This window comes from Sinorhizobium sp. 22678 (assembly GCF_052044265.1).
GTDB classification, from domain to species: Bacteria; Pseudomonadota; Alphaproteobacteria; order Rhizobiales; family Rhizobiaceae; genus Sinorhizobium; species Sinorhizobium meliloti_A.
Genome location: NZ_JBQEMS010000004.1, coordinates 196,696 through 305,574 on the forward strand (window position 1 = coordinate 196,696; position 108,879 = coordinate 305,574).

The 108,879-nt window shown below is 63.6% G+C and carries 116 protein-coding genes (2 of these 116 cut by a window edge); 49 read left to right on the forward strand and 67 right to left on the reverse strand.

Annotation, left to right across the window (positions count from 1 at the left end; all coding sequences use genetic code 11):
• Positions 1-206: the end of a helix-turn-helix domain-containing protein gene (locus ACTJKL_RS08515; RefSeq protein WP_338279302.1), read on the forward strand. Its footprint begins 373 nt before the window's first position; 206 of the gene's 579 nt are visible here — the last part of the coding sequence; the start codon falls outside the window, past its left edge; its stop codon occupies positions 204-206.
• A gap of 1 nt (position 207) precedes the next feature.
• Entirely contained in the window at positions 208-735 is a 528-nt protein-coding gene (locus tag ACTJKL_RS08520; RefSeq protein WP_100669846.1) for a GNAT family N-acetyltransferase, read from the forward strand.
• Positions 736-771: 36 nt separating this feature from the next.
• On the opposite strand, the gene ACTJKL_RS08525 is transcribed toward ACTJKL_RS08520, so the two are convergent.
• A complete protein-coding gene (locus ACTJKL_RS08525) occupies positions 772-1,410 on the reverse strand; it encodes an exopolysaccharide biosynthesis protein (RefSeq protein WP_033047229.1) in 639 nt (212 codons plus the stop codon).
• Positions 1,411-1,671: 261 nt separating this feature from the next.
• On the opposite strand from ACTJKL_RS08525, the gene ACTJKL_RS08530 reads away from it, so the two are divergent.
• The gene (locus ACTJKL_RS08530) at positions 1,672-2,337 is read left to right on the forward strand and encodes a YiaD family glycine zipper/OmpA-like lipoprotein (protein WP_033047230.1); all 666 of its coding nucleotides are present in this window, start codon (positions 1,672-1,674) and stop codon (positions 2,335-2,337) included.
• A 69-nt stretch (positions 2,338-2,406) separates the two neighbouring features.
• Here the strand turns inward: ACTJKL_RS08530 and ACTJKL_RS08535 are convergent, their stop codons facing one another.
• Both ACTJKL_RS08535 and epmA read right to left on the reverse strand, forming a co-directional pair.
• Positions 2,407-3,459, reverse strand: a complete 1,053-nt coding sequence (locus tag ACTJKL_RS08535; protein ID WP_100669844.1) for a lysine-2,3-aminomutase-like protein — start codon at positions 3,457-3,459, stop codon at positions 2,407-2,409.
• Positions 3,456-4,508: an EF-P lysine aminoacylase EpmA gene (epmA, locus tag ACTJKL_RS08540; RefSeq protein WP_379937123.1), complete on the reverse strand. Its 1,053-nt coding sequence runs from the start codon at positions 4,506-4,508 to the stop codon at positions 3,456-3,458. The genes ACTJKL_RS08535 and epmA overlap by 4 nt, the downstream gene beginning before the upstream one ends.
• 161 nt (positions 4,509-4,669) lie before the next feature.
• On the opposite strand from epmA, the gene efp reads away from it, so the two are divergent.
• The 3 genes from efp (at position 4,670) to mbfA (ending at position 7,810) form a co-directional block, all read left to right on the forward strand.
• Positions 4,670-5,239 (forward strand): elongation factor P, encoded by a 570-nt coding sequence (gene efp / locus ACTJKL_RS08545; protein WP_004435501.1) that lies wholly within the window; start codon positions 4,670-4,672, stop codon positions 5,237-5,239.
• Positions 5,240-5,435: 196 nt separating this feature from the next.
• Entirely contained in the window at positions 5,436-6,677 is a 1,242-nt protein-coding gene (gene cfa1, locus ACTJKL_RS08550; RefSeq protein ID WP_018093891.1) for a cyclopropane-fatty-acyl-phospholipid synthase, read from the forward strand.
• A gap of 149 nt (positions 6,678-6,826) precedes the next feature.
• Complete coding sequence (gene mbfA, locus ACTJKL_RS08555; RefSeq protein ID WP_379937121.1) at positions 6,827-7,810, forward strand: iron exporter MbfA; 984 nt, start codon at positions 6,827-6,829, stop codon at positions 7,808-7,810.
• A 331-nt stretch (positions 7,811-8,141) separates the two neighbouring features.
• Here mbfA and ACTJKL_RS08560 read toward each other — a convergent pair whose 3' ends face one another.
• Both ACTJKL_RS08560 and ACTJKL_RS08565 read right to left on the reverse strand, forming a co-directional pair.
• On the reverse strand, positions 8,142-8,762 hold the full coding sequence (locus ACTJKL_RS08560) for a transglutaminase-like cysteine peptidase (protein ID WP_026168499.1): 621 nt from the start codon (positions 8,760-8,762) through the stop codon (positions 8,142-8,144).
• 283 nt (positions 8,763-9,045) lie between these two features.
• Entirely contained in the window at positions 9,046-9,897 is an 852-nt protein-coding gene (locus ACTJKL_RS08565; RefSeq protein WP_440852685.1) for an alpha/beta hydrolase, read from the reverse strand.
• A gap of 217 nt (positions 9,898-10,114) precedes the next feature.
• Between ACTJKL_RS08565 and infC the strand changes: the two genes are divergently transcribed.
• The 5 genes from infC to pheT all read left to right on the forward strand — a co-directional run bounded on the left by infC (position 10,115) and on the right by pheT (position 15,223).
• Positions 10,115-10,651, forward strand: coding sequence for a translation initiation factor IF-3 (gene infC, locus ACTJKL_RS08570; RefSeq protein ID WP_014527030.1), 537 nt, complete (start codon positions 10,115-10,117; stop codon positions 10,649-10,651).
• A 240-nt stretch (positions 10,652-10,891) separates the two neighbouring features.
• Entirely contained in the window at positions 10,892-11,095 is a 204-nt protein-coding gene (rpmI, locus tag ACTJKL_RS08575; protein WP_004435490.1) for a 50S ribosomal protein L35, read from the forward strand.
• Between the two features lie 36 nt (positions 11,096-11,131).
• Positions 11,132-11,536 (forward strand): 50S ribosomal protein L20, encoded by a 405-nt coding sequence (gene rplT, locus ACTJKL_RS08580; RefSeq protein WP_004435481.1) that lies wholly within the window; start codon positions 11,132-11,134, stop codon positions 11,534-11,536.
• A 143-nt stretch (positions 11,537-11,679) separates the two neighbouring features.
• Positions 11,680-12,762, forward strand: coding sequence for a phenylalanine--tRNA ligase subunit alpha (pheS, locus tag ACTJKL_RS08585; RefSeq protein ID WP_004435478.1), 1,083 nt, complete (start codon positions 11,680-11,682; stop codon positions 12,760-12,762).
• 34 nt (positions 12,763-12,796) lie between these two features.
• Positions 12,797-15,223 carry a phenylalanine--tRNA ligase subunit beta gene (gene pheT, locus ACTJKL_RS08590; protein WP_440852686.1) on the forward strand — a complete coding sequence of 809 codons (2,427 nt, stop codon included), beginning with the start codon at positions 12,797-12,799 and terminating at the stop codon, positions 15,221-15,223.
• 212 nt (positions 15,224-15,435) lie between these two features.
• Here pheT and ACTJKL_RS08595 read toward each other — a convergent pair whose 3' ends face one another.
• Together ACTJKL_RS08595 and ACTJKL_RS08600 are read right to left on the reverse strand one after the other, a co-directional pair.
• Positions 15,436-15,795: a nuclear transport factor 2 family protein gene (locus ACTJKL_RS08595; protein ID WP_100669838.1), complete on the reverse strand. Its 360-nt coding sequence runs from the start codon at positions 15,793-15,795 to the stop codon at positions 15,436-15,438.
• 151 nt (positions 15,796-15,946) lie between these two features.
• Positions 15,947-16,942: an aldo/keto reductase gene (locus ACTJKL_RS08600; protein WP_275596955.1), complete on the reverse strand. Its 996-nt coding sequence runs from the start codon at positions 16,940-16,942 to the stop codon at positions 15,947-15,949.
• Positions 16,943-17,127: 185 nt separating this feature from the next.
• On the opposite strand from ACTJKL_RS08600, the gene ACTJKL_RS08605 reads away from it, so the two are divergent.
• Positions 17,128-18,018 (forward strand): LysR family transcriptional regulator, encoded by an 891-nt coding sequence (locus ACTJKL_RS08605; protein ID WP_018093899.1) that lies wholly within the window; start codon positions 17,128-17,130, stop codon positions 18,016-18,018.
• A 33-nt stretch (positions 18,019-18,051) separates the two neighbouring features.
• Here ACTJKL_RS08605 and ACTJKL_RS08610 read toward each other — a convergent pair whose 3' ends face one another.
• Complete coding sequence (locus tag ACTJKL_RS08610) at positions 18,052-18,543, reverse strand: YciE/YciF ferroxidase family protein (protein ID WP_018093900.1); 492 nt, start codon at positions 18,541-18,543, stop codon at positions 18,052-18,054.
• Between the two features lie 221 nt (positions 18,544-18,764).
• Here ACTJKL_RS08610 and ACTJKL_RS08615 point away from each other — a divergent pair, with 221 nt between their 5' ends.
• Positions 18,765-19,535 (forward strand): SDR family oxidoreductase, encoded by a 771-nt coding sequence (locus ACTJKL_RS08615; protein ID WP_440852687.1) that lies wholly within the window; start codon positions 18,765-18,767, stop codon positions 19,533-19,535.
• 38 nt (positions 19,536-19,573) lie between these two features.
• Positions 19,574-20,206, forward strand: a complete 633-nt coding sequence (locus ACTJKL_RS08620; RefSeq protein WP_275599951.1) for a hypothetical protein — start codon at positions 19,574-19,576, stop codon at positions 20,204-20,206.
• Between the two features lie 16 nt (positions 20,207-20,222).
• Here the strand turns inward: ACTJKL_RS08620 and ACTJKL_RS08625 are convergent, their stop codons facing one another.
• Positions 20,223-21,173, reverse strand: coding sequence for an aldo/keto reductase (locus tag ACTJKL_RS08625; RefSeq protein WP_440852688.1), 951 nt, complete (start codon positions 21,171-21,173; stop codon positions 20,223-20,225).
• 217 nt (positions 21,174-21,390) lie between these two features.
• Between ACTJKL_RS08625 and ACTJKL_RS08630 the strand changes: the two genes are divergently transcribed.
• Positions 21,391-22,377, forward strand: coding sequence for a Gfo/Idh/MocA family protein (locus ACTJKL_RS08630; RefSeq protein WP_275599952.1), 987 nt, complete (start codon positions 21,391-21,393; stop codon positions 22,375-22,377).
• A gap of 45 nt (positions 22,378-22,422) precedes the next feature.
• Here the strand turns inward: ACTJKL_RS08630 and ACTJKL_RS08635 are convergent, their stop codons facing one another.
• Positions 22,423-22,833 carry a hypothetical protein gene (locus ACTJKL_RS08635; RefSeq protein WP_440852689.1) on the reverse strand — a complete coding sequence of 137 codons (411 nt, stop codon included), beginning with the start codon at positions 22,831-22,833 and terminating at the stop codon, positions 22,423-22,425.
• 126 nt (positions 22,834-22,959) lie between these two features.
• On the opposite strand from ACTJKL_RS08635, the gene ACTJKL_RS08640 reads away from it, so the two are divergent.
• The 3 genes from ACTJKL_RS08640 to ACTJKL_RS08650 all read left to right on the forward strand — a co-directional run bounded on the left by ACTJKL_RS08640 (position 22,960) and on the right by ACTJKL_RS08650 (position 26,056).
• Positions 22,960-23,751 carry a helix-turn-helix domain-containing protein gene (locus tag ACTJKL_RS08640; RefSeq protein WP_440852690.1) on the forward strand — a complete coding sequence of 264 codons (792 nt, stop codon included), beginning with the start codon at positions 22,960-22,962 and terminating at the stop codon, positions 23,749-23,751.
• Positions 23,752-23,885: 134 nt separating this feature from the next.
• Positions 23,886-25,466, forward strand: a complete 1,581-nt coding sequence (gene xseA / locus ACTJKL_RS08645; RefSeq protein ID WP_440852691.1) for an exodeoxyribonuclease VII large subunit — start codon at positions 23,886-23,888, stop codon at positions 25,464-25,466.
• On the forward strand, positions 25,466-26,056 hold the full coding sequence (locus ACTJKL_RS08650; protein WP_411932544.1) for an NAD(P)H-dependent oxidoreductase: 591 nt from the start codon (positions 25,466-25,468) through the stop codon (positions 26,054-26,056). The genes xseA and ACTJKL_RS08650 overlap by 1 nt, the downstream gene beginning before the upstream one ends.
• Positions 26,057-26,064: 8 nt before the next feature.
• On the opposite strand, the gene ACTJKL_RS08655 is transcribed toward ACTJKL_RS08650, so the two are convergent.
• Positions 26,065-26,559: a MarR family winged helix-turn-helix transcriptional regulator gene (locus ACTJKL_RS08655; protein WP_100669828.1), complete on the reverse strand. Its 495-nt coding sequence runs from the start codon at positions 26,557-26,559 to the stop codon at positions 26,065-26,067.
• Positions 26,560-26,774: 215 nt separating this feature from the next.
• On the opposite strand from ACTJKL_RS08655, the gene ACTJKL_RS08660 reads away from it, so the two are divergent.
• Positions 26,775-27,659: an EamA family transporter gene (locus tag ACTJKL_RS08660; RefSeq protein WP_100669827.1), complete on the forward strand. Its 885-nt coding sequence runs from the start codon at positions 26,775-26,777 to the stop codon at positions 27,657-27,659.
• Between the two features lie 142 nt (positions 27,660-27,801).
• Here the strand turns inward: ACTJKL_RS08660 and ACTJKL_RS08665 are convergent, their stop codons facing one another.
• Positions 27,802-29,058: an aminopeptidase gene (locus ACTJKL_RS08665; RefSeq protein WP_100669826.1), complete on the reverse strand. Its 1,257-nt coding sequence runs from the start codon at positions 29,056-29,058 to the stop codon at positions 27,802-27,804.
• Between the two features lie 71 nt (positions 29,059-29,129).
• Positions 29,130-29,816 carry a glutathione S-transferase family protein gene (locus ACTJKL_RS08670; RefSeq protein ID WP_440852692.1) on the reverse strand — a complete coding sequence of 229 codons (687 nt, stop codon included), beginning with the start codon at positions 29,814-29,816 and terminating at the stop codon, positions 29,130-29,132.
• An 80-nt stretch (positions 29,817-29,896) separates the two neighbouring features.
• Here ACTJKL_RS08670 and ACTJKL_RS08675 point away from each other — a divergent pair, with 80 nt between their 5' ends.
• Positions 29,897-30,349, forward strand: coding sequence for a MarR family winged helix-turn-helix transcriptional regulator (locus ACTJKL_RS08675; RefSeq protein WP_440852693.1), 453 nt, complete (start codon positions 29,897-29,899; stop codon positions 30,347-30,349).
• A gap of 25 nt (positions 30,350-30,374) precedes the next feature.
• On the opposite strand, the gene ybaK is transcribed toward ACTJKL_RS08675, so the two are convergent.
• The 5 genes from ybaK to ACTJKL_RS08700 all read right to left on the reverse strand — a co-directional run bounded on the left by ybaK (position 30,375) and on the right by ACTJKL_RS08700 (position 34,296).
• Positions 30,375-30,848: a Cys-tRNA(Pro) deacylase gene (ybaK, locus tag ACTJKL_RS08680; RefSeq protein ID WP_440852694.1), complete on the reverse strand. Its 474-nt coding sequence runs from the start codon at positions 30,846-30,848 to the stop codon at positions 30,375-30,377.
• A gap of 3 nt (positions 30,849-30,851) precedes the next feature.
• On the reverse strand, positions 30,852-31,202 hold the full coding sequence (locus ACTJKL_RS08685; protein WP_100669823.1) for an ArsC family reductase: 351 nt from the start codon (positions 31,200-31,202) through the stop codon (positions 30,852-30,854).
• 84 nt (positions 31,203-31,286) lie between these two features.
• Positions 31,287-32,456, reverse strand: coding sequence for a tyrosine aminotransferase (tatA, locus tag ACTJKL_RS08690; RefSeq protein ID WP_440852695.1), 1,170 nt, complete (start codon positions 32,454-32,456; stop codon positions 31,287-31,289).
• A 96-nt stretch (positions 32,457-32,552) separates the two neighbouring features.
• A complete protein-coding gene (locus ACTJKL_RS08695; protein WP_440852696.1) occupies positions 32,553-33,614 on the reverse strand; it encodes a peptidase M14 in 1,062 nt (353 codons plus the stop codon).
• A gap of 94 nt (positions 33,615-33,708) precedes the next feature.
• A complete protein-coding gene (locus tag ACTJKL_RS08700; RefSeq protein WP_440852697.1) occupies positions 33,709-34,296 on the reverse strand; it encodes a hypothetical protein in 588 nt (195 codons plus the stop codon).
• A 381-nt stretch (positions 34,297-34,677) separates the two neighbouring features.
• Between ACTJKL_RS08700 and ACTJKL_RS08705 the strand changes: the two genes are divergently transcribed.
• Positions 34,678-34,977 (forward strand): hypothetical protein, encoded by a 300-nt coding sequence (locus tag ACTJKL_RS08705; RefSeq protein ID WP_275596940.1) that lies wholly within the window; start codon positions 34,678-34,680, stop codon positions 34,975-34,977.
• Entirely contained in the window at positions 34,974-35,405 is a 432-nt protein-coding gene (locus tag ACTJKL_RS08710; RefSeq protein WP_275596939.1) for a type II toxin-antitoxin system VapC family toxin, read from the forward strand. The genes ACTJKL_RS08705 and ACTJKL_RS08710 overlap by 4 nt, the downstream gene beginning before the upstream one ends.
• Before the next feature lie 229 nt (positions 35,406-35,634).
• Here ACTJKL_RS08710 and guaA read toward each other — a convergent pair whose 3' ends face one another.
• The 4 genes from guaA to ACTJKL_RS08730 form a co-directional block, all read right to left on the reverse strand.
• Positions 35,635-37,197, reverse strand: coding sequence for a glutamine-hydrolyzing GMP synthase (gene guaA, locus ACTJKL_RS08715; RefSeq protein WP_324762739.1), 1,563 nt, complete (start codon positions 37,195-37,197; stop codon positions 35,635-35,637).
• Positions 37,198-37,302: 105 nt separating this feature from the next.
• On the reverse strand, positions 37,303-37,941 hold the full coding sequence (locus ACTJKL_RS08720; protein WP_411922698.1) for a 5'-methylthioadenosine/S-adenosylhomocysteine nucleosidase: 639 nt from the start codon (positions 37,939-37,941) through the stop codon (positions 37,303-37,305).
• Positions 37,938-38,390, reverse strand: a complete 453-nt coding sequence (locus ACTJKL_RS08725; RefSeq protein ID WP_018093923.1) for a PaaI family thioesterase — start codon at positions 38,388-38,390, stop codon at positions 37,938-37,940. Before ACTJKL_RS08725 ends, ACTJKL_RS08720 begins: the two co-directional genes overlap by 4 nt.
• Positions 38,391-38,471: 81 nt before the next feature.
• Complete coding sequence (locus ACTJKL_RS08730) at positions 38,472-38,927, reverse strand: TspO/MBR family protein (RefSeq protein WP_440852698.1); 456 nt, start codon at positions 38,925-38,927, stop codon at positions 38,472-38,474.
• A gap of 81 nt (positions 38,928-39,008) precedes the next feature.
• Here ACTJKL_RS08730 and ACTJKL_RS08735 point away from each other — a divergent pair, with 81 nt between their 5' ends.
• Positions 39,009-39,563: a GNAT family N-acetyltransferase gene (locus tag ACTJKL_RS08735; RefSeq protein WP_411932671.1), complete on the forward strand. Its 555-nt coding sequence runs from the start codon at positions 39,009-39,011 to the stop codon at positions 39,561-39,563.
• On the opposite strand, the gene ACTJKL_RS08740 is transcribed toward ACTJKL_RS08735, so the two are convergent.
• From ACTJKL_RS08740 to ACTJKL_RS08785, 10 genes are all read right to left on the reverse strand, one after another.
• Positions 39,509-40,648, reverse strand: a complete 1,140-nt coding sequence (locus tag ACTJKL_RS08740) for a DUF1513 domain-containing protein (RefSeq protein ID WP_440852699.1) — start codon at positions 40,646-40,648, stop codon at positions 39,509-39,511. The genes ACTJKL_RS08735 and ACTJKL_RS08740 overlap by 55 nt on opposite strands.
• Positions 40,649-40,699: 51 nt before the next feature.
• The gene (gene corA / locus ACTJKL_RS08745; protein WP_275596936.1) at positions 40,700-41,689 is read right to left on the reverse strand and encodes a magnesium/cobalt transporter CorA; all 990 of its coding nucleotides are present in this window, start codon (positions 41,687-41,689) and stop codon (positions 40,700-40,702) included.
• A 218-nt stretch (positions 41,690-41,907) separates the two neighbouring features.
• Positions 41,908-43,035: an imelysin family protein gene (locus tag ACTJKL_RS08750; RefSeq protein ID WP_440852700.1), complete on the reverse strand. Its 1,128-nt coding sequence runs from the start codon at positions 43,033-43,035 to the stop codon at positions 41,908-41,910.
• Positions 43,035-44,585, reverse strand: a complete 1,551-nt coding sequence (locus tag ACTJKL_RS08755; protein WP_440852701.1) for a di-heme oxidoreductase family protein — start codon at positions 44,583-44,585, stop codon at positions 43,035-43,037. The genes ACTJKL_RS08750 and ACTJKL_RS08755 overlap by 1 nt, the downstream gene beginning before the upstream one ends.
• 48 nt (positions 44,586-44,633) lie before the next feature.
• Complete coding sequence (locus tag ACTJKL_RS08760) at positions 44,634-45,914, reverse strand: imelysin family protein (protein ID WP_440852702.1); 1,281 nt, start codon at positions 45,912-45,914, stop codon at positions 44,634-44,636.
• 153 nt (positions 45,915-46,067) lie between these two features.
• On the reverse strand, positions 46,068-47,357 hold the full coding sequence (locus ACTJKL_RS08765) for an RsmB/NOP family class I SAM-dependent RNA methyltransferase (RefSeq protein ID WP_440852703.1): 1,290 nt from the start codon (positions 47,355-47,357) through the stop codon (positions 46,068-46,070).
• A gap of 136 nt (positions 47,358-47,493) precedes the next feature.
• A complete protein-coding gene (locus ACTJKL_RS08770; RefSeq protein ID WP_003529787.1) occupies positions 47,494-47,868 on the reverse strand; it encodes a septal ring lytic transglycosylase RlpA family protein in 375 nt (124 codons plus the stop codon).
• A gap of 460 nt (positions 47,869-48,328) precedes the next feature.
• Positions 48,329-49,204 carry an SDR family oxidoreductase gene (locus ACTJKL_RS08775; protein WP_018093932.1) on the reverse strand — a complete coding sequence of 292 codons (876 nt, stop codon included), beginning with the start codon at positions 49,202-49,204 and terminating at the stop codon, positions 48,329-48,331.
• Positions 49,201-50,364, reverse strand: a complete 1,164-nt coding sequence (gene queG, locus ACTJKL_RS08780) for a tRNA epoxyqueuosine(34) reductase QueG (protein WP_275596930.1) — start codon at positions 50,362-50,364, stop codon at positions 49,201-49,203. The genes ACTJKL_RS08775 and queG overlap by 4 nt, the downstream gene beginning before the upstream one ends.
• Positions 50,365-50,374: 10 nt before the next feature.
• The gene (locus ACTJKL_RS08785; RefSeq protein WP_018093934.1) at positions 50,375-51,067 is read right to left on the reverse strand and encodes a glutathione S-transferase family protein; all 693 of its coding nucleotides are present in this window, start codon (positions 51,065-51,067) and stop codon (positions 50,375-50,377) included.
• A 156-nt stretch (positions 51,068-51,223) separates the two neighbouring features.
• Between ACTJKL_RS08785 and ACTJKL_RS08790 the strand changes: the two genes are divergently transcribed.
• A complete protein-coding gene (locus ACTJKL_RS08790) occupies positions 51,224-52,030 on the forward strand; it encodes an undecaprenyl-diphosphate phosphatase (RefSeq protein ID WP_100669809.1) in 807 nt (268 codons plus the stop codon).
• Between the two features lie 110 nt (positions 52,031-52,140).
• Here the strand turns inward: ACTJKL_RS08790 and ACTJKL_RS08795 are convergent, their stop codons facing one another.
• From ACTJKL_RS08795 to pmtA, 6 genes are all read right to left on the reverse strand, one after another.
• Positions 52,141-52,302 (reverse strand): hypothetical protein, encoded by a 162-nt coding sequence (locus ACTJKL_RS08795; RefSeq protein WP_100669808.1) that lies wholly within the window; start codon positions 52,300-52,302, stop codon positions 52,141-52,143.
• A 247-nt stretch (positions 52,303-52,549) separates the two neighbouring features.
• Entirely contained in the window at positions 52,550-53,530 is a 981-nt protein-coding gene (locus ACTJKL_RS08800; RefSeq protein ID WP_440852704.1) for a complex I NDUFA9 subunit family protein, read from the reverse strand.
• Positions 53,531-53,650: 120 nt separating this feature from the next.
• A complete protein-coding gene (locus ACTJKL_RS08805) occupies positions 53,651-53,938 on the reverse strand; it encodes a DUF1330 domain-containing protein (RefSeq protein WP_100670036.1) in 288 nt (95 codons plus the stop codon).
• A 93-nt stretch (positions 53,939-54,031) separates the two neighbouring features.
• Positions 54,032-54,748, reverse strand: coding sequence for an orotidine-5'-phosphate decarboxylase (gene pyrF / locus ACTJKL_RS08810; protein ID WP_440852705.1), 717 nt, complete (start codon positions 54,746-54,748; stop codon positions 54,032-54,034).
• Between the two features lie 7 nt (positions 54,749-54,755).
• On the reverse strand, positions 54,756-55,337 hold the full coding sequence (locus ACTJKL_RS08815; protein WP_440852744.1) for a histidine phosphatase family protein: 582 nt from the start codon (positions 55,335-55,337) through the stop codon (positions 54,756-54,758).
• 14 nt (positions 55,338-55,351) lie between these two features.
• Positions 55,352-55,954, reverse strand: a complete 603-nt coding sequence (gene pmtA, locus ACTJKL_RS08820) for a phospholipid N-methyltransferase PmtA (protein WP_100669804.1) — start codon at positions 55,952-55,954, stop codon at positions 55,352-55,354.
• A 266-nt stretch (positions 55,955-56,220) separates the two neighbouring features.
• Here pmtA and ACTJKL_RS08825 point away from each other — a divergent pair, with 266 nt between their 5' ends.
• Both ACTJKL_RS08825 and ACTJKL_RS08830 read left to right on the forward strand, forming a co-directional pair.
• Positions 56,221-56,493, forward strand: a complete 273-nt coding sequence (locus tag ACTJKL_RS08825) for a BrnT family toxin (RefSeq protein ID WP_440852706.1) — start codon at positions 56,221-56,223, stop codon at positions 56,491-56,493.
• Positions 56,462-56,758, forward strand: a complete 297-nt coding sequence (locus ACTJKL_RS08830) for a helix-turn-helix domain-containing protein (RefSeq protein ID WP_440852707.1) — start codon at positions 56,462-56,464, stop codon at positions 56,756-56,758. Before ACTJKL_RS08825 ends, ACTJKL_RS08830 begins: the two co-directional genes overlap by 32 nt.
• A 390-nt stretch (positions 56,759-57,148) precedes the next feature.
• On the opposite strand, the gene dnaN is transcribed toward ACTJKL_RS08830, so the two are convergent.
• The gene (gene dnaN / locus ACTJKL_RS08835; protein WP_100669803.1) at positions 57,149-58,267 is read right to left on the reverse strand and encodes a DNA polymerase III subunit beta; all 1,119 of its coding nucleotides are present in this window, start codon (positions 58,265-58,267) and stop codon (positions 57,149-57,151) included.
• A 243-nt stretch (positions 58,268-58,510) separates the two neighbouring features.
• On the opposite strand from dnaN, the gene rsmI reads away from it, so the two are divergent.
• From rsmI to ACTJKL_RS08855, 4 genes are all read left to right on the forward strand, one after another.
• Positions 58,511-59,473: a 16S rRNA (cytidine(1402)-2'-O)-methyltransferase gene (rsmI, locus tag ACTJKL_RS08840; RefSeq protein WP_440852708.1), complete on the forward strand. Its 963-nt coding sequence runs from the start codon at positions 58,511-58,513 to the stop codon at positions 59,471-59,473.
• Complete coding sequence (locus ACTJKL_RS08845; protein WP_100669801.1) at positions 59,463-59,831, forward strand: YraN family protein; 369 nt, start codon at positions 59,463-59,465, stop codon at positions 59,829-59,831. The genes rsmI and ACTJKL_RS08845 overlap by 11 nt, the downstream gene beginning before the upstream one ends.
• Before the next feature lie 191 nt (positions 59,832-60,022).
• On the forward strand, positions 60,023-60,970 hold the full coding sequence (gshB, locus tag ACTJKL_RS08850; protein ID WP_440852709.1) for a glutathione synthase: 948 nt from the start codon (positions 60,023-60,025) through the stop codon (positions 60,968-60,970).
• A gap of 180 nt (positions 60,971-61,150) precedes the next feature.
• Positions 61,151-62,683 (forward strand): YifB family Mg chelatase-like AAA ATPase, encoded by a 1,533-nt coding sequence (locus ACTJKL_RS08855; protein ID WP_440852710.1) that lies wholly within the window; start codon positions 61,151-61,153, stop codon positions 62,681-62,683.
• 190 nt (positions 62,684-62,873) lie between these two features.
• Here ACTJKL_RS08855 and cysK read toward each other — a convergent pair whose 3' ends face one another.
• Both cysK and ACTJKL_RS08865 read right to left on the reverse strand, forming a co-directional pair.
• Positions 62,874-63,842, reverse strand: a complete 969-nt coding sequence (gene cysK / locus ACTJKL_RS08860; protein WP_100669799.1) for a cysteine synthase A — start codon at positions 63,840-63,842, stop codon at positions 62,874-62,876.
• Positions 63,843-63,978: 136 nt separating this feature from the next.
• A complete protein-coding gene (locus tag ACTJKL_RS08865) occupies positions 63,979-64,596 on the reverse strand; it encodes a LysE family translocator (protein WP_100669798.1) in 618 nt (205 codons plus the stop codon).
• 163 nt (positions 64,597-64,759) lie between these two features.
• On the opposite strand from ACTJKL_RS08865, the gene ACTJKL_RS08870 reads away from it, so the two are divergent.
• Positions 64,760-65,392 (forward strand): LysE family translocator, encoded by a 633-nt coding sequence (locus tag ACTJKL_RS08870; protein WP_100670034.1) that lies wholly within the window; start codon positions 64,760-64,762, stop codon positions 65,390-65,392.
• On the opposite strand, the gene ACTJKL_RS08875 is transcribed toward ACTJKL_RS08870, so the two are convergent.
• The gene (locus ACTJKL_RS08875) at positions 65,389-66,303 is read right to left on the reverse strand and encodes a DMT family transporter (protein ID WP_440852711.1); all 915 of its coding nucleotides are present in this window, start codon (positions 66,301-66,303) and stop codon (positions 65,389-65,391) included. The two genes, ACTJKL_RS08870 and ACTJKL_RS08875, sit on opposite strands and share 4 nt — an antisense overlap.
• Before the next feature lie 135 nt (positions 66,304-66,438).
• Between ACTJKL_RS08875 and ACTJKL_RS08880 the strand changes: the two genes are divergently transcribed.
• Positions 66,439-66,876, forward strand: a complete 438-nt coding sequence (locus ACTJKL_RS08880) for an Lrp/AsnC family transcriptional regulator (RefSeq protein WP_003527801.1) — start codon at positions 66,439-66,441, stop codon at positions 66,874-66,876.
• Here the strand turns inward: ACTJKL_RS08880 and dut are convergent.
• Positions 66,869-67,351, reverse strand: coding sequence for a dUTP diphosphatase (gene dut, locus ACTJKL_RS08885; protein ID WP_100670033.1), 483 nt, complete (start codon positions 67,349-67,351; stop codon positions 66,869-66,871). The genes ACTJKL_RS08880 and dut overlap by 8 nt on opposite strands.
• 98 nt (positions 67,352-67,449) lie before the next feature.
• On the opposite strand from dut, the gene ACTJKL_RS08890 reads away from it, so the two are divergent.
• Positions 67,450-69,033 carry a peptide chain release factor 3 gene (locus tag ACTJKL_RS08890; RefSeq protein WP_440852712.1) on the forward strand — a complete coding sequence of 528 codons (1,584 nt, stop codon included), beginning with the start codon at positions 67,450-67,452 and terminating at the stop codon, positions 69,031-69,033.
• Positions 69,034-69,054: 21 nt separating this feature from the next.
• Here the strand turns inward: ACTJKL_RS08890 and ACTJKL_RS08895 are convergent, their stop codons facing one another.
• Together ACTJKL_RS08895 and ACTJKL_RS08900 are read right to left on the reverse strand one after the other, a co-directional pair.
• Positions 69,055-69,945: a DMT family transporter gene (locus tag ACTJKL_RS08895; protein ID WP_440852713.1), complete on the reverse strand. Its 891-nt coding sequence runs from the start codon at positions 69,943-69,945 to the stop codon at positions 69,055-69,057.
• An 84-nt stretch (positions 69,946-70,029) separates the two neighbouring features.
• Complete coding sequence (locus ACTJKL_RS08900; RefSeq protein ID WP_440852714.1) at positions 70,030-70,839, reverse strand: AraC family transcriptional regulator; 810 nt, start codon at positions 70,837-70,839, stop codon at positions 70,030-70,032.
• 112 nt (positions 70,840-70,951) lie between these two features.
• Between ACTJKL_RS08900 and ACTJKL_RS08905 the strand changes: the two genes are divergently transcribed.
• Both ACTJKL_RS08905 and ACTJKL_RS08910 read left to right on the forward strand, forming a co-directional pair.
• Positions 70,952-71,476, forward strand: coding sequence for a helix-turn-helix transcriptional regulator (locus tag ACTJKL_RS08905; RefSeq protein ID WP_440852715.1), 525 nt, complete (start codon positions 70,952-70,954; stop codon positions 71,474-71,476).
• A gap of 71 nt (positions 71,477-71,547) precedes the next feature.
• Positions 71,548-72,531, forward strand: coding sequence for an NAD-dependent epimerase/dehydratase family protein (locus tag ACTJKL_RS08910; RefSeq protein WP_440852716.1), 984 nt, complete (start codon positions 71,548-71,550; stop codon positions 72,529-72,531).
• Positions 72,532-72,535: 4 nt separating this feature from the next.
• Here the strand turns inward: ACTJKL_RS08910 and ACTJKL_RS08915 are convergent, their stop codons facing one another.
• The 7 genes from ACTJKL_RS08915 to ACTJKL_RS08945 all read right to left on the reverse strand — a co-directional run bounded on the left by ACTJKL_RS08915 (position 72,536) and on the right by ACTJKL_RS08945 (position 81,281).
• Complete coding sequence (locus ACTJKL_RS08915) at positions 72,536-72,940, reverse strand: GFA family protein (RefSeq protein ID WP_018093958.1); 405 nt, start codon at positions 72,938-72,940, stop codon at positions 72,536-72,538.
• Positions 72,941-73,016: 76 nt separating this feature from the next.
• Positions 73,017-73,817, reverse strand: a complete 801-nt coding sequence (gene iolB / locus ACTJKL_RS08920; RefSeq protein ID WP_100669792.1) for a 5-deoxy-glucuronate isomerase — start codon at positions 73,815-73,817, stop codon at positions 73,017-73,019.
• A gap of 84 nt (positions 73,818-73,901) precedes the next feature.
• A complete protein-coding gene (iolE, locus tag ACTJKL_RS08925; protein ID WP_440852717.1) occupies positions 73,902-74,801 on the reverse strand; it encodes a myo-inosose-2 dehydratase in 900 nt (299 codons plus the stop codon).
• Positions 74,802-75,044: 243 nt separating this feature from the next.
• Positions 75,045-76,898 (reverse strand): 3D-(3,5/4)-trihydroxycyclohexane-1,2-dione acylhydrolase (decyclizing), encoded by a 1,854-nt coding sequence (gene iolD / locus ACTJKL_RS08930; protein ID WP_411922675.1) that lies wholly within the window; start codon positions 76,896-76,898, stop codon positions 75,045-75,047.
• A 49-nt stretch (positions 76,899-76,947) separates the two neighbouring features.
• Complete coding sequence (locus tag ACTJKL_RS08935; RefSeq protein WP_275596915.1) at positions 76,948-78,900, reverse strand: bifunctional 5-dehydro-2-deoxygluconokinase/5-dehydro-2-deoxyphosphogluconate aldolase; 1,953 nt, start codon at positions 78,898-78,900, stop codon at positions 76,948-76,950.
• A 119-nt stretch (positions 78,901-79,019) separates the two neighbouring features.
• Entirely contained in the window at positions 79,020-79,874 is an 855-nt protein-coding gene (locus tag ACTJKL_RS08940; RefSeq protein ID WP_411922674.1) for a MurR/RpiR family transcriptional regulator, read from the reverse strand.
• Positions 79,875-80,150: 276 nt separating this feature from the next.
• Positions 80,151-81,281 carry a Gfo/Idh/MocA family protein gene (locus ACTJKL_RS08945; RefSeq protein ID WP_275596914.1) on the reverse strand — a complete coding sequence of 377 codons (1,131 nt, stop codon included), beginning with the start codon at positions 81,279-81,281 and terminating at the stop codon, positions 80,151-80,153.
• A 250-nt stretch (positions 81,282-81,531) separates the two neighbouring features.
• Between ACTJKL_RS08945 and ACTJKL_RS08950 the strand changes: the two genes are divergently transcribed.
• Positions 81,532-82,347 carry a class II glutamine amidotransferase gene (locus tag ACTJKL_RS08950; protein ID WP_100669787.1) on the forward strand — a complete coding sequence of 272 codons (816 nt, stop codon included), beginning with the start codon at positions 81,532-81,534 and terminating at the stop codon, positions 82,345-82,347.
• Here the strand turns inward: ACTJKL_RS08950 and coaBC are convergent.
• Positions 82,339-83,544 carry a bifunctional phosphopantothenoylcysteine decarboxylase/phosphopantothenate--cysteine ligase CoaBC gene (coaBC, locus tag ACTJKL_RS08955; protein ID WP_440852718.1) on the reverse strand — a complete coding sequence of 402 codons (1,206 nt, stop codon included), beginning with the start codon at positions 83,542-83,544 and terminating at the stop codon, positions 82,339-82,341. The genes ACTJKL_RS08950 and coaBC overlap by 9 nt on opposite strands.
• A gap of 141 nt (positions 83,545-83,685) precedes the next feature.
• Here coaBC and ACTJKL_RS08960 point away from each other — a divergent pair, with 141 nt between their 5' ends.
• Both ACTJKL_RS08960 and ACTJKL_RS08965 read left to right on the forward strand, forming a co-directional pair.
• On the forward strand, positions 83,686-84,144 hold the full coding sequence (locus tag ACTJKL_RS08960; RefSeq protein WP_100669785.1) for an Rrf2 family transcriptional regulator: 459 nt from the start codon (positions 83,686-83,688) through the stop codon (positions 84,142-84,144).
• A complete protein-coding gene (locus tag ACTJKL_RS08965) occupies positions 84,134-85,039 on the forward strand; it encodes an NAD(P)/FAD-dependent oxidoreductase (protein WP_100669784.1) in 906 nt (301 codons plus the stop codon). The genes ACTJKL_RS08960 and ACTJKL_RS08965 overlap by 11 nt, the downstream gene beginning before the upstream one ends.
• A gap of 4 nt (positions 85,040-85,043) precedes the next feature.
• On the opposite strand, the gene ACTJKL_RS08970 is transcribed toward ACTJKL_RS08965, so the two are convergent.
• The 4 genes from ACTJKL_RS08970 to ubiE all read right to left on the reverse strand — a co-directional run bounded on the left by ACTJKL_RS08970 (position 85,044) and on the right by ubiE (position 88,976).
• Positions 85,044-85,649 carry an ankyrin repeat domain-containing protein gene (locus ACTJKL_RS08970; protein ID WP_100670032.1) on the reverse strand — a complete coding sequence of 202 codons (606 nt, stop codon included), beginning with the start codon at positions 85,647-85,649 and terminating at the stop codon, positions 85,044-85,046.
• A 104-nt stretch (positions 85,650-85,753) separates the two neighbouring features.
• A complete protein-coding gene (locus ACTJKL_RS08975) occupies positions 85,754-86,533 on the reverse strand; it encodes an SDR family oxidoreductase (RefSeq protein ID WP_440852719.1) in 780 nt (259 codons plus the stop codon).
• Positions 86,534-86,620: 87 nt separating this feature from the next.
• Complete coding sequence (ubiB, locus tag ACTJKL_RS08980; RefSeq protein ID WP_379937076.1) at positions 86,621-88,195, reverse strand: 2-polyprenylphenol 6-hydroxylase; 1,575 nt, start codon at positions 88,193-88,195, stop codon at positions 86,621-86,623.
• 4 nt (positions 88,196-88,199) lie between these two features.
• Positions 88,200-88,976 (reverse strand): bifunctional demethylmenaquinone methyltransferase/2-methoxy-6-polyprenyl-1,4-benzoquinol methylase UbiE, encoded by a 777-nt coding sequence (ubiE, locus tag ACTJKL_RS08985; protein WP_100670031.1) that lies wholly within the window; start codon positions 88,974-88,976, stop codon positions 88,200-88,202.
• A gap of 181 nt (positions 88,977-89,157) precedes the next feature.
• Here ubiE and mutM point away from each other — a divergent pair, with 181 nt between their 5' ends.
• The 8 genes from mutM to ACTJKL_RS09025 all read left to right on the forward strand — a co-directional run bounded on the left by mutM (position 89,158) and on the right by ACTJKL_RS09025 (position 96,999).
• Positions 89,158-90,063, forward strand: coding sequence for a bifunctional DNA-formamidopyrimidine glycosylase/DNA-(apurinic or apyrimidinic site) lyase (gene mutM / locus ACTJKL_RS08990; protein ID WP_379937074.1), 906 nt, complete (start codon positions 89,158-89,160; stop codon positions 90,061-90,063).
• A gap of 56 nt (positions 90,064-90,119) precedes the next feature.
• The gene (locus tag ACTJKL_RS08995; protein ID WP_275596906.1) at positions 90,120-90,893 is read left to right on the forward strand and encodes an enoyl-CoA hydratase; all 774 of its coding nucleotides are present in this window, start codon (positions 90,120-90,122) and stop codon (positions 90,891-90,893) included.
• Between the two features lie 191 nt (positions 90,894-91,084).
• On the forward strand, positions 91,085-91,351 hold the full coding sequence (gene rpsT, locus ACTJKL_RS09000; protein WP_440852720.1) for a 30S ribosomal protein S20: 267 nt from the start codon (positions 91,085-91,087) through the stop codon (positions 91,349-91,351).
• A 1,003-nt stretch (positions 91,352-92,354) separates the two neighbouring features.
• Positions 92,355-93,797: a chromosomal replication initiator protein DnaA gene (dnaA, locus tag ACTJKL_RS09005; protein ID WP_033047210.1), complete on the forward strand. Its 1,443-nt coding sequence runs from the start codon at positions 92,355-92,357 to the stop codon at positions 93,795-93,797.
• Between the two features lie 124 nt (positions 93,798-93,921).
• Positions 93,922-94,296: a YciI family protein gene (locus ACTJKL_RS09010; RefSeq protein WP_018093976.1), complete on the forward strand. Its 375-nt coding sequence runs from the start codon at positions 93,922-93,924 to the stop codon at positions 94,294-94,296.
• Positions 94,293-95,561, forward strand: coding sequence for an RNA polymerase sigma factor (locus ACTJKL_RS09015; protein WP_018093977.1), 1,269 nt, complete (start codon positions 94,293-94,295; stop codon positions 95,559-95,561). Before ACTJKL_RS09010 ends, ACTJKL_RS09015 begins: the two co-directional genes overlap by 4 nt.
• A 73-nt stretch (positions 95,562-95,634) precedes the next feature.
• Positions 95,635-96,117: an SRPBCC family protein gene (locus ACTJKL_RS09020; protein WP_018093978.1), complete on the forward strand. Its 483-nt coding sequence runs from the start codon at positions 95,635-95,637 to the stop codon at positions 96,115-96,117.
• A 15-nt stretch (positions 96,118-96,132) separates the two neighbouring features.
• Positions 96,133-96,999, forward strand: a complete 867-nt coding sequence (locus tag ACTJKL_RS09025; RefSeq protein ID WP_440852721.1) for a nuclear transport factor 2 family protein — start codon at positions 96,133-96,135, stop codon at positions 96,997-96,999.
• Positions 97,000-97,015: 16 nt separating this feature from the next.
• On the opposite strand, the gene hemW is transcribed toward ACTJKL_RS09025, so the two are convergent.
• The 4 genes from hemW to rph form a co-directional block, all read right to left on the reverse strand.
• Positions 97,016-98,197: a radical SAM family heme chaperone HemW gene (gene hemW, locus ACTJKL_RS09030; RefSeq protein WP_324762777.1), complete on the reverse strand. Its 1,182-nt coding sequence runs from the start codon at positions 98,195-98,197 to the stop codon at positions 97,016-97,018.
• Positions 98,198-98,208: 11 nt separating this feature from the next.
• Entirely contained in the window at positions 98,209-98,853 is a 645-nt protein-coding gene (rdgB, locus tag ACTJKL_RS09035; protein WP_018093981.1) for an RdgB/HAM1 family non-canonical purine NTP pyrophosphatase, read from the reverse strand.
• 30 nt (positions 98,854-98,883) lie between these two features.
• On the reverse strand, positions 98,884-99,297 hold the full coding sequence (locus ACTJKL_RS09040; RefSeq protein ID WP_018093982.1) for a VOC family protein: 414 nt from the start codon (positions 99,295-99,297) through the stop codon (positions 98,884-98,886).
• Between the two features lie 121 nt (positions 99,298-99,418).
• Positions 99,419-100,138, reverse strand: coding sequence for a ribonuclease PH (gene rph / locus ACTJKL_RS09045; RefSeq protein ID WP_018093983.1), 720 nt, complete (start codon positions 100,136-100,138; stop codon positions 99,419-99,421).
• A gap of 257 nt (positions 100,139-100,395) precedes the next feature.
• Between rph and hrcA the strand changes: the two genes are divergently transcribed.
• Both hrcA and grpE read left to right on the forward strand, forming a co-directional pair.
• Positions 100,396-101,475 carry a heat-inducible transcriptional repressor HrcA gene (gene hrcA, locus ACTJKL_RS09050; protein ID WP_440852722.1) on the forward strand — a complete coding sequence of 360 codons (1,080 nt, stop codon included), beginning with the start codon at positions 100,396-100,398 and terminating at the stop codon, positions 101,473-101,475.
• Positions 101,476-101,633: 158 nt separating this feature from the next.
• A complete protein-coding gene (gene grpE, locus ACTJKL_RS09055; protein WP_026168514.1) occupies positions 101,634-102,260 on the forward strand; it encodes a nucleotide exchange factor GrpE in 627 nt (208 codons plus the stop codon).
• A gap of 121 nt (positions 102,261-102,381) precedes the next feature.
• Here the strand turns inward: grpE and ptsN are convergent, their stop codons facing one another.
• From ptsN to lptC, 6 genes are all read right to left on the reverse strand, one after another.
• Positions 102,382-102,846 (reverse strand): PTS IIA-like nitrogen regulatory protein PtsN, encoded by a 465-nt coding sequence (gene ptsN / locus ACTJKL_RS09060; RefSeq protein ID WP_100669776.1) that lies wholly within the window; start codon positions 102,844-102,846, stop codon positions 102,382-102,384.
• Between the two features lie 174 nt (positions 102,847-103,020).
• The gene (hpf, locus tag ACTJKL_RS09065; RefSeq protein WP_100669775.1) at positions 103,021-103,593 is read right to left on the reverse strand and encodes a ribosome hibernation-promoting factor, HPF/YfiA family; all 573 of its coding nucleotides are present in this window, start codon (positions 103,591-103,593) and stop codon (positions 103,021-103,023) included.
• A gap of 264 nt (positions 103,594-103,857) precedes the next feature.
• Positions 103,858-105,402, reverse strand: coding sequence for an RNA polymerase factor sigma-54 (gene rpoN, locus ACTJKL_RS09070; RefSeq protein WP_440852723.1), 1,545 nt, complete (start codon positions 105,400-105,402; stop codon positions 103,858-103,860).
• Between the two features lie 174 nt (positions 105,403-105,576).
• Complete coding sequence (lptB, locus tag ACTJKL_RS09075) at positions 105,577-106,383, reverse strand: LPS export ABC transporter ATP-binding protein (RefSeq protein WP_375341883.1); 807 nt, start codon at positions 106,381-106,383, stop codon at positions 105,577-105,579.
• Positions 106,384-106,402: 19 nt separating this feature from the next.
• The gene (locus ACTJKL_RS09080) at positions 106,403-106,963 is read right to left on the reverse strand and encodes an LptA/OstA family protein (RefSeq protein ID WP_018093989.1); all 561 of its coding nucleotides are present in this window, start codon (positions 106,961-106,963) and stop codon (positions 106,403-106,405) included.
• Between the two features lie 31 nt (positions 106,964-106,994).
• Positions 106,995-107,663, reverse strand: coding sequence for an LPS export ABC transporter periplasmic protein LptC (gene lptC, locus ACTJKL_RS09085; RefSeq protein WP_324762782.1), 669 nt, complete (start codon positions 107,661-107,663; stop codon positions 106,995-106,997).
• A gap of 339 nt (positions 107,664-108,002) precedes the next feature.
• On the opposite strand from lptC, the gene sppA reads away from it, so the two are divergent.
• On the forward strand, positions 108,003-108,879 hold the 5' portion of the coding sequence (sppA, locus tag ACTJKL_RS09090; RefSeq protein ID WP_275596899.1) for a signal peptide peptidase SppA. Its footprint extends 83 nt past the window's final position; the window shows 877 of its 960 coding nt (coding positions 1-877); it begins with the start codon at positions 108,003-108,005; its stop codon lies beyond the right edge, outside the window.

A 108,879-nucleotide genomic window follows, 5' to 3' on the forward strand; every position in this document is an offset into this window, starting at 1 on the left:
TCTTCGAGCGACAGCCGATGGACCGCGGCATCACCCAGCACCTCTGGCTTTTTTCCGGTCGCCTCGAACTGACGATGGAAGGCGGACGGCAGCTCTTGGAGCCGGGCGACTGCCTCTTCATGGGGCTTGAAGAGGCCCACATTTTTTACAATCCCCATGAGGAACCGGCGCATTACGCCGTCATCCTCTGCCGCAACAAGGTCTGACATGCCCGACGCCGATATACGCGTGCTCACCGCAGAAGAAACCCTGGCCGCCCTGCCGGCTCTGGCCGAAATCCTCTCCGATTGCGTCGAAGGCGGCGCTTCGGTCGGCTTCATGCATCCCTTTTCGCCGCACGCCGCCGTTCAATTCTGGGAGGGCGTCGCCGCCGCCGTCGGGCGCGGCGAAACGGTTCTCCTCGCGGCCGAAGTCGATGGCCGGATGGCGGGCACCGTGCAGCTCGGCGTCGGCACCATGCCGAACCAGCCGCATCGCGCCGATGTCAGGAAACTGCTCGTGCACCGCGACGCCCGCGGTCTCGGCCTGTCGCGTCGCCTGATGGACGCAGCCGAGGCGGAAGCCCTCAGGCGCGGCAGAAGAGTCCTGGTCCTCGACACGGCGACCGGAGAGCCGGCCGAAGCGATCTACGAGCGCTTCGGCTGGACGCGCGCCGGTGTCGTTCCCGACTACGCGCTGATGCCGGACGGCCGCTATTGCGCGACGACGTTCTTCTACAAGCACCTTGCCACATAGGGCGGCTCGGATGGACCCGTCCGGCTGCCGTCGCAATCACGAAACGAAGAAGTGCGAGAGCCCCTGGCCGGCGGCGAAAGCGGCATAGCCGAGGACTGCGAAATAGACGGTGGTCGCGAAGAGGAAGAAATAGCCGCCGGCCACCATCAGCCCGTCGCGCTGGATGATGCCGAGCGACAGGAGCAGGATGGCGATGCCGGGCAGCGTGTTCGACAGCGGAATCAGCCCGAGCGGAAACATGAGAAGCACGCCGCCGGCCATGATCATCAGGCCGTTGAAACGGTTCATCAGGGCGCCTTCGGTCAAAAAATTGACCCGCGGGCGCACATAGCGGTCGAGCTTCGAGACCAGTGCCGCACCTTTGCGGAGCGTCGGCACGAGCTTTTCCGTGTCGATCTCCCGATCGAGGATGCGCTTCGGCAGCCAGGGTACGCGGTTGAGGGTGATCGCGAGCGAAATGAGAATGATGGCCGCCCCGAAGACGGTGCTGACGCCCGGAATGGAAACCGGGATCAGGAACGGCAGGGTCAGCAGCGCGCAAAGAAGGAGGAAGCCCTGCTCGCCGATCTCGATCATCAGCTCGCGCAGCGTGATCGTATTGCCTCTGATCGAAGCGATCATGCCGGTGAGCGTGTCGCTGAGGCTGCGTTGCGAATCGCCGAACTCGACCGCCATGATTTTTTCCCTTCACGATTTGCGGGCGCTCCATGCGGCGCCCGCGGTTCGCATTCTTTACGCCGAACCGGGCCCGGCAGACCATAGCGCCAAGCGCGTGAACCTTCGGTTAGCGGGCCCTCTGGTCAGCAATATGGCGAGGTCCGGCAGAAATGGTGCACCGCAATACTCCCGATCGGGGAAAGTAGAAGGCCCCTTCATCTTCCTGCCGCAATCGATAGTATGAACCGATCCTGAGCACCAATGGGGACAATTGATTCGATGATCAAGAAATGCGCCATCCTGGCTGTCGTGGCCGTCTATCTTTCCGGATGCACCACCACCGATCCCTATACGGGAGAACAGAAGATGTCGAACACGGCCGGAGGCGCTTTGATCGGCGCGGGTCTCGGCGCTGCGACCGGTCTTCTGGTGGGCGGCAGTGCAGCGGGCCGGCGTGATGCCGCTCTTGTCGGCGCAGGCATCGGCGCTCTCGGCGGCGGCCTGGTCGGAAACTACATGGATCAGCAGGAATCGGAACTGCGGGCGCAGCTGCAGGGCACCGGCGTTTCGGTCACCCGCGCCGGCGATCGCATCATCCTGAACATGCCGTCGAACATCACCTTCGCGACCGACCGCGACCAGGTGATTCCGGCCTTCTACCCGACCCTCGACTCGGTTGCGATCGTGCTGCGCAAGTTCAACAAGACGCTGATCGACGTCGACGGTCACACCGACTCCACCGGCAGCGCCTCCTACAACCAGGGACTTTCGGAGCGGCGCGCGGCCTCGGTCGCCAACTATCTCGCCAGCCGCGGCGTCGACCAGCGGCGCATGTCGGCAGTGGGCTACGGCCTAGAGCGGCCGATTGCGTCGAACGCCACCGAGGTCGGCCGCGCCCAGAACCGCCGCGTCGAAATCTCGATCGCGCCGATCAAACAGGGCTGAACGGCTTCAACGTTATGGCGAAGGGCCGCGCGGATCGTCCGGGCGGCCCTTTCACGTTCCGATACGGCCTCACCCCTTCGGCGGATAGTCGTGCCTGTTCCCGCGGAAGTCGGTGACCGTGTAGCAGCCGCCGCCTTCCGCCTCGATCGCGCTCGCGCTGACGATGGCCTTGCCGTGGCCGCCGGGAATGTCGAGGATGTAGGCGGGTTGGCAAAGGCCCGAGACGCGTCCACGCAGCGAGGCGACGAGCGCCTGGCCCTCCTCGATGGACAGCCGGAAATGGCTGGTGCCGGGCGCAAGATCCGGATGGTGCAGGTAATAGGGCTTGATCCGCGTCTCGACAAAGGCGCGCATCAGCGCGGCGAGCACGTCCGGGTCGTCGTTGACGCCCTTCAGCAGCACCGACTGGCTCACCATGACGATGCCCGCATCGATCAGCCGCGCGGCGGCGGCGCGCGCCTCGGCGGTGAGTTCCCGCGGATGGTTGGCATGAAGCGCCACATAGGTCGCCTTGCCGCTGCTCCTCAAAGCGGCGATCAGCCCCGCATCCACCCGTTCGGGCTCGACCACCGGCACGCGCGTGTGGAAGCGCACGACCTTGACGTGCTCGATTTCTGCGAGCCGCACCATGATTTCGCCAAGCCGCCGGGGCGAGAGCACCAGCGGATCGCCGCCGGTCAGGATCACCTCCCAGATTTCCGGGCGCCCGGCGATATAGGCGAGCGCCGCATCGAGTTCCGCGGGCGTGAGCGTGCCGAGACCCTCGGGGCCGACCATCTCGCGGCGGAAGCAGAAGCGGCAGTAGACCGGGCAGACATGAACCGCCTTCAGGAGCACCCGGTCCGGATAACGGTGGACGATGCCGGCAACCGGGCTGTGCGTGCCGTCGCCGATCGGATCGGCACGCTCTTCCGGCATGAGCGTGAGTTCGGCCATGTCGGGCACGAACTGCCGCGCAATCGGGTCGTTCGGATCGTCCCGGTTCACAAGGCGCGCGATTGCCGGGCTTATGGCTACGGCGTAGCGGGACGCGACACGGGAAATCGCCTCTTCCTGCTCTGGCCCGACGAGACCGGCGTCGGCGAGCTCACGCGCTGTTCTGATGGCGCGTTCCGCGGTCATGGCCTGGCCTCCGCGACGGGGGCCCAAAGAACCTGGTCGATGCGGGATGCGCCCGTTGCCAGCATGACCAGACGGTCGAAGCCGAGCGCGATGCCGCTCGCCTCGGGCATGCCGGCGAGCGCCGCGAGGAAATCCTCGTCGATCGGGTAGGTCTCGCCGTAGACCCGCGCCTTTTCAGCCATTTCCAGCTCGAACCGGCGGCGCTGCTCGGCGGCATCGGTCAATTCGCCGAAGGCATTTGCGAGTTCGACGCCGCAGGCATAGAGCTCGAAACGCTCTGCCACGCGAGGGTCGCCGGCTGCAGGCCGGGCAAGTGCGGCCTCGGCGACCGGATATTCGTCGAGGATCGTGGCGCGCCCGAAGCCGAGATTGGGCTCGACCCTTTCGACGAGCACGCGGCTGAAGAGATCGGCCCAGCTATCGTCTCCGGCGACACGCAGGCCCACCTCCCGCATGGCCGCCGCGAGGCTGTCGCGGTCGGTGGAGCCGTCTTCCCGGATCGAGGCGAGAAGGTCGATCCCCGCGAAGCGCGCGAAGGCCTCGGCGACCGAGAGCCGCTCCGGCTCGGCGAAAGGATCGCACGCTCTTCCCTGATAGACGAGGGACCGCGCGGCGACTGTCTCGGCGGCGAGCGCGAGAATTCCGGCGCAGTCATTCATCAGCGTCTCGTAGCTCTCCTCGGCGCGGTACCATTCGAGCATGGTGAATTCCGGATGATGCAGCGGGCCGCGCTCGCGGTTGCGGTAGACATGGGCGAAACAGGCGATGCGCCGTTCGCCGGCGGCAATGAGCTTCTTGCAGGCGAATTCGGGAGAGGTGTGGAGATAGAGCGGCTGGACGGAGCCGTCGAGCCCAAGCGCCTCGGTCGCAAAGGCATGCAGATGCGCCTCGTTGCCCGGCGACACCTGCAGCGCTGCCGTGTCGACCTCGACGAAGCTGCGTTCGTCGAAGAACCGGCGGAGCGCCGACTGGATACGATTGCGCCCGATCAGGAAGGGGCGCCGGTCGGCATGGACATCGGGTGTCCACCAGGGAGAAGCATGCGGCATGGTCGGTTCGGTCCAGGCTTTCTTCCGCGCGAATGCCCGCTCAGGCTGGCTATTTGCGCGAAATTAGGATAGTGGCGGCGCGAAAACTGAATTTTCGCGTCCCTTCCGGGCCGATCTCCGGCCCGCTCGTGTCGCTGATACCTCTGTTACAAGGAAGACTAATGGTCAAGGTCATCGCTTCTTCGGTCCGCAAGGGCAACGTTCTCGACGTCGACGGCAAGCTTTATGTCGTGCTCACCGCGCAGAACTTCCATCCGGGCAAGGGCACGCCGGTCACGCAGGTCGACATGCGCCGCATCTCCGACGGCGTGAAGGTCTCCGAGCGCTACCGCACGACCGAGCAGGTCGAGCGCGCCTTCGTCGAAGACCGCGAGCACACCTTCCTTTATGAAGATGGCGAAGGCTTCCACTTCATGAACCCGGAAAGCTACGACCAGCTCGTCATGAGCTCCGAAGACATCGGCGATTTGAAGGCCTATCTTCAGGAAGGCATGGCCGTGATGCTGTCGATCCACGAAGGCATTGCCATCGCCATCGACCTGCCGCGCCACGTCACTCTCGAAATCACCGAGACGGAGCCGGTCGTCAAGGGTCAGACGGCCTCCTCCTCCTACAAGCCGGCCGTGCTTTCGAACGGGGTTCGTACCCTGGTGCCGCCGCACATCCAGGCCGGCACCCGCGTCGTCATTGCGACGGAAGACGGGTCCTATGTCGAGCGCGCCAAGGACTGATCTGTCCTGACGGAGATCGAAACGGGGACGGTAGTCGATGACCGCCGTCCCCGTTCTCGTTTCACCGTTCAATTGAAGCGGCGAAACGCTCGAAGCCTGTGAAACCGAGCGCTTCCGCACGGAAAACCGTTACACATTTTTTCTGGAAGTGCTTAGGATGCCGCCCTCCGGATCGGGATGAGAGGCGCGGCACTGCATGTTTCCATTATCGCATATGATGAAGTCGTTCATTCGCAAGGGGACGCTCACTGTAATCGATGCCGACGGCAAGCGGCACGTCTTTGCCGGCGAGCCGGGGCCGAGCGTGACGATGCGACTCACCGACAAGCGGCTCTATCGCAGCCTCGTCTTCAATGCCGAGCTCGCCGCCGGTGAAGCCTATATGGACGGGACCATGCGTTTCGAGGAAGGCTCGACGCTGCGGGACTTCCTGACGCTCTTTTCGATCAACCGCCTGTCGCTCGGCTCCTATCCGATCCAGAAGCTGCTACGGGCGGTGAAGATGCGCTTTCGCAAGCGCCAGCAGGCCAACCCCAAGGGCAAGGCGCAGCAGAACGTCGCGCATCATTACGATCTCGGCAATGATTTCTACAAGCTGTTTCTCGACGAGAACATGCTCTATTCCTGCGCCTATTTCCGCGAGCCGCACGAGACTTTGGAGGCTGCGCAGCGAAACAAGCTCAGACTGCTTGCTGCAAAGCTCTGTCTGAAGCCGGGCATGAGGGTACTCGACATCGGCTGCGGCTGGGGCGATCTCGCCCTCTATCTCGCCTCGCTCGAAGACGTCGAGGTGCTGGGTGTGACCCTTTCCAAGGAACAGCAGGCGCTCGCCTCCGAGCGGGCACGTGCGGCCGGAATGGCGGACCGCGTGCGCTTCGAACTCAAGGACTACCGCGACGTCGAGGGGCCGTTCGACCGGATCGTTTCGGTCGGCATGTTCGAGCATGTCGGCGTCCATCACTATGACGAGTTCTTCAAGAAACTGAATGCGTTGATGCCGGATGACGGGCTGGCCGTGCTCCATTCGATCGGCCATATGAGCCCGCCCGGCATGGCGAGCGCCTGGCTCCGCAAGTACATCTTCCCCGGCGCCTATTCCCCGGCACTGTCGGAGGTCTTCGAGGTGGTCGAACGCAACAGTCTGTGGGTGACCGATCTCGAATTCCTGCGCGTGCACTATGCTACGACGCTCGCCCATTGGGGCGCGCGCTTCGACGAGAATCGCGACAAGGTGGTGGCGATGTACGACGAGCGCTTCGCCCGCATGTGGGAGTTCTACCTGATCAGCGCGGAAATGATGTTCCGCACCGGCAGCCAGCTCGTCTTTCATATGCAGCTGTCGCGATCACGCGACGCGGCGCCGATCGTTCGTGATTACATCACCGATCTGCAGCGCACCTATATCGAGAAGGAAAAGGCGCTCGATCTGGCGGTTTGACTCAACCTCAGGGTTGCCCCTTCCAATCCCTCCCCACAAGGGGAGGGGGCGAGTGCGCGCCGCGAAGATGGACGCGTTGCCGCCGATCCACCGCCTTGACGCCTCACGCATCGGCGCTTATTTAGAATTATTCTAAAGAAGGTCTTGCGATGCTCTCCCGGCTTTTCTCCCGTTACAAACGTCCGTTCCTGTCCTTGAGCGAACAGGAAATCCTTGCCCTCGCCATATCCTCGGAAGAGGATGACGGACGCATCTATCTCGCCTATGCCGACGCTCTGCGCCAAAAATATCCCCATTCCGCAAGGGTCTTCGAGGAAATGGCGGAGGAGGAGAGCCACCACCGCCAGGCCTTGATCGACCTGCACGTCGCCCGTTTCGGCAACCGCATCCCGCTCGTTCGGCGCGAACACGTGCGCGATTTTCCGGAGCGCAAGCCCGATTGGCTGATCGCCGAGATGCCTATCGAAAAGGCGCGCGCCGAAGCCGAGGCGATGGAGGAGGCGGCGCACCGGTTTTACGTCGAGGCTGCGGCGCGCACGCAGGACGCGGCGACGCGCAAGCTCTTGGGCGATCTGGCGATTGCCGAGAAGTCGCATGAATCGCTCGCCCGCCGGCTCGGTGAGGAGCATACGCCCGTGGACGTGCGCGACGAGGAAGATGAGACCTCACGCCGCCAGTTCATACTCACCTATGTGCAGCCGGGCCTCGCGGGACTGATGGATGGCTCCGTTTCGACGCTCGCGCCGATCTTCGCCGCAGCCTTCGCCACGCAGGATACATGGCAGACCTTTCTCGTCGGTCTGTCGGCCTCCGTCGGCGCAGGCATATCGATGGGTTTCACCGAGGCGGCGCATGATGACGGCAAGCTTTCCGGCCGCGGCTCGCCGGTCAAGCGCGGGCTCGCCTCGGGCATCATGACGGCACTCGGCGGTCTCGGCCACGCTCTGCCCTATCTCATTCCGCATTTCTGGACCGCGACAATGACGGCAGCGGCAATCGTCTTCTTCGAACTATGGGCAATCGCCTTCATCCAGAATCGCTATATGGAAACGCCCTTTCTGAGGGCCGCCTTTCAGGTGGTGCTCGGTGGCGGCCTGGTTCTTGCCGCCGGCATCGTCATCGGGAATGCTTAGAGCATTTCAATGTTCCGTAGAGACACTGAAGCGCTCTACCCATTTGAATCAACGGACTTCCGGACGAAAACCGTTAGACACTTTTCCTGGAAGTGCTCTGGAGTCGTGCTCGTTTACAGCGAGCAACAGCACCGCGTCTGCGGCGCGGTGCTGAGCTCTTTCAGCCCAAGGACCTGGTCTGGCTGGATTCCTGTGACGAGCACAGGAAGGAGGAGTTTCGGGGACGGCACGCGTTACCACGAAGCCCGCTTTGGGTATCCGAGCGATTTCACCGACACGCGTAAAAAAGGCCGCAGGATGCGGCCTTTTTGAGAGGAACCGTTCGACGGGATCAGTTTCCGACGGAACCGACGAGCACTTCCCCGCCATTGTCGATGGTGACCCAACGGCCGCTGTGAGTCGTCGCCTGCCGCTTGAGGAAGCGGTAGGGCGTGTGCGTCCACAGCTTCACCCCATCGTCGAGATTGTCGAGAACGAAGTCGCCCTGCGCTGTGCGTACCGTCAGCACCGCATGGCCCTCGCCATCCGGCTTGCGCACCACCGTCATCAGCAGGTTGCCGGCGGAGAAGCCCTTCTGCATGAGGCGTCTGCGCTTTTCGAGCGCGAAGTCCTCGCAATCGCCCTGTCTCCCCGGATAGGACCACACCTCGTCCCGACCGGTAAGCTCGATGTCTGTTACCGGCGCGATCTGCCGGTTGACGGAAGCGTTGACCTGGCGAATGGCAGCCCAGCCGCCGGCGGTGACACGCGGCGGCACCGTCGCCTTCGAACGGACGCTGCACTCGCCCCTGTGCTTCTGACAGAACTCGTAATGCCCGATCGGCTGCGAGGTCACCGCGCCGGTCTGCATCCAGGGAGTAGCTCCCGCCTGTGCGGGAATTGCCGTGTTCGTGGAAATGAAAAGCGCACACAGCGCCGCGAAACTTGCCTTAACCCCGGTCCAAGACTGCATACAGATCCCCTGCAACGCGCCCGCATCCGTACCTTCCGGATCGATCCGCGCAATCAAAAGTTGTCGACAGCTTTATTAGGAATTTCCCCTGCGCTGCTCTAATCGTTAATAAAGAGTTAATATACTCCGCTTGTCGGAGTCAATCGCCTGATTCGGACTAGTCCGTTTTATGGTTAAGGCTCGCGGCAGACGGACGCAGAAGCCCGCCAGCGCAGGGGTTTGGCCATACCTTGCGAAGCAATATCAGGGAATTTTGATTAGGCCGGATGGACTAGTCGTGCGCTCAGGCCTTGGTCAGCATGGCGTCGATCGCCTGTTTCAATTTGGCAATGTCCTCCTCGCGGGACAACCGGTGGTCGCCATCGCGGATCAGGGTCATGACGACGTCGTCAGCCGGCATGTGCTCCATCAGTTTGAGGGCATGCGTGTAGGGGACGTCCGGATCGCGCATGCCTTGGAGAATGTGCACCGGGCAGCCGGTTTCGATCGGCCCTTTCATGACGAGGTTGTTGCGGCCATCCTCGATCAGCGCGCGGGTGAAAACATTGGGTTCGGGGCTGTATTCCGATGGCTCTTCGAAATAACCCCGTTCGGCGAGCGCGGTCCTTTCGGCATCGGTAAGATTGGGCTCGATGAGCTCGGCGGTGAAGTCGGGGGCCGGGGCGATCAGCACGAGGCCGCAGAGGCGGGCGACCCCACCCTCCCCAAGGTGGGCGCGGCTTTTGAGCTTCTCGGCAAGGCGCAGCGCGACCCAGGCACCCATGGAGGAACCGATCAGGATCATGCGCGCCGTCGCGGCGTGATCGATCACGGCGAGACTCTCCTCGACCCAGCGCGAGATCGTACCATCCCTGTAGTCGCCGTCCGACGCGCCGTGGCCCGAATAGTCGAAGCGAATGCAGTCGGTGCCGGCCTCGCGCGCGTGCCGCTCGACCTCCACCGCCTTCGTTCCGGTCATATCGGATCGGTAGCCGCCGAGCCAGACGAGCGCCGGATGGCCTGGATGCTGCCGGTCTTTCAATTGGACATCCGACGGATTTCCGGCGCGGAAGATACGCATGGCGATGCTTCTGGCCGCATCTCCCGTTCCCACTTCGATCCGTGTGATCTCGGTTTCAGCCGGCGTGGTCGACATCGAGTAACTCCCTGAAGGCCTGATAATGACGGATTTCCTTCTAAAACAGATTCTTTCGGGCATCGACAGAGGATGATTTTCATTGCGGGCCATGCTATTGACTCTGGAGCCGCAATTCACACATTGCCGTCAGTGACTGTTTCAAGCGCTTCTGTTTGAGATCGCGCTGACCGTTTGACCGAATATCTACTATCAATAGCTCGAGGAGAGTACGACCATTCGCAGACCCTTCAAAGCGGACGCTCCAGTCAAGGAAGGACCGCGCGCAAACAAGGAAATCCGGGTCCCCCGGGTTCAGCTTATCGATGCCGAAGGCCAGAACTTGGGCAGCATTCCGATCGACCAGGCGCTCCGCATGGCGGACGAGGCCGGTCTCGACCTCGTAGAGATCGCACCGAACTCCGATCCGCCGGTGTGCAAGATCCTCGACCTCGGCAAGCTGAAATACGCGAACCAGAAGAAAGCCGCCGAGGCGCGCAAGAAGCAGAAGATCGTCGAGATCAAGGAAATCAAGATGCGCCCCAACATCGACACCCATGATTATGAGGTGAAGATGAAGGCCATGAACCGCTTCTTCGAGGAAGGCGACAAGGTCAAGGTGACGCTGAAGTTCCGCGGCCGCGAAATGGCCCACCAGGAACTCGGCATGAAACTTCTGATGCAGGTCAAGGACGACACCCAGGAAATCGCCAAGGTGGAAGCCGAACCCAAGCTCGAAGGCCGCCAGATGATGATGGTTCTTGCGCCGAAGTGATCGGCGGAGCCTGACAGACCAGACACGCTTGGTGAAGCCGCCCCGGGAGGAGTTCGTGGGGCGGCTTTCCTTTTTGGGAAGGCTTACGTGCGAGCGACCTCCGGACCGCTTGCCTTTTCCGGGATGTGCGGTTATAAGCCCCCGTCCGAACGGTCCGGCAGGGCATGCCGTGGCCGTTCTTAACGCTGGAAATGGGCCTCGTCTGCCTGTTTCGCATATCAAGAACAATGGAGTAGCAAAATGCCCAAGATGAAGACGAAATCGTCTGCCAAAAAGCGGTTCAAAATCACCGCAACCGGCAAAGTTCGAGCTGCTGCTGCTGGCAAGCGCCACGGCATGATCAAGCGGTCCAACAAGTTCATTCGCGACGCGCGCGGAACCATGGTTCTCGCTGAGCCCGATGGCAAGAAGGTCGTCAAGAACTACCTGCCTAACGGTCTTTAAGACGTCTGGCGATTTGGATTTTAAGGAGATCATGACATGGCACGTGTAAAACGCGGCGTAACCTCCCACGCCAAGCACAAGAAGACGCTCAAGGCAGCCAAGGGCTTCTACGGCCGCCGCAAGAACACCATCCGCGCCGCCAAGGCAGCGGTGGATCGTTCCAAGCAGTTTGCTTACCGCGACCGCAAGGTCAACAAGCGCAATTTCCGCGCGCTCTGGATCCAGCGCATCAACGCTGCCGTCCGCGAATTCGGCCTTACCTACGGCCGCTTCATCGACGGTCTGAACAAGGCCGGTATCGAAGTCGATCGCAAGGTCCTGTCCGACATGGCAATCCATGAGCCGGCAGCATTCGGCGCCCTGGTCGAAGCTTCCAAGAAGGCGCTCGCCTATCTCAAGGAAGCCGGCACGGCAAACGAGTTTGAAAGCGCTGTCCGTTAAGCCAGCGTTTTCCCAAGACCGTTTCTGAAATTGTTGGGAAACCCGCGCTGGCAGGGCTGGCGCGGGTTTTTCTTGTTCGGCTCGCGGCGATCCTACCGCCGAAGTGTCGAACCGATACACGAACCGCATCGAGGCAGGACAGAATGAGCGAACTGGAAACATTGGAACGGACCTTGCTGGCGGAAATCGACGCCGCCGCCGACGAGGGGGCGATCGAGGCGGTGCGCGTCGGCGCGCTCGGCAAGAAGGGATCGATTTCGGAACTGCTGAAGACGCTCGGTTCGATGAGCCCGGAGGAGCGCCAGACCCGCGGCGCGCGCATCAATGCGCTGAAGAACACGGTGACGGAGGCGATCTCCGCCCGCAAGACGGCGCTCAAGGACGCGGCGATCGCCGAACGGCTGGCGCGCGAGACGGTGGACATCAGCCTGCCCGTCCGCTCCTCGCCGGCCGAGCGCGGCCGCATCCATCCGATCAGCCAGATCGTGGACGAGATCACCGCGATCTTCGGCGACATGGGTTTCTCGATTGCCGAGGGGCCGGATATCGAGACGGACTACTACAACTTCACGGCTCTGAACTTCCCCGAAGGTCATCCGGCCCGCGAGATGCACGACACCTTCTTCTTCGCGCCCGACGAGAAGGGTGAGCGCAAGGTGCTGCGCACGCACACCTCGCCGGTGCAGATACGCACGATGGAGGCCGGGCAGCCGCCAATTCGCATCATCATTCCGGGCAAGACCTATCGCCAGGATTCCGACGCGACCCACTCGCCGATGTTTCATCAGGTGGAAGGTCTCGTCATCGACAGGACGGCGAATGTCGCCAATATGCGTTGGGTGCTCGAGGAATTCTGCAAGGCCTTCTTCGAGGTCGATCAGGTGACGATGCGCTTCCGCCCGTCCTTCTTCCCGTTCACGGAACCCTCCTTCGAGGTCGACATCCAGTGCGACCGCTCCGGCCCGATCGTCAAGTTCGGCGAGGGCAAGGACTGGATGGAGATTCTCGGCTGCGGCATGGTGCATCCGAACGTGCTCAGGGCCGGCGGCCTCGATCCGGACGAATATCAAGGCTTCGCCTGGGGCATGGGCCTCGATCGCATCGCCATGCTGAAATACGGCATGCCCGACCTGCGCGACTTCTTCAATGCCGATGTCCGCTGGATGACCCATTACGGCTTCCGCCCGCTCGACATGCCGACGCTCTTCGGCGGCCTCTCGGCGTGACCCGCGCAGAAAATCAAAGGACACAGGTGACATCATGAAGTTCACGCTTTCCTGGCTGAAGGACCATCTGGAAACCGACGCCTCGCTCGAGGAAATCTGCGCCCGCCTGACGATGATCGGGCTGGAAGTCGAGGATGTCGACGACAAGGCGGCGTTCAAGCCCTTCGTCATCGCCAGGGTGATCTCCGCCGAGCAGCACCCGAATGCCGACAAGCTCAGAGTGCTGATGGTCGACACCGGCTCCGGCGAGCCGGTGCAGGTCGTCTGCGGCGCGCCGAACGCGCGCAAGGGCCTCGTCGGTGCCTTTGCCGCGCCCGGCACCCATGTGCCCGGCATCGGCGTGACGCTCTCCGTCGGCAACATCCGTGGCGTCGAAAGCCGCGGCATGATGTGCTCGGAAAAGGAGCTGGAGATCTCCGACGACCACACCGGCATCATCGATCTGCCCGAGAACGCGCCGGTCGGCACCAGCTATGCGACCTATGCCGGCCTCGACGACCCGGTCATCGAAATCAACCTGACGCCGAACCGGCCGGATTGCACCAGCGTCCACGGCATCGCCCGCGATCTCGCGGCATCCGGTCTCGGCACCTTGAAGACGCGGCCGGCGCCGTCCTTCGCCGTGGAAGGCGAGACGCCCGTCAAGGTCCGCCTCGATCTCGGCGAGGACAGGCATCTCTGCCCCGGCTTCGCGCTTCGCCTCGTGCGCGGCGTGAAGAACGGCCCGAGCCCCGCCTGGATGCGCCAGCGGCTGACTGCCATCGGCCTCCGCCCGATCAACGCGCTGGTCGATATCACCAATTACCTGACCTTCGACCAGGGCCGGCCGCTGCATGTCTTCGACGCGGCGAAGGTCGAGGGCAACCTGACGGTCCGCCGTGCCAGGGAAGGCGAAAAGGTGCTGGCGCTCGATACGCGCGAATACACGCTGTCGCCCGCCAATGTGGTGATCGCCGACGAAGAAGGCGTCGAGTCGATCGGCGGCATCATGGGCGGCGAGCATTCCGGCTGTGACGAGGCGACGACCGACGTGCTGATCGAATCGGCGCTCTGGGATCCGATGAACATCGCCAAGACCGGCCGCACGCTCGGCATCATCACCGATGCGCGCTACCGCTTCGAGCGCGGCGTCGATCCGGAATACATGGCGCCTGGCCTCGAACGGGCGACCGAACTGGTGCTGGAGCTCTGCGGTGGTACCGCGGCCAAGATGGACGTCGTCGGTTATGAGGGCCACGAGCCAAAGTCCCTCGATTTCCCGGTCTCGGAGGTCAAGCGCCTGACCGGCCTCGAGGTCTCCTCCGAGGAGAGCGTTTCCATCCTCAGGAAGCTCGGCTTCGGCGTCGAGGGCTCCGGCGAACGCCTGACGGTAACCGTCCCTTCCTGGCGGCCGGACATCGACGGCAAGGCGGACCTCGTAGAGGAGGTCATGCGCATCCATGGCGTCGACAACATCGTCGCCGCGCCGCTCGCAAGCCACAATGCCGTCAACGGCAAGATCCTGACGGTGCTGCAGATCCGCACGCGCCAGGCGCGGCGTGCGCTCGCAAGCCGCGGCATGCTCGAAGCCGTCACCTGGTCCTTCATCCCGGAAGAGCATGCAAAACTCTTCGGCGGCGGCCGGCCGGAACTGAAGCTCGCCAATCCGATCGCCGCCGACATGTCGGACATGCGGCCGTCGCTCCTGCCGGGCCTCCTGGCCGGGGCGCAGCGCAATGCCGACAAGGGCTACGGCGATGTCGCGATCTTCGAGGTTTCCGGCATCTATGAGGGCGACACGCCCGAGGCGCAGCGCCGCGTCGCCGGCGGCATCCGCCGCGGCACCGCATCGCTCAACGGCACCGGCCGGTCGTGGTCGAACGCCGTAAAGGGCGGCGGCAAGCCGGTCGATGTCTTCGACGCGAAGGCCGATGCCATCGCCGTGCTCGAGGCCTGCGGCGTGCCGATGGCCAATGTCCAGTTCGAAGCCGGCGGTCCCGCCTGGTATCACCCCGGCCGCTCGGCAACGATCAAGCTGGGCCCGAAGACCGTGCTCGGCGCTTTTGGGGAGTTCCACCCGAAGACCTTGGACGCCCTCGACGTCTCCGGGCCGCTTTCAGGCTTCGAGATCTATATCGATGCCATGCCGGAGCCGAAGAAGAAGACGACCCGCACCAAGCCGGCACTGGAGCTTTCGCCCTTCCAGGCAGTCAAACGCGACTTCGCCTTCGTCGTAGACAAGGCGGTCGAGGCCGCTGCGATCGTCAGGGCCGCGTCCGGCGCCGACCGCAAACTGGTTACGGCCGTCAACGTCTTCGACGTCTTCGAAGGCGCATCTCTCGGCGAGGGCAGGAAGTCGGTAGCGATCGAGGTAACGATCCAGCCGGTAGAGCGCACCCTGACCGACGAGGATTTCGAGGCGCTGACCTCGCGCATCGTCGCCAACGTGGCAAAGAGCACCGGGGGCGTGCTGCGCGCTTGATGAATAGGTGAGGGGGAGCCGGTTTGGTTTCCTCATTCCTGTGCTTGTCACAGGAATCCAGCCAGCCCAACTCCTTGGGCTGAACGAACGCTTCCCGCGCCGCAGACGCGGCGCTGCTCTCATCCTGTGACGAGCATAGGGATGAGGAAAAAGGAGAGATTGCAGTCCTCCGAAAAGTCCTACAGCGCCGCCGCGTCTTATGAGACGCGCAACTAGCCATGCCGGTGCCAGACCTTGTTGACGATCAGCCATCGCCCGTCGACCTTCAGCAAGGACAGGTAATCGGAATAGCGCGCGCCGGCGAATTCATCGATCACCTTCACGCTGGCGACGTCGCCGGTGATGTGGACCATCTCCACTTCCATGAGCGGCTGCGTATCCGGGGACGCCGCGCCTTCCCTCACGATGGAGGCGATGAAGGCGTCGCGTGTCTGCCACTCGACGGCTCCTCCTGCGTTGCCGACGATCGATGCGCTCGGATGGAAGGCCTTGCGCAAAGCCCCCTCGTTGGCGAAGGCCATGCCGTCGACATAAAGATGGACGACCGCGCTGATGGCCTGCTCTTCGGACATGGTTTTTTCCTCCTTTCCGGAGCGGTGACAGACGCGGCTATCCGCCCCGCAGGCCGCTCCTGTTCCCACGAAGGCGGACATCTTCTCATAGGTAGGACATCGCAATGGAATTGCGATGCCCTCCAGGACTTCGACGCTGCCGGTCGGGTCTTCACCTGTTCGTCAGTGCCAGCGACGCATCGGAATAGCGTTTTCCAGCGACCAGCGTTGGAGAGAGCGCTTCGCCGAGTTCGGCGCGTTCCCTGTCGGTGAGGACGATTCCGGCGGCAGCCACGTTCTGCTCCAGATGCTCGATCCTGCGCGCGCCCGGGATCGGAACGATGTCATCTCCCTGGTTGACCACCCAGGCGAGTGCGAGTTGGGCGGCCGTCACGCCTCTTTCCGCGGCCAGCCTTTCGAGGGTTGCGACCAGCGCGGCGTTGGCCTCGAAGTTCTCCTGTTGGAAGCGCGGCAGCGACCGGCGGAAATCGTCGGCAGCGAGATCTTCGACCTTGCGGATGGTGCCTGTCAGCATGCCGCGCCCGAGCGGACTATAGGGCACGAAGCCGATCCCCAGTTCGCGGCAGGTGTCGAGCACCTCCTGTTCCGGGTCGCGCGACCAGAGCGAATACTCGCTTTGTATCGCTGCGATCGGATGCACGGCATGGGCACGGCGTATGGTGGCAGCGCTTGCCTCGGAAAGCCCGAGTGCGCGCACCTTGCCCTCCTTCACCAGTTCCGCCATCGCGCCGACGGTTTCCTCGATCGGCACGGCGGGATCGACGCGGTGCTGGTAATAGAGGTCGATGACGTCCGTCCCGAGTCGCTTGAGGGAGGCCTCGGCGACGGCTTTCGCATTTTCCGGCCGGCCATCGACGCCTTTGATCGCTTCGGCGGCGGGTTTGCCCGGGTCGATGCGGAAACCGAACTTGGTGGCGATCACCACCTGGTCTCGCCGGCTCTTCAGCGCCTTGCCCAGTAGCTTCTCGTTCTCATAAGGCCCATAAACTTCCGCCGTATCGAAGAAGTCGACGCCGAGTTCGATGGCGCGGTGTAGCGTGCGGATCGATTGGCTCTCGTCGGCTTCGCCATAGGCGAAGCTCATGCCCATGCAGCCGAGGCCGACGGCCGAAACGGTGAGTTCATTGCCGAGCTTGCGGGTCTTCATTGGATTTCCTTTCGGGCTGAACGCGCGGCCTGCGGGGTGGCATACGGCGTTCGCGAAGAAGATGGAGAAGCATATCGCTGGACTGAGCCTTTCGGCACGGGCCCGACGACAAGGCGAAGATAGGTGCCGCGCGGCCGGTTGAAAATCTCTGTCAATTCTCACGGGCTGTTCTATTATTTCGATCAATGAACCGCACACAGCTCTCCCAACTGGCCGTCCTTTCCGCCGTCGCCGCCCATGGCAGCTTTCGCGGGGCGGCGAAGGAACTCGGCATCGCGCCATCTGCCGTCAGCCACGCCGTGGGCAGTCTGGAAGCGAGCCTCGGCGTTCGTCTCCTCGCGCGCACGACGCGCAGCGTCGCGGCCACGGAGGAGGGAAAGCGCCTGCTGGAGCGGCTGCGGCCGGCGCTCGACGACATTGCCGAGGCGCTGCAGCGGGCGGCGGAGGCGCGCGATCGTCCGGCCGGAAAACTGCGCGTCACCGCCCCTCGTTTTGCAGCCGACCTCATTCTGGCGCCGCGCCTTGGCGACTTCCTCGGGCGCTATCCGGACATCGTCCTCGAAATCGCCAATGAGGACGGCTTCACCGATATTGTCGAGGAGGGGTATGACGCCGGCATCAGGCTCGGCGAGAGCCTGGAGGCCGACATGGTCGCGGTGAAGGTCGGGCCGGAGCTGAAAAGCGCGGTCGTCGCCGCACCGACCTATTTCGAGCGCTTCCAGCGGCCGCGGCACCCGCGCGATCTGGCGGGCCATCGCTGCATCCGCCGCCGCTTCTCCAACGGCACCCTCTATCGCTGGGAGTTCGAGAAAGAGGGGGAGGAACTGACCGTTTCGGTGAACGGCCCGCTCATTCTGGGCGAGGACCGGCCGATCATCGAGGCCGCGATCGGCGGTGCGGGGCTCGCCTATCTCTTCGAGCCGCGCGTCAGCGGATATGTAGGTGAGGGCAAACTGGTCCGGGTGCTCGAGGACTGGTGCGCGCCCTATGCGGGCCCCTTCCTCTATTATCCGACCCGCCGGCTGATGCGTCCGGCGCTCCGGGCCTTCATCGATTTCTTCCGCCACAGCGGGTGACGGCCGGCGGGGAGCGCCGGCCGTCGTGACGGCTTACGCGGCCTTCTTGTTCACTTGGGCCATCGCGAGTTTCGTCAGGTCCTCGTCGGTGACGACTTCTTCCTTCAAAGTCGCGTCGAGCAGCGATACCGCATCCTTGAGACCGATGGTCTTTGCCCAGGTCTTCAGGGTGCCGTAGCGGGAGATTTCATAATGCTCGACCGCTTGCGCGGCGGAGATGAGGCCCGCATCGAGCGCGGCCGTGCCCTTGAATTCGTCCATGATCTCTTCGCCCTCGGCGACGATGCCCTCGATCGCCTCGCAGGTCTTGCCCTGCGGGCGCTTGCCGATCATTTCGAATACCTGCTGCAGCCGCTCCACATGGGTCTCGGTCTGCTCCTTGTGCTTCTCGAACGCGGCCTTCAGCTCAGGGGCCTGGGCAGCGCGTGCCATCTTCGGCAAAGCCTTCAGGATTTTCCGCTCGGCATAATAGATGTCCTTGAGCGTATCGTGGAACAGGTCGTCCAGCGTTTTTTCTTTGGCCATTTCGGGTTTCCTTCCTCGTCTGCTTCGTGTTGCCTTCGACCCGCAATCAACAGCAAAGGGCGAAGATTTGTTCCTCGCGACTGCAAAAAGCGCATGAGACGCGGGTCAAATTCGTCGCTTTCGCGAAGGGTGTCCGTTTCACTTCAGGCGGAAATCGGGTGGTTGCAGCGTGGCGCATCGGCAATGGTCCCGCCGTCAACGCAATCGGATGGAGAAGAATCATGTCGAGACTGGAAGGTAAGATCGCGATCGTCACCGGCGCAAGCTCGGGTATCGGCCGCGCCGCCGCGCTGCTCTTTGCGCGCGAGGCGGCAAAGGTCGTGGTCACCGCCCGCAACGAGAATGCGCTTGCGGAGCTTACCGACGAGATTGCCCGAGAGGGCGGCGAGGCGGCAGCGCTTGCCGGCGACGTGCGCGACGAAGCCCTGCATGAGGCGCTGGTCGAACTGGCGGTGCGCCGCTTCGGCGGGCTCGATACCGCCTTCAACAATGCCGGGGCGCTCGGTGCGATGGGAGAGATTTCGTCGCTCAGCGTCGAAGGCTGGCGCGAGACGCTCGATACCAATTTGACGAGCGCCTTCCTGGCGGTGAAGTATCAGGTTCCGGCAATCGTGGCGCGGGGCAGTGGTTCGCTCACCTTCACTTCGAGCTTCGTCGGCCACACGGCCGGTTTTGCCGGGGTCGCCCCCTATGCGGCGAGCAAGGCGGGACTGATCGGGCTGGTGCAGGCGCTGGCCGTCGAGCTTGGCGCGCGCGGCATCCGCGTGAACGCGCTGCTGCCCGGCGGCACCGACACGCCCGCCAATTTCGCGAACCTCCCGGGAGCGGCGCCCGAGACGCGCGGTTTCGTGGAAGGGCTGCACGCATTGAAGCGCATTGCGCGACCCGAGGAAATCGCCGAAGCGGCGCTTTATCTCGCCTCGGACGGTGCCAGCTTCGTGACCGGCGCGGCGCTGCTGGCCGACGGCGGCGCTTCGGTGGCGAAGGCGTGAGCGCAGAGCGTGAGCACAGCAACTGAAAGCAGGGAAGCATGAAGAAACCTGGGTCGATGAAATCGCTTGAAGACCTCGGGCGCGTACGCCTCTCGAAGAACTTTTTCCTGCGCGATTTCCTTCACTCCGAGATCGCGGAGTTCTACGGGATTCCGAATATCCCCGACGATCCGGAACTGGCGATCGAGGCCGGACGGAAACTGTGCGGCGAACTTCTGGAACCGCTCGAGGCGACCTTCGGTCGGCTGCACATCCGCTCGGGCTACCGAAACCGTGCCGTGAACGCCTTCGGCAACGCCAACAGGCTCAACTGCTCGACGAATGCGGCAACGGCCGCCGACCATATCTGGGACATGCGCGATGCGGAGGGCTGCATGGGGGCCACCGCCTGCATCGCCATTCCCTGGGTCTGGGACCGGGAACGTCACGAAGGCGGCTGGCAGAGCCTGGCCTGGTGGATTCACGACCACCTTCCCTACGCCTCGCTCTGCTTTTTTCCCAAGCTTTGGGCCTTCAACATCCAGTGGCACGAGAGGCCGCGCCGCAGGATCAGCAGCTACGCCGAGCCGCGCGGGCTGCTGACCAGGCCCGGCATGGCCAACCACGAGGGCAGTCATGCGCAACTTTACCCAGGGTTTCCGAAGCTTGCGGCCGGGGGCGGGTCTTCCTGACGAGGGCAAATCCCCTCTATTCGCTCACTTCGTTCAGCCGTCTTATCGCCTCTTCCGGCAACGTCAATTCCGCCGATCTCACCAGACTTGCCAGCTGGTCGGCATTGGTGGCGCTGGCGATCGGTGCGGTGACGCCGTCGCGGGCGATGATCCAGGCCAGCGCGATCTCCGCCTGTTTCGCGCCGGTCTCCTCGGCGATTTCATCCAAGACGCCGAGAATCCGCATGCCGCGTCCGTCGAGATATTTTTCGACGCCGCCGCCGCGAGCGGAGCCTTCCAGATCCTTGTGTGAGCGGTACTTGCCGGAAAGAAAGCCTCTCGCAAGGCTGAAATAGGTGATGACGCCGATCTCCTCGGCGATGCAGAGATTGCGTAGCGGACCGTCATAGGAAGCGCGGTCGTAGAGATTGTATTCGGGCTGCAGCACGTCGTAGCGGGGCAGGCCGTTCGCCGCCGCGACGTCGAGAGCGTCGCGCATCTGCTGCGCATCGAGATTCGATGCGCCGATCGCCCGCAGCTTGCCCTGGGAGAGAAGCGCATCGTAGGCGGCAAGCGTCTCTTCATAGGGTGTGTCGGGGTCCGGCCAGTGGGAGAGATAGAGGTCGATATAATCGGTCTGCAGGCGTTTCAGCGATTCCTCGACTGCCTGCATGATCCAGTGCCGCGAGAGGCCCTTGCGGTCGGGTCCGAGGTCCGAACCGACCTTGGTGACGATGACGGCGCTGTCGCGCGAGCGTCCGGATTGCTTCAGCCATTTGCCGATGATCGTTTCCGACTCGCCGCCTCTGTTGCCCGGCGCCCAGGAGGAATAGACGTCGGCGGTGTCGACGGCGTTAAAACCTGCATCGAAAAAGGCATCGAGAAGCGAGAACGACGTTTTCTCATCCGCGGTCCAGCCGAAGACGTTGCCGCCGAAGACGAGCGGGGCAATCGAGAGGCCGGTACGGCCAAGTCTGCGCATTTTCATGGTTTCGCTCCATGTGGTTGGATGAAAACAAGCTGCGATGGGGAGGATTGCGGCAAAAACATAGGCCAGCTCGCCATCGAATGACACCGGCATTCGTGGTTTTTCTGACCTCGCCACGGCTTGCTAGGTACGTACCTCGGGGATAGTCTCGGCGCAGCTAGTGACCCAGGGGAATGTCGCGCGTCCTTCGCGCCGCGCACGAAAAGGAGTCTGCCTCATGCTGCGTTTCGGAATTTTGTCGACGGCCAAGATTGGCCGCGAGCTCGTCGTACCCGCCATCCAGGACGCCGAGAACTGCGTCGTCACGGCGATCGCAAGCCGCGATCTCGCCAAGGCGAGGACCATGGCCGACCGTTTTTCCGTGCCGCATGCCTTCGGCTCCTATGAGGAGATGCTCGCCTCCGACACGATCGACGCCGTCTATATCCCGCTGCCGACGTCGCAACATGTCGAATGGGCGATCAAGGCGGCGGATGCCGGCAAGCATGTGCTCTGCGAGAAGCCGCTGGCGCTCAAGGCCGCAGAGATCGACGCCGTGATCGCGGCGCGCGAGCGCAACAAGGTACTGATCTCGGAAGCCTATATGGTGACCTACAGCCCCGTCTGGCGAAAGGTGCGCTCGCTCATAGCGGAAGGTGCCATCGGGCGCCTCAGGCATGTCCAGGGCGCCTTCACCTATTACAACCGCGATCCCGGCAACATGCGCAACGTCCCCTCGCTCGGCGGCGGCGGTCTGCCGGATATCGGCGTCTATCCGGCAATCACGACCCGGTTTTCGACCGGCAGGGAGCCGCTGCGCGTCCAGGCCAGTACCGAGCGCGATCCGGAATTCGGCACCGACATCTATTCGAGCGTTCGTGCCGACTTCGGCGATTTCGAGCTGAGCTTCTATATCTCGACACAGCTCGCCGCCCGCCAGGTCATGGTTTTCCACGGCGACAAGGGCTACATCGAGGTGAAATCGCCCTTCAATGCCGATCGCTACGGCCGGGAAGAGGTGGAATTGACCAACCAGAACCACGGCCAGTCGCAGCTCTTCCGCTTCCAGGATGCGCGTCAGTACAAGCTCGAGGCCGAGGCCTTCGCACGTGCTGCGAAAGGTGAAGCGGAGGACGTGGTGACGCTGGAAAACTCGCGCCTGAACCAGATGTTCATCGACGCGATCTACCGCGCCAGCGAAAAAGACGGCTGGGAGCCCGTCTGAAGCTAAAGGATAGGCCCGGCACCCATTGCGCCGGGCCGACCCCATTCATGCTGCCTGGAGCAGCCGTGCCTGAGAGGCGCCCCGCATCTTGAAGAAGAGAAAGTCGGCGACGCCCACCATGGCCACGACGATCAGCGCCAGTCCTGCGATCGTCAAGGCCGAATAGGCAGACGCAAGAATGGCCAGGCTTCCGACCTGCCAGAGTATGTCGCCGGCGATGCTGATCCGCGTTGCGAGGGCGCTCGGCCCTTCTTTTCTGGCGGCGGCAAGGTGAAAGGCGCCCCAGACGAGGAGCCCAGCGCCAACCGCCATGATCACCGCAGGCGACAGGGCGGGACTGACGACCGCCGCAAGCGGTGGCGCTGCCGCGAGGAGAGCCGAGCCGGCGATCAGCGAAAAGATGCCGTCGGCGAGAAATGTCTTGTTGAGAAGAGAGCGGGTGGAAAGGTCGAACATATCTGTCTCCATCGGTTGTCGATGGGCAGATGCTGGACCAGAGCGGTCATTAAACCAATTACCTCCGAGGTAATGGATTTTGTGCCGCGTTCGGGCGACGCTGCCCCCGCAACAGGGAAGATAAAGATGGAATTCGGCAGCCGCCTGAAGGAATGGCGAGGACATCGCCGCATGAGCCAACTCGACCTCGCCATGGCGGCGGGCATTTCCGCGCGCCATCTCTCGTTTCTGGAGACGGGCCGCTCCAAGCCGTCCGAGGGAATGATCCTGCGGCTCGCCTCGGTTCTCGACGTCCCCGCGCGTGAACAGGGCACGCTCTTCACCGCGGCGGGCTACCGGCCGCGCGTTGCGGCGCGGCCCGCGACGGGTCTCGATGCAATGCCTCCGGCTGTCGCGCATGCCATCCGGCTGATGCTCGACCGGCACGATCCCTATCCGGGCCTCGTTTTCGACCATCAGTATACGGTGCTGCTGACCAACCCGGCTTTCGACGCGCTTGTCGGTGCCACGGGCGTTCCGTTCAAGCCGGGGGAGAACTTCCTCGACGGCTTTCTCGGTGCGGAGAAGGTCCGCGGTCTCGTGGTCAATTGGGAAGCCGCCGCAGCCGATCTCGTTCAGCGGGTTCGCATGGAGGCGTGGCTGCAGGGGCCGCGCAGCCCATTGCAGCGAAGCCTGGACAGGCTGGTTGCCGACCCGGCGGTGGCAATGGCGATCGAGAACTTCCCGGCGACGGACCGCTTGCCGGTGCTGCCCATCGAACTGCGCGTCGGCGAAGCGTCGCTTAGCTTCATCACGACGCTTTCGACCTTCGGCTCGACTCAGGACGCGCTCGTCGAGGGCGTTCTGATCGAATCCTTCTTTCCGGCCGACGACGCGACCCGGCGCTTCTTCGGGCAGGGCGGGCGCGACGTCCAATAGAGCAATATCGGGAGAGGCGCACACTCTTCCAGAATTGCTCCAGATCGTTTTCACCATTCCACACGGACGGGAAACGATGTAGAAAAACGCGCCTTGCTGCTGATCTTCGCCGCGCTGTCGGCTACAAGTGACGTATGACTTCGTTCTTTGATTCCGAATCTCCCTCCAACGTCGCCGAATATTCGGTGTCGGAACTGTCCGGCTCGATCAAGCGCACGATCGAGCAGACCTTCGAGCATGTCCGGGTGCGGGGCGAGATTTCCGGCTATCGCGGTCCGCATTCGTCGGGCCACGCGTATTTTGCCTTGAAGGACGACCGCGCCCGCATCGACGCGGTCGTCTGGAAGGGCACCTTCGCGCGGCTGAAGTTCCGGCCGGAGGAGGGGATGGAGGTCATCGCGACCGGCCGGGTCACGACTTTCCCCGGCTCGTCCAAGTACCAGATCGTCATCGACTCGCTGGAGCCCGCGGGTGCAGGTGCGCTGATGGCGCTGATCGAGGAACGCAAGCGTAAGCTTGCCGCGGAAGGGCTTTTCGATGCGGGCCGCAAGCGGCCGCTGCCTTTCATGCCGAGGGTCATCGGCGTCGTGACCTCGCCGACCGGGGCTGTGATCCGCGACATCCTGCACCGCATTGCCGACCGTTTCCCAGTCCATGTCATCGTCTGGCCGGTGCGCGTGCAGGGCGACGGCGCCTGCGAGGAGATCGTGGCCGCGATCGAGGGTTTCAACGCGCTGCAGCCGGGCGGCGCCATTCCTCGGCCCGACGTGCTGATCGTCGCGCGCGGCGGCGGCAGCCTCGAGGATCTCTGGTGCTTCAACGACGAGGCCATGGTGCGGGCCGCGGCGGCTTCCGCCATCCCTCTGATCTCGGCCGTCGGTCACGAGACGGACTGGACCCTGATCGACCATGCGGCCGACCAGCGGGCGCCGACGCCGACCGGTGCGGCCGAGATCGCGGTACCGGTGAAGGCCGATCTCGAGGCCCAGCTCGCCGGTCTCGCAGCCCGGCTCAAGGGCGCCGCGGCGCGGCAGATGGACAATCGCCGCCAGACGCTGCGTTCGCTTGCACGGGCGCTGCCCTCGCTCGACCAATTGCTTGCCCTGCCGCGGCGTCGCTTCGACGAGGCGGCCGCCGGACTCGGCCGTGGCCTGCAGATGAACACGGCCAACAAGCGGCGAAGCTTCGAGCGCAATGCGGCCCATCTCCGGCCGGAGCTCCTGACCGCTAGGATCGTCGATCGGCGCCAGCGCGTCTTAGATGCCGTAAACCGGGCCGAGCGCATCGTCGAGCGCAAGCTTCAACGTGGCGCTCAGCGCATTTCGTCCGCCGATGCCTCGCTCCGCGTTCTGCCGTCACGGCTGATCGGCCAGGTTCATCGCGCATCGGATCGCGTCTCCAGCCTGAGCAGGCGTGGGGATGCGGCGATCGCCGCCGATCTGCGCAGGATGAAAAGCGCGCTTTCGGCGCAGGACCGCGTGCTGCAGTCGCTCTCCTATCACAGCGTTCTGCAGCGGGGCTTCGCGCTGGTGCGCGATGCCGCGGGCGAGCCGGTGAAACAGGCAGCTGCCGTGCATCCCGGGATGGCGCTTTCGCTGGAATTCGCCGATGGCCGCGTGGCGGCGGTCGCCGGCGAGGACGGCACTCCGCCGCAGTCACCGAAGAAGCGGCTTGCGCGCTCCGGCGAGCCGACGAATCAGGGCAGCCTCTTCTGATGCATATCCTGATGGTGCTCGCCCATCCGCTAGAAGAGAGCTTCGCTGCGAGTGTCGCGCGCGTGGCCAGGGAGACGCTCGAGGCCAAAGGCCATACGGTCGATCTGCTCGACCTCTATCGCGAAGGCTTCGATCCGCGGCTGACCGTGGCCGAGCGGGGCAGCTATTTCGATGAAGGTTACGACGCCTCCGGGGTATCGCGCTGGATCGATCGGCTGCGGGCTGCGGACGGACTCGTGCTCGTCTTTCCGCAATGGTGGTTCAATTTTCCGGCGATCCTCAAAGGTTTCTTCGATCGCGTCTTTGCGCCCGGGGTCGCTTTCGACCATGATGCGGCGGGCGGCCGTATCATTCCTCGCCTCGGCAACATCAAGCTGTTCTGGGCGCTGACCAGTACCGGATCCCCCTGGTGGGTCGTGCATCTCTACATGGGAAATCCGGTGCGGCGGCTGCTGAAGCGCGGCATCGCCGCCTTCTGCGGCAAGGGGCTGGACTTCCGCATGCTCACTCTGCACGACATGGATCGGGTGACGGAGGCGAAGCGGAAGCGCCATCTCCAGCGTGTGAGGGCTCTGGTGAGCCGGATCTGACCGGCGACCTATTCGAAGACCGCGAGGAATTTCCTGAGCAGCGCGTCCAGAGCCTCCCGTTCGTCGGGTTCTATGCCTGCAACGAGGCGCTGCTGATTGGCGACATGATCAGTGACCGCCGTGTCCACGCGCTTGAGACCCTGCGGTGTCAGGGCGATGAGGACGCCGCGCCGGTCTTCCGGATTGTCCAGGCGTTCGACAAGCCCGGCTTTCTCGAGCTGGTCGATGCGGTTGGTCATCGTGCCGGAGGTGACCATCGTCGTTCCCAACAGATCGCCCGGCGAGAGCCGGAAGGGCGGGCCGGAGCGCCGCAGCGTTGCGAGCACGTCGAAACTCGCCGAGTTCAGGCCGTGTTCGGCAAGGGTGCTTTCCACCTCACGAGCGAGATGGGCCCGGAGCCGCGATAGTCGGCCGAGCAGGCCCATGGCCGTCACATCCAGCTCCGGCCGCTCTCTGCGCCACTGCGCCAGGATTTTGTCTACGTGATCCATATCCGTCTGCATTAGAGTACTTCCAGGAAAAGTGTGTAACGGTTTTCCGTCCGGAAGTGCGTTGGATCAAATCGTTAGAGCATTTCAGTGTTTCTATGAAACGTTGAAATGCTCTAGCGATCGGAGTGAACGCTTCATCCTTTCTGAAGTCGTAGCCACCATGTATCTTGACGTCAAGATAAATTGGATTAGAGTTATCTTGACGTGGAGATTCTTGAGGTGAAGATATGGGCATCCGCAGCTCCGATATTCTGCTTACGGCCATAGCGCCGGCCATATGGGGCAGTACCTATCTGGTCACAACGGAATTTCTGCCGGCGGGTTACCCGGTCACGGTCGCAATGCTCAGGGCGCTTCCGGCAGGGCTGCTGCTGCTGCTTGTCGTCCGGCAAATGCCGACGGGTGTATGGCTGGCGCGTAGTTTCGTGCTCGGCGCGCTCAACTTCTCGTTCTTCCAGACGATGCTTTTCGTTTCCGCCTACCGGCTGCCCGGCGGTGTCGCCGCAACCGTCGGAGCCATTCAGCCGTTGATCGTGATCGTCCTGTCGCGCATCGTTCTCGGCTCGCCCGCCCGTGCCTTGAGCGTCGTTGCCGGCGTTGCCGGCATGGCGGGGGTCGCGCTCCTGGTGCTGACGCCGAAAGCGGCGCTGGATCCGGTGGGCGTCGCGGCTGGCTTGGCAGGCGCCGTCTCCATGGCATTCGGCACGGTGCTGAGCCGATACTGGACGCCGCCGGTCTCGCCGCTCACCTTTACCGCCTGGCAATTGGCGGCTGGCGGACTGCTTCTGGTGCCGGTCGCCTTCCTGCTGGAACCCTCTTTGCCATCGCTCACTGCAGCCAATATTCTGGGCTTTACCTATCTCGGGCTGATCGGCACGGCCTTCACCTACCTGCTCTGGTTCCGCGGGTTATCGCGGCTCGAACCCTCCCAGGTTTCGCCGCTCGGCTTCTTGAGCCCGGTCGTCGCGATCCTCATCGGCTGGATCGTACTCGATGAGCAGCTGACGGCGGTGCAGGTGCTCGGGATCGCAACCGTCTTCGCAAGCGTGTGGATGAGCCAGTATGCACAGGCGACGCGCCGCGCGGCATCCGCCCCCTCTCTTCGGGTTTAACCAGAGGACCGACCTTCTCCCCGCAAGCGGAGAGAGCGGATGTCCGCAATGATACGCCGGGTTTGCCGCGCGTCTGCTTCGCGCCGTCCGCAGGAAGAAGGTGCGGCAGGCGGATGAGGGGCACCGCCATGCCGCAAAACGATCAGGCCCACTCGCCCTTGCGCATCACGGGCACACGGGCGCCGTCCGCGCGAACCCCATCGATGTCCACCTCGCCGGAACCGATCATCCAGTCGATATGGATGAGGCTCGAATTGCCGCCCTGGGCGCGGATCTGCTCCTGGCTGAGGCTTGCGCCGTCGAGGAAGCACTTCGAATAGCACTGGCCGAGCGCGATGTGGCAGGAGGCATTCTCGTCGAAGAGGGTGTTGTAGAAGAGGATGCCGCTGGCCGAAATCGGCGAGGAATGGGGCACCAGCGCCACTTCGCCGAGCCGCCGGGCGCCCTCGTCGGTATCGAGCACCTTGTTCAGCACCTCTTCGCCCCGCGAAGCCTTGGCCTCGACGATCCGGCCGGCTTCGAAACGCACCTGAATATTGTCGATCAGCGTGCCCTGGTGGGAGAGCGGTTTGGTGCTCGAAACATGGCCTTCGACGCGCAGCGCGTGCGGCGTCGTAAACACCTCCTCGGTCGGGATGTTCGGATTGCAGGTGATGCCGTTCTTGGCGACCGAGGCGCCGCCGTGCCACTCATGCCCATCGGCGAGTCCGACGGTGAGGTCGGTGCCGGGCCCGGTGAAATGCAGGGCGGCGAAGCGCTCTCCGTTCAGCCAGGCCGAGCGCCGGTGCAGCTCGGCATTATGGTCCTTCCATGCGGCGATCGGATCGTCGACGTCGACCCGCGACGCTGCGAAGATGGCGTTTGCGAGTTTTTCGACGGCGACCGCTTCCGGATCGTCCGGGAACATCTGCTTCGCCCAGGAGGGGTTCGGATAGGAGACGATGTTCCAGTTGATGTCGAAATTGGAGATCTTTTCGAGCGCCGGCTTGTAGGCGATCGAGTTCGCCTTGTTGGCGCGGGCGACCTTCGCCGGGTCCTGAGCCGAAAGCAGCATCGGGTTGTCGCCGGCGATGGCCAGGCGCGCTGCTCCTCCCGCATAGGCTTTGGCCATGCCTTCATAGAGCCAGTCGCTGGCGCGGTCGAAGCTCTCGTCGGGCGCATGGGCGTAGCGGGCGAGCGTCGCTTCCTCGTCGGCGTAGAAGGTCGTCACCAGTCCGGCGCCTGCCATATAGGCGTGCTTGGTGATGAGGCGCACGAGCGGCAGCGCCGCGATCGGCGCGGTCATCACCAGGTCCTGACCCTTCTGCAATTGCAGACCGATTTTGATGGCGACCTCGGCGAGCTTTTCGAGCTTGACGGGATCGATTGGATTCCTCGTGGATTGGAGGGGGGCGTTCATGGCGGCTCCTGCTCGTCTTCTTGCGGATGTCAGCGGTTTTAGACCGGTTCCGCGGAAAACAGAAGGGTTCTTCAGGCCGCCACTCTTCCGGTGTCGAGCAACGCCGCTTGGTGCTGCTCGAGGAACGCCATCAGCCGTTGCGGATAGTCCTCGCCGACTGCGGTTTTCACGCTCGGCCTCCCGGCCAGCGCCTCGCGCCAGGCGGTGACGCGCGGCAGGCCCTTAAAGATGCCGCGGTCGGAGATCTGATCGAACACGTCGAAATAGCGGAAGATCGGCGCGAAAACCGCATCTACGAGGCTGAAGCGGCTGCCTGCAAAATACGGACCCTCGGCGAGCTCCGCCTCCACGGTCGCGAATTTCGCCTGGAGCACCTTGCGCTTGGCCTCCAGTGCCGCGGTGTCCTGCGTTGTTTCGTAGACCCAGAGATCGGCAATGATGGAAGAGCCGAACTCCATCCAGCCGCGATGGCGGGCGCGCAGCAGCGGATCGGCGGGATGAAGCTTCGGTCCGGTCTGCGTCTCCTCCAGATACTCGCAGATGACGCTGCTCTCGAAGAGGATCGCTTCGCTCCCGCTTTGCGGAATGCGCAGCAGCGGCACCTTGCCGAGCGGTGAAATCCTCAGGAACCAGTCCGGCTTGTCGGCGAGATCGATATTGACGCGTTGGAAGGGCACGCCCTTTTCCGCAAGCGCGATCGCGGCGCGTTGCACATAGGGGCAGAGATGGTGGCTGATTAGGGTGAGTTGCGCGGTCATCGGTCGCTCCCGGTTCGATTTAGATGCATCTGCATATAACTTGTCTTGCCAGATGGGTCAAGATAGATGTAACTGCATCTATGAGCATGAAGAAGACGGAACGCAGCGAGCCGACCGAGGCCGCTACCCTTGCATGGATCGGTCTGATGCGGGCACAGCAGCGCCTGCTATCCGCCATCGAAAAGGATTTCAAGGAGGCGGCCCTGCCGCCGCTGGCCTGGTACGACGTGCTGTGGGAACTGGTGAAGGCGGATGGCGGGAGGCTGCGCCCCTTCGAGATCGAGGCGCGCACGCTGCTTGCCCAGTACAACCTTTCGCGCCTGATAGACCGGCTGGAGAGGGAAGGCCTCGTGCAGCGGGAGGCTTTCGACGAGGACGCGCGCGGCTGCTGGGTCGTGGTGACCGAGAAGGGGCGGGACACCCGGAAGCGCATGTGGCGGACTTATGCGCCTTCGATCGCGCGCCATGTCGGCGCGAGACTGAGCGAAGGAGAGGCACGCGAGCTCGCGACGCTGCTTTCGAGACTCGGCTGACGCGCGCCCTTCTTCTGCGCAGAGATCAGGCGATCAAAGGCGCGGCGACTGCCCGCAACACGGCCTGCGCGTCCTTCGGTGCAAGCCGTACCTGCAGACCTCTTTGCCCGCCATTGATGAACACCAGTTCTTCGGCAAGCGCCGCTTCCTCGATTGCGGCCGGAACCGTCTTTCTTTGCCCGAAGGGGCTGATGCCGCCGACGTGATAGCCGGTGAGCCGCTCGGCGTCCGCCGACTTCATCATGCTTGCCGACTTGCCGCCGAAGGCTGCGGCGAGCTTCTTCATGCTCACCTCCCGGTCCGAGGGCACGATGCAGCAGACCGGCTTGCCGTCCACCTCGGCCATCAGCGTCTTCAGCACGCGGGAAGGGTCTTCGCCGAGCGCCTCCGCCGCCTGCAGTCCGACGCGTTCGGCACCGGGATCGTAGTCATAGCTGTGAACGGTGAAGATCACGCCGGCCTTTGCGAGAGCCTGCGTCGCCCGGGTCGTCTTCGACATGGTCTAAGCCCCGAACGCGGCTTCGTAGAGTTCCGGCTTGAAGCCGACCAGCAGCCTGCCCTGGGCCTCGAGCACCGGGCGCTTGATCATCGACGGCTGCTCGAGCATCAGCGCGATCGCCTTGTCGGCCGTCAGGTCCCGCTTGTCGGCCTCATCCAGCTTGCGGAAAGTGGTGCCCGAGCGATTGAGCAGCGTCTCCCAACCGAGTTCGGCGCACCAGCGCTCGAGTCGCGCACGATCGATGCCTTCCGCCTTGTAGTCGTGGAAATCGTAGGAAGTGCCGCGGCTGTCGAGCCAATTCCGCGCCTTCTTCATCGTGTCGCAGTTCTTGATGCCGTAGATCGTAACCGTCATGCCTAATCGTTCCGTTCTTCAAGATGCGGGAGGACATAGCCGGGCGCCGCGCGTCGGAAAAGGCCCGGAGCATAAGACAAGAGATCAGAGACTGGTGAACTTGCCGGCAACCTCGGCGGCTTCCGCCGTCTTGAGCCCGGCGATGTTGATGCGGCCGGATGCCGGCATATAGATGCCGTGCTCGGTCCTCAGCCGCATCACTTCCGCTTCGGAAAGCGGCAGCATGGAAAACATGCCCTCCTGATCGGCGACCGCGCCGAGGCTCTGCCAGCGGGTGCGGAGTCCCTCGGCAAGCGACCGCCGCAGGCCGGTCATCCTGAGCCGCATCGTCTCGAGTTCCTCCGCCCAGCCGCGCCTGAGGTCCGGGTCGTCAAGGATCGTCCGCACCACCGCTGCGCCGTGATCCGGCGGCATGGAATAGCTGGTGCGGGCGAGGCCCGCGAGGTTTGAGCGCACCCTGTCCGCCGACGCAGAAGAGCTGGTCCGCGCGAAGATCGCGCCAGTGCGCTCGCGATAAAGCCCGAAGGACTTCGAGCAGGAAACCGCGACGAGCGCTTCCGCGACGACGCCGAGAAGATGCCTGAGGCCCGCGACATCCTGGTCGAGCCCGCGGCCGAAGCCCTGATAGGCGAGGTCGACGAGCGGCAGCAGGCCGCGCTCGGCGACCAGGGCGGCGATTTCCATCCATTGCGCTTCGCTCAGGACGCCACCGGTCGGGTTGTGGCAGCTTGCATGCAGCAGCACGGCGTCGCCGGGTGCGGCACCTTCCAGCGCGCTCACGAGGTTATCGAAGATTACCGACTGCGACGGAATGTCGAAGAAGTCGTAGGTGGCGATATCGAGCCCGGCCGCCTTGAAGATCGGCGCGTGGTTCGGCCAGCTCGGCAGCCCGAGCCAGATGCCTCGGCCGCCCATGCGCGCAATGAGGTCAGCCGCCAGGCGGAGTGCGCCGGAGCCGCCGGGCGTCTGGACGCCCGCAACGTGGCTCCGCTCGACCGTGTCGCCGCCGACGAGTTCCCATAGCCGATCGAGGAAGACGAGGTCGCCTTCGGGGCCGATATAGGCCTTGCTGTCCTGTGTTTCGAGCAGCCGCCTTTCCGCCGCCTTGACGGCCCGGAAGATCGGCGTGCGTCCGGTCTCGTCGCGATAGACACCAACGCCGAGATCGACCTTTCCGGGGCGCTCATCCTTCCTGAACAGGCCGATCAGGGCCAGCAAGGGATCGTCGGCTTGGCGGGCGAGGGCGTCGAACATCCGGTATTCCTTGTGGAGCAGTGGATCGGATCATAGTCGTTTCCCACAGGCGGAAAGGCAAGCGGTTCCGCACCGCGACTGGTCGAAACGGCGGGTTCAGGCCTCCAGCGTCCCCGGCTTGCGCGCCGCACGCGAAGGCCCGGCGCAGGCGATCTTCATCAGGTCGGACCGGCGGCGGGCGAGACGGGTGGAGACGCGCGTGACGATGAGCCCATCCTGCGGCGCCCGAACCTCGACGGTGCCGCCCGGCACGCCGGGGCGGACCAGGATGGTCGCCAGCAGTTCTCCGGCCTCGACGCTGTCGCCGATATCGCGGTGGAAGAGGACCGCACCGGCCTCCGGTGCGCGGATCATCTCGATATTGTCGAGCGGCACGGCTTTGCCGGCAAAAGCCGGAAGGCCGACGCCGGTGCTCGCAACGACTCCGCGGCCGGCAAGAAAGCGAAACATGCTTTCGGCGTCCTTGCGCGCAATTTCCGGATAGACGTCGCGCGTGCCGCGCAATTCCACGGTCACCGACAGGCGGCCGGGCAGGGCGGTCCTGCGCTCGCCTTCGCTCTCGTGCTTCCATGCATGGGCGACCGCCTCCTCGAAGGCCGAGCTTTGCCCGTCGGAAAGGAACACCGCCTCCATGTCGAGGGCCGCTGCAAGGTCGGCGGCCTCCGGCCAGAATGCCTCGTCGATATAGGCATATTGCAGCCCCTCGTCGTCGCAATGGAGGTCGAGCACCAGATCCGCGCCGAGCGCCATATGAAGAAGGTGCCGCTTCAGCCGATCGACGGCCGAGTAACGGTCCGGCCCTTCAAGCAGACCGTCACGCTCGCCAAGGGAGATCAACGGGAAATCCCGGTTGAAATTGGTGCGGGAGCCCAGATCGAAGCGGCCCTGCAGTTCGCCGAAATGCGACTGCGCCGCGCCGATCGGATTTGCCTGAGGAACGATGGTGATATCCCCGAGAACGGCGCCGTCATTCTCCGCCTGGCGGAGCCGTTCGAGCAGGAAATGAAGAAGTGCCGTTCCCGGCAGCTCGTTGGCATGGAGCGCCGCCTGGATATAGGTCCGCGGCGCTGCGCCGTTTGCCCCCTTGAACCGGAACACCGGCAGCCGCCACTCGATGCCCGGCGTATCGCCGGCGAAGATGATTTCGGAAATGTCCACTCGTTTCGTCCTCAAACTCGAAAACCGGTTATGAGACTTGGCATTGCCGTATTGCAAGCCCGACGACGGCTGTAGACCCTGGCTGCCGCCGATCTCAATCCTCATCGACCGTCGGAAGGTCAAGAGCCGAGCGCAGCACGCCGACGCCGCGCTTGTAGAGCATCGCATATCGCGCCGGCGCCAGCAGATCGGCCCCGGGCGTGAACCCGGGAATGGTCTTGTTGAATGGAATCGCACCGCAACCGGGCGTAAGGCAATCGAGTTTGCCCTTGGGACACTCGTTGAAGCGGCAGAGGCGACCGAGATAGCGATCACTTCCCGGCTCGAACAGGAAGGTATCGACCTTGTTGCCCGGAACACTCATGCCGGCTCCGGATTCGAATGCCTTTCGCAAGGAGCGGGCGCATGCCTTGCTCAGTTCGGTGAGGCGCTCTTGCGTGTCGAGCCAGAGCGCCATGTCGAGATCACTGCATTCGTGCCAGACCTCGATGCCGCTGCTGCGGAAACCCCTGAAGCGAGGGACCTCCTTCCAGAGCGGCTTTGCAACCGAGCCGATGACGGCGATCGCCTGAACTTCAGAGAACCCGGCCCAGGAGCGGGCGACGATGTCCGCCGCCAGGCGGTAATCATGCTGCAGTTTGAGCAGATAGCGGTTTTGACTGTCGATCTCCGAGCGGCGCATGACATCCAGATTAAATTAAAGCCTCACGTGAACAAGGTGGAGGACGGTTTTGATTATTTTTCGCATCGCCGGATGGGCAAAATGACTCCCACTCGATTGTTGATCTCTGACTTAAGTCATTGTTTTTTCCTTGAAAAATTATTTTTTCGCTCTCCGAAATACCGTCATGTGGACCGTCAAAAAACGGCGCTTTTGAAATCATTGGATTTTGGGGTCATTTGCGAAAATCGTGCCTTCGCTTTCGCATAAAGTACCGTCAAGCAAGGCGTATCACACGATTAGCGACGATACCACTGTGCCGCGACCAGACCGTCCACCGACCGCGCGACCTTGCTATACGCCCGAATTCTGGCTATATTACTGGAAATATTGGAGCCAGTCATGGGAAGTTCACAGAAGCGCGCCATCCAGAATTATCGCTCTCGCCTTGGCAAGCGCGGCCTTGCTCGCTTCGAAGTGCTTGGCCGGGACGCTGATCGCGACCTTATCCGATCGCTAGCCAGGCGCCTGTCCGAAGACACGCCCGAGGCCTCAGAGCTTCGCGCCACCGTCAGCAAGTCGATCGCTGGCGATCCGCCAAAACCTGGCGGCATCCTCGCGGCGCTGCGGCGTTCGCCGCTGGTGAACGCGGAACTCGATCTTTCCCGCCCCCGTGAAAATGCGCGCAAGGTCGACCTGTGACGCGCTATCTGCTGGACACCAATATCATCAGCAATGTTGTTAAACCGCAGCCATCGGAGTCGCTTCTGGCGTGGATGTCGAGGCAGCGTGATGAGGACCTGTTCATCGCGTCGCTGACCGTTGCGGAAATTCGACGGAGGATTCTGGAGAAGCCACGAGGCAAGAAGCGCGACGCTCTCGACAGGTGGTTTTCTGGGCCTGAAGGGCCTCAGGCTCTGTTTGCTGGCCGCATCCTGTCGTTCGACGACAAAGCGGGCCTGATCTGGGCGCAGCTAATGGCGGCGGGCAAAGCGGCCGGTAAGCCGCGCGGCGGGCTCGACATGATTATCGCTGCTGTCGCCGGCGCAAACGACTGCGTGGTAGTAACAGATAATGAAAGGGATTTTGCCGGAGTTGAGATCCTCAATCCTATGCGCGGAGCGATCTAATGCAGCGCCGGTCGGACGAATGCGTGGGGGATCTGATGGCTGAAACTCAAATAGAGTGGACGGATTCCACTTGGAACCCTGGCAGGAAGTTCGATCGTCACTGCCGGCTGCACGCACTGCTATGCAATCGAAATGGCCAAACGACCGAACTCCATGATCAGCCGAACCTCTGATTTTCCCGCCTTTTCTACGATATTCTACGCTGTAGCCGCCGATCGCCGCCGTTTCCTCACTCCCACTCGATCGTGCCCGGCGGCTTGGAGGTGACGTCGTAGACGACGCGGTTGATGCCGCGGACCTCGTTGATGATGCGGGTGGCGGCGCGGCCGAGAAATTCCATGTCGTAGTGGTAGAAGTCGGCGGTCATGCCGTCGACGGAGGTGACCGCACGCAGCGCGCAGACGAATTCGTAGGTGCGACCGTCGCCCATGACGCCGACCGTCTGCACGGGAAGCAGCACGGCGAAGGCCTGCCAGATGGCGTCATAGAGGCCCGCCTTGCGGATCTCGTCGAGATAGATCGCGTCCGCTTCGCGCAGGATTTCCAGCTTCTCGCGCGTGATGCCGCCGGGGCAGCGGATCGCGAGGCCGGGGCCGGGGAAGGGATGGCGGCCGATGAAGCTTTCGGGCAGGCCGAGTTCGCGGCCGAGCACGCGGACTTCGTCCTTGAAGAGCTCGCGCAGCGGCTCGACGAGCTGCATGTTCATGCGCTCCGGCAGGCCGCCGACATTGTGATGCGACTTGATCGTCACCGAGGGGCCGCCGGTGAAGGAGACGCTTTCGATGACGTCAGGGTAGAGCGTGCCCTGGGCGAGGAAGTCGGCGCCGCCGAGCTTCTTGGCCTCTTCCTCGAAAACCTCGATGAAGAGACGTCCGATGATCTTGCGCTTCGTTTCCGGGTCGCTGACGCCTTCGAGTTCGCCGATGAAGCGATCGGAGGCGTCGATGTGGAGCAGATGAAGGTTGTAATGCTCCTGGAACATGGCGACGACGTTCGCCGCCTCGTCCTTTCGCATCAGACCATGATCGACGAGGATGCAGGTGAGCTGGTCGCCGACCGCTTCGTGGATAAGGAGGGCCGCAACCGAGGAGTCGACGCCGCCGGAAAGCGCGCAAATAACCTTCTTGTCGCCGACCTGCTTGCGGATAGCCTCGACCGCCTTGGCGCGGTAGGCCGACATGGTCCAGTCCCCCGTAATGCCGGCGACCTTGTGGACGAAGTTGGCGATGAGCTTTGCGCCGTCGGGCGTATGCACGACTTCCGGATGGAACTGGACGGCATAGTATTTGCGCTTTTCGTCGGCGATGAAGGCAAAGGGTGCGTTGGAAGAGGTAGCGACGACTTCGAAGCCGTCGGGCAATGCGGTTACCCGGTCGCCATGCGACATCCACACCTGGTGGCGCGAGCCGAGCGACCAGAGCCCGTCGAAAAGTGCGCAGTCCTTCTCGACTTCCAGGAACGCCCTTCCGAATTCACGGTGATGGCCGCTCTCGACCTTCCCCCCGAGCTGGGCGCACATGGTCTGCTGGCCGTAGCAGATGCCGAAGACCGGCAGGCCGCTGTCGAAAATGACGGAAGGCGCGCGGGGCGAGCCGATGTCGAGGGTCGAAGCCGGGCTGCCGGACAGGATCACCGCCTTCGGCTTCAGCCGGTTGAAGCCTTCCTCGGCCGACTGGAACGGCACGATCTCGCAATAGACGCCGGATTCGCGTACGCGCCGGGCGATGAGCTGCGTCACCTGGCTACCGAAGTCGACGATCAGGACGGTATCGGGATGGGCTGTCTGGGTCATAGCGGGCCTTCAAGCAAGCTTGATCATGGCGAGCCTTTAATGAAAGCCCGCCTTTGGCGCAACGATAACATTGCACCCGGACAATCAGGCGCCCGGGCGGAAGGCTCAGAGCCGGATTTCGCCCGCCTCCAGCGCCGCCTCGAGCCGGTCGATGGTGGCTGCGAGCTTCTCGTCTATCACGTTCAGGTATTCGGTCCAGTCGCCGACATGCTTCAGCTCCGCCTTCCCGTCCGAAATGCCGCGCAGGCCGATGAGCGGCACGCCATACGACTGGCAGGCGCGCAGGATCGCAAAGGTCTCCATCTCGACCATGTCGGCGTCGATCTCGTCATAGGTCCTGCCGGAGACGATGTCGGCGCCGGTCGAGAGCCGTGCCTTCTTCACGCCGGGAATGCTGAGCGGCAGTTTAACGACGGCAGGCAGATCCAGGAAGGGCGTCGCGCCCTTCTCGAAGCCGAGGGGCGAGGCGTCCATGTCGCGGTAGGCGACCGAGACCGCCTGGTAGATTTCGGTCTGTTCGAGCGTCGCGGACCCGGCCGAGCCGAGCGAGACGACGAGGTCCGGCAGGCTGCCTCCGGCGTGGAGCTCCGCAAGCGCCCTGGTCAGGCTGACGGCCGCCTCGACCGGACCGACGCCCGTCATCAGCGGTGCGATCCTGGCACGGAGGGAGGGACCGTACTCGGCGTCCACAGCCATGACATAGAGAATAGTGCGCCCCGCTACCGGCTTGAGTTCGAAGCTCATCCTTCGATCCCCTCGCGTCCGCGCACCACCATCATCGTGCCTGTCATCGAGGCGATGAGCTTGGCCGGTCCGTCGGACCTGACCGCATAGGCCCGCCCGTCCGAGACGATGATCGTCGTGCCGGGCTTTGTCACCTCGCCGCGAAAGAGGAAGCGCTCGCCCCGTCCGGGCGAAAGCAGATTGACCTTGAACTCGATCGTCAGCAGCGATGCGTCGGGGTCGATCACCGAATAGCCGGCATAGGTACCCGCCGCATCGAGCGCGGCGGAAATTACGCCGGCATGCAGAAGGCCGTGCTGCTGCGTCAGCTTGGGATCAAAGGAAAGCTCGATCTCGACGGTCCCCGGTTCGACGCGCGTGAGTTCGGCTCCGATCGTGCGCATCGCGGCCTGCCGTCTGAAGCTTTCCCGGATGCGCTTCCTGAAGTCGTGAGGATCGCTTTCGTCCATGTGTCGGTTTTGCCTTGATTCCCCGGACAACGCCGCCCGGATTTTCCCGGAGACTGGCACGCCGGCTGCGGCCCGGCAAGCTCAATTCATGAGGAAAATCGAACCGTTGAGCAGGGTCGCGAAGGCCACCCATGCAAGGTAGGGCACAAACAGCAGAGCCGAAATCCGGTCCTTGCGCAGGCTTGCGAGGATGAATGCCACGATGGACGCGAACAGGGCGAAGATGACGACCAGCGCGGCAGCGATCTGGTGCAGCCCGAAAAACAGCGGCGACCAGAGAAAGTTCAGGATCATCTGGGTGAGCCACAGCGGCCACAGGACGGAGTGGCCGCGATGATCGAGAAAGCTGCGGGCGCCGGCAATTCCGATCATCACGTAAAGGATCGACCAGGCCGGAGCGAAGACCCAGTCCGGCGGCGTGAAGCTCGGCTTTGCCAGCGACCGATACCATGCGTCGGGGATGTTGATGTAGCCGATGGCGAGGCCGAGGCCGAGAACGGCAATGACGAAGAGGACATGCACCACGGTTCTGTTCATGCGTGCTAAATGGAGCCGGGGGCGGCGATTTCCAGTCGCTGTACCGTTTGGCGGCGAAGCGGCGCCACCTATATGTGGTCTATGAAAAGCTTCCGGCGCATCGAAATCCGCCCGGCCGTGCCCGACGACCTCATGACGATCGCGTCGGTCCTGGTCAGGACCTGGCGCGCGACGTTTCGCGGCATCATATCCGACGCCTATCTCGATGCCATGACCGTCGAGGACCAGGCGATACGGCATGCGCGGCGCATGCGTCTTCCGGGCAGCTTCATCATGGTCGCGGCCGACATGACCGACGACCGGGTGATCGGCTTTGCAAATTGCGGCAAGGCAAGGGGAATGCCGCCAGCATTCGACCGGGAGCTCTACGAACTCTATCTTCTGCCGGAGTTCCATGGCGCAGGCCTCGGCTCCGCGCTGGTGCGCAGCGTCGCCGGCCATTGCCGCGACACAGGAGGATCGTCGCTTTTTGCCTGGGTGCTGAAGGGTAACCCCAACCGGGTATTCTATGAGCGGCTCGGTGCCCGCGCCGTCGGCGAGGGCCGGGTCAGCGTCGGCAGAGAAAGCCTGGATCAGGTGGCCTATCGCTGGGACGATCTCGCGGCGCTCTCCGACTTCGGAGACGCGTCCATCTGATCCGTCGCCAGCCGGATTATGTGCTGATCCCAGGCAACGGGGCTCCTTCGCTCCTTGAATAGGCCGCGGTAGGAGGAGACGGCGAAACCGTGCTTCGCGGCGGCAATGCCCGCTGCGTCCGCAACCGGTTCCTCCTTGAGGACGGCACCGGTTTTGGCGTTGAGGGTCACCGCGACGTTGCCCTTGGGAGAGGTGAGGCCGACGAGCCCTTCCTGGCGGCTGACCGCGATAGCGCCGACATAGTTTGCGAGCGCCGCGGTGGTTCGTTCCGGCAGGTCTACGAAGGTCAGGTCCTCGCCCTTGGCGAAGTGCCCGACCAGCGGCGGAAGGTCGTTGCGCGCACCTTCGTACTGGCAGGCGAACCAGACACGTCCGTCGGCGCCGATGTCGACATGTCGGGTCGAAAGGCGATTGAGATGAGGCGGCAGCGCATGCTTCTCGATGAGCGCCCCCGTCGCGGCGTCCACGAGTGCCAGGCTCGGCTCCATGCGGTCGAGATTGAGCTTGGTGCGGCCGAAATCGGGGTGGGTCTCGATGCCGCCATTGGCTATTGCGAGCGTGCGTCCGTCGGCGGCAAGCGTCATGTCGTGCGGGCCGATGCCGTAAGTCGGGAACTCGCCGATACGGGAAAAATCCCGGCGGCCATCATAGATGCCGACCATGCCGCGATTGGCGGAGAAGTCGTTTTCGGTCGCATAGAGCAGCCGGCCGTCGGCCGAGAAGCAGCCATGGCCGAAGAAGTGCCGGCCCTCGGCGGAGGTGATGACGACCGGCTCGGCGGTGCCGTCCGGCGCAAAGATCATGGCATAGGTGCCCGGCCGCCGGGCAAAGGCGACCGCGCGCCGGCTTACCGGGGAGAAGGTCATGCCGTGCGCGCGCGCCGGCAGCAGCCTGCGCTCCACGATCTCGCCCGTTTCCGTGAGCGTCGCGACACCGTAGCTGCCGTCCTGCGCCATGAAGGCCGAGGCGAAGACGGCATCGGCCCTTTCGAGGGCGAAGGCGCCCCGGGGGGCAAGGGCGGCCACCCACGCGGCACCCGCCATTTTGACGAAGCTGCGGCGGTCGATGAGGGTATTGGTCTTCATGCGATTTCCTGCAACGGTCGAATTCCTGCAACGAGCGAGGTCACTCCGCTATCACAGCCAACCTCGCCGTTTGAAATAGACATACGGCAACAGGGCCGAGGCGACCATCAGCATCAGCGCATAGGGATAGCCGAAACGCCAGGTGAGTTCCGGCATCACCTCGAAGTTCATCCCGTAAATCGAGGCGACCAGGGTCGGCGGCAGAAACACGACGGCGGCGACCGAGAAGATCTTGATGATCTGGTTCTGTTCGAGGTTGATGAGCCCCAGCGTCGCGTCGAGCAGGAAATTGATCTTGTTCGACAGGAACAGCGCGTGGTCTCCGAGGGATGCCGCGTCGCGCTGAACGAGCTTTATCCGCTGCCGGCTCTCCTTGGCCGCCTTGCGGTGCGTGGTCCCCTCAATGGCGACGTGATAGGCGACGAGCCTGCCAATGCTGACGAGGCTTTCGCGGATGACGGTCAGCAGGTCGCCCTTCTGGCCGATCTGCTCGATCAGCGACTGCAGGTCGCGCGTCTTCTTGGTGGCGCTGGCGTTCGACTTGCGGAAGACCTCCCGTGAGATCTGATCGACGTCGTTGCCTGCGCGCTCCAGAGCATCCGCCGTACGGTCGATCATCGCCTCGAGCAGGCCGAGCATCACGAGCTCTCCCGTCTCGCACGCCGCGCCGTTCGGCTTCATGATGCGGTTGGCATAGACCTGGAACGGCTTCGGCTCCGCATGGCGGACCGTCACGAGGGTCGCGCCTTTGAGGATGAAGGTGACGGGCACCTTGGCCGGGTAATCGCTGTCGAGTTTGGCGGTCGCCGTCATCGTCATGAACTCGGCGCCGTCCTCCTGGTAAAGCCGGTCGGAAAGCTCGATTTCCTGCATCTCGTCACGGGTCGGAATGGCAATGCCGAGGCGCTCCTCGACAAGGCGCGTTTCTTCGCTCGACGGATTGAAGAGATCGAACCAGATCACCGGTTCCTGGCATGCCAGGCCGTCGAGGAGATCGACGTGCACAAGTCGGCTGTTCTGGCTTTTGTAGATGCGCAGCATTTCAGGCTCCATGGGGCCGAGTCATCCGACCGGCGGAGCCCTGATCAAATCAGGTCCGGACGGCCGTGAGCATGAAGGCTCGACTTCGACTGTCGGGGTTCATCTTGAGTTGATCCTTGTTGGTGAGACATGTCCGCGTAGGCGGCCATGGATGCGCTTTGCTCCGAAATGCCCTGCTTGTCAACCATCGGGTTCCGCAGCGTTTTCACGTTCCCGTGTCAGTCGCCGTCGGCGAAGGAGAATCCGGCGCCGAGGCCGATCGAACCGCCGAATTCGCGATTGAGCCGGTCGAGCAGATCGGCCGTGTTCAGTGCGATGAAATCCAGCTTGGCGCGCTGCCTCTCGTCGGCAAGCGCGTCCTCGATCGGCCCGTCGAGACCGTCCGTAGCGGCGATCAGAGCCTTGAAGAGGAAGTCGATGGAACCGGCGATCGAGCGGCTGTCGGCTGGCAGAAGGCTTTCCATCCCGGCCGTATCGAAGAGTCTCTGGAGACCACCGAGATTCGCGGAGATCGCCGGCATCGTGTTGGCCGAGCGCCAGTAGATGGCAAGTTTCGGACGGCCCCTGTCGGGCGTCCCGTCGACCGTTCCGGCGTAGAAGGTCCGCAGCCGCTGGTCCTTGATCATCTCGACGCTGTGGACGAGCACGCCGAGAAGCTCGGTCGCGGCTTCCCTGTTGTCCCGGAAGAGCGGATTGCCCGGGCCTGGCTTCTTCCAGGCCGCCTGGATCCCGTCCGGCTTTTCCCATGCGGCAAGGAGCTCGCCCGCGATGCTCCTCAAATTCTGCGAGACCGCAAGCCCATATCGGCAGCGAAAATCCCCTTCCTTGCCGGAGAGAACCTCCGCGCCGGTACCGTAGAGCACGAATTCGAGTGCCCCGAGGCCCTGGACGGCGACGCTCTTCCCCTTGAGGGTCTCCGGGCTTGTGGCGCTCTCGTCTTTCTTGGCGAGAATTGCCTGGACCTGCTTCAAGCCCGTGCTTTTCCGGTCGGGATAGAAGAGGAAGCGTTCGAAACGGTTCTGTTCGAGGGCCGGACCGAGGCGGATGATCTCGATCGCGGACCATCTCTCGACGACGCTCGAAAAGGCCGACCGAGCCGCTTCGAGGGGCGTCGCGGAAGGTGACTTGCAGAGCGCGGCGCTCGCTTCGGAGAGGGCGTTCGTCGCCTCTGCGAGGTCTCGATAGCCGGGTATGATGAAGCCGTCCACGGCCTGCGCCATCACGCTCGGCACGGCCGCCTCTTCGACGACACGCGGGGAAAGCGCACCGCCTTCCTGCGCCGCCGCGGGGGCAGCGAGGAATATCAGGCTAAGGGCGAGAGGAAGGCTCGCGAACGGAAGGCGCATCAGAGGGACTCCAGGAATGTGATCATGGCTTTGCGGTCGTCCTTCGGCATGGCGGCGAAGGCATTGCGTGCCTTCGCCGCTTCGCCGCCGTGCCAGAGAATGGCTTCGGCCAGATTTCGGGCGCGTCCGTCATGGAGAAGGAAGCTGTGCCCACTCACGGTCTTGGTCAAGCCTATGCCCCAAAGCGGGGGCGTGCGCCATTCGCGGCCACTGGCCGCGCCGACCTGCTGGCCGTCGGCGAGGCCTTCGCCCATGTCGTGCAGGAGGAAGTCGGAATAGGGCCAGATGAGTTGAAACGCCTGCGCCTTGTGGGTGGCGTCCCGGCGGGTCACGAATTTCGGTGCATGGCAGGCGGCGCAGCCGGCTTCATGGAAGAGCCGTTTGCCCCTCAAGGTTTCCGGAAAGCTCGCCTTGCGGCGAGCAGGCACGGCAAGATTGGAGGAATAGAACGTCACGAGGTCGAGCACCGGGTCGGGGGCCTCGACCGCTCCGAGCCACGGCTGCACGCCGTCCGGCAGATCGAGGCAGCCCGTCTGGGCAGCCGTGCAATCGCCATGACTGCGGTCGAAATCGGAGGTGGAGATGCCGATATCGACGGCAAAGGCATCGGCGACCTGCTGGCGCACGGAAGGGTTCTGCGCTTTCCAGCCGAAGCGGCCGAGAGTGACGCGGCCGGTCCGGCGCTCGCGCACGAGGGCCGGCCGTCCGCTGATGCCGTCGCCGTCGCGATCCTCCGGATCGGCACGCGCCAGAATGTCGGCCTCGTGGATGGCCTCGATGAGACCGATGCCGATCATCGGCGAGGCGACGCGCGGCGACAGCGTCGTCGCCGCATCGAGCGGTCCGTAACCGGGATCGGCGATCGCATAATGCGGCTTGCGGAGCGGGACCGTATCGCCGCCGGCAAGCGCCACCAGTTCTTCCGTATAGGTGATGTCGAGGCGGCCCTCGGCAGCAAGCCCCGGCACGGCGCTGTCCTGAAGCTGAGCACCATAGACCGGGTCGGGAAAGTTGAGCCGTGCATGGGAGGCGATCTCCGCGCGCTCGGCATCGTCGCGCGGGGCACGGGCGAGCCGAAGGAGCATCGACGTCGCGTCGGCGGCCCCCTCGGGCGGACGGCCGCGTCCGTCGCGGACATGACAGCTCTCGCAGGCCCTCGCATTGTAGAGCGGCCCCAGCCCGTCCGAGGCCTGCGTGGAAGAGGGTGAGGAGACCCAGAGCTTTTCGAAGAGCGCCTTGCCGAGGTGAAAATCCTGTTCGTCCTCGAAGGGGAGGTTGTCCGATGCCTGGGAGAAAATCATCCGATCCGCCCGTGCAATTGTCGTCGCAGCACCGGCCGGCATTGCTTCGAAGGGCTCAGGCCTGGAAAAATCGGTGGTCGGGCGCGTGACCGACAGAACGCGCTCGAGGTCATCGGCGGAAAGGTCGTCGCGAACAGGTGCGCACCCGACATCCGCCTTTTCCGCGATGCCGCCATCACGCGACGCCGCGGGGGCGACGCAAATGAGAGCGGCAACGGTCAGTGCGAAAAAGCGGGCGAAGACATTCATCAAGGGAGGCCGGGCCGCCACCTGTCCGTCGCGACCCGCCTTTTCAGCTTATTGGAAGACGGCGCCAGGATTATCCAGGCTGTCGGAACCTTCAAGTTCCACCGTGCCGAGATCGAGTGCGGCGATGACGCGCTCGACGGTCTTCGCCTGGGCGATCAGCCCGTCGATCGCCGCCTGAACCGTCGCATTGCCCTCCGCATTGCTCTCGCCGATCATCTGGTCATAGGCCTCGCCCGCTTCTGCGCGCCTGGCCATCGCCTGCATCTTCTCGACCGTGGTGGCGAGACCATCCTTCATTTCCTTGTCGAGGGCCGCATCCTTGGCAGCGACGAGCTCGGAAAGCGAAGGGCCGGTGAGCTTGCTGCCGTCGACGCGGGTATACTCGCCGCTATAGGCGGACTGGATGCCGATCGCGTCGTGCAGGTGCGAGTTGTGGGTGTTGTCGGAGAAGCAGTCGTGCTCCTCTTCCGGGTCGTGGAGGAGCAGGCCGAGCTTCATGCGCTCGCCCGCAAGTTCGCCGTAGGAGAGCGATCCCATGCCGGTAAGGATCGCCACGAGGCCGGCTTTCGGGTCCGCCTCGACCGCCTTGGTCGCAGCGCCGTCCGGCGTCCAGTTTGCGACCATCTCCTTGAGGTCGGAGACGAGCAGGCTCGTCGCTGCCTTCAGATAGGCGGCGCGGCGATCGCAATTGCCGTTGGTGCAGGCCTTGGTGTCGAAATCCGTGTAGGGCCGGTTGCCGGCACCCGGGCCCGTTCCGTTCAGATCCTGCCCCCACAACAGGAATTCGATCGCGTGATAGCCGGTCGCGACATTTGCCTCGATGCCGCCTGCCTCCTGCAGCGTGCCGGAAAGGAGCTCCGGCGTGATATCCGTGGCATCGACGTCCTGCCCGTCGATCTTGATCGCCTTGTTGGCGATGACATTGGCGGTGAAAAGGGCGTTCTCGTCGCTCTCGCTGCCGTAGCTTGCGTCGACATAGTCGATCAGGCCCTCGTCCAGCGGCCAGGCGTTCACCTTGCCTTCCCATTCGTCGACGATCGTGTTGCCGAAGCGATAGACTTCCGTTTCCTGATAGGGGTTGCGCGCCTTCAGCCAGGCCTCCCGCGCGGCCTTCAAGGTCTCCTCGCTCGGGCTTGCAATCAGCGCATCCACGGCCTTTTCCAGCGCTTCTGCCGTGGCCAGGGCATCTTCGTATTTGGCGTGCGCAACGGCCGCGTAATGCTTGACGACCGCGGCTGCGTCCGTCGCCGCATTCGCCGGCTGCAACGCCAGCGCAGATGTCGCCGTCATGAGCGCCAGCGCCGCGGCGCGGATGAAATTCTTGGTCATGACCCTCTCCTTGTTGCTCGTCGATAGAGCGTACAGCTCCAACCCCGTGAAAAGCGCAAGAGTCATGGACCAAAAGCAAACTGGTGTCAAAGTGTATAGTTTAGAACGGCTTGAAGGTGCAGCCCTGCCTGGATGGCGGGAATCCGCGCCGGCCTAACTCTTCCTGCCCATGAGACAGAAGAAGAATCCGTCGGTTCCGGTCGATGCCGGCGTCAGCGTCACGGTCTTCATATCGGCGGACCAGGGCTGCGCCTTGTCGGTGCCGAAGAGCGCCGCCCAGTTGTCGGCGGCCGAGAGGACCTCGAATTCCGGATTGTCCTCGCAGAAGCCGTAGACCTGCGCCTCGTTCTCCTCCGGAAGGACGGAACAGGTGACGTATATCAGATGTCCGCCGGGGCGCACGAACTGGGCGGCACCGGCAAGCGCCTCCTCCTGCTGGGCCAATCGCTCCTCGAGGTTCTTCTGCGTCAGGCGCCATTTCGTGTCGGGGCGCCGCCGCCAGGTTCCGGTCCCGGTGCATGGCGCATCGACAAGCACGCGATCGACCCGCCCTATGAGCGATGCGAGCGACTCGGTCGACTCGTGCACCTGCACGTTGCGGGTGCCGGCACGCTTCAGCCGCTCGATAATGGGCGCCAGCCGTTTGCGGTCGGCGTCGTAAGCGTGGACCTGGCCCTTATTGTTCATCGCCGCCGACATGGCCAGCGTCTTGCCGCCGCCGCCGGCGCAATAATCGAGCACCTGCTCGCCCTCGCCGGGCAAGGCGAGGTCTGCGACAATCTGCGACCCCTCGTCCTGCACCTCGAACCAACCCTTCTGGAACGAGATTTCCGCCGTTACGTTCGGCAGGCGCGAAGCGCCCTCGCCGGCGGGAATGCGCACGCCATGCCGGGCAATCGCCGCGGGCTCGGCGCCGCTGCGCTCCAGCGCCTTGAGCACCTTTTCGCGCGTCGCCTTCAGCGTGTTGACGCGCAGATCGAGAGTCGGCCGGCCGGCAAGAGCCTTCGCCTCGGCGAGCCAGTCGTCGGAGAAATTCTCTTCGAACGAGGCCTGCGTCCATTCCGGAATATCGCCCTGCACATGCAGGGGAGCATCTTCGAGCCGTCGCTGAGCGAAGGCCTTCATCATCGCTTCCGAAGGCGCCTCGGGCGCGAACCGGTCGTCGGCAAGTTCCGCTGCAAGCGTGTCGGCGCGATAGCCCCATTGCCGGTACATGACCGCATGGCCGAGGGCTACCGGGGTGTCGCTATCCATGAGAAAGGCGTGGGAGAGTTTCATCCGCAGGGCATCATAGACGATGTTGCCGATGGCGGCGCGGTCGCCGGAGCCGGCGAAGCGGTGGGACAGGCCCCAATCCTTGAGGGCATCGGCGACGGGTCGCCTGCGCTTTTCGATATCGCCAAGAACCTCGATGGCTCCGGAGAGCCTTCCGCCCAATCGCATCTTCGATGAACTCCTTTTTCGCCGTGGTAGCGGCGATGACATCGAAGAGCAAGACGGCGGCCGCATTATGTAAGGGGCGCGACCGGCCCTTGCAGTCTGGCTCGCCCGAGATGAATCGAGCGAAACCTGCGCATCGTCAGGAGTTGACGACGGTGTAACAGATGCTGGCGGTACCGGAGCGGATCATGCCGATCTTGGAGGCAGCCGCCTTGGAAAGATCGATCACCCGGCCGCGAATGAACGGACCGCGATCATTGATCCGGACGACGACGGACTTGCCGTTGCGCTTGTTGGTCACCTGGACCTTCGTGCCGAATTTCAGTTTGCGATGCGCGGCGGTCAGGTGCGCGGCATTCATTCTTTCGCCGGAGGCCGTTTTGGACGAAAGCGCGTACCAGGATGCTCCCCCGCAGCCAGCGCCTGCTGCCTGACTTTCCGATGCCGAGACCAAGCCCATCCCGACGGTGAATAGTGCTGCCGCGGCAGCAGTCTTGATTTTCGCTGGCGTCAAGCGATGCCCCCTTCGGTTTGAAAAATTCGTCAGTTCCCTTTGTTGATCGAGCTAATTGAGGTGAAACATGGCAAAAACGTGCTTCAACCGTTAAGTTTTCATTAGGAATGTCTGAAGTCTGATCGATTTTAAAAATAACCAACAGATTGAATTAGTTTAGAATGGCGAGGGAAGTTCTTTGGAATCAGCCACTAAGCGCTGCTGGCGGCGCTCCGGGCCGCGCAGCGACGCCTCTCGGAAATAAAATCATTAAAAATTTCGCTTTGCATGAAAAGTCGGGAATCGCGACCGTTGAATTCATGCTACTAGCGCCAGGGTTGTGGAAAATGGCGAAGTATAGACCGAATAATGACAGCATAATCGTGTCAAGGCGATTCGCGTGAAATCAATACTTCAAAACTGCATCCGACTTGCTTGTGTTCGCGCGCGATATTCTGATCGGCCTTGACGAAATAGGTGCTTAATTCCGGTTCCAGGTTCCTGATGTCCACAGCTGTGCAAGCGAAACGCGATAGTTGGGGAACTCCGGATCGAAGCCCGCCTGGCGCAGTCGCGCATTGGAGACGCGCTTGTTCTCGCCGTAGAAAGAACGGGCCATGGGGGACATATCTGCGGTTTCGAACGGGATCTCGGGCGGCGGTTCGACGCCCATCAGCCGGGCGGCTTCCTGGACCACGTCCTGTGGCGGCGCCGGCTCGTCGTCGGTCACGTTGAAGATGCCGCTCACGCCGCGCTTTGCGAGAAAGGCGCTCGCCGCGCCGATATCTTCGACGCGGATACGGTTGAAGACCTGGTTCGGCTTGATGACGCGGCGCGCCGTCCCCTCAGCGAGGTTGCGGAAGGCATTGCGGCCCGGGCCGTAGATGCCGGCGAGCCGCAGCACTGCCACCGGAATGTCGTGCTGTGCACCGTGCTCGAGCCAGGCGTTTTCGGCTTCCACGCGCTCGAGCGAGCGCTGCGAGACCGGGTTGAGCGGCGTATCCTCGGTGACCCAGGCGCCGCCGTGATCGCCATAGACGCCGACCGTGGAGAGATAGCCCACCCACTCCAGCCGCGGCAGAAGGTCGGAAAGCGGCGGCGTTCCGGCGCGAAACATGGGGTCGCCATCGCGGCCCGGCGCAATCGACTGAACGAGGTGGGTGGTCTCCCTCATCGCATCCTCGAGCTCGTCCGATATTTCCGTGCCGTCGAAGAGGATCGGGCGGATACCGGCAGCCTGCAGACGGGCGAGCTTTTCTGCGGACCGGGTGGTGCCGGTCACGGACGTCGCCAGGGGAGAGAGCGCGCTCGCGATCGCCGTGCCGGAATAGCCGGCACCAAGGATCAGGACATTCATCGGTTCACTCCCGCCATTTGCCATTCCGCAAGAACCTCGTCATCGGTTTCAGGCCCGCATTGCCGGGCGAAGACCGCCAGATCGGCGGATGAAATCAGTCGCGAAAGCGCCCAGACCGCCATCCCCCTGACCGTGGGCGACGCATCGGCGGCCAGCGCCTTGCAGACCTCTGTCAGGCTCTTCTCACCGGAATTTCCGGCGGCGATCAAGGCATTTCGGACGAAACGATCACGCCCGATGCGCTTTACCGGCGATCCGGAAAAGAAGGCCCGGAAACCTGTGTCGTCGAGCGTCAGCAGGAAGGAGAGCTCCGGTTTCTTGAGATCATCTCGCGCCTGGAGCTTCATTTCCGATGCCGAGCGCGCGAACTTGTTCCAGGGACAGGCGGCGAGACAGTCGTCGCAGCCATAGATGCGGTTACCGATCAGCGGCCGTAACTCAGGCGCAATCGATCCCTTGTGCTCGATCGTGAGATAGGAGATGCAGCGTCGCGCGTCGATGCGATAGGGCGCCGGAAAGGCATCGGTCGGACAGGCGTCGAGGCAGGCCCGGCAAGAGCCGCAATGGTCGCGCTCCGGCTCGTCCAGTTCCAGTTCGGCTGTCGTGAAGAGGCTGCCGAGAAAGAGCCAGGAGCCGAATTCGCGGCTGACCAGATTGGTGTGTTTGCCCTGCCAGCCGATGCCGGCCTTTTCCGCAAGCGGCTTCTCCATGACGGGGGCGGTGTCGACGAAGACCTTCACGTCCTCGCCCGCCCGCGCGGCAAAGCGCGTGGCGATCTCTTTCAGCCGGCCCTTGACCACGTCGTGATAGTCTCGATTGCGGGCATAGACGGAGATCGCGCCGCGATCGCGTCTGGCGAGGACGTCGCGCGGGTCGTCCTCGGGAGCGTAATTCATGCCGAAGAGGACGATCGAGCGCACTTCGCTCCAGAGGACGCGCGGATCGGATCGGCGCTCGGCTGTCTCGGCGAGCCAGTTCATCGTACCATGAGCGCCGGCAGCCAGGAACTGCCTCAGCCGCTCGGGCGCGTGGGGTATGGCGTCCGGATGGGTGATGCGACAGATGTCGAATCCCTTGGCCGCGGCTTCCTCTTTCAGGAAGGCGGTGAGGGTCCGTCGTTTCCTGCCCTGGTTCTCCGCTTTTGCAGCGTCGCCGGGCATGATCTGGTCCTTAAAAGTCGAGATCCGCATAATGTGAGACCGGGGTCACGCCGCGCACCCGCTCGGCGAGCAGAGGCCGGAAGGACGGGCGCGACTTTAGCCGCTGGTACCATTCCTTGGCGCTCGGCGCATCGGACCAGTCGATCTCTCCGAGATAGTCGAGCACGGAAATCGCCGCGGCCGCGGCGAGATCCCCATAGGAGATGCGATCGCCGGCAAGCCAGGGGCGCGATCCGGCGAGCCACGAGAGATACTTCATATGCTGGCGGATATTGCTGCGCGAGGTGCGGAGAATTTTCGAATCCGGCGCACCGCCGCCCTGGTCCGGGGTCATCTGCAGCTTGAAGATGCGCTCGCGCACGAGCGGGCGCGTCACGTCGGCTTCCATCTTCTGCAGGAACCATTCGGTGAGGCGGCGGATTTCGGCGCGCTGAAACGGGTCCTCGGCAAGAAGGCGGCGGTCGCGCTTCATGATGCCGCTGGTCTCGTCGAGATATTCGGAGATGATCGTGGCGCCGCAGAGCGCGCGCATGCTGTCATCGACATAGACCGGCAGAGTGCCGGCAGGATTCAGCGTCAGGAAGTCGCGCCGGTTCTCCCATGGCTGCTCTTCGCTCAGTTCCGTCTGATAGCCATATTCTGAGAGAATAAGGCGTACGAACCGCGAAGCTGGGGACATGGGGTGATGATACAGTGTCGGCATCGATGATCAGATTGCAGCTGTTTTCGGGGATATCGGCGTCGCGGCATATGCAACTGGCCACGGCTCGTTACAACGAGCTATAGGTAGTTGCGGTGGCAAACACAAGAGAATCGACTTTCTCCTCCCACATCCAATTATATCAGGAATAGCTTTTACATGGCGGATCAATCGATCATAAGCGCGCTCGTCCTCGGCCTCATCGAAGGGCTGACGGAGTTCATCCCGGTCTCGTCGACGGCGCATGTGCTGCTTGCCGGACACTTCCTCGGGTTCAAATCGCCGGGAAACACCTTTGCCGTTCTGATCCAGCTCGGCGCCATATTGGCGATCCTGCTCGTCTATTTCCAGAAGCTGCTGGCGATCGCGCTCGCCCTTCCGACGAGCGTCAAGGCCCGCCGTTTCGTCTTCTCGGTTCTCCTCGCCTTCCTGCCGGCGGCGCTTATCGGTGCTGCCGCGCATGGATTCATCAAGTCGGTGCTTTTCGAGACGCCGATGCTCATCTGCGTCGTGCTGATCGTCGGCGGCGTCATTCTTTATGCGATCGACCGGCTCCCTTTGACGCCTCGCTACACCGACGTGTTCGACTATCCGCCTTCGCTCGCGCTGAAGATCGGCCTCTTCCAGTGTCTCGCCATGATCCCGGGGACGTCGCGTTCCGGCGCGACCATTGCCGGGGCCCTGCTGATGGGGACCGACAAGCGCTCCGCGGCTGAATTTTCCTTTTTCCTCGCCATGCCCACCATGGTCGGAGCTTTTGCGCTCGATCTCTACAAGAACCGCGATGCGCTCTCCTTCGACGATGTCGGCCTGATCGCGGCCGGTTTCATCGCTGCATTCATCGCCGGAATTTTCGTGGTGCGTTCGCTGCTCGACTTCGTCTCGCATCGCGGCTTTACGCCCTTTGCGATCTGGCGCATCCTCGTCGGGACCGCCGGGCTGGTCGGCCTGTGGCTGCTCGGATAACACAGTCCGGAAACATAAAGCCGGATGCGTCTCTTTCGAAACGCACCCGGCTCCTGGCCCCCGCCAAAACTCAACATGCCCGGCTCGAAGCCGAGGCGAAAATGTCCGGCTTACTCGCCGGCAAACCCGATCGACGCCGTCGTGCACGGGTTGACACCGTAGGCCGGCGTGCAGCCCTTGTCGCTGCTAGCCCCGGTGCCGGGTGCCATGAACGAGCCAGCCAGAATGATCAGTGCCGCAGACGCAAAAAAGATTGCGATCGACTTGCCCATGGGACGTTATGCCTTTCGAGTGAGATGTCTGCACCGGCGTCGCTCGCCGAGCAGTCAGTGCGAGCGGTGTTTATTCTGCGACCATGTCATGATCAATATCAGTGCGAGCTGAATCTGCGGTAAACGAGATTCGGATTTTCGACTGCGGCAGAACTGCAACGCTGTTGCCGGATGGGCACAGCGGGGGCGGCAAAAAAGCCGCCGGCAGAGCCGGCGGCTTGAATGTGTCCGATAGTGATGGGACCGCTCAGGCGGCGCGGCCGCTGCGCGTGTATTGCCCATGCGGGCGATAGCGTACGAGATAAGTCGGCAGGATCGACTCGAGCATTGTCGGCTCGATGCCGATACCGGCAAACGTGCGGCCTTCCGCTTCGGCCTTTGCCGAGACGACATTGTCCGATTTCAGCAACACCACCTGGTCGGCGGTGAGCGGCGGCGTGATGAACGGCACGAGCGAGGCGACGCTGCCCATCAGCGAGGCGATGCCGAAGGGCAGCGACACGAAGGAGCGTTTGCGGTCGATCGTCTTCAGCATGATATCGAGACATTCGCGGAAGGAGAGCACCTGCGGCCCGCCGAGCTCGTAGATCGTCCCACCGGTCAGCTTGCCGTCGACGGAGCGGGCCACGGCCTCGGCAACGTCGGTGACGTAAACCGGCTGAAACCTGGTTTTGCCGCCGCCGATGAGCGGCAGGACCGGCGAGAATCGGGCCATTTCGGCGAACTTGTTGAAAAATCCGTCTTCAGGCCCGAAGATGATCGACGGGCGGAGGATCACCGCGGCCGGAAGCGTTTCGAGGATCGCAGCCTCGGCGCGCCCCTTTGTCCGGGCATAGCTCGCTTGGGAGCTCGCGTCGGCGCCGATCGCCGAGATATGGGTGAGCGTGGCGCCCGTCGCCCGAGCCGCCTCGGCGACCGCCCGCGCGCCGAAATCCTGGACCGCCTCGAAGGTGTTGCGGCCACTTTCGAAGAGCACACCGACGCAGTTGATCACATGGTCGGCGCCGTCGACAGCGCGATCGACCGACTTGCGGTAGCGCAGATTGGCCTGAACGAAGGAGATTTGCCCGACATTGCCGAGCGGTTGCAGGTGGCCGGCGAGATCCGGACGGCGAACAGCGACGCGAATGCGGTAGCCGCGTTTGGCGAGCGCGCGCACCACATGACGGCCTACAAATCCGGATCCGCCGAAAATCGTCACCAGCGGCGGAAGGTTGGACAAGGTCATGAGAAACGCACTCCTGATGTCAATGGTAGAATTGCTTGCTACATAGCCCAAGCGTCGAGCGAGGTGAAGGCCAATCCGCGCGCTTCGGAGGCGTGCCCCGATGCGCCGCGGGACTTCGCCTCAAACGCCTTCGACGACCACCATTTCGGCATCGGCGACTTCCTGGCGGATGGCCGCGGCAATCTGGTATTCGGGCGAATTGTAACAGTCGACGGCCGCCTGCAGCGAGGGGAATTCGATGACGACGTTGCGGGTGCGAGCGGCACCTTCGAGCCGATGGAACTCGCCGCCGCGCGCAAGGAAGGTCGCGCCGTATTTTTCGAAGGCGGGCTTCGCCGCTGCCACGTAATCCTTATAGCGTTCGGGGTCCCTTATATCGACCCGAGCGATCCAGTATCCTTTGGCCATGATGAACTCCTCGTCTTCCACGACATGCAGACGGGATGGTTACTTCCGGCAAAATGAGCCTCAGGTCAAGCAGGCCCGAACCGCGCCGGAGCGCTATACGGCGGATTGACGGGAGAGGGCGCTCTCCATTTCGGCCAGGATCGCGCGGCCTGCTGCGAGAGGGTCGGGCGCGGCAACGATCGGCCGCCCGACGACGAGGTGGCTCGAGCCGGCGCGAAGCGCATCGGCCGGCGTCATCACCCGCTTCTGGTCGCCTTTTTCCGCGCCGGCCGGGCGGATGCCCGGCGTCACCAGCGCCATGTCGCCGCCGATGATCTTGCGCACGGCGGCGGCCTCCTCCGCCGAGCAGACGATGCCCCCCATGCCGGCGGCGCGGGCCTGTTCCGCGCGGCGCAAGACCAGGCTGTGCGGATCATATTCATAACCGGCATCGATGACGTCCTGTTCGTCCATCGAGGTGAGCACCGTCACGCCAAGCAGGCAGAGGTTCGAGCCTCGTGCCGCTTCGACGGCCGATTTCATCGCCTTCGGATAGGCGTGCAGCGTCAGCATCGACACGCCCATCTTGACGATGTTCTCCACGCCCTTGGCCACCGTGTTGTCGATGTCGAGCAGCTTCATGTCGAGGAAGACCTGCTTGCCGCCTGCAGCGAGGTCGCGCGCGAAGTCGAGGCCGCCGGCGAAGGCCAGTTGATAGCCGATCTTATAGAAGAGGACTTCCTCGCCGAGCGTCGAGACGATTTTCTCGGCCTCGGTCACCGTTGGAAGATCAAGGCCGACGATCAGCCGGTCGCGCGCGCTTGTGCTCATATCGAGATCACCCCTGCCAGAACTCCATCGGCGTCCAGTCGCATGTGACGGCGCGATCCGCAAGACGGAAGGCGAAGAGATTGCCGCCGCCCGGCGGTTGATCGGCGCTACGGGCGATCGCCGTGCCCGTCATCCGGCATTTGAGCAGCGTACCGACACCGCCATGGCCGATGAAGGCGATGGGTACCGCCGGATCGTGCCGGTCGAGGACCTGGAAGACGGCCCTTGAGATTCGCGCCTGGGCGTCGACGGCACGCTCCCAGCCCTTGAAGCTCTCTTCGGGTCGGGCAAAGAACCGATCGGCCGCCTTCTCGAACTCCTCCGGCGGCAGAAAGCCGGTCGCGGAACGATCGTTCTCGCCCATCTCCTCGTCAGTTTCGACCGGGATGCCGGCAGCGTCGGCCAGGAACCGCGCCGTTTCGATCGCCTTCTTCTCGCCACTGGCGGCGATGCGTCCGAGCGAACGGACCCATGGCCGTTTCGCCGTGGCACGCATGCGTTCTTCGCCGAGTTCGGACAGGCCCCATTGTGGCACGGAGACGGCGGGATCGATTCTGACCTGCGGATGGGTGAGATAGATGCCGAACACCGGAGGTGACGCCGTCAGTGCGTCTTGCGGTAGATCCACAGCTGCGCCGGCGGAATGTTGCGCACGACGAAGTCGAAATGCTGGATTCGGTAGCGGTCCGGCATGGCGACGACCGGCGACATCGGACCGTAGGAGATCTGAACGACCGGGCGGCCGAAGGGAATGCGCGAGAGCAGGTCCTCGATGAGTTCGACGCGGCGATGCATCGGGAAATTCAACAGCGGCACGGCGGAAATGACGCTGTCGAACTGCTGATCCTTGAAGGCCCCAAGCGTGCGGGAAAGATCGAAGGCGTCGCCATTGATGAAATGCACGCCGTCGAAATGCGCCTTGAGCTGATTGTAGAACTCGGTGGAGTATTCGATGGAAACCAGCTTTTCAGGCTCTATGCCGCGCTCGAGGATCGCCTTGGTGATCACGCCGGTGCCGGGGCCAAGCTCGAGGACCGGCAGACCGGATTCCGGATCGACTATGCTGGCCATGCGGCGTGCGGTGATGGCGGATGTCGGGAGGATCGCGCCGACCGCGCGAGTATTGCTCATCCAGCCCTTGAAGAAGCGGATCTCTTCGTCGAATTTCCGACCGAATTTTTCCTTCACCCTCAAGCGCAAGCTCATCGAATCCCCTCACAGTATGATTTGCAGTTGCGCTCTTATCGTGATTCGTGCGGCTGCGTGAGCGCTTATTCATAATGTGCTTCCATCTGCGGCAAAAACAAGTCCGACTGCGTCTAGAAACGGCAGATCATGAACGATGCGCGACGGTTGAACTCGAAATCCGGTACGGTCTGAAAGCTTGAATCAGTTGAACTAGAAGTTAGCGTCCATTTTTTCAGCAAAACGACCCATTTGCTTCTTATACGGGATTCCCGTATAGTGCCAACATGGAAGACCGGTTCGATCCTGCGAAAGACGCCGTCAATCGCGAGAAACATAAACTATCGTTGGCCTTTGGCCTGCGTATTTTCGACGACGGGGATCACTTGATCATCCCCTCCATTCGCGAGATCGACGGCGAGGAACGGTTCAAGGTGGTCGGGGTCGTCGGCGAGAGGCTGTTCACCGGCGTGTTCGTTTGGCGGGATAATTTACCCCGGTTCATATCTGTGAGAAGGAGCAACAAGGGTGAAGAACGAGCATATTACGTCCCCTGCTGATCCGGCCGATGCGGAAGATTTCGACGTGACGGCCGAAGCAATGAATCGCGGCCAGCGGGCTCGCCTGATTCGCAAGACAAGGACCGCGCTTGGTTTGTCGCAATCAGAGTTCGCAAATCGCTTTCGCGTTCCCGTTGGTACGCTGCGGGACTGGGAGCAAGCACGCGCCACTGCTCCGGATTTTGCCGTTGCTTATGTGCGCGTGATCGCGCAGCACCCCGATTTGGTTGCGCAGGCCGTGAGCGCGCCTCTGGACTTCGATTAAGCGCGGTGCTGCGGCCTGTTTGATTTCCTCATCCCTGTGCGCGTCATAGGGATCCAGCCAGACCAAGTCCTTGGGCTGAAAGAACATTTCCCCGCGCCGCCGACCCGGCGCTGCTCTCATCTGTGTGACAAGCACAGAGGAGAGAGTGCAGTCCTCCGATACGTTTCCTACAGCGCCGCGCGTCTTATCAGACGCGCAACGGTCGTTGTAGCACTTCGATCTGCTGCATGTTTTTGTCCTTGATCGGCAACGATCAAAGGAACCATGGAGTACGCCGCGCAGTCGGTACTCAAGGAATTCAAGCCCATCGAGCCATGCGTGCCGACAAAACCGACCAGAGCTTCAACGCCATTATCCATCTCGTAGCGGCAGGATGAATCTCAACACGCCTTAGACTCGCATCGGCATCAGCACGTAGAGCGCATCCTCCGCGGCAAGATCGCGCACGAGCGTCGGCGAACCGGGATCGGCCAGCAGGAAGACCGCCTCGCTGCCGGTCAGTTGCCCGGTGATGTCGAGCAGATATTTGGCGTTGAACCCGATCTCCAGCGGATCGCTTTCGTAGCCGACCGGCAGTTCTTCGGTGGCGCTGCCGGAATCCGGATTGTTCACGGTCAGCGTCATCTGGCCGTCGGCGAGCGCAAGCTTCACGGCGCGGCCGCGTTCGGAAGAGATCGTGGAGACACGGTCGACGGCCTGCGAGAAGGACTGGCAATCGACGCGCAGTTCCTTGTCGTTGCTGGCGGGGATCACGCGCTGATAGTCGGGGAAGGTTCCGTCGATCAGCTTCGACGTCATGACGATGGAGCCGATCGTGAGGCGGATCTTCGCGTCCGAGACTTCGACCGTCACCACCACGTCCGGATTGTCGAGCAGCTTCTGCAGCTCGCTCACGGTCTTGCGCGGAATGATGATGCCGGGCATGCCCTCGGAGCCCGAGGGCGCTTCGACATCCGCACGGGCGAGCCGGTGGCCGTCGGTCGCGACGGCGCGCAGCTTCAGGTCGCCGTTGCTCTCGACCGTGTGCACGAAGATGCCGTTCAAATAGTAGCGTGTCTCTTCCGTCGAGATGGCGAACTGGGTGCGGTCGATCAGCATCTTCAGATCGGGCGCTTTCAGGCGGAAGGAGTGCGAGAACGTGCCGGCGGTCAGATCGGGAAAATCCGACTGCGGCAGGCACTGCAGCGAAAACTTGGAGCGGCCGGAGGCGACCGTCATCGCCGTGCCTTCCGCATTGGTGACCAGCAGCACCTCCGAGCCGTCCGGCAGCTTGCGGACGATGTCGTAGAGCAGATGCGCCGGAACGGTGGTGGCGCCGGCCTGTTCCACCTGCGCCGGCGTCGCCTCGGTGATCTCCAGGTCGAGGTCGGTCGCCTTCATTTCGAGGCTGGCGCCGTCGGAGCGCAGGAGCACGTTCGAAAGGATCGGGATGGTGTTTCGCCGTTCGACCACGCGGTGGACATGGTTCAGCGATTTCAAAAGGTTGGACCGCTCGAGAGTAATACGCATGGATGCTACCGCTTTCAACCATTGCCGCGCGGGCGAGGGGACCGCCGCGGCGTCAACTGCGTGCCCGGCCGCTCGGCCGGAAGGATGTGGACCGGCAAAATGGCAGAAAGAGAGCCGCAAAAGCAAGGGGTTTTGAGGCCTCTTCCCCAAATGCGAGACTGCATGCGCGGCCCGCCCTTGCCCCGGGCTCCCCGCTCACTCATAAAGGGCGCGAACCCGGCTTGGCCGGAATGGTCGATCGGAATGATCGGGCCGGGAGTGATTGGGAAGGCGGCGTTGCAAAAGCAGCAATCCACGGATGCATCCGAAAAGGAACGGCGGCGCGGTTTTCGCCTGCACGATATCACCATTCCTGCGCGCCCGCTGGAGCCGTGCCTTTATCTCGTGGCAACGCCGATCGGCAATCTCGGCGACATCACGCTGAGAGCCCTAGAGACGCTTGCGGGGGCCGATGTGCTCGCCTGCGAGGACACGCGGGTGACGCGGGTGCTGCTGGACCGCTACGGTATCGTCAATCGGCCCACCGCCTATCACGAGCACAATGCCGCCGAGGCGGGGCCGCGACTGCTTGCAGCACTCGGCGATGGGAAATCGGTGGCGCTCGTCTCCGATGCCGGTACGCCGCTCGTCTCCGATCCGGGCTACCGCCTGGCGCAGCAGGCGGTCGAGGCGGGATACCGGGTCGTTCCCATACCTGGCCCCTCGGCGCCGCTTGCCGCCCTCGTCGGCTCCGGCCTGCCGAGCGATGCCTTCCTCTTCGCAGGTTTTCTGCCGGTGAAGGACAAGGCGAAGCGCGACCGGCTCGCCGAACTCGCGTCCGTTCCCGCCACTCTCATCTTCTTCGAGTCCCCGCACCGCATTGCCGCGACCGTCACTGCTGCCGCGCAGGTCCTCGGCACAGACAGGAGGGCGGCCGTCTGCCGCGAACTGACCAAGACCTTCGAGGAGTTCCGCCGCGGAACGCTCGGCGAACTCGCGGCGAGTTACGACGAAAGCGCCAATGTGAAAGGCGAGATCGTTCTCGTGATCGGTCCGCCGGAGGCAAAGCCCCAGCCGGAGGCGGCCGACGTCGACGCATTGCTCAAGGAACTCGCCCGCGACCTGCCGATGGGCAAGGCCGCGACCGAGGCGGCGCGCCGCACGGGGCTGGCGCGCAAGGAGCTTTACGACCGGCTCCTTCATCTCAAGGATAGCGATGAAGGCTGAGCGACCGGACACCCGCAAGCTGAAGGCGCTGAAGCGGGGCCACATCGCCGAATACCGCGCCGCGCTCTGCCTGATGCTCAAGGGCTATCGCATCGTTGCCATGCGCTATCGCACCAGGCTCGGCGAGATCGACATCATCGCCCGGCGCGGCGACCTGGTCGCCTGCGTCGAAGTAAAGGCCCGGATGAGCCCGGACGATGCGGTCTTCGCCGTGACCGACACGGCGCAGCGGCGCATCCGGGCGGCAAGCGATCTCTGGCTGTCGCGTCAGGGCGACTTCCACCGCCTGTCGGTGCGATACGACATTGTCGCCGTAGCGCCGTGGCGCTGGCCGCGACACCTGCCGGACGCCTTTTGATAGGCGGGAGCGGCAGGAGCCTTCTTGCCTAACCACGGTACGCATTCTACATCTTGCGGGCTTTTCGGCGGTGCCGCCTCGTCGCGAAGACGAGGGGCGGAGCATCGCGTCGAATTGCCGTATAATTCGATTTCTGACCGGCGCCGGTCGAAGGAACTATGCGCATCGTGGATCCAATCGGGAACGGGAAAATGGCAGGAATCGTCAATGTCGGGGTCCAGATGGACCATGTTTCGGGCATCACCATTGCGGGCGATTCGACCTTCGCGATGAGCCTGGAGGCGCAGGCCCGAGGCTACCGCCTGTTCCACTACACGCCCGAAAAGCTGTCGCTCCGGGACGGTAGGGTCTATGCGACCGCGCAGCAGATGCAGTTGCGCGACGTCAAGGGCGACCACTTCACCCTCGGCGAAGAGGAGCGGATCGATCTTTCGACCATGGACGTCATCCTGCTTCGCCAGGATCCGCCATTCGACATGGCCTATATCACTTCGACGCATCTGCTCGAACGGCTGCACCCGAAGACGCTGGTCGTCAACGATCCGGCCTGGGTCAGGAACTCGCCCGAGAAGATCTTCGTGACCGAGTTTCCGGATCTGATGCCCAAGACCCTGATCACTCGCGACCCGGACGAGATCGCCCGCTTCCGCCAGGAGATGGGCGACATCATCCTGAAACCGCTCTACGGCAATGGCGGCGCCGGCGTGTTCCACTCCGCCCGTGACGACCGCAATTTCTCGTCGCTCCTCGAAATGTTCGCGCAGATGTTCCGCGAGCCCTATATCGCCCAGGAATATCTGCCGGCGGTGCGCAAGGGCGACAAGCGCATCCTGCTCGTCGACGGCGAGCCGGTCGGAGCGATCAATCGCGTTCCGGCCGAGCACGATTCGCGCTCCAACATGCATGCGGGTGGGCGCGCGGAGGCAACCGACCTGACGGCGCGCGAGCGGGAGATCTGCAACCGCATCGGCCCGGCGCTGAAGGAACGCGGCTTCCTCTTCGTGGGCATCGACGTGATCGGCGACTACCTGACCGAGATCAACGTCACTTCGCCGACCGGCATCCGCGAAGTGAAGAAGTTCGGCGGTGCCGATGTCGCAAGCCTGCTCTGGGACGCGATCGAGAAGAAGCGCGCCTGATCTACGGGCCGCCACTTTCGCCCTTGTGTTCTGTCATTGTTCTTGTTTTCGAGCGTATTCCGTGCAAGATTTGCGGTTGCAACCGGTTTTGGTTGTGACGGCGTGTGTGGGCCGCCGTGCTTGAGCGGGATTGCGGAGGGACGATGATCCTCCGCGCTCCGCTCGAAATCAGGGGGCAGTATGGTCGCGCGCGTCAGCACGGTTGCGTTTCAGGGTATCGAGGGCGTTCCGGTCGACGTCCAGGTGATGGTTGCACCCGGCAAGGTCGGCATGCAGATCGTCGGACTGCCGGACAAGGCGGTGGCCGAAAGCCGCGAGCGCGTCCAGGCGGCGCTTCATGCATCGGGACTGGCGCTTCCCGCCAAGCGGGTGACCGTCAACCTGGCGCCGGCGGACCTACCGAAAGAAGGAAGTCATTTCGATCTCGCCATCGCGCTCGGCCTGATGGCGGCGCTCGGCGCTGTGCCTGCGGACGCGCTGGCCGGTTATGTCGTCATCGGCGAACTCAATCTCGACGGCACCATCGCAGCCGTCGCCGGCGCGCTGCCGGCGGCGATCGGCGCGAATGCGCTCGGCAAGGGACTGATCTGCCCGGCGGAAAGCGGGCCCGAGGCGGCATGGGCCGGATCGGAAATCGATATTCTCGCCCCGCGCAGCCTGATCGCCATCGCCAATCATTTCCGCGGCACGCAGGTGCTCTCCCGCCCCGAGCCGGCGGTCCGGGCGGCCGCCGAGGGCCTTCCCGATCTTGCCGACATCAAGGGCCAGGAAAGCGCCAAGCGGGCGCTGGAGGTCGCGGCGGCGGGCAATCACAATCTGCTGATGGTCGGCCCGCCCGGGTCGGGCAAGTCGATGCTTGCGGCGCGGCTCCCCTCCATCCTGCCGCCGCTTTCGCCCGCCGAACTGCTCGAAGTCTCGATGATCCATTCGATCGCCGGGCAATTGCCGGGCGGCAAGCTCTCGGACCGCCGGCCCTTCCGCGCGCCGCACCATTCCGCCACCATGGCGGCGCTGATCGGCGGCGGCTTCCGCGCGAAGCCGGGAGAGGCGTCGCTCGCCCATAACGGCGTGCTCTTTCTCGACGAGCTTCCGGAATTTGCACCACAGACGCTCGACGCTCTGCGCCAGCCGCTCGAAACCGCCACCTGCATCATCGCGCGGGCCAATCATCGCGTCACCTATCCGGCGGCGATCCAGCTCATTGCCGCCATGAACCCCTGCCGCTGCGGCATGGCCGGCGAGCCGGGCCGGAGCTGCGCCCGCGGGCCGCGCTGCATGGCCGATTATCAGGCGCGGATCTCCGGGCCGCTGTTGGATCGCATCGATATCCGCGTCGACGTCCCGGCCGTCAGCGCCGCCGACTTGATCCGCCCCGGCACATCCGAGCCGAGCGCCGCCGTCGCCCGCCGCGTCGCCCGCGCCCGCGAGTTGCAGAGAGACCGCTTCGCCGGCCTCGGTCATCCCGAGCTGACGAGCAACGCCCGCTCATCGACGACGATGATCGAAAAGATCGCCGAACCCGACGCCGCCGGCCTGCAGCTTCTGCGCGACGCGGCGGAGAAGATGAAATTCTCGGCGCGCGGCTATCACCGGGTGCTGAAGGTCGCCCGCACCCTCGCCGACCTCGACGAGGCGCCGGCGGTCGGCCGCATCCATCTCGCCGAAGCGATCTCCTACAGGGTGGCGGGAGAGAGACTGCCCGTCGCCGCGTAGGGGGCCGGCGTCGATGGAAAAAGCGGTCACCCTGCAGACGGGAGAGGCCGGGCAAAGGGCCGAAAGTTCGATTTGATTTCATTTCGACGGAGAAGAAGGGAGCTGCGGGTTTGCCGCGATTCCCTTCGCCGGTCTGCGGGGAGAAGGTGGCCGGCAGGCCGATCAGGGGCGCTCGCCGGCGCCTCCGGCGCTACGCTCCCAATCCCTCGAACAGCACCGTCGAAAGATACCGTTCGGCAAAGGACGGTATGATCACGACGATATTCTTGCCGGCATTTTCCCCGCGCTGTCCCACCTCTATCGCCGCCTGGAGCGCGGCACCGGCGGAGATGCCGACCGGCACGCCTTCGAGTCTTGCGACGAGCCGCGCCGCCTCTATGGCCTCGCCGGCATTTACCGTGACGACTTCGTCATAGACGCTCGTGTCGAGGATCGCCGGCGCGAAACCCGCGCCGATACCCTGGATCTTGTGCGGACCCGGGGCGCCGCCGGAAAGGATAGGGGATTCTTCGGGCTCGACGGCGATCACCTTGACCGACGGCTTTCGGGCTTTAAGCACCTGGCCGGCACCGGTGATGGTGCCGCCGGTGCCAATGCCGGACACGAGGATGTCGACTGCGCCTTCCGTGTCGTTCCAGATCTCCTCGGCGGTCGTCGTGCGGTGGATTTCCGGATTGGCCGGGTTTTCGAACTGCTGCGGAATGATCGCGTCGGGCAGCGTCTCGGTGAGTTCCTGGGCCTTGGCGATTGCGCCCTTCATGCCCTTGGCGCCTTCCGTCAGCACCAGTTCGGCGCCGAGAAGCGTCAGCATCTTGCGGCGCTCGACCGACATCGTCTCGGGCATGGTGAGGATCAGCCTGTAGCCCTTGGCGGCCGCGACGAAGGCGAGTGCTATGCCCGTATTGCCCGAAGTCGGCTCTACCAGCGTCGTGCGGCCGGGCGTGATCTTCCCTTGCGCCTCGAGCGATTCGATCATCGCGACGCCGATGCGGTCCTTGACGGAGCCGATCGGGTTGAAGAATTCGAGCTTGGCGAGCAGGTTCGCCTTCACGCCCTTTTCCTTGGCGAGCTTGTCCAGCCGCACGATGGGAGTGTCGCCGATCGTCTCGGTTATCGAGGAAAAGACGCGGCCGCGGCCGGGCTTGCGCGCTTCAGGCATAGGTTTCTCCCTTCGTTTTTAAATCGTCGCTGCGACAATAGGAGCTATGCGCGCTTGCTTCCAGAGCGGGAAAGCCTCGGATCGATGAGCCTGAAGGAAAAAACCGTTGAGAAGCGGCCGGCAGGGAAATCTTTTTTCAGGTCGCGCGGGTCGCAATGTAGGCGGCCGTTCCGGCGAGAATGCCCGCCGCGGCCCGGTTTAGGACCTTCAGCGCCTGCGGCTCTTTCAGGAGCGAGCGGGCGCGGGCCGCCAGCAGCATATAGGGCAGCAGCACGGCAAGAAGCACGAGGAAAGTCGCGACGAGCAGCAGGCCGTAGTCGCGGATCCCTATCGAGGCGAGGTCGATCAGCGTCGGAACGAGCGCCACGTAGAAAAGCATCGTCTTCGGATTGCCGAGCGTGACCGTCAGGCCCGAGAGGAAGGAGAGCGCCGCACTCGTCGACTTCCGCGCCTCGATGTTCTGCGACAGGAGCCCGGCCGTCCAGAGCTTCCAGGCGATATAGCCGAGATAGAGCGCTCCGGCGATCTTCACGACCAGAAACGCGGTCGTGAATGTCTGGGCGATGAAGGCGAGCCCGAGAACCACCGCCGTCAGATAGACCATGTCGCCGACGATGAGGCCGAGGCCCATGAAGAAGGTTTCCCGAAACCCCGATCCCAGGGCTCGGGCAACGAGCGCCGTCACGCCCGGGCCGGGAATGATGCCGGCGATGAAGAGAGCGCCGCTATAGGCGAGAAGAGCCGCAAGTGTCACGATCGTTCCTCCTGATAGGGCAGGTGTACCGCAGTCTGCCGCAAAGGAAAATCCGGGTATCACCCCGCATCTACGCGCGAAAATTGATCGGGTGACAAGAACGGCGTTGCCCTTGGCGGTAGAGCCGTACACTTTCCGGAAAAACTTGGGAGACCGGCGCACCATGCCCGAAATTCAGAACCTCCTGGGCTTCGCCCTGATCGCATTCGGCATGGTGCTGACGCCGGGGCCGAACATGATCTATCTGATCTCCCGCTCGATCTGCCAGGGACCGGGGGCGGGACTGATCTCGCTAGGGGGCATAGCGCTCGGCTTCGTCTGTTACATGGTGTCTGCCGCGCTCGGCATTACCGCCCTGCTTCTGGCGGTTCCCTTTGCCTATGACGCCCTTCGTTTCGCAGGCGCGCTTTACCTGCTTTACCTTGCCTGGCAGGCCGTTCGTCCCGGCGGCCGCTCGATTTTTCAAGTGCGGGACCTCCCGAAGGATCGCCCGCGCAAGCTCTTCGCAATGGGCCTCTTCACCAGCCTGCTCAATCCGAAGGTGGCCATCCTTTACGTGTCGCTGCTGCCGCAATTCATCCGCCCCGAGGCCGGCAACGTGCTCGCGCAGTCGCTCGTCTTCGGCAGCGTGCAGATCGCGATCAGCGTCAGCGTCAATGCGCTGATTGCGATGACGGCCGGAGCGGTGGCCGCCTTCCTCTCCGGTCGGCCGTCCTTCGTGCTGGTGCAGCGTTGGCTCATGAGCACGGCGCTGGCGGGTCTTGCCATCAGCATGGCCTCGGAGGCCCGGCGTTAGAGGCTTCCCTCCGCCGGACGCTTGGCGGACGATGACGATGGCCGAAGGGTCCAGCCGAGATTGGTGCCCGCGGCAGCGATGAGGATCGCGACCGAGCCCGCGATCTGCACCGGCTGCAGAGCGTGTCCGAACGCGATGCGGTCAACCAGGATCGCGGCCACCGGATAGATGAAGGAAAGGGCGCCGGTCATGTGGGTCGGCAGCTTCTGTATGGCGCCGTAAAGCAGAATATACATGATGCCGGTATGAACCACGCCGACGGTCAGGAGCAGCGTCCACTGGAGCGTTCCCTGCGGCAGCGGCGCGACGAGGGCGAAGGGGGCGAGCATGGCCGCTCCGGTGATGACCTGCACCAGCGCGATCAGATGCGGCGGCGTGCCCTTGAGTAGCTTGGTAACGAGCGCCGCGATTGCGTAGAAGAAGGCGGCGCCGAGCGACAGTGCTATCCCGGTGAGATAGTCGCTTGGCTCATAAGTGCCCGCGGGCTTGGCGAGGACGATCGCGATCATGCCTGCGAAGGAGAGCGAGAGCCAGAGGAGTTTGCTGGCGGTGATCTTCTCTCCGATAAAGAGCGCACCGAGCCCGAGCAGCATGAAGGGCTGCGTGTTGTAGACCATGGTCGCGATGGAGATCGAGGCGCGGGGATAGGCGGCGAAGAGCAGGAGCCAGTTCACGACGATCGCGACGCCGCCCAGAGCGGAAAGAATGATGACCTTCATCCGCAAATGTCTCAGGTCGATGAGGCCGAAGACCGCCGCAAGCGCGGCGAGCGTTGCGGCCCCGAAAACGCAACGCCAGAAGACGACGCCCGAGGCGGGCTGGCCCGACATCAGAACGAACCAGCCGATCGTTCCCGAAATCAGCATCGCCGCCGTCATTTCCGCGCTTCCGCGCCGTATGTCCTTATCCATGGCCTTTTGCTCCATCCATTATGCTGCAAGAATAATGAGCCTGGTGGCGCAGGGATATGGATTTTGAGAGGAAATTATGGGAGGGTACCTAACAGATTAAGGCGATAAGGCTAAATTGACTTACGAGGGAGTTGGATGCTGGACGAGCTCGACCGCCGCATTCTCGAAATTCTGGCCGCCAATGCCCGGGTGTCGTTGAAGGAGCTGGCGCAGGAGGCCGGCCTTTCCTCGCCGAGCGCGGCGGAGCGGCTGCGCAAGCTCGAGGAGCGCGGCGTGCTCGATGGTTTCACGATCTCGGTCAATCCGGCGCGTCTCGGCTATCCGCTGCAGGCGATCGTCCGCATCCGGCCGATGCCGGGCATGCTGCATATCGTCGAAAGGCTGATCCAGGAAACGCCCGAATTCATCGAATGCGACAAGGTCACGGGGGACGACTGCTTCATCGCCAAGATGCTGGTGCGCGACATGGCGGAACTCGACACGATCCTCGATCGCATCGCGGAAAAGGCGCAGACGAATACGTCGATCGTCAAATCCTCGCCGGTCAAGCGGCGCCTGCCGCCGCTTATTTAGTTCCGGTCGAGCCGAAGCCGCCGGCCCCGCGCGCCGTCGCCGTCGCGCCATCTGCCTCGCGGATCGCCAGCTGGGTCACCGGGGCGATCACGATCTGGGCGATACGCATGCCGCGCTCGACCGCGAAATCCTCCGCACCGAGATTGACGAGCAGCACCTTCACCTCTCCGCGATAGTCGCTGTCGACGGTGCCCGGCGTGTTGAGGCAGGTGATGCCGTGCTTGAAGGCCAGCCCGGAACGTGGCCGGATCTGGCCTTCATGACCGGCGGGGATCTCGAAGATAAAGCCCGTCGGGACCAATGCGCGCTCTCCCGGCCGGATCGTCATCGGGTCCTCGGCCGGCACGGCCGCGCGCAGGTCCATGCCGGCGGCACCCGTGGTCTCATAGGCCGGCAGGTCGAGACCCTCGCCATGAGGCAGGCGGACGAGGGTGAGGCCAGGGGTCGGGGCAGGACGATTTTCGGGCGTGTGCATGGTCATTCCGTCATAAGCACGGCCGGGCTTGCCGCAGTCAATTGCATATTGGCCCCCGAGCCTGTAAAGGACGCCGCAACTCACAGGATACTCAGATCATGGCCGAAAGCATTGCCGAGGCGGTCTCCCGCCGCCGCACATTTGCGATCATTTCGCACCCGGACGCCGGTAAGACGACGCTCACCGAGAAGCTTCTGCTCTTCGGCGGCGCGATCCAGCTCGCCGGTGAGGTCAAGGCCAAGAAGGACCGCATCCAGACCCGCTCGGACTGGATGAAGATCGAGCGCGAGCGCGGCATCTCCGTCGTCACCTCGGTGATGACCTTCGAATATAACGATACTGTTTTCAACCTGCTCGATACGCCGGGTCACGAGGACTTTGCCGACGACACCTACCGCACGCTGACGGCGGTCGATGCGGCTGTCATGGTGATCGACGCGGCAAAGGGTATCGAGCCGCGCACGCTCAAGCTCTTCGAGGTCTGCCGCCTGCGCGATATCCCGATCATCACCTTCGTCAACAAGATGGACCGCGAAAGCCGCGATCCGTTCGAAATCCTCGACGAGGTCGAGCAGAAGCTGGCGCTCGACTGCGCGCCGGTCACCTGGCCGATCGGCCGCTCCAAGACCTTCTGCGGCACCTATCATCTTGCCACCGACGAGGTGCGCGGCGCCGACAAGCAGGAGCGGCTGACCAAGGTCAACGATCCGGAAATGGCTTCGCACCGTCTGCCCGAGAACGAACGTGACACGTTCATCGAAGAAGCGTCGCTGGCGATCGAGGCCTGCAAGCCCTTCGACCGTAAGGCTTTCCTCGAAGGGCACCTCACGCCGGTGTACTTCGGCTCGGCGCTGCGGAACTTCGGCGTGCGCGACCTGATCAATGGGCTCGCCGACTTCGCGCCGCCGCCGCGGGCCCAGGTTGCCGACATCCGCACCGTCGAGGCGACGGACGACAGAATGACCGCCTTCGTCTTCAAGATCCAGGCGAACATGGACCCGAACCACCGCGACCGCATCGCCTTCGTCCGCGTCTGCTCGGGCAAGCTCGAGCGCGGCATGAAGGCGCGGCTTTCGCGCACCGGCAAGCAGATGGGGTTGACGGCGCCGCAGTTCTTCTTCGCCTCGCAGCGCCAGCTCGCCGATACGGCTTTCGCCGGCGACGTCGTCGGCATCCCGAACCACGGCACGCTCAGGATCGGCGATACGCTGACCGAGGGCGAGCCGCTCGTCTTCCAGGGCGTGCCGAACTTCGCACCGGAAATTCTCCGCCGCGTCCGGCTGGAAGATGCGATGAAGGCGAAGAAGCTGAAAGAGGCGCTGCAGCAGATGGCGGAAGAGGGCGTCGTGCAGCTCTTTTCTCCGGACGACGGCGCGCCTGCGATCGTCGGCGTCGTCGGCGCGCTCCAGCTTGACGTGCTCAAGGAACGCCTGCAGGCGGAATACAGTCTGCCGGTCTCCTTCGAGATGTCCCGCTTCTCCATCTGCCGCTGGATCTCCGCCGAGAACCCGGCCGAACTCGAAAAGTTCATCGCGACCCACCGCGGCGACATTGCGCGGGACCTTGACGGCGACCCGGTATACCTGGCGCAGGACGGGTTCTCGCTGCGCTACGAATCGGAGCGCTATCCGGCGGTCAAGATGGTGGCGATCAAGGAGTATCACGTCGCCAAGGCGGCGTGATCGCGCCTGAGCCGGATTACCCTATCCGGCCCGCTCCGGACCGGCCCTGCGAAGACCGAGGCTCAGCACGGCGATCAGCACGCATGCCATGCCGATCATCTGATTGGCGGTGATCGTCTCGCCGAGAACGGCAGCGGCGAGGAGCAGCGCGGAAACCGGTGCCAAGGCGGTGAAGACCGAGGCCTCGGTGCCGCTCACCTTCTGAAGTCCCGCATACCAGAGCACGAAGCCCCCGACCGTCGGCACGAGCGCGTAATAGGCGACCGCCGCGAGCGCCGGGGCGCCTGTCGCGCCCATCGAAGGAAGTTCTGCAACCGCGAACGGGAGCGCAATGGCACCACCGAAGCCCGTCATCAGCGCCGACAGGCCAAGCGGCGGAATCGCGACGCTGACGCGCTTGTTGAGCAGGATGAACAGGCCTTCGCAGATGACCGCGCCGAAGATCAGCGCGCTGCCGGCGAGCGAATGCGCGGCGTTTGCATCCGGCCGGAAGACGATCGCGAGAACGCCGGCCGCCGCCAGGCAAACGGCCGCGAACACGGAGCGATGCGGACGCTCGCCGAGAACCATGATGGCGATTGCGGCGGAGACGACGGGGAGCGTCCCGATGATGACGCCGGCATCGGCCGCAGAGGTGAGCTTCAGGCCGGAAATGAGCAGAGTCGTGTAGCCGACGCTGCCGGCGCCTGCCTGAAACAGGAGGATGAGCCAATCGCTCTTCGGCAGCTTGGGCCAGGACGCCCCGGTCGCGCGCATCAGACCCAGGAAAAGAGGGAAGGCGATGGCAAAACGCAGCGCCGTTGCCGTGAACGGCGGCAGGCCGGCGGCGATGATCTTGCTCGCGATCACGGTGCTGCCGACGAGCACCATGGCGAGCGACAAAAAGACATATCCCTGAACCTGCTTCGACATTCTGCCACCGTTCCCGATTGATGATGGGGGCAGAAAGACCGATCGGCAGCGCGCGGTCTTGTACGAAATTGCAAGGCGGCGAAATCAGTTCACCGCTTGCGCGTAGACACCGGGGGAGAAGCCGTATTTGCGCACGAACACGCGTGTCATGTGGCTCTGGTCCACGAAGCCGCCGGCAGCTGCCGCTTCCGCGAGCGGCGTGCCCCCGGCGATCAGCCGCCGGACGATGTCTATCCGGCGTTGGAGGAGATAGGCATGGGGCGTCAGTCCCGTCGCCCTGGAGAAGCCACGCACGAGCTGGAAGCGGCTCAGGCCGCTCTCGCGGGCGAGGTCCGCGAGCGTAAGCGACGCAAGCGGATCGTCCTCGATAAGGCTCACGGCCGAGGCGACCGACTTCGGCACGCCTGCCGGCGCATCCGGCGAGGCAAGCTGCATCGCCTCCGCGAACAGGGTGACGGCCAGTTCATCCCAGCGAAGCATCGTCTCGGCGCCGTCGGCGGCCGCGGCAGCCGCAAAGATCGCGCCGAAGCGGGCAGCCAGCCCGGTACTTCTGATCACCGGGTCCGAGAATTCGCAATCCGCGCTCTTCCCTTCGGTGACGTCATCGACGAGCGAGGCGACCAGCGGCGGATCCAGATAGAGCATCCGCCAGGACCGGCCCGCGTCGCCGATCGGGGCTCCGTCGTGGACCTCACCGGGATTGACGGTGATCACGTCGCCCGCTTCCGCCTCGACGGTTCCGCGGCCGCTCAGCGACGTCTGCGCACCCGCATGGATCAGGCCGATGCCGAACTGCTCGTGCGTATGGCGCGCGAAACTGTGATTCGTCATGGCTTCCACCACGTCGACGCCGGCGATGCGGCGCGGCAGCATTCTGAAATGCCCTTTCGCCATGTACCGTCCGCTGTCCCGTTCCAGGTTGAGCCCTTATGGTGGTATAGCGCTTCCATTCCCTGCCGCCTAGCGCAGGTGGCCGATAGCTTCGCCGGATCAGGAGGAAACCGAGATGCTCTACACGGCACGGACGCTGAAGCGGCTGCGGCTCCTGAACGGCATGAAACAGAGCCATGTGGCGGAGCTCATGCGGGTGACGCAGGCGACGATATCGCGCTGGGAAGCGGGCGTCCTCACACCTTCCGAAAATCAGCAGCAGGCGCTGGAGCGCCTATTCGCCAGGGTGCCCTCAGCCGCCGATGCGGCTGTCAAGCGGCTGGTCGAAAGCTCGAGCGCGAGGGTTCACCTGATCTGCGACCACTCGCACCGGCTGCTGGCTGCTTCGCCCCGGCGGCGGGCGGAGTGGCGGCGGGAAATGGTCGGCGAGCCGATGTTCCGTTATGCCTCGCAGGAGATCCGGAAGGCGGAACGCGATCTCGCGGAGCTTGGCTGGCACGATGGCCGTTTGGCTTTCCTGGCCGTCGAGACCGGGCCCAACGGCCGCGATGACGTTCCCATCTCGGCCGGTCGCGTGCTTTGGGAGCGCATACCACTCGCCGACGGCGCGATGGGCCGGCTGGTCACCGCGATCTCGTGAGCGAACGCATAATTTATGCCTTGCCGGCTTCGCCGCGCTGCGCCTAGCCTCAAGGCAACAAGGAGCGACGCATGACGATACTGGTGACGGGAAGCGCCGGCCATCTGGGTGAGGCATTGATAAGGGTACTGCGCGCGGCCGGCCGGGACGTTCGCGGCATCGACATCAAGAGCTCCCCATTCACCGATGCGGTCGGGTCGGTCGCCGACCGCCGCTTCGTCCGTCACGCAATGAAGGACGTTCGCGCAGTCATCCATTCCGCGACCCTGCACAAACCGCATGTGGCGACGCACGGTTATTGCGAGTTCGTCGATACCAATGTCGCGGGCACGGTCAATCTGCTGGAAGAGGCAGCCGGGGCGGGCGTCGGCGCCTTTGTCTTTACCAGCACCACGAGCGCCTTCGGTTCGGCCCTGACGCCGGCGCCCGGCGAGCCGGCAGCCTGGATCACGGAGGACGTCCAGCCGATCCCGCGCAACATCTATGGTGTGAGCAAAGTTGCGGCGGAGGGATTCTGCGAGCTTTTCGCGCGGCGGCACGGTCTGCCCGCCGTCATTCTCCGGACCTCGCGCTTCTTTCCCGAGGCCGATGACGATGCGGAAATCCGCGGCCGCTTTGAAACGGCCAATGCGCAGGCGAATGAATTGCTCTACCGGCGCGCGGATATCGAGGATGTCGTGAGCGCCCATCTATCGGCCCTCGACCGGGCGATGGAGATCGGCTTTGGCCGTTTCATCGTCTCGGCCCCGACGCCGTTCACGCGCGACGATCTCGCGTCTCTGCGGGAGGATGCCCCATCCGTCGTCTTCAGCCGCTTTCCCGAATGCGAGGCGCTTTATGCGCACCGGGGGTGGCGGCTGTTTCCGACGATCGATCGGGTTTATGTGAGTGCGCGCACGACGGCTTGTCTCGGCTGGCGGCCGAAATACGATTTTGCCCATGTGCTGAAATGCCTGCGCCGCGGCAAGGATTTCCGCAGCCCGCTCGCAATCGAGATCGGGTCCAAGGGCTACCACGACACGGTCTTTGCGGATGGCCCCTATCCGGTCGCCTGAACCCTCAATCCCGAGGCAGCCCCGGCAGCTTGCCGATCTCGCCGGACCAGGGCAGGGCGGAGGAACACCAGATCTGCTTGCGTGGTGCAAGTTCGCGCCGCTGATTTATGGTGCCGACGCGGATGCCGATCTCCTCTGCGTCCTCGTCGGTGCCCGTCGTGTAGACCGGCGAGCCGCAATCGGGGCAGAAGAATTGCAGCCGCTTGCGTCCGTTTTCGCCGGTCTTGACGTAAAGCTTCGGCTCGCCGCCCGTCAGCCGGAACGATGATCGCGGCGTGCTGGTGCTGACGCGGTAGGCGGTGCCGGTCAGCCTTTGGCAATCGTTACAATGGCAGATCGTTACGTGCTCCGGATCGATCTCCGCCTCGTAGGTAACGAAGCCGCAATGGCACTGGCCGTCGATATGCATGAAACGCTCCTCGTCGCTTGCTTCGGCAAGATACGATAGGGCGAAGGCTCCATTCGTCCAGTGCGACGTCCGCCGGTCAGACGCCGGTGAACAGCCACTCGTGTTCCCTCGCATTGTGGAACTTCCAGATCCGCTTCGGCCCCGCCATGACGTTGAGATAATAGGAATCGTAGCCGTGGACCGCGGCCACCGGATGGTAGCCCCTCGGTACCAGCGTCACGTCGCCATCCTCCACCGCCATCGCCTCGTCCAGCGAACGGTCGTCGGTATAGACGCGCTGCATTGCAAAACCCTGCGGAGGGTTGAGGCGGTGGTAATAGGTCTCCTCGAGATAGCTTTCGGCCGGCAGGTTGTCCTGGTCGTGTTTGTGCGGCGGGTAGGAGGAGGTGTGGCCGCCCGGCGTGATCACCTCGACGACCAGCAGCGACTGCGCCGATTCGTCGTCTTCCGGCATGATGTTGGTGACGTAGCGTGTGTTGGTGCCCCGGCCGCGCGTCATCTGCGGGTGCGTGCCCGGGCGGATGATTTTCGCCTCGAAGCCTTCCCCCCCCGGCGCGGAGCAGACGGCGAGGTCGAGATCCGTGGTCGCTTCGGCCTGCCAGCTGCTGCCCCTCGGCACATAGACCGCATAGGGCTGGCCCTCGAAAGGCGTCATGCGCTCGCCGAGCTCGCCGAAGTCCTCGCCATCGACCGAAACCCTGGCTTTTCCGCTGACGAGTACCAGGCAGAGTTCCTTCTCGCCCGCTTCGCCGCCGGTCGTCTCGCTGGGCCGCAGCCGATGGAGGGCGAAACCGACATAGGTCCAGCCGGCACTTTCCGGCGTGATCTCCTGCATCAGGCCGGATTGCGCTTTCGGTTTGATGAGCAGTTTGGACATTCGGCGGTCTCCTGATCTCGCGTCTGTAGGTCTGCCCCTCTCCATAGCCCTCTGGAAGGGAGGCGGCAGCCGGGTGAGGGGCGTCTACGCGTCGAGCCCCGCTTCCTTCGCAAAGGCCTTCAGCGACTTCAGCCCGAGCGATTGGTACTCGAACGGATTGCGCACGGCCGAGTCCTGCTCGGCCTCGATGACCAGCCAGCCATCATAGCCGTGCTGGGCGGCGATCTTCAGAACCGGCAGGAAGTCGACGCTCCCTTCCGCATCGCCCGGAACGGTAAAGACGCCGCGTCGCACACCCTCGAGAAAGGACAGACCTTCGCTTTCGACCACCGCGCGGACCGCCGGGCGGACGTTCTTGCAATGAATGTGGCGGACGCGGTCCATATATCTCCGCGCCACGTCCGCCGGGTCGGAACCGCCGAACCAGGCATGGCCGGTGTCGAGCAGCAGTTTGGTCGCCGGACCGGTGTTCCGCATCAGGAGGTCGATCTCCTCGCCGGTCTGGACGATTGTGCCCATGTGGTGGTGGTAGACCAGATCGATGCCCTGGCCGGCGCAATATTCGGCGATCGCCTCGAGGTCGGCGCCGAATTTCTCCCACTTGTCCGCCGGCAGAACCGGCTTGTCCTTCACGAGCGACTTGGAATCGTCGCCGTGAATGGCGTTCGAGGTTTCGCAGACGATCGCCACCCGGCAGCCATTATGCTTCAGAAGGTCGAGATGCGGCTGGATAGCCTTCTTCTCCGCTTCGACATCATGGGTGAGGAGGTTGGTCGAGTGCCAGCCCGAGACGAAGACGAGATCGTAACTTGAGAGCTTCTGCTTCAGCGCTTCTGGGTCGGACGGCATCTTGTGGCCCTTCTCGATGCCGTCGAAGCCGATCTTCTTGCAATCGGAGAGGCAGTCCTCGAGCGTCAGATGCGCGCCGATCGAATGGTCGTCGTCATTGCTCCAGGCGATCGGGTTGGTTCCGTAACGGATCATGTGTTTTGCTTTCTGCTGCGTGGTCTGTTTGGGGCAGTCGGTTCGTAGTTTCGTTTTTGGTGCGCCGAGGATGCCGCAGTGTGGCCCCTCATCCGCCTGCCGGCATCTTCTCCCCGCGTGCGGGGAGAAGGGACAAGCCGCGCTGTCCCCGCCCCAACCCGCAAGCCACGGCTGACCGCCGGGCACGTCCCCTCTCCCCGCCCTGCGCGGAGAGGGTTAGGGGCCGCTGGCCGGGCGCCAGTGTCAACCAAACCGCTGGGCCTGGAGGGCCTTCTCGTAGCCTTCGCGGGCGGCCTTCACCTGGTCTCGGTCCGAAACCTCCGGTACCGCGACGTCCCACCAGTGCCCGCCGGCCTCCGTTGTGATCAGCGGATCGGTATCGATGACGATCACGGTCGTGCGCGCCTCGTCGGCGGTCTCCGCGAGCGCAGCTTCGAGCTCGGGGATCGAGCCGACCTTGCGGGTCACGGCGCCCATGGCGGCGGCGTGCGCGGCGAAGTCGATCCGAGGCAGCTCCACATGATGGGTGTCCTTCAGCAGATTGTTGAAGTTGGCGCCGCCCGTTCCCATCTGCAGCCGGTTGATGCAACCATAGCCGGCATTGTCGAGCAGCACGACGGTGAATTTGGCGCCGAGCATGACGGAAGAGGCGATCTCCGAGTTCAGCATCATGTAGCTGCCGTCGCCCACCATGACGATCACGTCGCTATCGGGCTTGGCAAGCTTTACGCCCAGACCGCCGGCGACTTCGTAGCCCATGGTCGAAAAGCCGTATTCCATGTGATAGCCGCCCGGCTCCTCCGCCTGCCACAGTTTGTGCAGCTCGCCCGGAAGTCCCCCGGCGGCGCAGACGAGCGTCGTTTGCCTGCCGCCGCGGGCGCGCTGGACGGCGCCGATGACCTGAGCGTCGGAGGGAAGTGCGGCATTGGTGGTGGCGGTCGCCCTCTCGGCTTCAGCAAGCCACTCAGCCTTGCCCGCTTTTGCCCTCTCGGTCCAGGCTGTATCGGCCTTGTAGCTGCCGAGACCGCCGGAAATGCGGTTGAGGCCGGCCCGCGCGTCGGCAATCAGCGGCTGTCCCTGGTGCTTGCCGGCGTCGAAGGCCTGGACGTTGAGGCCGATGATCTTCAGCGCCTCGTTTTTGAAGAGCGCCCAGGAACCGGTGGTGAAATCCTGCAGCCGTGAGCCGACGGCGAGCACGACATCGGCCTCTTCCGCCAATGCGTTGGAGGCGGACGTGCCGGTGACGCCGATGGAACCCATATTCAGCGGATGCGAATGCGGCAGAGCGGACTTGCCGGCCTGGGTCTCCATGACCGGAATGCCGTGTTTCTCGGCGAACGCAGCGAGTTCGGCGCTCGCTTCCGAGTAGAGCACGCCGCCACCGGCGATGATGATCGGCTTCTTCGCGGATCTGAGCGCCTCGATTGCCGATGCCAGCTCGTCGAGGTCAGGCTCGATGCGGCGCGGAACCCAGACCTTCTCGTCGAAGAAGGTTTCCGGATAGTCGTAGGCTTCCGCCTGCACGTCCTGGCAGAGCGATAGCGTCACCGGCCCGCATTCGGCAGGATCGGTCAGGACCTGCATGGCGCGGCGGAGCGCCGGGATGATCTGCTCGGGCCGGGTGATGCGATCGAAATACCGCGAGACGGGCTTGAAGCAGTCATTCGCCGAGATCGTGCCGTCCCCGAAACTCTCCACCTGCTGCAGCACCGGATCGGGCCTGCGGTTGGCGAAGACGTCGCCGGGAAGGAGGAGAACCGGCAGTCGATTGACATGTGCCAGCGCGGCCGAGGTCACCATGTTGAGCGCGCCCGGGCCGATCGAGGTGGTGCAGGCCATGAAGCGGCGGCGGAAGCTCGCCTTGGCGAAGGCGATCGCCGCATTCGCCATGCCCTGTTCGTTCTGGGCGCGGTAGGTCGGGAGCGTTTCGCGAACGCCGTAAAGCGCCTCGCCGACGCCGGCGACGTTGCCGTGGCCGAAGATCGCGAAGACGCCGCCGAAGATCGGCACGCGCTCGCCGTCGATGATCGTCATCTGCCGGGTCAGGAACCGCGCCACGGCCTGTGCCATGGTCAGGCGCACGGTTTTCTGGCTCATTTGTTTCCTCCTCGCGGCCGCATCCTAGCGCCGCCTTTGTATTTGACCGCTACGCCGCCTTGGTCTCACCCAATTGCAGCCAGAGATCGACGAGCGCCTTGAACTTCGCCGCCATGTCGGAGACTGCCTGCTCGTCGGTCATCCTGCCGGAAAGCCAGGCCTTGGCAGCGTCGGCGAAGATCGTCCGGCCGACGGCAAATCCCTTGACCGTCTTCGACATTCTGGCGGCGGCGAAACCGTCTTTCAACACCTCATAGGGTGCTTCCAGGCCGAGGAGCACCACGCCCCGGCAAAGCGGATCGCGCGCCTCGATCACGGCGTCGATCGCAGCCCAGGCGGCGCGGCTCGCTTGCGGCTCGAGCTTCCACCAGTCCGGCTTCAAGCCGGCATCATAGAGCTCCTCCAGCGCCCGCGGAATGGTCCGGTCGTCGAGTGTCCCGTGCTTGCCGGCGATGATCTCGATCAGGATCTCGCGCCCGACCTTGCGCGCCGCCTCGAAGGCCGAACGCAACTTTGCGACCTGAGCGGCCTTGAGTTCGGCCGGATCGTCGGGATGGTAGAAGGAAAGCACCTTGATGCAGTGGTCGACCGGCCAGTCGACGAGGCGGCTGCCGAGGTCCTGGCTGAATTCGAAGGTAAGCGGCCGTGATCCCGGAAGCTCGATCGGCTTGCCGATCCAGAAGTCGCGATGGGCGCCGGCGGCATAGAGCGCATCGCGGCCGTATTTGTCGTCGATCAGCATGCCGAAGCCGGAACGGCCTTGAGCTACCTCTGCCGCAGCCCTGACGGCAAGCACCTTGAAGGCCGGGATGCGCGAGAGCAGTTCCGGATTTCCCTCGGCAATGTCCTCGAGCTGACTGCGATGGTCGACGGCGAGCGCCATCAGGAGCGGGATGTCGCGCCGGCGCGTCGTCGCCCAGTGCACGTGGTTGATCGCCTCGTCCTTGCGCAGCGCCTTCTCCTTGCTGCCGTGCTCGAGGAAATATTGCAGTTCGGTCCAGGTCGGGATTTCCGGCGCGCAGAGCAGGCGCGAGACCGCGAAGGCGCCGCAGGCATTGGCCCAGGTAGCGGACGTCGCGTGCGGCTCGCCGGTGAGCCAGCCGCGCAGAAAGCCCGACATGAAAGCGTCGCCGGCGCCGAGAACGTTATAGACTTCGATTGGAAAACCCTTGCCGACGATACCGTCTTCGAGATCGTCCGAGATCGGTCCATCATAGACAATGCAGCCCATCGGTCCACGTTTGAGCACGATCGTGGCTTCGGAGAGGGAGCGGATGGTCTTGAGTGCCGCGAGGAGGTCGCTTTCGCCCGACGCGATCAGCACCTCTTCCTCAGTGCCGACAATCAGGTCGCAATACCCGAGCACGGTCTTCAGATGCGCCGAAACGCGGTCCGAGGCGATGTAGCGGCTCTCGCCCGCATCGTGACCCGCAAGACCCCATAGATTAGGGCGGTAATCGATGTCGAAGACGATCCTGGCGCCGCTTTCCTTGGCGATCCTCATCGCCTTGCGCTGGGCGGCGTCCGCATTCGGTTTCGCAAAATGTGTGCCGGTGACGAGGACCGCGCGCGCGGAACCGATGAAATCCTCCGAAATATCGTCCTCGCAAAGCGCGTTGTCAGCGCAATTGTCGCGATAGAAAAGGAGCGGGAAGGATTTGTCGTTCTCGACGGAGAGGATCGCAAGTGCGGTCAGCCGCTCCGGGTCGGTGACGATGCCGCGCGTCTCCACGCCTTCGCGCTGAAGCTGCTCGCGGATGAAGCGGCCCATCTGTTCGTCGCCGACGCGCGTCAGGAGCGCCGATTTCAGGCCGAGGCGCGCTGTGCCCACGGAAATGTTGCAAGGGCAGCCGCCGACCGATTTGGCGAAGCTCGCCACGTCTTCGAGCCGCGTGCCGATCTGCTGTCCGTAGAGGTCGACCGAAGCTCTGCCGATCGTGATGAGGTCGAGGGGCTTGGCACCCGCACCTGATGGAACTTGGGCCGACGAAATCTGGCTCACTGCTTCCTCCCCGCGGACGCCGGACCGGCGCCGACAACTAAGTCTATGCCATGGGTGACGAGCATATGAAACATAAATTCCGTTGTTTCGTCAATATGGAATTTCCGTTCTATATTGCCTCACTCGCCCTCGGCGAGGCGGCGCCGTTTCTCGGCGATGGCGACGGTCAGCGCCATGGCGAAGGCCATGCTGGCGGAGAGCGAACGGAAGCCGGCATGATCGGCCTCGACCAGTTCGAACCAGACCCTGGAGGATTCGGCGAGCGGCGAGAAGGCGGAGTCGGTCAGCGAGACAACGGGTACCTTTCGGTTGGCGAGCAAGCGCGCCTGGCTGGCGCTTTCCGACGCGTAGGGCGAAAAGCTGACGGCAAAGGCGGCATCCTCCTTCGTCGCCATGGCCAGCATGTCCTCGTCGATCCCCGCGGCCGTTCCGACATGCTGATATTTCACCTTCAGCTTGCCGAAAGCATAGGCCATGTAGCTGGAAATCGGATAGGAGCGCCGCTTGGCGATGAGATAGATCGTGTTCGCCTTTGCGAGAATGCCGACGGCGCGCTCGAATGCGTCCGGATCGACCGAGGTCGCGATGTTGTCGAGCGAGCGATGGGCGGCCGCAACGAAGCCGTTGAAGATCGATCCGCTTTCGAGCTTGCTGTGATCGTTCTGGCGCAGCGCCTTCAGCCGTTCCTCGTAGCCGGGCGTGCGCTCCCGCAGGCGTGCGCGAAAAATCTGCTGCAGGCTCGAAAAGCCTTCGAAGCCGAAGTGCTGGGCGAAGCGCACGAGCGTCGAGGGCTGGACGTCGGCCGAAGTCGCAATACTCGCCGCCGTCCCGAAGGCGATCTCGTCCGGATTGTCGAGCGAGTAGGCGGCCACCTGTTTCAGCCGTTTAGGCAGTTGCGCCTTGCGCTCGAGGATAACCGCCTTCAGCGTTTCGAAATCCTGCGGGACATCGGCAATCGTTTCAGGCGTGGGCATCGTTCGGGCCTCCGGCTCATTCTCGTCGTTTGCCTCAGTTTAATCGACTAACCATTGCAGCGATAGAATGGACGTTCCATTTTGGTTCCTTATCCAGCGGGAAGTATGCATGCCCGCATCGCCTCAGGCTTGTCTCCCGCAGGCGGGGCGAAGGAAACGCGCGGCGCTACCTTCGCAACCATGACCGCCGGCCAACCATCGGGCACGTCCCCTCTCCCGCGCGCGTGGAGAGGGTAAGGGTGAGGGGCAAAGACAACAGCGAGTCGGACGTCAAGATCAGCCAATCTCCACCCACTCGTTCGTCCTTGCGGAGTGATAGGTTGCGGAAAGAACCTTCTGGACTTCGTAACCCTCGCGGAAATCGGTCGAGGTCTTACCGCCCTTGGCGATCGCTTCCAGGAACTCGTTGGCCTCGATCGCCTTCAGCTCGTTGAAGCCGATCTGGTGGCCCGGTGCCACGCAGAAGGCTCCGTAGGGCGGATGCTCCGGTCCCGCCCAGATCGTCCGGAAGCCGCGGCTCCTGATGTCGTCGCCGGCGGAGTAGACCCTGATCTCGTTCAGCCGCTCCTGGGTGAAGACGATGCTTCCCTTGGAGCCGTAAATCTCGAAATCGTGCTGCATCTTGCGGCCGGTCGCGATCCAGCTCGCTTCGAAGCTTCCGCTCGCGCCGCTCTCGAAACGGACGAAGGCCCTCGTGACGTCGTCGACCTCGACCGTCCGGGTCTCTGTGGCGCCGCGCGTGACAGGGCGTTGCGGAACGTGGATGACGGTCTCTGCCAGTACGGACCGGATCGGCCCGACGAGATGGCGCATGCAGGCGATCATGTGGCTGCCGATGTCGGCGAGCGCACCGCCGCCGCTGCGCGGGTCCAGCCGCCAACCCCACGGAACGCTCTCATCAGCCATGAAATCTTCCGCATGAATGCCGCGAAACGAACGTATTTCGCCGATCTCGCCGCTTTCGATAATGTCCCTGGCGAGAAAAATGAGCGGGTTCTTGAGATAGTTGAAGCCGACCTGGGTGACGACGCCGGCCTTTTGCGCGGCGGCGACCATCTCGGCGCAGTCGGCGACCGTCGGTGCCAGCGGCTTTTCGCAATAGACGTGCTTGCCGTGGGCAATCGCAGCGAGCGCCATTTCCTTGTGCAGGAGGTTCGGCGTGGTGATGTCGATGATGTCGATCTCGGGATCGGTCAGAAGTTCGCGCCAGTCGGCCGTCGCCTTGCGGAAGCCGAGTTGTCCGCGGGCCGCCTCCGCGCCCTCCTGCGTCACGTCCGCCACGGATACGAGATCCAGCTCGAAGGGCAGGTCGAAGACTCGTGACGCAATCGTGAACCCAAGGGCATGCGCCTTGCCCATGAAGCCCGTCCCGATCAGGCCAATGCCCAGCCTGCGCTTGCCGCTCATCTCGTTTCTCCCGGGCCAAGCCCTGTCTGTGCTCGGCGAAATGAAATGAAATGCGCGCGAATTGTCAATATGGAATATTTGTTCGAAAATCCGGTCCCGCGTGCCTGATGGAACAGGGCGTGTCCGCCCGGTCCGCTATGCTTGGGCAGAATGTGTTAACGCATTTTTACCATGTTGCGTTGAAACATCACTGGTGACGGTGGTGGACGAATCGCTTTCATATGGCGGGGCGAAATCGGAGTGATCGAGCATGTGCCGTTGGGCAGCCTATCGCGGAGAGCCGCTTTATCTCGAAGAACTCGTGACGTCGCCCAAGCATTCCCTGATCGAGCAATCCCATTGCGCCGTCAGGGCGAAAACGGCGACCAATGGCGACGGCTTCGGAATAGCGTGGTACGGCGACCGTCCTGAGCCGGGCCGCTACCGGGACATCCTGCCCGCCTGGTCGGATTGCAATCTCAAGAGCATTGCCAGGCAGATTCGCTCGCCGCTGTTCCTCGCCCATGTTCGCGCGGCCACCGGCGGCGGCACGCGCCGCGACAATTGCCATCCCTTCGTCTTCGGCCGCTGGTCCTTCATGCATAATGGACAGATCGGCGATTTCGAGCATTTGCGGCGGCCGATGGAGACCATGCTCGACAACGAGCTCTATTCGGCGCGCAGCGGCACGACGGATTCGGAGCTGCTCTTCCTGCTTGCCCTGCAGTTCGGTCTCGACCGTGATCCCCTCGGTGCCGTTGCCGAGGCGCTCGCCTTCGTCGAGCGGCTTGCCGAACGCCTGGGACGCCCGGCACTCGTGCGCTTCACGGCGGCCTTCTCCGACGGCCGCGATCTTTATGCGGTCCGCTATGCCACGGATTGGAAAGCTCCCACGCTCTATGCAGGTCCGATGGGGTCGAGTGGCGGCTATTGCCTCGTCTCCGAGCCGCTCAATGACGATGACAGCGCCTGGGTGGAGGTTCCGGACGGATCCGCGATCATCGTCGGGGAAAACGGCGTCGACGTTCGCCTTTTCGGGACGGCCGACCTGGCAATAGCGCCCACCTCCGGCCTGTCCTCAGGATGAAAGCTTCGCCGCGATCAGCGCGGCGAGCTTCGCCGCGACATCGTCCTTGCCCATTTCCGGCCATTCCTCGGTACCGTCACGGCCGATCAGCTTAACCCGATTGCGGTCGCCGCCCATGATGCCGGTTGCGGGCGAAACGTCGTTGGCCAGAATGTAATCGGCCCCCTTCTTCTGGAGCTTGGCGCGGCCGTTCTCGGCGACGTTCTCGGTCTCGGCGGCAAAGCCGATCACGAGCTTAGGCCGCGATGCGTGGTGGCCGACGGTCTTCAGGATATCGGGATTCTCTGCAAGCTGCAGCGGAGGAGGGGCCTCGCCCGGCCGCTTCTTGATCTTGTTGCCGGCGGCCAATGCGACGCGCCAGTCGGCAACGGCTGCCACCATGACGACCACATCGGCCGGCAGCGCGGCCAACACCGCATCGCGCATCTCCTCGGCGCGCTCGACCCGTACGACGCGGACGCCGGCGGGGTCCGCGATCGTCACCGGCCCGGAAACGAGCGTGACCTCGGCGCCGAGCCGCGCCAGTGCTGCGGCGATCGCGTGGCCCTGCTTGCCGGACGACCGGTTGGCGATGTAGCGCACCGGATCGATCGGCTCGTGCGTCGGTCCGGATGTGACGATGGCCTTGCGACCGGCGAGCGGGCCTGCTCCGTTGAAAAATTCCTCGACCGCCGCGACGATCTCCAGAGCTTCGGCCATGCGGCCTTCCCCTGCCTCGCCGCTCTCGGCCATTTCGCCGGTGGCAGGTCCGACGAAGCGGACGCCGTCGCCGGCGAGCGTCGCGCGGTTGCGGTGCGTGGCCGGGTGCGACCACATCCTCGGGTTCATCGCCGGCGCGAGCAGCACCGGCCGGTCGGTCGCCAGGAGCACCGTCGAGGCGAGGTCGTCGGCGTGACCGTGCGCCATCTTTGCCATCAGGTCGGCCGTTGCCGGGGCCACGACCACGAGATCGCAATGCCGCGCCAGCCGGATGTGACCGACATCCTGCTCGTCCTCGCGCGAGAAAAGCTCCGTGAAAACGTGAGAGGCCGAAAGCGCGCCGACGGTCAGCGGCGTGACGAAACGCTGCGCCGCCGCCGTCATCACCGGGCGCACGTCGGCACCGCGCTCGCGCAGGCGGCGGATCAGGTCGAGGCTCTTATAGGCCGCGATTCCGCCGGCTATGATGAGAAGAATGCGCTTGCCCGACAGTGTCATTCCGCTTCGGCTCCAGCCGCTCCCGTTCGTTTCCGGCGACCCTACTCGACCGTCTTCCCGCACGCAATTGCGCGCCTGATTTCGAGTGCAGGCCGAATTTGAAGCTTGACTTTCCGCGTTTCACGTAACACGTTGAGTTACATGAAACGCGATAGCCGACTTTCCATTACTTTGCATGCGCTCCTCCACATGGCGGAGCGTGAAACCATCACCTCGGAGGAGTTGGCAGCCTGCCTCTCCACCAATCCCGTCGTGGTCCGACGCACCATGGCGGGTTTACGGGAAGCGGGTCTCGTCCGCTCCGAAAAGGGGCATGGCGGAGGCTGGTCGCTCGTGCGCGATCTCGCAACCATCAGCCTTGCGGACGTGCATGCCGCGCTCGGTGAACCGCCCGTGTTTGCGATCGGCAACCGAACCGAGGCTCCCGGCTGTGTGGTGGAGCAGGCGGTCAATGCCGCGATGGACGGAGCGCTCCGGGATGCCGAGGCGCTTCTCATGCAGCGATTGGAACGAATAAGCCTCGCAGATCTTTCAAACGATTTCCAGCGACGAATGGCGATCCGTCGCCAGCAGATGAAGGAGCAGAACCATGGCGGTTGATGTGATGCCGGTAGACGTGGCGATCGTGGGTGGAAGCTATGCAGGGCTGTCGGCGGCATTGCAATTGGCCAGAGCCAGACGCTCCGTGGTCGTCGTCGATGCGGGCGCGCGCAGGAACCGCTTTGCCGAATCGTCGCATGGGTTCCTCAGCCGGGACGGCGAGGCGCCTGCGACGATCGCGGCGCACGGCCGGGAACAGTTGCTGGCCTATCCCAATGTGCGTTTCGTCGAAGGAACGGCCGATACGGCGCGCCGCGACGGCGCCAATCTGGTCGTCTCGGTGCAGGGCGAAAAGATCGCGGCGCGGCGGCTGATCCTGGCAACGGGCGTCGTCGATGAGCTGCCGTCGATACCGGGGCTTCAGGAACGCTGGGGCCGCGCCGTCTTTCATTGCCCCTATTGCCATGGTTATGAGCTAGGGCAGGGCCGCATCGGCGTTCTCGCAACCGGTGAGTCCAGTTTTCACCAGGCCATGATGCTGCCGGACTGGGGGCCGACCACCCTTTTCGCCAATGGAGCGTTCGAGCCCGATGCCGCTCAGGCCGCCATGCTGGAAGCGCGCGGTGTGGAGATCGAAAGGGAGAGGGTCGTCGCTGTCGACGGAGCGAAGGCGAGCGTGGTTCTCGATGGCGGCCGGACCGTTTCTCTCGAAGGCCTGTTCGTCGCGTCGCGCACCCGCATGGCGAGCGATCTGCCTGCAGCGCTCGGCTGCGAATTCGAGGACGGGCCGCTCGGACCCTATATCCGGACGAACGAGGCAAAGGAGACGAGCGTCGAGCGCATCTATGCCTGTGGCGATGCCGCGCGGGGCGCGGGCTCGGTCTCGCATGCGGTCGGCGATGGCGTCACGGCAGCCGTGGCCGCGCATAAATCACTGATTTTCGACGTACATTGAGCCTTCATTCCGCCGTTTGATGAGCGCCGGCGGCGAGGAGGAGGCGCTCGATCCGCCGGAACCCTCGCCTTTTAGCATGGGCGAGGGGCGTAACGCCCTCGCCGTCCGCCAGGTCGACATCCGCACCGGCCTCGATCAGCAGCCTGACGATCTCCGTATGGCTGTCGCCTCCGCTGCCGAGGATGATCGCCTCGAGGAGCGCCGTCCAGCCGAGGCGGTTTACATGGTCGACGGCAACCCCGGCATCGATCAGCGTCTTCACGGTTTCGACATGGCCGCGCTCGGCGGCCGGAATGAGGGCGGTGCCGCCGTAGCGGTTGGTGCTTTTGAGATCGGCGCCATGCGCGAGCGTCATCTTCAATATTTCGAGATGGCCGCGCGCGCCGGCATAGAGATAAGGGCTGTCCTCGATGCGGTCCTTGGCATTGACGTCGGCGCCGGCCGCGATGAGAGCCCTTGCGGCCTCGATATTGTTCTCATGCGTGGCGATGAGCAGGGCCGTCGCGCCTGTTTCGTCGCGGGCATCCACGTGTGCGCCGCGCTCTACGAGAGCGCTGATTTCGGCGGCATTGCCCAGCCGGGCGGCCGTGAGGAGTTCTTTATCCAGCATGGCAGCCTTCGCGACCCCTGTTAGACTGAAAAGAGTGACGAGAGCGATGACGGCGTAGCGCAACAGGCCTCGTGCAGCCGATCTCTGAAGCGGGATGAACATGGTCAGAGCATCGAACGGCTGAGCCCGCCGTCGACGGGCAGCGCAATCCCGGTGATGTAGGCGGCCTGGCGGCTTGCGAGAAAGGCTGCGGCAGCACCGAACTCGGCCGGCGTCCCATAGCGCCCGAGCGGAATTTCCGACTGGCTGCGCACTGCAACGGTTTCGACGCTGACGCCCTCGGCCTCCGCATCCATGCGATCGAAGCTCAGGGTCCGGTCCGTCGCAAGCCGGCCGGGCAGGAGCATGTTGACGGTCACGCCGTCGGCTGCCACCTCGCTGGCGAGCGTCTTCATCCAGCCGGCAAGCGCGCTGCGCAACGCGTTGGACGCCGTCAGGCCAGGGATCGGCTCGCGGATGCTGGTGGAGGCGACGGCAACGATGCGGCCGAAGCGGCGCTCCCGCATCGACGGCAGCAGGCGGTGCGAAATGCGCATGCCGGAAAGCACCATCGCCTCGAACTGGGCCCGCCAGAAGCCGGGATCGATGTCGGCAGCATTCGTCGGCGGCGGACCGCCACCGTTCAGCACGAGAATATCGATCTGTCCGAATGTAGCGGCGAGCCGATCGAGGAAGGGGTCGACGACTTCAGGCTTTGCCAGGTCCAGCGAAAAGCCGGCAGCATTCGGGCCGATTTCCGCTGCGGCCTTGGCTGCGGTTTCGACGTTCCGGCCGGTCAGCGCGACCGCAACGCCTTCCCCCGCAAGCGCTTCGGCGATACCGCGCCCGAGCCCTTTGCTGCCACCGAGAACGAGCGCCTTTTTGCCGCTAATGCCGAGATCCATATTCCTTCCTCCTGCTTTGATCGATGGCAACGCCTGGCTGCCTGGCACTTCTCCCCGGCCGGCTGGCAAGGCGGCCCGCCGCTCCGTTCACGCAAGCTGCCAGGCGATGTAGACGAGCGTCGCCGCGATAAGCCATAGCGCGGTACGGCCCGAGCGCGTATGGCGCGCCTCGGCTCTGCCGATCGCTTCCGCGGTCTCCGGATCGAAGCGCAGGCCGTTCTCGCTCATTGCCATGATTTCCGCCGAGAACCGCTCGGTCCGGGCTGCGATCTCCGGCAGCGCTTCGGCAACCCGCAGCGCCGCATGAACGCCGTCGCGCAGGTCGGCGACGATGCGTTTCGGCCCGAGATTGTCCCTTATCCACTTGCCGACCACCGGTTCGGACGCCTTCCACATGTTGAAGCGCGGATTGAGCGTTCGGGCGACGCCCTCGACGACGACCATCGTCTTCTGCAGCATCACCAGTTCGGGGCGGGTCTGCATGTCGAAAAGTTCGGTGACCTCGAACAGCAGCGTCAGCAGCTTCGCCATCGAGATCGTCTCGGCCGGCTGGCCGTGGATCGGCTCGCCGATGGCGCGGATCGCCTGGGCGAAGCTTGCGGCGTCGTGGTGCGAGGGAACGTAACCGGCCTCGAAATGCACATCCGCGACGCGCTGATAATCGCGCATGATGAAGCCGTAGAGGATCTCGGCCAGGAAGCGCCGTTCCTTCCGGCCGAGGCGGCCGACGATCCCCATGTCGACGGCGACGATATGGCCCGCATCGTCGACGAAGAGGTTGCCCTGGTGCATGTCCGCGTGGAAGAAGCCGTCCCGGAGCGTGTGGCGCAGAAAGGACTGGATCAGCGTTTCGGCCAGGCGGTTCAGGTCATGGCCGGCCCGTTTCAGCCCTTCGATGTCCGACATCTTGACGCCGTCGATCCATTCCATCGTCACGACGTCGCGGCCGGTGCGCTCCCAATCGACCCTGGGCACGCGAAACCCGGAATCCTCTTTGGTGTTCTCGCCAAGTTCGGAAAGCGCCGCGGCCTCGAGTCTCAGATCCATTTCGACCTTGGTCGTCTGCTCCAGCGTCTTCGTCACCTCGACCGGCCTCAGGCGGCGCGTATAGGGCAGGAATCGCTCCTGCATCCGCGAGACCAGATACATGGCCTCGATGTCGGCCACAAAACGTTGGCGCACGCCCGGGCGGATGACCTTGACGGCCACCCTTTCGCGTCTGCCGTCGCGCATGACCACGGCGGGATGAACCTGGGCGATCGATGCGGCTGCGATCGGCTCGGAGAATTCGACGAAGAGCTCGCCGACGGGGCGCCCGAGAGACGCCTCTATCGCGGCCCTGGACGCGCTCTCGGGAAAAGTCGCCATGCGGTCCTGGAGCAGCGAGAGGTCGGCGGCAAGTTCGGCGCCGACCACGTCCGGGCGGGTCGCGAGAAACTGGCCGATCTTGACATAGGAAGGGCCGAGCCGTTCCACCGCCCGGGCGAGGCGGCCGCTGCGCGCGCCGAACCGGGCCTCGCGGCTGGCGAGCAGGCCGGCGAGCTTCTGCACGAAGCGTGCGAGCGGGGGCAGGTGTTCGGAGGGGACCGCGGCAAACGCATTCTCGCGCGCAAGGACCCAGCCGATCCGTATGAGACGGAAATATGCTCCGGGAGTGCTCATGCGCTCAGATTTTCCAGCCGGAATGCAGCGCTGCGATGCCGCCGGTATAATTGGTGAAGGAGACGCGGGCGAAGCCGGCGTCACGGATCATGGCGGCGAAATCACGCTGGTTCGGAAACTTGCGGATCGATTCTACCAGATATTGGTAGGGCGCATCGTCGCCGGTGATGAGCTTGCCGAATTTCGGAATCGCATTGAAGGACCATGCGTCGTAGAAGCGGTCGAGCAGCGGCATCTCCACTTCGGAGAATTCGAGCACGAGGAGCCGGCCGCCGCGCTTCAGCACGCGGTAGGCCTCCTTGAGCGCGACCTCGATGCGCGGCACGTTGCGGATGCCGAAGGCGATCGTGTAGGCGTCGAATGAATTCGCCGCGAAGGGCAGGTCTTCGGCGTTGGCCTCGACGAAGTCGAGATTGGCGTCGATCCCCTTCTTGCGGGCGCGCTCGGCGCCCACCGAGAGCATCGAGCCGTTGATGTCGAGGACGGTCGCATGGGCTTTGCGCCCGGAGCGCTCGACGATGCGGAAGGCGATGTCACCGGTGCCGCCGGCGACATCGAGAACCCGATAGCCCTCGCGGCTCGGCGGGTTGAGCGCCGCGATCATCGCATCTTTCCAGACGCGGTGCAGCCCGGCCGACATCACGTCGTTCATGATGTCGTAGCGTTTGGCGACCTTGTGGAAGACGTCGTTGACGAGCGGCTGCTTCTCGCCCGTGCCGACTTCGCGGAAACCGAATGAGGTCTCCATTCCGCCCCTCGCCGATACGCGCTCATCCGCCATACGAAACTCCACTTCAACGAATTTTGCCGGCACCATAGCGAAATCGCTCCGTGCACGCTATCTGAGCGAGAGGCGACCGGCTGCCGCATGCAGCGGGATATAGGCTATCGACGGCGTCATGGGAATGGCGTGCCGCTCACGTGGGCGGGTGCGATGAATAAAGGATGAAGGAACACGGCCGATGCCGGAATTGCCCGAGGTGGAAACGGTCAGGCGCGGACTGGCGCCGACCATGGAGGGTGCGCTTCTGGTGCGGGCGGAGTTGCGCCGGCCGGATCTGCGCTTTCCGTTCCCCGAGAATTTCGCCAACGCGGTCGCGGGCCGCCGCATCATCGCCCTCTCGCGGCGCGCCAAATATCTGATGATCGAGCTCGAGGGCGGCGACGTCATCATCGCCCATCTCGGCATGTCCGGCTCGTTCCGGATCGAGAAGGGCCCGATAGAGGCTGGCGCGAATCCGGCCACGCCCGGCGCCTTCCACCACCCGCGCGGCAAGGACGAGAAGCACGATCATGTCGTCTTCCATCTCGATGGCGGCTCCGGTCCGGCTCGGGTGATCTATAACGATCCGCGTCGCTTCGGTTTCATGGATCTGGCTCGGCGCTCGGCGCTCGCCGACCACGTCTATCTCCGCGGCCTCGGTGAGGAGCCGACCGGCAATGCCCTCGACGCCGCCTATCTCGCCGCCCGTTTCGCCGGCAAGGTCCAGCCGCTGAAAGCCGCTCTTCTTGACCAGAGGACGATCGCGGGCCTCGGAAATATCTATGTCTGCGAGGCGTTGTGGCGCTCGGGCCTCTCGCCGAAAAGGGCGGCAGGCACGCTTGTCGACAAGCGGGGCCGCCCGAAACAGGCGCTGATTGCACTGACGGAAAGGATCCGCGCCGTGATTGCCGATGCGATTGCCGCCGGCGGCTCCTCGCTCAAGGATCACATTCAGGCGGACGGCAGTCTCGGCTATTTCCAGCACAGCTTCTCCGTCTATGACAGGGAAGGCGAGGCTTGCCGCACGCCCGGCTGCCACGGTACGGTCGCCCGCATAGTACAGGCGGGACGTTCGACCTTTTATTGTCCGCACTGCCAGAAATAGGGCGGCATGGCACATTCCGCTCTTCAATCTTGCGACAACGCGTGAAGGAGACGGGAATGAGTTACGAGACGTTGCTGGTCGAAACGCAGGGCCGCGTGGGCCTGATCACGCTCAACCGGCCGCAGGCGCTCAATGCGCTGAATGCGGTGCTGATGCGCGAGCTCGATGCCGCGCTGAAGGCCTTCGACGCCGACAGGGACGTCGGCGCCATCGTCCTTGCCGGCTCCGAGAAGGCCTTTGCCGCCGGCGCGGACATCAAGGAGATGCAGGGGCTCGATTTCGTCGACGGTTACCTCGCCGATTTCCTTGGCGGCTGGGAGCATGTCGCGAACGCCCGCAAGCCGATGATCGCCGCCGTATCCGGTTTCGCGCTCGGCGGTGGCTGCGAGCTCGCCATGATGTGCGACTTCATCATCGCCTCCGAAACGGCGAAGTTCGGCCAGCCGGAGATTACCCTCGGCGTCATTCCCGGCATGGGCGGATCGCAGCGCCTGACCCGCGCAGTCGGCAAGGCGAAGGCCATGGACCTCATTCTCACCGGCCGCATGATGGACGCGGCGGAGGCCGAGCGCTCGGGGCTCGTTTCGCGCGTGGTGGCTCCGGACAGGCTCCTGGAGGAGGCGCTCGACGCCGCGAAGAAGATCGCGTCATTCTCGCTGCCGGCGGCGATGATGGCCAAGGAGGCAGTCAATCGCTCTCTGGAACTGACGCTCGCCGAGGGCCTGCGCTTCGAGCGGCGGCTCTTCCAGTCGCTTTTCGCAACGGAGGACCAGAAAGAGGGCATGGCCGCCTTCGTCGCCAAGCGCAAAGCCGAATTCAAACACAGGTGAGCCACGGACAGGACTCTGTTTTCTCAAATTGCGCGTTGACGTGCGGGCGGTTTCGCTTTATACGCCGCCCTCAGTTTGGAACGCCCTCGTTCGAGGCTTTCCGATAATACTCCCGAATTGCTTGTATGACAGGTCGCAGTGACCCGGCACGGCGAGGCGGAGTCCATGTCAGTTTTCGAAGAGAGGCATCAATGGCCAATACAACTTCGGCGAAAAAGGCGACCCGCAAGATCGCACGCCGTACCGCAGTGAACAAGGCCCGTCGTTCGCGCATCCGCAGCTTCGTCCGCAAGGTCGAGGAAGCGATCGCTTCCGGCGATCAGGCACTCGCAGCCGCCGCCCTGAAGGCGGCACAGCCGGAACTGATGCGCGCCGCCACGAAAGGCGTAATGCATTCCAACACGGCATCGCGCAAGGTTTCGCGCCTGGCGCAGCGCGTGAAGAGACTTTCGGCCTAACCCGGCTAAGAAAAAAGCTGTTGATGAAGCGCCCGGCGTTACCGCCGGGCTTTTCCGATTCGTGCCGTCGTCAACGGTGCGCGCGATTGACCTGGTCACGCTCGTGTCAATCCCGTGACAAAAAATACGCAGTTTTTTCAGTGGCTTATGAGAGGTTGCGGCAAAAATGTGGTCTCGCGACGCGGGCGGATTGAGTCCGAAGTGAGTCAAGCCATTTTTTATTTTTTTTCTTTTTCGCCAGCTAAGCAAGAACGCAAAAAACAAAACCCTTGATTCAACAGCGATTCTCGCCGGACTCGGGAGCGGCATGCAAAACCCGGCACGAGAGTCAACTGTCGACGCTTACGAGCGGGTAAAAAACGCCATTGATCTTGCCGGGCGATCCTGCCTAAATGCCTTCCACAGGGGACACAGATCACATCTGTACGAGGAAGTTTAAGGGTCATTCCAATCGGGGTGACTTTGGGCTTTCCGTCGCCTGTGGCGGGGTTAATTCCACGTCGATCAATCAAACAAGTCGAGACGATAAAACCGGGCGAGCCTTCGCACCGGAGCGAGGACGTTTCGTCTTATGGTTGCCGGCCGGGCTTAGCCTTGTGAATGCATGGGATAGGAAGAAGGAGGCTCGGGCTGTCCGCTACGTACGAGGGTGCGGTCAGCCGACAACGAGGAAAAACGGTTCTGGTCGGCTTGAAAATAGCCGTGCAGAGTCGGTAAGGCGGAGTGCGAGGGGACATTTGCTTGAGGCGAAGGCGAGCGAATGAGCGCAGCGCGCCGTGACGGGATATGAGGAGCCCGGGTTCGGTGCGTATCAGAGCGTCCGGCTGACGCGGCATGGCTTTGAGCGGCCGTGGCGGGCGGACATAAAGATGAGGCCGCCAGAAATGACGGCGTCGGAATAATGAAATTGGAAGGCGGCAAGATGCGGATGAATTTGGCGACGGCACCTGAAGGTTTTCAGGCCGGAAGCAATCAGTCTCAGGCGGCGGGGGAAAAACACGACATGCGGCATGACGCACTGTTTGAGCGGGTAAGTGCGCGCTTGAAAGCCCAGGTCGGACCGGATGTCTTCGCAAGTTGGTTTGGACGCCTCAAGCTCCATTCAGTGTCGAAAAGCGTCGTGCGCCTCTCGGTCCCGACGACTTTTCTGAAGTCCTGGATCAATAATCGCTATCTCGATCTGATCACCACGCTCGTCCAGCAGGAGGACGGCGAAATACTGAAGGTGGAGATCCTCGTGCGCACTGCGACCCGCGGTCATCGCCCGACGGCTCCTGAGGAGAGCGTTGCCGCGGTTGCCGAAGCGGCGCCCGTCTCTCCTTCCCGCCGTTCGGCGGCCCCCTCCGTGGCAATTGCCGCCGCCACGGTTGCGGCAGCTCCGGCGAGACCGGTCCAGGCGCCGCTTTTCGGCTCGCCTCTCGATCAGCGCTACGGTTTCGATAGTTTCGTAGAGGGCTCGTCGAACCGGGTCGCGCTCGCGGCAGCGCGTACGATTGCCGAGGCCGGCGCCGGCGCCGTGCGCTTCAATCCGCTCTTCATCCATTCGAGCGTTGGTCTCGGCAAGACGCATCTCCTGCAGGCGATCGCTCTCGCGGCCCTCCAGAGTGCGCGCGCGCCGCGCGTCGTCTATCTGACGGCCGAATATTTCATGTGGCGTTTCGCAACGGCGATCCGCGACAATGACGCGCTGTCGCTGAAGGAATCGCTTCGCAACATCGACCTTCTCATTATCGACGACATGCAGTTCCTGCAGGGCAAGTCGATCCAGCACGAGTTCTGCCATCTGTTGAACATGCTGCTCGACTCCGCCAAACAGGTGGTCGTCGCCGCCGACCGTGCACCCTGGGAGCTGGAATCGCTCGACAGCCGCGTTCGCTCGCGCCTGCAAGGCGGCGTGGCGATCGAGATGGAAGGGCCGGACTACGAGATGCGCCTGGAAATGCTGAAGCGTCGTCTCGAAGCGGCGCGCCAGGACGATGCCTCGCTCGAGATTCCGCCCGAGATCCTGAGCCATGTCGCCCGCAACGTGACAGCCAGCGGCCGCGAACTCGAGGGCGCCTTCAATCAGCTTCTCTTCCGTCGCTCCTTCGAGCCGCAGCTTTCGATCGAGCGGGTCGACGAACTGCTCGGCCATCTCGTCAATGCCGGGGAACCGCGCCGCGTCCGCATCGAAGATATCCAGCGCGTAGTGGCCAAGCATTACAACGTCTCGCGTCAGGAGCTGGTCTCGAACCGCCGAACCCGCGTCATCGTCAAGCCGCGCCAGATCGCAATGTATCTGTCGAAGACACTGACCCCACGCTCCTTCCCCGAAATCGGCCGCCGCTTCGGCGGGCGCGACCACACGACCGTGCTCCATGCGGTGCGCAAGATCGAGGAACTGATTTCTGCCGACACCAAGCTCAGCCACGAGATCGAGCTTTTGAAGCGACTGATCAACGAATAGACGAAGGTAAGCTCGAAGTTACGAAAAGCCCGGTCCGCCGGGCTTTTTTGTTGAGCGTTTTTTTCCCGTCGCTTGTCGGCTATCAATACCGCCATTCGTCTTCAGACCAGAGCGGAGATTTTCAATGCTTTACGCCGTGCTTTGCTACAACGATGAAAGCGTCACCAGTGCCTGGAGCAAGGAGGAGGACGAGCGGGTCATGCGTGATCTGAGCGCCGTCCAACGCAAATATGTCGAAGCGGGCAAGCTGGGGCCCGTGGCGCGGCTGGTGCCGACGACGGCGGCGGCGACGCTGCGCCACAGCGCCGGCGAGACGATCGTCATCGACGGCCCCTTCGCCGAGACCAAGGAACAGTTGCTCGGCTTCTATCTGATCGATTGCGCCTCGCTGGACGAGGCGCTCGACTTCGCGCGCGATCTGAGTAACGCCAATCCGAGCACGGGCTCCTACGAAGTCCGGCCGCTCGCGCTTTATAAACCCGGTGAGTTGCCCTCATGACCGACACAGGCTGGATCGATCTTGCTCTTGTTTCCGCGCGGCCGCAGGCAATGGGTGCGCTGCTGCGCTACTTTCGCAATCTCGATCTGGCGGAGGAGGCATTTCAGGAGGCCTGTATCCGGGCGCTGAAAAACTGGCCCCGTACCGGTCCGCCGCGCGATCCCGCCGCCTGGCTCATCTTCGTCGGACGCAATAGCGGCATCGACAGGGTGCGGCGGCAGTCGCGCGAGACGGCGCTGCCCCCGGAGGAACTGCTCTCCGACCTCGAAGACCGGGAGAGCGAGCTCGCCGATCGCCTCGACGGGGCGCATTACCGCGACGACATCCTGCGGCTGCTCTTCGTCTGCAGCAATCCGACGCTTCCGGCAACCCAGCAGATCGCGCTTGCACTGCGCATCGTATCGGGGCTCTCCGTCAGGCAGATCGCCCGTGCTTTTCTCGTCAGCGAAGCCGCGATGGAGCAGCGCATCACCCGCGCCAAGGCCCGCGTGGCGGCCGCCGGCATCCCGTTCGAGACACCCGATGCCGCCGATCGCGCCGAGCGGCTCGCTGCGGTCGCGACGATGATCTATCTCGTCTTCAACGAGGGTTATTCGGCGATGAACGGCGCCGAGGGCGTCTCCGCCGATCTTTGCGACGAGGCGATCCGCCTGTCGCGGCTGCTGCTGCGGCTGTTTCCCGCCGAGCCGGAAATCATGGGACTGACGGCACTTCTGCTGCTTCAGCATTCGCGCGCCCGCGCGCGCTTCGATGCAAACGGTGCCGTCGTCCTGCTCGAAGATCAGGATCGGCGGCTCTGGAGTCGGCCGATGATTACCGAGGCGCTGGCGATGATCGACAAGGCAATGCGCCATCGCCGCCCCGGGCCTTACCAGATACAGGCAGCGATCGCCGCCCTGCACGCCCGCGCCGAACGTCCTGAGCAGACGGATTGGGAGGAGATTGACCTCCTCTACCAGGCGCTCGAGCGCCTGCAGCCCTCTCCGGTCGTCACGCTCAATCGCGCGGTCGCCGTCTCCAAACGGGAGGGAGCGGAGGCCGCACTGGCGATGGTGGAGCCCCTTGGCGAGAGGCTTTCCGGCTATTTCTATTATCATGGCCTGCGCGGCGGCCTTTTGAAGCAACTCGGCCGGGCATGCGAGGCGCGCGCCGCCTTCGACCGGGCGATCGCACTGGCCACCAACGCGGCCGAAGCGGCCTATATCCGCATGCAGCTCGATCACCTCGCGGCCGAGCCGGCGACGGTCGCGGAAGAAGAGCGATAATTTTTTCTGACCCCTGTCGGCAGGCGGCATCCTCTTTCGTCCTTGGAATGAACCAACATGGAGGAATTCGAAAATGACTGCAGCGACCGACACCAATTCCGGCGGCGAACGCGAACTGGTTCTGACCCGGCTGATCGATGCCCCGCGCGAGAAGGTCTACCGGGCCTTCACGGAAGCCGGGCTTCTGAAGCAGTGGTTCGCCCCTCTGCCGTGGACGATCACGGAAGCGGAGCTCGACGTCAGGGCGGGCGGCATCAACCGCTTTGTCATGCGCTCGCCCGAGGGCGAACTCTATCCTAATCAGGGCGTCTATCTGGAAGTCGTGCCGAACGAGAAGATCGTCGTCACCGATGCCTTTACGGAAGCCTGGAAGCCGTCCGAAAAGCCGTTCATGACGGCGGTCATGACCTTCGAGAACGAGGGCGGCAAGACCCGCTATACGGCCCGCGCGCTCCATTGGAGCGTCGAGGACCGCGATGCCCATGAGAAGATGGGCTTCCACGAGGGCTGGGGCCAATGCGCCGATCAGCTTGCAGCACTCGTTGCGAAACTCTGAGGGGAGGACCGGGTCATGACCATTACCGGGAGCAGCAATACGGCCATTGCGGAAATCGAGGAGGTAATCGGGGGCTGGGCGGAGGCGTTGCGCCGGAAGGATGCCGCCCGCGTCCTCGCCCACGGCACGGACGATTGCCTCGTCTTTTCCCTGGCGCCGCCCCTCAAGGCCTCCGACGCAGATGCCGGCGGCCTCGAGCAGTGGTTCTCCACGTGGAAAGGACCGCTCGGCTTCACCCTCGAGGATCTCGACGTTTCGGTGAGCGGCGACGTCGCCTTCGCCACTGCGCTGACGCATCTTTCCGGCGAGAAGCACGATGGTCAGAAGGCGGCGCTCTGGTATCGCCTGACCTTGGGCCTGACGCGCACCGACAGGGGATGGAAGATTGCCCATCAGCACGAATCCGTTCCCTTCTACATGGACGGGAGCTTCAAGGCGGCGATCGATCTCGATCCTCGATCCGAGGTCGACTGGCAAGCACCGTCGCGCCCGCCCATGCCCGGTGTCATCGCCTATCTCAACGTGGAGGATGCAGATGCGGCGGCGGCCTTCTACGTCCGCGCTTTCGGCGCCAAGGAGGAGGACCGCAAACTTGCCCAGGACGGAAAGCGCCTCATCCACTGCCACCTGACGATCAACGGCGGCGCATTGATGCTGAACGATCCCTTCCCGGAATTCGGCCATCCCTGGAAGCCGCCGGAGGGCTTCGTGCTGCACCTCGTCGTCGACGACGCGGATTTCTGGTGGAAACGGGCGGTGGAGGCCGGCGCGGAGGTGACGATGCCGCTGGAGATCGCCTTCTGGGGCGATCATTACGGCCAGCTCAAAGATCCCTTCGGGGTTACCTGGGGGATCGTCGCACCGGTAAAGGAAGGCGGTTGAACCGCTCGGCCCGCGATCAGCAGGCGAGGTCGGCCACCACGGCGTCGAGGATCAGCATTCCGGCGGGCGTGCAGCGCAGCCGCGAATTGCCGATCCGTTCGATGAAACCATGCTCGATCAGGAACTCTTCCCGGGCCGGATCCGGATCGCGGCCCGAGAGGGTCTGCCAGCGGGCGAGATCGACGCCTTCGCGCAGCCTCAACCCCATCAGCAAAAGCTCATCGGCCTGCGCCTCGAAATCGAGCAGTTCCCGCTCGATCAGGCCTTCGCCGCATTCTTCGACGCGTTGCAGCCATGCCTCGGGGTTGCGCTCGGTTGCGGTCGCGATCTTGCCTGATCCGATCGCCAGCCGCCCATGGGCGCCGGGGCCGATGCCCGCATAGTCGCCGTAGCGCCAATAGGTGAGGTTGTGCCGGCTCTCGGCCCCCGGCCGGGCATGGTTGGAGACCTCATAGGCCGGCATGCCGATCGCCGCGGTGATCTCCTGCGTGGCCTCGTAGAGGACAGCCGACTGCTCGCCATCCGGAACGACGAGCTTGCCTGCCTTGTGCAGGCCGTAGAAGGGCGTCCCTTCCTCGATGGTAAGCTGGTAGAGCGACAGATGATCGACGGCGTAGGAAACCGCCTCCTTCAGTTCGCGCTCCCATTCCTCGACCGTCTGGTTCGGCCGCGCATAAATCAGGTCGAAGGACATCCGCGGAAAGATCTCGCGGGCGAGCCGCACGGCCTTCAACGCATTCTCGACATCGTGCAGCCGCCCGAGAAATTTGAGGTCACGGTCGTTGAGAGCCTGGACGCCGAGCGAGACGCGGTTGACGCCGGCCGCCCTATAGCCGCGGAAGCGCGTCGCCTCGACGCTGGAGGGGTTCGCCTCCATGGTGATCTCGATGCCATCGGGCACGTGCCAATGCCGGGCAATGCCGTCGAGGATCGCCTCCACCGTCTGAGGCTCCATCAGCGACGGGGTACCCCCGCCCATGAAAATGCTGGTGACGGTTCTCGGACCGGAAAGCGCGCGCACCGCAGCCATTTCCTTCAGAAATGCGGCGACGAAGCGAGGCTGATCCACCGGCTGGTGGCGCACATGGCTATTGAAGTCGCAATAGGGGCATTTCGCCGCGCAGAACGGCCAGTGCACATAGACCCCGAAACCGGGATCCATGCCGTCACCGATCGCTGAAAGCGGGGCTATCTGCATCGTCTCTCTACTCAGGCGCCGAGACAGGTTTCGGCGAACAGCTTGAATGCGCGGGCGCGGTGCGACAGAGCCTCGGGATCGCCGGGCTTCCAGCCATGCTTCTCCTCCGCACTCATTTCGCCGAATGTGGTGTCGTAGCCCTTCGGTTGGAAGACCGGATCGTAGCCAAAGCCGCTGGTGCCGCGCGGCGGCCAGACGACATAACCCTCGACCTCGCCGCGAAAGAGCTCGACATGCCCGTCCGGCCAGGCAAGGCAGAGAACGGACACGAAGCGTGCGGTACGGCTTTCGGGCGTCACCGCACCCTTGTCGCGGAGCGCCTCTTCGACCTTTTCCATGGCCATCTGGAAGTCGCGGCTGCCGTCCTCACGTTCGGCCCAGTTGGCCGTGTAGACGCCGGGGGCGCCGCCGAGCGCGTCGATGGCAAGACCGGAATCGTCCGAAAGCGCCGGCAGTCCGGAAGCCCTGGCCGAGGCGAGCGCCTTGATCGTCGCGTTCTCCTCGAAGGTCGTGCCGGTCTCTTCCGGCTCGACGAAATCGAGATCGGCTGCCGATTTCGCCTCGAAGCCGAGCGGCCCGATGAGATCGCGGATCTCACGGATCTTGCCGGCATTATGGCTCGCGACGACGAGCGTCTTGTCGATCAGTCTGCGCATCTGTTCCGTTCCGTTCAGGTTCTGCCGAAATCAATCCTTGGCCCAGAGGCCCGCTTCCGCGCATTCCAGGCTGTTGCCGGCCGGATCGCGGAAATAGAAGGAGCGGGCGCCGTTCGGCCAGCGGACATCCGCCTCGATCGAAACTCCGGCTGCCTCCAGTTTCGCCTTCCAGGCATCGAGTGCCTCGGCGGCGACCCGGAAGCACATGTGCCCGTTGCCCTTCGTCCCGTGCGGAGGCACGGGAAGTGCGCCCGGTGCAGGCGGCTTCACCGTCTCCGCCGGGTTGAAGATCAACAGCACGCCTTCGCCGCAGCGGAAGAAGACATGGCGGCTACCGGCGCGCGTGATCCTTTCAAGGCCGAGGACCGTTCCGTAGAAGGCCTCGGCCTGGTCGAGATCGTCCGCGTAAAGCGCGGTTTCCAGAATGCCTTCGAATGTCGGCACCGGACCGGTTCCTCTCAAGTGATCCAGAGCACTTCCGGAAAGCCATGACGGTGTTCCGTCCGGAGGTGCATATTGTCGAAGCGTCAGATCATCTCACTGCTGCCGTGCAGCAGAGAGCAGTCTAGCCTGCTATCGCCTGCTTCTGCATTTCGACGAGTTCGGCAATGCCGTTCTTGGCGAGCAGCATCAGGCTTGCAAATTCTTCTTCGCTGAAGGGCTTGCCTTCCGCCGTTCCCTGGATCTCGACCAGGCCGCCGCTGCCCGTCATCACGAAATTGGCATCCGTCTCCGCAGCCGAGTCTTCGAGATAATCGAGGTCGATGACCGGCTGATTGGCGAAGATGCCGCAGGAAATGGCGGCCACATGATCTTTCAGGACCTTCTCCAGCTTGACCATGTTGCGCGCTTCCATCCACTTCAAACAGTCGTGGAGGGCGATCCAGGCGCCGGTGATCGACGCAGTGCGCGTGCCGCCGTCGGCCTGAAGCACGTCGCAGTCGATCGAGATCTGACGTTCGCCGAGCGCCGGAAGATCGACCACGGCTCTGAGCGACCGCCCGATCAGCCGCTGGATCTCCTGCGTGCGGCCGCTCTGCTTGCCGGTCGCCGCCTCGCGCCTCATGCGCTCGCCGGTCGCGCGCGGCAGCATGCCGTATTCCGCGGTGATCCAGCCCTTGCCGCCGTTGCGCAGCCACGCCGGAACTTTTTCCTCCAGGCTGGCGGTGCACAGAACATGCGTGTCGCCGAAGCGTACCAGGCAGGATCCTTCCGCATGCTTGGAGAAATTGCGCTCGAACGAGACCTTGCGCATTTGGTCGATTTTTCTACCGGATGGCCGCATCGTCAACTCCTGTCGATCCCGACTGCATGTTCCTTCGAGTCCTGTTCGGTTCAAGGACAAGACCATGCAGAATTCAAAGTGCTCCAGCGGCCTTTGCGCGTCTGAAGACACGCGGCGCTTTCGTGAGCCTTCTAGATCATGGCGTGGGCAAAGGGAACCGCTTGATGTCGAAGCTTCGCAGTGATTTTTCCCTTTTGCCATTCCCCGTGCGGATCACTATATTCTTTGCGAACACGGGATACTGATCACGGAGTGACATGGTACTGCGCAACCCTGGAACGAAGGGGATCGCATCGGCGCTGGACGAGCGCTCCGGCGAGATCTTCCGCCGCATTGTCGAGAGCTATCTGGAAAGCGGGGAGCCGCTGGGCTCGCGCAATCTCTCTCGGCTGTTGCCGGTGTCGCTGTCGCCGGCCTCGGTTCGCAACGTGATGAGCGATCTCGAGGATCTGGGCCTGATCTATTCCCCCCATGTCAGCGCCGGCCGGCTTCCGACGCAGCTGGGCCTGCGCTTCTTCGTGGACGCCTTCATGCAGGTGGGCAATCTCTCGCCGGAGGAACGCGCCTCGATCGAAAGGCAGGTTCACCCGGGAAATCGCGACTGGTCGGTCGAAAACCTTCTTACCGAGGCGAGCCAGATGCTGTCCGGCATGTCGCGCGGCGCAGGTCTCGTCATCACCACCAAGAGCGACCCCGTTCTCAAGCATGTCGAGTTTATCCGGCTGGCGCCGACCAAGGCGCTGGCAGTGCTCGTCGGCGAGCACGATCAGGTGGAGAATCGCATCATCGAGCTGCCGGCCGGGATCACCAGCGCCCAGCTCACCGAAGCGGCGAACTTCGTCAACGCTCACCTTGCCGGTCAGACGATCCCCGAACTGCGGACGCAACTGGAAAAGGTCAAGGAGACGGTGCGCGGCGAGCTCGACGCGCTCTCGCAGGACCTGGTCGAGCGTGGGCTGGCGATCTGGTCCGGAAGCGAGGGCGACGGCCAGCCGGCGCGGCTGATCGTCAGGGGCCGCGCCAATCTGCTCGAAGGATTGGAAGGGACGGATGACATTGAGCGGCTGCGCATGCTCTTCGATGACCTCGAAAAGAAGGACAGCCTGATCGAGATCCTCAACCTCGCCGAGAGCGGCCCGGGCGTGCGCATCTTCATCGGTTCCGAAAACAAGCTGTTTTCACTCTCCGGATCCTCGCTGATCGTCGCTCCCTACCGCGACAGCGACGACCGTATCGTCGGCGCGGTCGGTGTCATCGGGCCGACCCGGCTCAACTATTCCCGCATCGTTCCCATGGTCGATTACACCGCGCAGCTCATGTCGCGGCTGTCGCGCTGAGCGAATCCTTTTGATCGATGCAGCAATCGACTCTTGATTTTTCGGGCCCAAACATCGATATCGGGCTTCAAATCCAGGCAACAGAACGTTCAAGCAAAGCGACTTCCGCTGGTTTGATGATGCCGAACAGAGCAAAAGACAGAAATTCGGAGAACGTCATGACCGACGAAACGAACAAGAACGGACCCGAGGCCGCGGCGCCTGAAGAATTCGAAACAGCCGCTGAGCCGCAAGCCGCGGAGAAGCCGGAGGCGGATGCTTCCACGACCGCGCCAGATCCGCTTGAGCTTGCCAGGGCCGAGAGTGCGGAACTGCGCGACAAATATCTTCGCCTCGCTGCGGAGATGGACAACCTGCGCCGGCGCACCGAACGTGACGTGAAGGACGCGAAGTCCTATTCCGTCGCGGGCTTCGCGCGCGACATGCTGGCGGTCTCCGACAACCTGCGCCGCGCGCTGGATGCGATTCCGGCCGACGCCAGAGAGGCGGGCGATGCCGGCCTGAAAGCACTCATCGAGGGCGTGGAGATGACCGAACGGTCGATGCTCGCGGCGCTCGAGCGTCACGGCGTGAAGCAGTTGGACCCCACCGGTCAGAAGTTCGATCCGAATTTCCACCAGGCCATGTTCGAGGTCCCGAACACCGAGGTCCCGAACAACACGGTCGTCCAGGTGGTCCAGGCGGGATACACGATCGGCGAGCGCGTTCTGCGCCCGGCGATGGTCGGTGTTGCTAAGGGCGGCCCGAAAGCCGCGTCCTCTGAAAGCGAGACGCCTGCTGCCTGACGGCGCATGAATGCGATTTGCGAAGGGCCGCGCACTCTGCCAGGTGCGCGGCCCTTCGTCATTGTTCGAAATATCGCATGCTCTTCCAACCGGCTCCGGCAGGACAGCAGGCAGAAGATACTCAGGCAGCGTGCGAGGTCGTGTCGTCGCTAAGCAGCGTGTAGATCGCGCTTGCCGAGTCGCTCGCTCGGATACGCGACACCATGTCGTGGTCGCGCAGCACGCGGGCGATGCGCGAGAGCGCCTTGAGGTGGTCGGCGCCGGCACCTTCCGGTGCAAGCAGCAGAAAGACGAGGTCGACCGGCTGGTCGTCCAATGCTTCGAAATCCACGGGCGTATCGAGCCGCGCAAAGATACCGACGATCGACGGCAGACTGCTGAGCTTGCCGTGCGGGATGGCGATGCCGTTGCCCACCCCGGTCGAGCCGAGTCTTTCTCGCTGCAGGATGACGTCGAAGATCTCCCGCTCCGGAAGACCGGTGAGCTTCGATGCTTTTGCCGCCAATTCCTGAAGGAGTTGCTTCTTCGAGTTGGCCCTCATGGCCGGGATGATCGCATTTTGATGCAGCAAGCCTGCCAATGCCATTCTTTTATCCTCGTTCGCCGGTTAGAGCCTGGCAATCTCATCACAAATGCGCCGTGATGGCTCTACCCATCTTTGTCTTGGCGGGTCGAATGCACAGAAAAGTCGAGCTTTTCCGCCGTCCCGCTGATCGGAAAGACGGGGGACGCCAGTCCGGCTGGCTTCCCCCATCCCCACTCATGCCTTGATATTGGCGGCGTCGATCCAGCCAATATTCCCATCGTTGCGCCGATAGACGATGTTCAGGTCATCCTTGCCGGGGCTGCGGAACATCAGCACCGGTTCATCCGTCATGTCCAAGGCCATAACGGCATTGGCGACGGACATTGTTCTCAACTGTTTCGTTGTTTCGGCAACGATCGTCGGCGCATAATCGTCGGGGACTTCCTCGTCCTCGAAGGGCACCGAGTCCATCACTCGATAGGCCACTTCGGTGGCATTCTGCCCGTTGCCGTTGTGATGGTCCTTGAGCTTGCGCTTGTAGCGCCGGAGCCGCTTCTCGATGCGCTCCGAAGCCGCGTCGAAGGCTGACTGTGGCTCGTTCGCCTGACCGTTTGCCTGCAATACCACGCCCGTATCGAGATGAAGCTTGCAGTCGGCGCTGAATCGCGACCCTGACTTTTCCACAGTGACCTGGCTCGAATATCCTCCGTCGAAATATTTGGTTACGGCCTGCTCGATCTGCTCGCCGATGCGGACGCGAAACGAATCGCCGATTTCCATATGTTTACCGGATACACGCACACTCATGGAGTTTCCTCTCTTGTTCGTGAATTGCGTGCCCAGTCTATTCCAAGCGCCCCCGTCATCCAAGCACTTCAGCGACGGGAGTCCCGAACAACCGAAATCGTGAGCGCGCGCTGCCTCTATGCAAGCGCGGCGGCCTCATATCCGCTGTACCGCGCAGAGTCAATTGCGCGTCGTGGGATTAAACGTTCATCGAGCCCCGGCGGTTCCGCAGGCGAGAGCCCAAAGCGCAACCCGGCTTATGCGCTTGCGGCCGCCCGGAAATGCTCAGAATGCCGTGGTTTTGGCCAGCGCGCGTTTCTCGCGGCGGCGCTGGACGGAGGAAGGGATGCTCATCGTCTCGCGATATTTTGCGACGGTGCGTCTGGCGATATCGACGCCGGCTTTCTTGAGGACGTCGACGATATCGTCGTCCGAGAGCACGGCATCGGCGCTTTCCTGATTGATCATCGTGCGGATGCGATGGCGCACGGACTCGGCCGAATGTGCATCGCCGTTTTCCGCCGAGCCGATCGAAACGGTGAAGAAATATTTCAGTTCGAAGAGCCCGCGCGGGGTCAGCACGTATTTGTTGGAGGTGACCCGGCTCACCGTCGACTCGTGCATCTTGATCGCATCCGCGACGATCCTGAGGTTCAGCGGGCGCAGGTGGCCGACGCCGTTGACGAGAAAGGCGTCCTGCTGCCGGACGATTTCGCTTGCCACCTTCATGATCGTCCTGGCGCGCTGATCGAGGCTGCGCGTCAGCCAGTTCGCATTTTGCAGACACTCGTTGAGAAAGGCCTGTTCGCCGCTGTTCTTCCGGCTGGAGCGCGATATTTCGGTGAAATAGTCGTGGTTGACGAGAACCCGGGGCAGGGCATCCGGATTGAGCTCGACCAGCCAGCCGCCATCGGGTGCGGCGCGCACGACGACGTCGGGAACGATGGCCTCGAAGACACCGGTTTCGAAGCTGGTGCCCGGTTTCGGATCGAGCTTGCGGATCTCGGCGAGCATATCGACCAGGTCTTCCTCGTCGACGCCGCAGATCTTCTTGAGACTTGCGAAATCGCGCCGTGCCAGGAGCTCGAGATTGGCCACGAGCGCTTCCATCGCCGGGTCGAGGCGATTGCGGGCGCGCAGCTGAATGGCAAGACATTCGCCGAGCGTGCGCGCAAAGACCCCCGGTGGATCGAACTGCTGAAGCACCTGCAGCACGCGCGCCACGTCCTCGCCGGCCGCGCCCAGCTTCTCGGCCGTCTCGGCGAGGTCGGCGTGCAGGTAGCCGGCATCGTCGAGCTGGTCGATGAAGTGCAGGGCGATCAGCCGATCGGAGGCAGTGCTGAGTGCGAAGGGCAGCTGCTCGGCGAGCGTCTCCCTCAACGTCTTGCGGCCGGCAACGAAATCGTCGAGATCGTAGCCCTCGGCGCCGCCGGCGCCCGGCATGGATTTCCATTGGCCGAGAAGCTCGGGCGCATCCGCCCGCTGCGGCGCCGTATCGTCGGGGAAGACGTTGGCGAAGTCGGCGTCAAAGCCTTCGCTGAGCCTCTCGCCGGATCTCGACATGGCGCTGTCGTACAGGTCGCTCTGACCTGCCGCTTCGTCGATTTCGCCGCCGGTCTCAGCCGGATGCGGACTGGCATCCTCGCGATCCGATGTCGTTGCCTCATCGGCCGATTGGACCTCCAGCAGCGGGTTCTTCTCGACTTCCTGCGCGATGAAATGGCTGAGCTCCAGATGGTTCATCTGAAGCAGCTGGATCGACTGCATCAGCTGCGGCGTCATGACCAGCGACTGCGACTGTCTCAGATGAAGGCTGGCGGACAAGGCCATGCTGGCGTGAAACTCCCGTCGAGTTCTCCGAGCCGTGTCCGCTTGGACGGGCCCATTTTTTAGTTGGCCCAAAAATTGCTTATTACTGGAATTTGGTCAAGCACGGACGGCGGCGGAGGTGCCGATTCAGCCGGCGGTCGTCCGTTCTGCCGGAATGCACGCTGCCGGCAGATGTCAGAGGCTGAAATTGTCGCCGAGATAAAGCCGGCGCACGTCCGGGTTGGTGACGATGTCGTTGGCGCGGCCATGCGTCAGCACTTCGCCGGCATGGATGATATAGGCCCGATCGATCAGCCCGAGCGTCTCGCGCACATTGTGGTCGGTGATGAGGACGCCGATGCCGCGCGACGTGAGGTGGCGCACGAGCGCCTGGATATCGGCGACGGAGATAGGGTCGACGCCTGCAAAGGGTTCGTCGAGCAGCATGAAGGTCGGGTCGGTCGCAAGCGCACGGGCGATTTCAAGGCGCCGGCGTTCGCCGCCCGATAGCGCGATGGCCGGCGATTTGCGCAGGTGCGTGATCGAAAATTCACCAAGCAGATCGTTGAGCTTGCTCTCGCGGCGTTCGACGTTCTCGTCGTGAACCTCCAGCACCGCGCGGATGTTATCCTCGACCGTCAGCCCGCGAAAGATCGAGGCCTCCTGCGGCAGGTAGCCGACGCCCAGGCGCGCCCGGCGATACATGGGCATCGTCGTGACGTCGTTGCCGTTGATCTCGATCGAGCCCTCGTCCACCGGCACGAGGCCGGTGATCATGTAGAAGCAGGTCGTCTTGCCTGCGCCGTTCGGACCAAGCAGGCCGACAGCCTCGCCGCGGCGCACGACGAGCGAGACACCGTTGACGACGCGGCGCGAGCGGTATGATTTCGTAAGGCCCCGGGCAATCAGCGTGCCGTCGTAGCGCGCCTTGTCGACCGCGCGGGCAGCTGTCGCTGCCGCCGACGGCTTTTTGCCCCGTTTGCGTTTTTGGAGGAAAGGAATCTGCACGAGCGGGTCTATGTCAGTTCGTCTTGCGGGACTGCGGATCGAGCTGGATCTGTACGCGGCCGCCGCAGGCGTCGAGCTGCGCTTCGCCGGTGTCCATCTGGACGTTCAACTGGCAGCCCACGAAGACGTTCTTGCCTTCCGACAGCACGACCTTCTTGCCCTTGAGCACGATCGTCTGGTTGGTCAGGTTGACGATGCCGCTTTCGCCCGTCGCCTGCTGCGCACCGGAGCTGAGGAACACCTTGTTGCTGACCTCGATCCGATCGATATCGGCGTTGCCGCTGGTGACCGAGCCGCCGCCCGCCTTGTAGAAGACGGTCATGTTGCCGGCCTGCAGCGTCGTCGTGCCCTGGACGACCTTCACATTACCGGTGAAGATCGCCTTGCTTTCCGGATCCTTGATCTCAAGCTTGTCGCTCTCGATCTGGATCGGCTGGTCGTTCGAAAGCTGAAGGCCCTGCATGCGACTGGAGGTTGCCTGCGCGAGGGCGGCGGAAGCAATCAGCGAAGCGCCGAGCCCGGCCACGGCCAGAGCGGCTGAAATCCTTATGAGAGCGGCAGGTTTGACCGACATGGCTGCAGGGGATCCTGTTCTTGGGGTCCTGTTATTTTGCGTTTTTGCGAATGGCGCTGGGTTCGATATTGACCCTTACCATGCCTTCGAAAGTTACGACACGTCCCTTATCTGTCATTCGCAGCTTCTGCGCAATGATCGATCCGCCCTTCATGCTGATGGCAATCGGTTGTTTCGTCTCCATTTCGCCGGCATTGATGTCCAGATAGGCGGACTGGAAATCGGCATTGACGCCATTATTCATGGAAATCGTGAACGGGGCGTTCATGTCGAGCGTATTCGCGCCGCGGTCGTAGATACCGCTCGTCGCATCGACCGTGGCGATCAGCGTATCGTTGACCGGCATCTCGGCGTGAATGGTCTCGAGTGTGATCAGGTTCGGGTTGGCGATATCCTGAAGCGCCCGCTCAGCCTTCATCGAATAGCTGATATCCTGCTTGTTGCGGCCGGAAATCGCCGGGTTCTGCATGACGATCTTGCCGTTCTCGATCGTGGCCGTCTCGAGCTGCAGCTCTTCGGGCAGGAAAGCGCGCACGAAGGAAACGGCGACGAAGATCAGCGCAACCGCGCCGGCGATGAGCGGCAGCAGGACTTTCAGGCGCCTTACGCGCGCCGAATGCCGCGCCGCCGAAGCATAGGCATCGGCAGAGCTCGTACCCACATCGGCGAAGATTGCGGGGGATCGGGCTTCGTTCAGCATCAAGGGCCTGTCAGTTTCCTCTGACCTCGGGCAGTCCGAGGGACACATATACATACATCGGCGTAAGCCACGGCGAATATGGTTATCTTGCTGCCGCCCGGCAATGGAGCGGTGCAAACTTTGCATTGTAAGACAATCCGGCCGCACTATTTCAATCCGCCGGGCATGCTCTACTCCATGCCGCGTCAAACCCCAAGGGGTTTCATGCAGCAACCCGCGTCGGCCCGGCGCGTATTCCCGTGCGTCGCGTTGCAGACTGCCCTAGCTTGCCGCGTCTCAGGCGGATAGCATGTTCCGCGGGAAACTGACAGAACCCCTTACCACAAATCGGAGACACCCATGGACGAACTCGCCATTGCCGACCGCCGCAGCCTGCGCAGAAAGCTGAGCTTCTGGCGTTGGGCGGCGGTGGCCGTTCTCGTCGCCGGCGGCCTCGCGCTGTTTGCCTTTTCAGGCTGGGGCGACGTGACGGAGCGTGCGCGCGATCACGTCGCGCGCGTCGCCGTTACAGGTCTTATCCAGGACGACCGGGAGCTGGTCGAGCGGCTGGAGCGGATCGCCGACAACCAGTCCGTCAAGGCGCTGATCGTGACGATTTCGTCGCCGGGCGGCACCACCTATGGCGGCGAGGTCATTTACAAGGCCATCCGCAAGGTTGCCGAGAAGAAGCCGGTGGTCTCGGATGTGCGCACGCTTGCCGCGTCGGCCGGCTATCTGATCGCCCTTGCAGGCGACCGGATCGTTGCCGGGGAGACCTCGATCACCGGCTCCATCGGCGTCATTTTCCAGTATCCGCAGGTCAAGACCCTCATGGACAAACTCGGCGTCTCGCTTGAATCGATCAAATCGAGGCCTCTCAAAGCCGAACCGTCGCCGTTTCATCCTCCGAGCGACGAGGCGAGAGCCATGATTCAGGCGATGATCGACGACAGCTACGGATGGTTCGTCGATCTGGTGGCCGAGCGGCGCAAACTGCAGCGGCCGGAAGCGCTGGCCCTTGCCGATGGCCGGATCTTCACCGGGCGGCAGGCGCTGGAAGGCAAACTGGTAGACGAGCTCGGCGGCGATGATGAAATCAGGGCGTTCCTGGCCGAACGAAAGGTCTCGAAGGACCTTCCCGTCCTCGACTGGGAAGCACCGAGCGGCGCGCTGTCCTTCGGCCTCGGATCGCTCCTGGCCGAAGCGGTCAAGGCGTTGGGATATGAGGCTTTTCCGA

Excerpts from the sequence above, each read along its gene's own strand:
- cfa1 (WP_018093891.1), top strand. The coding sequence starts at position 5,436 with ATGTTTCCATTATCGCATATGATGAAGTCGTTCATTCGCAAGGGGACG.
- mutM (WP_379937074.1), top strand. The coding sequence starts at position 89,158 with ATGCCGGAATTGCCCGAGGTGGAAACGGTCAGGCGCGGACTGGCGCCG.
- ACTJKL_RS08890 (WP_440852712.1), top strand. The coding sequence starts at position 67,450 with ATGGCCGAAAGCATTGCCGAGGCGGTCTCCCGCCGCCGCACATTTGCG.
- ACTJKL_RS08705 (WP_275596940.1), top strand. The coding sequence starts at position 34,678 with ATGGGAAGTTCACAGAAGCGCGCCATCCAGAATTATCGCTCTCGCCTT.
- ACTJKL_RS08520 (WP_100669846.1), top strand. The coding sequence starts at position 208 with ATGCCCGACGCCGATATACGCGTGCTCACCGCAGAAGAAACCCTGGCC.
- ACTJKL_RS08845 (WP_100669801.1), top strand. The coding sequence starts at position 59,463 with ATGAAGGCTGAGCGACCGGACACCCGCAAGCTGAAGGCGCTGAAGCGG.
- ACTJKL_RS08620 (WP_275599951.1), top strand. The coding sequence starts at position 19,574 with ATGAAGAAACCTGGGTCGATGAAATCGCTTGAAGACCTCGGGCGCGTA.
- ACTJKL_RS08775 (WP_018093932.1), bottom strand. The coding sequence starts at position 49,204 with ATGAATGTCCTGATCCTTGGTGCCGGCTATTCCGGCACGGCGATCGCG.
- corA (WP_275596936.1), bottom strand. The coding sequence starts at position 41,689 with ATGCTGCGCATCTACAAAAGCCAGAACAGCCGACTTGTGCACGTCGAT.
- ACTJKL_RS08675 (WP_440852693.1), top strand. The coding sequence starts at position 29,897 with ATGAGCATGAAGAAGACGGAACGCAGCGAGCCGACCGAGGCCGCTACC.
- ACTJKL_RS08640 (WP_440852690.1), top strand. The coding sequence starts at position 22,960 with ATGGAATTCGGCAGCCGCCTGAAGGAATGGCGAGGACATCGCCGCATG.
- ACTJKL_RS08635 (WP_440852689.1), bottom strand. The coding sequence starts at position 22,833 with ATGTTCGACCTTTCCACCCGCTCTCTTCTCAACAAGACATTTCTCGCC.
- ACTJKL_RS09015 (WP_018093977.1), top strand. The coding sequence starts at position 94,293 with ATGACCGACACAGGCTGGATCGATCTTGCTCTTGTTTCCGCGCGGCCG.
- rsmI (WP_440852708.1), top strand. The coding sequence starts at position 58,511 with ATGATCGGGCCGGGAGTGATTGGGAAGGCGGCGTTGCAAAAGCAGCAA.
- pmtA (WP_100669804.1), bottom strand. The coding sequence starts at position 55,954 with ATGAGCTTGCGCTTGAGGGTGAAGGAAAAATTCGGTCGGAAATTCGAC.
- ACTJKL_RS08805 (WP_100670036.1), bottom strand. The coding sequence starts at position 53,938 with ATGGCCAAAGGATACTGGATCGCTCGGGTCGATATAAGGGACCCCGAA.
- rpsT (WP_440852720.1), top strand. The coding sequence starts at position 91,085 with ATGGCCAATACAACTTCGGCGAAAAAGGCGACCCGCAAGATCGCACGC.
- gshB (WP_440852709.1), top strand. The coding sequence starts at position 60,023 with ATGGCAGGAATCGTCAATGTCGGGGTCCAGATGGACCATGTTTCGGGC.
- rph (WP_018093983.1), bottom strand. The coding sequence starts at position 100,138 with ATGCGGCCATCCGGTAGAAAAATCGACCAAATGCGCAAGGTCTCGTTC.
- ACTJKL_RS08665 (WP_100669826.1), bottom strand. The coding sequence starts at position 29,058 with ATGAACGCCCCCCTCCAATCCACGAGGAATCCAATCGATCCCGTCAAG.
- ACTJKL_RS08900 (WP_440852714.1), bottom strand. The coding sequence starts at position 70,839 with ATGGCGAAAGGGCATTTCAGAATGCTGCCGCGCCGCATCGCCGGCGTC.
- ACTJKL_RS08560 (WP_026168499.1), bottom strand. The coding sequence starts at position 8,762 with ATGCAGTCTTGGACCGGGGTTAAGGCAAGTTTCGCGGCGCTGTGTGCG.
- xseA (WP_440852691.1), top strand. The coding sequence starts at position 23,886 with ATGACTTCGTTCTTTGATTCCGAATCTCCCTCCAACGTCGCCGAATAT.
- dut (WP_100670033.1), bottom strand. The coding sequence starts at position 67,351 with ATGCACACGCCCGAAAATCGTCCTGCCCCGACCCCTGGCCTCACCCTC.
- ACTJKL_RS08565 (WP_440852685.1), bottom strand. The coding sequence starts at position 9,897 with ATGTCGACCACGCCGGCTGAAACCGAGATCACACGGATCGAAGTGGGA.
- ACTJKL_RS08670 (WP_440852692.1), bottom strand. The coding sequence starts at position 29,816 with ATGACCGCGCAACTCACCCTAATCAGCCACCATCTCTGCCCCTATGTG.
- pyrF (WP_440852705.1), bottom strand. The coding sequence starts at position 54,748 with ATGAGCACAAGCGCGCGCGACCGGCTGATCGTCGGCCTTGATCTTCCA.
- ACTJKL_RS08905 (WP_440852715.1), top strand. The coding sequence starts at position 70,952 with ATGCTCTACACGGCACGGACGCTGAAGCGGCTGCGGCTCCTGAACGGC.
- ACTJKL_RS09025 (WP_440852721.1), top strand. The coding sequence starts at position 96,133 with ATGACCATTACCGGGAGCAGCAATACGGCCATTGCGGAAATCGAGGAG.
- ACTJKL_RS08785 (WP_018093934.1), bottom strand. The coding sequence starts at position 51,067 with ATGCCGACACTGTATCATCACCCCATGTCCCCAGCTTCGCGGTTCGTA.
- ACTJKL_RS08995 (WP_275596906.1), top strand. The coding sequence starts at position 90,120 with ATGAGTTACGAGACGTTGCTGGTCGAAACGCAGGGCCGCGTGGGCCTG.
- rpoN (WP_440852723.1), bottom strand. The coding sequence starts at position 105,402 with ATGGCCTTGTCCGCCAGCCTTCATCTGAGACAGTCGCAGTCGCTGGTC.
- ACTJKL_RS08945 (WP_275596914.1), bottom strand. The coding sequence starts at position 81,281 with ATGAGCGGCAAGCGCAGGCTGGGCATTGGCCTGATCGGGACGGGCTTC.
- ACTJKL_RS08950 (WP_100669787.1), top strand. The coding sequence starts at position 81,532 with ATGTGCCGTTGGGCAGCCTATCGCGGAGAGCCGCTTTATCTCGAAGAA.
- ACTJKL_RS08940 (WP_411922674.1), bottom strand. The coding sequence starts at position 79,874 with ATGCCCACGCCTGAAACGATTGCCGATGTCCCGCAGGATTTCGAAACG.
- coaBC (WP_440852718.1), bottom strand. The coding sequence starts at position 83,544 with ATGACACTGTCGGGCAAGCGCATTCTTCTCATCATAGCCGGCGGAATC.
- queG (WP_275596930.1), bottom strand. The coding sequence starts at position 50,364 with ATGCCCGGCGACGCTGCAAAAGCGGAGAACCAGGGCAGGAAACGACGG.
- ACTJKL_RS08970 (WP_100670032.1), bottom strand. The coding sequence starts at position 85,649 with ATGCTGGATAAAGAACTCCTCACGGCCGCCCGGCTGGGCAATGCCGCC.
- ubiB (WP_379937076.1), bottom strand. The coding sequence starts at position 88,195 with ATGAGCACTCCCGGAGCATATTTCCGTCTCATACGGATCGGCTGGGTC.
- mbfA (WP_379937121.1), top strand. The coding sequence starts at position 6,827 with ATGCTCTCCCGGCTTTTCTCCCGTTACAAACGTCCGTTCCTGTCCTTG.
- guaA (WP_324762739.1), bottom strand. The coding sequence starts at position 37,197 with ATGACCCAGACAGCCCATCCCGATACCGTCCTGATCGTCGACTTCGGT.
- iolB (WP_100669792.1), bottom strand. The coding sequence starts at position 73,817 with ATGTCCAAACTGCTCATCAAACCGAAAGCGCAATCCGGCCTGATGCAG.
- ACTJKL_RS08685 (WP_100669823.1), bottom strand. The coding sequence starts at position 31,202 with ATGACGGTTACGATCTACGGCATCAAGAACTGCGACACGATGAAGAAG.
- ACTJKL_RS08910 (WP_440852716.1), top strand. The coding sequence starts at position 71,548 with ATGACGATACTGGTGACGGGAAGCGCCGGCCATCTGGGTGAGGCATTG.
- cysK (WP_100669799.1), bottom strand. The coding sequence starts at position 63,842 with ATGCCTGAAGCGCGCAAGCCCGGCCGCGGCCGCGTCTTTTCCTCGATA.
- dnaN (WP_100669803.1), bottom strand. The coding sequence starts at position 58,267 with ATGCGTATTACTCTCGAGCGGTCCAACCTTTTGAAATCGCTGAACCAT.
- ybaK (WP_440852694.1), bottom strand. The coding sequence starts at position 30,848 with ATGTCGAAGACGACCCGGGCGACGCAGGCTCTCGCAAAGGCCGGCGTG.
- ACTJKL_RS08535 (WP_100669844.1), bottom strand. The coding sequence starts at position 3,459 with ATGACCGCGGAACGCGCCATCAGAACAGCGCGTGAGCTCGCCGACGCC.
- ACTJKL_RS08660 (WP_100669827.1), top strand. The coding sequence starts at position 26,775 with ATGGGCATCCGCAGCTCCGATATTCTGCTTACGGCCATAGCGCCGGCC.
- ACTJKL_RS08625 (WP_440852688.1), bottom strand. The coding sequence starts at position 21,173 with ATGAAAATGCGCAGACTTGGCCGTACCGGCCTCTCGATTGCCCCGCTC.
- ACTJKL_RS08655 (WP_100669828.1), bottom strand. The coding sequence starts at position 26,559 with ATGCAGACGGATATGGATCACGTAGACAAAATCCTGGCGCAGTGGCGC.
- ACTJKL_RS08725 (WP_018093923.1), bottom strand. The coding sequence starts at position 38,390 with ATGGACGAAAGCGATCCTCACGACTTCAGGAAGCGCATCCGGGAAAGC.
- iolE (WP_440852717.1), bottom strand. The coding sequence starts at position 74,801 with ATGATCCGTTACGGAACCAACCCGATCGCCTGGAGCAATGACGACGAC.
- ptsN (WP_100669776.1), bottom strand. The coding sequence starts at position 102,846 with ATGGCATTGGCAGGCTTGCTGCATCAAAATGCGATCATCCCGGCCATG.
- ACTJKL_RS08605 (WP_018093899.1), top strand. The coding sequence starts at position 17,128 with ATGAACCGCACACAGCTCTCCCAACTGGCCGTCCTTTCCGCCGTCGCC.
- ACTJKL_RS08790 (WP_100669809.1), top strand. The coding sequence starts at position 51,224 with ATGGCGGATCAATCGATCATAAGCGCGCTCGTCCTCGGCCTCATCGAA.
- ACTJKL_RS08875 (WP_440852711.1), bottom strand. The coding sequence starts at position 66,303 with ATGGATAAGGACATACGGCGCGGAAGCGCGGAAATGACGGCGGCGATG.
- ACTJKL_RS08735 (WP_411932671.1), top strand. The coding sequence starts at position 39,009 with ATGAAAAGCTTCCGGCGCATCGAAATCCGCCCGGCCGTGCCCGACGAC.
- ACTJKL_RS08525 (WP_033047229.1), bottom strand. The coding sequence starts at position 1,410 with ATGGCGGTCGAGTTCGGCGATTCGCAACGCAGCCTCAGCGACACGCTC.
- ACTJKL_RS08965 (WP_100669784.1), top strand. The coding sequence starts at position 84,134 with ATGGCGGTTGATGTGATGCCGGTAGACGTGGCGATCGTGGGTGGAAGC.
- ACTJKL_RS08730 (WP_440852698.1), bottom strand. The coding sequence starts at position 38,927 with ATGAACAGAACCGTGGTGCATGTCCTCTTCGTCATTGCCGTTCTCGGC.
- ACTJKL_RS08630 (WP_275599952.1), top strand. The coding sequence starts at position 21,391 with ATGCTGCGTTTCGGAATTTTGTCGACGGCCAAGATTGGCCGCGAGCTC.
- ACTJKL_RS08880 (WP_003527801.1), top strand. The coding sequence starts at position 66,439 with ATGCTGGACGAGCTCGACCGCCGCATTCTCGAAATTCTGGCCGCCAAT.
- ACTJKL_RS08595 (WP_100669838.1), bottom strand. The coding sequence starts at position 15,795 with ATGTCCGAAGAGCAGGCCATCAGCGCGGTCGTCCATCTTTATGTCGAC.
- rpmI (WP_004435490.1), top strand. The coding sequence starts at position 10,892 with ATGCCCAAGATGAAGACGAAATCGTCTGCCAAAAAGCGGTTCAAAATC.
- hrcA (WP_440852722.1), top strand. The coding sequence starts at position 100,396 with ATGGTACTGCGCAACCCTGGAACGAAGGGGATCGCATCGGCGCTGGAC.
- epmA (WP_379937123.1), bottom strand. The coding sequence starts at position 4,508 with ATGCCGCATGCTTCTCCCTGGTGGACACCCGATGTCCATGCCGACCGG.
- ACTJKL_RS08615 (WP_440852687.1), top strand. The coding sequence starts at position 18,765 with ATGTCGAGACTGGAAGGTAAGATCGCGATCGTCACCGGCGCAAGCTCG.
- ACTJKL_RS08610 (WP_018093900.1), bottom strand. The coding sequence starts at position 18,543 with ATGGCCAAAGAAAAAACGCTGGACGACCTGTTCCACGATACGCTCAAG.
- ACTJKL_RS08975 (WP_440852719.1), bottom strand. The coding sequence starts at position 86,533 with ATGGATCTCGGCATTAGCGGCAAAAAGGCGCTCGTTCTCGGTGGCAGC.
- ACTJKL_RS08825 (WP_440852706.1), top strand. The coding sequence starts at position 56,221 with ATGGAAGACCGGTTCGATCCTGCGAAAGACGCCGTCAATCGCGAGAAA.
- ACTJKL_RS08915 (WP_018093958.1), bottom strand. The coding sequence starts at position 72,940 with ATGCATATCGACGGCCAGTGCCATTGCGGCTTCGTTACCTACGAGGCG.
- hpf (WP_100669775.1), bottom strand. The coding sequence starts at position 103,593 with ATGAGTGTGCGTGTATCCGGTAAACATATGGAAATCGGCGATTCGTTT.
- tatA (WP_440852695.1), bottom strand. The coding sequence starts at position 32,456 with ATGTTCGACGCCCTCGCCCGCCAAGCCGACGATCCCTTGCTGGCCCTG.
- ACTJKL_RS09010 (WP_018093976.1), top strand. The coding sequence starts at position 93,922 with ATGCTTTACGCCGTGCTTTGCTACAACGATGAAAGCGTCACCAGTGCC.
- ubiE (WP_100670031.1), bottom strand. The coding sequence starts at position 88,976 with ATGGCGGATGAGCGCGTATCGGCGAGGGGCGGAATGGAGACCTCATTC.
- ACTJKL_RS08700 (WP_440852697.1), bottom strand. The coding sequence starts at position 34,296 with ATGCGCCGCTCGGAGATCGACAGTCAAAACCGCTATCTGCTCAAACTG.
- ACTJKL_RS08600 (WP_275596955.1), bottom strand. The coding sequence starts at position 16,942 with ATGAAGACCCGCAAGCTCGGCAATGAACTCACCGTTTCGGCCGTCGGC.
- ACTJKL_RS08855 (WP_440852710.1), top strand. The coding sequence starts at position 61,151 with ATGGTCGCGCGCGTCAGCACGGTTGCGTTTCAGGGTATCGAGGGCGTT.
- ACTJKL_RS08720 (WP_411922698.1), bottom strand. The coding sequence starts at position 37,941 with ATGAGCTTCGAACTCAAGCCGGTAGCGGGGCGCACTATTCTCTATGTC.
- ACTJKL_RS08530 (WP_033047230.1), top strand. The coding sequence starts at position 1,672 with ATGATCAAGAAATGCGCCATCCTGGCTGTCGTGGCCGTCTATCTTTCC.
- pheS (WP_004435478.1), top strand. The coding sequence starts at position 11,680 with ATGAGCGAACTGGAAACATTGGAACGGACCTTGCTGGCGGAAATCGAC.
- ACTJKL_RS08650 (WP_411932544.1), top strand. The coding sequence starts at position 25,466 with ATGCATATCCTGATGGTGCTCGCCCATCCGCTAGAAGAGAGCTTCGCT.
- rplT (WP_004435481.1), top strand. The coding sequence starts at position 11,132 with ATGGCACGTGTAAAACGCGGCGTAACCTCCCACGCCAAGCACAAGAAG.
- efp (WP_004435501.1), top strand. The coding sequence starts at position 4,670 with ATGGTCAAGGTCATCGCTTCTTCGGTCCGCAAGGGCAACGTTCTCGAC.
- ACTJKL_RS08870 (WP_100670034.1), top strand. The coding sequence starts at position 64,760 with ATGCCCGAAATTCAGAACCTCCTGGGCTTCGCCCTGATCGCATTCGGC.
- iolD (WP_411922675.1), bottom strand. The coding sequence starts at position 76,898 with ATGAGCCAGAAAACCGTGCGCCTGACCATGGCACAGGCCGTGGCGCGG.
- ACTJKL_RS08755 (WP_440852701.1), bottom strand. The coding sequence starts at position 44,585 with ATGAATGTCTTCGCCCGCTTTTTCGCACTGACCGTTGCCGCTCTCATT.
- ACTJKL_RS08760 (WP_440852702.1), bottom strand. The coding sequence starts at position 45,914 with ATGACCAAGAATTTCATCCGCGCCGCGGCGCTGGCGCTCATGACGGCG.
- grpE (WP_026168514.1), top strand. The coding sequence starts at position 101,634 with ATGACCGACGAAACGAACAAGAACGGACCCGAGGCCGCGGCGCCTGAA.
- ACTJKL_RS08740 (WP_440852699.1), bottom strand. The coding sequence starts at position 40,648 with ATGAAGACCAATACCCTCATCGACCGCCGCAGCTTCGTCAAAATGGCG.
- hemW (WP_324762777.1), bottom strand. The coding sequence starts at position 98,197 with ATGCAGATAGCCCCGCTTTCAGCGATCGGTGACGGCATGGATCCCGGT.
- ACTJKL_RS08895 (WP_440852713.1), bottom strand. The coding sequence starts at position 69,945 with ATGTCGAAGCAGGTTCAGGGATATGTCTTTTTGTCGCTCGCCATGGTG.
- ACTJKL_RS08750 (WP_440852700.1), bottom strand. The coding sequence starts at position 43,035 with ATGCGCCTTCCGTTCGCGAGCCTTCCTCTCGCCCTTAGCCTGATATTC.
- ACTJKL_RS08795 (WP_100669808.1), bottom strand. The coding sequence starts at position 52,302 with ATGGGCAAGTCGATCGCAATCTTTTTTGCGTCTGCGGCACTGATCATT.
- ACTJKL_RS09080 (WP_018093989.1), bottom strand. The coding sequence starts at position 106,963 with ATGTCGGTCAAACCTGCCGCTCTCATAAGGATTTCAGCCGCTCTGGCC.
- dnaA (WP_033047210.1), top strand. The coding sequence starts at position 92,355 with ATGCGGCATGACGCACTGTTTGAGCGGGTAAGTGCGCGCTTGAAAGCC.
- ACTJKL_RS08800 (WP_440852704.1), bottom strand. The coding sequence starts at position 53,530 with ATGACCTTGTCCAACCTTCCGCCGCTGGTGACGATTTTCGGCGGATCC.
- ACTJKL_RS08765 (WP_440852703.1), bottom strand. The coding sequence starts at position 47,357 with ATGCGATTGGGCGGAAGGCTCTCCGGAGCCATCGAGGTTCTTGGCGAT.
- ACTJKL_RS08960 (WP_100669785.1), top strand. The coding sequence starts at position 83,686 with ATGAAACGCGATAGCCGACTTTCCATTACTTTGCATGCGCTCCTCCAC.
- rdgB (WP_018093981.1), bottom strand. The coding sequence starts at position 98,853 with ATGCGCAGACTGATCGACAAGACGCTCGTCGTCGCGAGCCATAATGCC.
- lptC (WP_324762782.1), bottom strand. The coding sequence starts at position 107,663 with ATGCTGAACGAAGCCCGATCCCCCGCAATCTTCGCCGATGTGGGTACG.
- pheT (WP_440852686.1), top strand. The coding sequence starts at position 12,797 with ATGAAGTTCACGCTTTCCTGGCTGAAGGACCATCTGGAAACCGACGCC.
- ACTJKL_RS09020 (WP_018093978.1), top strand. The coding sequence starts at position 95,635 with ATGACTGCAGCGACCGACACCAATTCCGGCGGCGAACGCGAACTGGTT.